Genomic DNA, 88,935 nt, shown 5'->3' on the forward strand with positions numbered 1-88,935 from the left:
ACTGCGAGGTGTGCTCAGCCTGGTGCTCGCGCACCATCCGAACTGCTCGCTCTCGTACTTCCGGGGCATACTTGTTGGGCTTCTTCATGACTCCATCCTCTCAAAGGTTGGAGCCTCCGGGAAAGCCGGGGCGATTCAGACTGCCAGGATCTCGAACGTTTCCTTGCCGAGCGGATCCACGAGTTCAATTCAAAGGCGACCGGCTACTTTGATGGGGAGTCGTTCGGCGCGACGCAGAGGGACGAGTCAGGAACGGTTGTAGGTGGTATTTCCGGGTTCACCTGGGGTCGTTGCTGCTTTGTGTCCTATCTGTGGGTTGCGGAAGTACACCGTGGCAAGGGCTTGGGCGGTGTATTGTTGAAAGCGTTCGAGAAGAACGCCATGGACAAGAACTGCATCATCGCCCTGCTTTCGTCACATAGCTTCCAATCACCGGGCTTCTACGCGCACATGGGCTACGAGGAGCTGGCACGCATCAACGACTATCCCATTGGCTACTCGGATCTCTTCTTCGCCAAGCGTCTGGCCCCAAATGCCGACTGACTGTTCGCATGGACTTCTTGGGTGGGCGTGCGAACGCTGAGGTGATCGGCATCGAATTCCTTGCGGTCGCGCCTGCGTTGCAGGCGCCGGCTGCGCAGGTCCGCGCGAACGCGATTCAAGCCCGCAGATCGCGATACGCATCGAGTGCAGCCCGGCGCGACACTGCCAGATCGACCATCGGCGGCGGGTAGCCGCTCGCGCGCAGGCGCCCGGCATCCCGCCACGGTGCATGGATCGAGGTGGCGGGAAACGGCGCGAGCTCGGGCACCCAGCGCCGCACGTAGGCGCCCTGCGGATCGAAACGCTCGCCCTGGGTCACGGGATTGAACACGCGAAAATACGGCGAGGCATCGACGCCGGTGCCGGCCGTCCACTGCCAGCCCTGGGTGTTGTTGCCGAGGTCGGCGTCGACCAGCGTGTCCCAGAACCAGCGCGCGCCATGCGACCAGTGGATGCGCAGGTTCTTGGTCAGGAACGATGCGACCAGCATGCGCACGCGGTTGTGCATCCAGCCGGTCGTCCACAGCTCGCGCATGCCGGCGTCGACGATCGGGATGCCGGTACGCCCGCGCTGCCAGCGCGAGAGCAGCGATGGATCGGGGTCCTGCCATTCGAATGCATCGAAGCGCGGATTGAGATTGCGCTCGGTGGAATGCGGGAAATGGTGGATGAGGTATTGCGAGAATTCGCGCCAGCCGAGTTCGCGCAGGCAGCTCTCGGCGCCACCGGCTGCGGCGCTTTCGCGCGCTGCATCGAGCAACGCCCAGGCGACCTGCATGGGCGAGACTTCGCCGAAGTGCAGGTGGGGCGACAATCGCGAAGTGCCTTCGTGCGAGGGAATGTCGCGCTCGCCCGGGTAGTCGGCGACGGCAGCGGCGCAGAACGTTTCCAGACGTCGCAGCGCCCCCGCTTCGCCGGGCTGCCAGGCGGCGGCGAGGCCGGCGTCCCAGGCGACGCCCGGCAACAAACCGAATGCCTCGAGCGGCAAACCGGTTTCGATCGGCGGCATGTCGATGCGGCGCGGCGCGGGAGGAGGTGGCCGAGGCTCGAGACGCGAGCGCGCGTTGCGCCAGTACGGCGTGAACACCTTGTACGGGGTACCGCCGCCGGTCACCAGGTCCCACGGCTCGATCAGCAAGGCGCCGTTGAAGCTGTGTGTTTCGACCCCGTCCGTGCGCAGCGCCTGCTTGATCTGCGTGTCGCGCGCGACCGTCGCGGGATCGTACAGCCGGTTCCAGTACACGGCGTCGGCACCTGTCGCGGCGACCAGTCTGCGAAGCGTGTCGAGCGAAGGGCCATCGACCAGATGCAGGCGTGCTCCACGCCGCACGAGGTCGGCGGCCAGTGCCGAGAGGGAATGGTGCAGCCACCAGCGGCTCGCGGCGCCCGGTTGCCACGGCGCCTCCTCGTCGGGTGCATGCACGTACACCGGCAGCACCGCGTCGTGCATGCGCAGTGCGGCCGCCAGCGCCGGATTGTCGGCAAGGCGCAGGTCGCGTCGGAACCAGACGATGGCGGTCGACATTCGCGGAATGGATCACGGGACGAACGCCAACCGTAACGCATTTTGCGCAGCCCTACCCGCGCACGGACGCAACTCCGGCTACATTGCGCCCGCGTTCGCCCGCATGCCGCCATATCGGGGTGTCACGCTTGCCCGGGTATACTTCCATCGCCATCCACCGGGGGATTCACAATGGAACTGCTTTCGCCCGTGTCGCGCCTGCGACTCGCCGGCCTCGCGTTGCTCGTAGCGGCGGTCGCCGCGCTCGCCTCCTGCAACCGTCCGTCGGACAAGCCGCCGGAGGTACAGGGAAGCAAGAAGCCGGTCGCGGCCGAGCCGTCGAAGACCACCAAGGTCGAAGGCTTTGCGCTCGCGTCGGCGCGCGCGGAACAGCATGACGGCCAGCTCGCACTCGCCCTCGAATTCAGCCAGCCGCTGGTCGGCACGCAGGCGTTCGACACGCTGATCGCGGTGACCGATCCCAAGGGCGCCGCGGTGGAAGGCAGCTGGTCGCTCGACGAGGACGGCACCACCCTGCGCTTCCCGTTCGTGCAAGCCGACCAGAGCTATGCAGTGCGCCTCAAGCCCGAACTCGCCGCGGCCGACGGCAAGACGCTCGGCAGCGAAGTGCGCAAGGACGTCTACACCGGACCGATGGAGCCGAACGCGTCGTTCGCCTCGCAGGGCAACGTGTTGCCGGCGCGCGAGACGCGCGGCTTGCCGGTGATCTCGGTCAACGTCAAGGAAGTCGACGTCGAATTCCTGCGCGTGCACGACGACGAACTCGCGAACTTCTTCGCCGCGTACCAGAAGAACGGCAAGCGCAGTTCCTACGAGCTCGATCCACGCTACGGCTGGGGCCGCCCCGGATCGCCGGTCGCGCAGATCGCCGATTCGGTCTACTCCAACCGCTTCGCCCTGCCCGGAAAGGACAACGAGCGCAGCCTCAACTACCTGCCGATCCAGAACATCGCCGAACTGGCCAAGCCGGGCCTGTATTTCGCGGTCATGAAGGCGGCCGGCACGTTCAACGACGATTACGAGACGAGCTACTTCTTCGTCAGCGACATCGGCCTGCACACGCGCGCCTACAAGGACACGCTGTTCGTGCACAGCGCCTCGCTGAAGAGCGGTGCTCCGCAAGGCGACGTCGAATTGTCGGTACTCGACTCGAAGGGCGAATCGGTCGTCGCCGGCAGGACCGACGCGAACGGCAACGCGCAACTCGCCTACGAACTCAAGGCCGACCAGGTGCTCGTGGCGAAGAGCGGCAACGACATCTCGCTGCTGCCGTTCAACCAGCCCGCGCTCGATCTTTCCGATTTCGCGGTCGCCGGCCGCAAGCAGACCTGGTTCGACGTGTTCGCCTGGGCCGATCGCGACCTGTATCGCCCCGGCGAGACGATCGCGCTGTCCGCACTGCTGCGCGACTACGACGGCAACCCGATCAAGCCGCAGCCGCTGTTCCTGACCCTCAAGCAACCGGACGGGCGCACCTACGCCGAGACGAAGCTCGATCCGAAGGACCTCAACTATTTCGAGTGGTCGCGCGAGATCCCGGTCGATGCGCCAACCGGCCGCTGGCAGGTGGAGTTCCGCACCGATCCGAAGGACAAGCAGGCGGCGCAGGGCCTGACGTTCCGCATCGAGGAGTTCCTGCCCGAGCGCCTCAAGCTCGACCTCACCACCAGCCAGGCCGTGCTCAAACCGGGCGAACCGCTGAAACTGGCGGTGGAGGGCGACTACCTCTACGGCGCGCCCGCGTCCGGCAACCGCTTCACCGCGCGCCTGACCGTCGCGGCCGACCAGCATCCGGTCGACGCGCACAAGGATTACTTCTTCGGCGATCCGACGATCGAATTGCCCAAGGAAGCGAAGGACGTCATCGACGAGGCGCTCGACGAGCACGGCAAGCTCGAGCAGGACGTCGAGATCGCCGAAGGCGCGAAGCCCGCAGCCCCCGTCGCGGCGATCCTCGCCGGCAGCGTCTACGAGAGCGGCGGCCGCACCGTCACGCGCTCACTCAAGCGCACCGTCTGGCCGGCCGACGCGCTGGTCGGCGTGCGCCCGCTGTTCGACATCAACGAGGGTTCCGACGCGCGCGGTCGCGCGGGCTTCGAGCTGATCCGCAGCAATGCGGCTGGCGACCTGCTCGCCGGCCAGCATCTCAAGCTGACCCTCGTGCGCGAGTACCGCGACTACCACTGGAGCTTCGACAAGGAGAGCGGCTGGCATTTCGACTACGTGCAGCGCTACGAGGACTCCGAGAAACGCGACATCGACGTCGAGGCCGGCAAGGTCGCGAAGTTCGACGTGCCGGTCGAATGGGGCAACTACCGCGTCGAGGTCCTCGACCCCGCGACAGGCCTGACCACGCGCCTGCCGTTCTTCGCCGGCTGGAGCTGGAACGACGAGAACCGCGGCAAGGAAGCGCGCCCGGACAAGGTCAAGCTCGCGCTCGACAAGCCGAGCTACCACGCCGGCGACACGATGAAGGTCACGATCACGCCGCCGCAGGCGGGGCCGGGCGTGCTGCTGGTCGAGTCCGACCACCTGCTCTACACCAAGAACATCGACGCGAAACCCGGTGCGACGTTCGAGATCCCGGTGACGAAGGACTTCGAGCGCCACGACGTGTACGTGACCGCATTGGTGTTCCGCGGCGGTTCGGCCACGGACAAGATCACGCCCGCACGCGCGGTCGGCGAAGCGTGGGTGCCGATGGATCGCGCCGACCGCAAGGTCGACGTGGCGATCGACGCCCCGAAGATGATGAAGCCCGAGGCCGACCTGCCGGTCACGGTGAAGGCGCCCGCGCTTGCCGGCAAGAAGGCCTACGTCACCGTTTCCGCGGTCGACGTCGGCATCCTCAACATCACGCGCTTCGCGCGACCCGACGCGAATGCGTGGTTCTTCGCCCAGCGTGCGCTCGGCATCGATGCGTACGACCTGTACTCGCGCGTGATCGAAAGCTTCGACGGCAACACCGCCAAGCTGCGCTACGGCGGCGACATGGCGCTCGCGGCCCTGCCGCAGGCGCGCCGGCCGACCGCGAAGGTGCTGACGGTCGACCTCTTCTCCGGCGTGGTTGCGCTCGATGCGAAGGGCGAGGCGAAGGTCGCGCTGAAGGTGCCGGATTTCAACGGCACCGTTCGCGTGACCGCGCAGGTGTTCGGCGAGAACCAGTACGGCGGCAACGACACCGAGACGATCGTGCGCGCGCCGCTGGTGGCCGAGATCTCGACACCGCGCGTGCTCGCACCCGGCGACAAGTCCGCGCTCACGCTCGACCTGCAGAACTTCTCCGGCAGTGAACGCGAGTTCGTGGTTAAGGTGTCGACCCAGAAACCGCTCGCGATCGACAAGGGCGAGCGCAAGGTCAAGCTTGCCGACGGCGCCAAGACGACGCTGAGCTTCGCGCTCAACGCGCTCGACGGCTACGGCGTCGGCAAGATCAACGTGCAGGCGTCGAGCGGCGAACTGAAGATCGACCGCCACTTCGAGATGGTCGTGCGCGCGGCATGGCCGTCGGTCATGCGTTCTTCGGCGCGCTCGCTCGACAAGCTCGACCCGGTCACCTTCCCTGTCGATGCGGTCGATGGCCTGCTCGCCGACTCGATCGCCGCGCGCCTGACCGTGTCGAGCCTGCCGCCGCTGCCGTTCGCGTCCGCATTGCGCGACCTGCTGAAGTACCCCTACGGCTGCATCGAGCAGACGACCAGCAAGGGCTACGGCTCGCTGATCCTCGACGAGAAGACCGCGACCAGCCTGCATGTCGACGGCCTGCCCGCGGACCAGCGCAAGGAGCGCGTCGATGGCGCGATCGGCCGCATCGCCTCGATGCAGATCCCCTCCGGCCATTTCTCGATGTGGGGTGGCGACAGCTACGTCAACGAGTACATCACGCCGTACGTGGTCGAGTTCCTCGAGGACGCGCGCGACGCCGGCTTCCTGGTCCCCGACGACATGCTGCAGAAAGCGCTCAAGCGCCTCAACGACGACCTGCTCTCGGGCGGCCATCCGTTCTACGGCTACGAGCACAGCGATCACCTGCGCTTCGCCAACGAAGCGTATTCGGGCTACGTGCTCGCGCGCGTCAACCGCGCGCCGCTCGGCACGTTGCGCGCGCTGTACGACAACGAGCGCTCGAAATCGGTGACCGCACTGCCGCTGGTCCAGCTCGGCATCGCGCTCAAGCTGATGGGCGACGAGCCGCGTGCGCAGAAGGCGATCGCCGAAGCGTTCGCGATGAAGGTCGAACGGCCCTGGTACCTCGGCGACTACGGCTCGAAGCTGCGCGACACGGCGCTGATGGTCGAGCTCGTGCATCGCTACGGCCTGTCGAAACCGGAATACGACGGCCGCGTGTTCGACATCGCGCGTTCCCTGACCAATGAGGACCACCAGGCCGACGCCGCGCAACGCAAGTACGGCTACCGCTGGCTCTGGCTCAGCACGCAGGAGCAGATCGCGATTGCGCGCCTCGGCAAGACGTTGCTCGGCGGCGATGCCGACAAGGTCGTCTCCGGTACGCTCGGCATCGGCGCGAACAGCAGCGAGATCAGCCCGGATCGCCTGTGGAGCCGCACCTTCGGCGGCGCCGAGATCGCTTCCGGCGTGCGCTTCACGCCGCAGGGCGACCTGCCGCTGTATGTCGCCACCGATGTCGCCGGCATTCCGAAGGCGGCGCCAGCCTTCGACGACCACTACGTGTGGATCCAGCGCCAGTTCTACACCCTCGACGGCAAGCCGTGGGAACCGGGCCCGCTGAAGGAAGGCGACAGCCTGATCGTCGGCCTCAAGCTCGAAGCGCGCGAGGCAATGCCGGATGCGCTGCTGGTCGACCTGCTGCCGGGTGGCCTCGAGATCGAGAACTTCAATCTCACCGACGCCAAGCAGTGGGCCGACGTCGTCGTCGACGGCATCACCATCACCGATCGCGCGCAGGCGGCCGAAGTGCGCCACGAGGAATTCCGCGACGATCGCTACGTCGCCGCACTCAACCTCGGCAAGGGCCAGACCGCGCACGTGTTCTATCTCGTGCGCGCAGTCACGCCCGGCACGTTCCAGGTACCGCCGCCGCTGGTCGAGGACATGTACATGCCGCAGGTGCGCGGCATCGGCAAGAGCACGCCGGCATCGGTGAAGGTGATCGAGCCGTAGCTCGATGCCGGATCGAAGCAGCGGCCAAGCAGACCCATCCCCACCCAACCCTCCCCCTGAAGGGGAGGGCTAAGGCGATGAACCTGCGTGCACGCAAGTTCCTCCGGCAATCGGCCATCACCCTGCTGTGCCTGCTCGCACTCGCCCTGTTGCTGGACCGCTTGTTCCCGCTGCCGCTGCCCGATCCGTCGGGCGGCAGCACGATCGTGCTCGCGCGCGATGGCCGGCCGTTGCGCGCGTTCCCCGACAGCGACGGTGTATGGCGCTATCCGGCGCGCGTCGAAGACGTCTCGCCGCTGTACGTCGAGGCGCTGCTGACCTACGAGGACCGCTGGTTCTACCGCCATCCAGGTGTCAACCCGCTTGCGCTCGCGCGCGCGTTCGGCCAGTGGATCGTGCACCGGCGCCTCGTCTCCGGCGGCTCGACGCTGACCATGCAGGTGGCGCGCATCCTCGACGGCACGCCGCACAGCGCGCTCGGCAAGGTGCGCCAGATGCTGCGCGCAGTGCAGCTCGAAGCGCATCTGTCGAAGCAGGAAATCCTCACCCTCTATCTCGACCGCGCGCCGTTCGGCGGCACCATCGAAGGGGTCGAGGCGGCTGCCTGGGCCTATCTCGGCAAACCCGCATCGCGGCTGTCGCATGCGGAAGCCGCATTGCTCGCCGTGCTGCCGCAGATGCCGAGCCGCCTGCGCCCCGATCGAAATGCCGACGCTGCACGGGTCGCGCGCGACAAGGTGCTTTCGCGCATGGCCGCGCTCGGCGTGTGGAGTCCGGCGCAGGTGCACGACGCGATGATCGAGTCGGTGGCCGCGCGCGCCTTGCAGCCGCCATTGAGCGCCGCGCTGCTGGCCGAGCGCCTGCACGCCGAACAGCCCGCGCAACGCCGCATCACCACCACGATCGACGCCGAGTTGCAGCGCTCGCTCGAGGCGCGCGTGACCGACTACCTCGCGCGCCTGCCCGAGCGCACCTCGGCCGCCCTGCTGGTGGTCGACAACGCCACGCTCGAAGCGCGCGCCTACGTCGGTTCGGCCGAGTTCGGCGACGAGCAGCGCCTCGGCCACGTCGACATGGTGCGCGCGTGGCGTTCGCCGGGTTCGACGCTGAAGCCGTTCCTGTACGGCCTCGCCCTCGACGACGGCCTGATCGATTCGGAAAGCCTGCTGGTGGATGCGCCGCAATCGTTCGGTGACGGCTACCGTCCGGGCAATTTCGACATGGCCTACAACGGACCGGTCGGTGCGGCGGAAGCCTTGCGGCTGTCGCTCAACGTCCCGGCGGTCGATCTGATCGACCGCATCGGCCCGACCCGGTTCGCCGCGCGCCTCGCCAATGCCGGCCTCGACCTGCGCCTGCCGCGCGGCGCCACGCCGAACCTGTCGGTGATCCTCGGTGGCGCCGGCGTGCGCATGGAGGACCTCGTCGGCGCGTACACCGCCCTCAACCGTGGCGGCATCGCCGGGCGCGTGCGCTATGCCGGCGGCGACGCGACGATCGACCGGCGCATCCTGTCGGAAGGCGCGGCGTGGATCGTGCGCGACATCCTCGAAGCAAATCCGCGACCCGGCTACGCACCGGGTACGTTCGATCCCGGCACGCGTCCGCGCGTCGCGTCGAAAACCGGGACCAGCTATGGCTTCCGCGACGCATGGGCGGTCGGTGCCACGCGCCAGTACACGGTCGCGGTATGGATCGGGCGCCCGGACGGCACGCCGCTGCCGGGGCAGTACGGCGCGGTGACCGCATTGCCGTTGATGTTCCAGGTCGTCGACAGCCTGCCGCGCAACGCGCTCGCAGCGGCACCGGAACCGCCGCCGGCGAGCGCGCGCCAGCTCGACGTGTGCTGGCCGCTCGGCCTCGCATTCGATCCGGCCCATGCGGAGCTGTGCCACCAGAAGCATACGGCGTGGACCCTCGATGGCGTGGTCCCGCCCACCCTGCCCGAGCGCGACACGAACACCTGGAGTGCCGGCCTCGTGCATCTGCGCGTGGATGCGCGCAGCGGCGAGCGGCTGAGTGCCGGTTGTACGCGCGAGCACGAACGCGAAGTCGACATCGCGCGCTGGCCCGCGCTCGCCTATCCGTGGTTGCCGCGCGAACTGCGCCGGCGCGCGACCCTGCCGCCACTCGCGCACGGCTGCGCGGATGACGGCCTCGACGCGATCCAGCCGATCCGCATCGAAGGGGTCGCCGAAGGCAGCGCGATCGCACGCGCGCCGAACAGCGGCACGCCCGCCACCCTCCACCTGCGCGCGTTCGGCTCCGGCGGCGACGTGCTGTGGCTGATCGATGGCCGCCTCGCCGGCACTACGCGCGGCAGTGCCACGTTCGAGCATGCGTTCGCCGAGACCGGCGTGCGTACCATCACCGCCCTCGCGACGAGCGGCGCCTGGGCGCAGTTGCAGGTGCGCGTGCTGCGCTGACAGCTCCCGGCCGCCGTCCCGGTCCGTGCTGCGCCCCGTGCGGCGATACGAGCGGATTGCGATCCGACGTGAAAGAATCCGGACCGGGCCACGGTCAAGTGCGGGCGACGACGCATTGCAGCGCAGCAATCGGATGAACCGTTCGCCGACCGCGGTGAACCGTGCAATCGATTGGTGCGACTGCCGGTCGAATACGCCGCGTTAACGCGCAAGCGGCTAACGTGGACCAGCAAGACGCCGGCGCATCGGCGAAACCCAACGGGCAAAGCCCGAAGACACTCACGGAGATCACTCGCATGTCCAGCAAGATCGGCAACACCCTCGGCGTCGCGATCGGCGCAGCGTTCATCGGTTCGCTTTCGCTGAGCCAGCTCGCCGCGGCCAGCCCGGCGTTCCAGGCCAGCGACCTTGCGTCGGGCTACATGCTCGCCGCGGCGGGCGAAGGCAAGTGTGGCGAAGGCAAGTGCGGCGTGGAAAAGATGGACACCAACAAGGACGGCAAGGTGTCGATGGATGAGGCGAAGGCGGCAAAAATGGCCGACCTCGAGTCGCACTTCAAGTCGGTCGATACCAATGGCGACGGTTTCGTCGACCAGGCCGAAATGGACGCACACCATGCTTCCATGAAGAAGGGCAAGGAAGCGTCGTGCGGCGCGGACAAGAAGAAGGCGGAAGGTTCCTGCGGCGGTGACAAGAAGAAGGCCGAGGGTTCCTGCGGCGGCGAGAAGAAGGCGAAGTCCGCGGAAGGTTCGTGTGGCGGCCACAAGGACGCGGAAGGTTCCTGCGGCGGCAAGAAGTAAGGACATGGGCAACCGAAGTCCCGCTCCCAAAGGTGCCGGACTCGGCCTGCGGCGGGCCCTCATGGGCCCGCTGCGGGATCACTTCGCCGCACAGGAACCGCAGGATGCGATCGACTTCCTCGAGATCGCGCCGGAAAACTGGATCGGCGTCGGCGGCCGGCTCGGGCGCGAACTGCGCGCGCTGACCGAGCGGCATCCGTTCGTCTGCCACGGTCTCTCGCTTTCGCTCGGTGGCCCCGCGCCACTCGACGAAACCCTGCTCGTGCGCATTCGTCGCCTGCTCGACACGCACGGAATCGCGATCTATTCCGAGCACCTCTCGTACTGCTCCGACGACGGGCACCTGTACGACCTCATGCCGATTCCATTCACCGATGAGGCAGTGCACGCGGTCGCTGCACGCATCCGCCAGGCACAGGACGTGCTCGGCCAGCGCATCGCGGTCGAAAATGTTTCCTACTACGCCGCGCCTTCGCAGGCGATGCGCGAGATTGACTTCATCAACGCCGTGCTGGCCGAGGCCGACTGCGACCTGCTGCTCGACGTCAACAACATCCACGTCAACAGCGTCAACCACGCTTACGACGCCGGCGCATTCCTCGATGCACTGCCGGGCGAACGCATCGCCTACATCCACATTGCCGGTCACTACGTCGAAGCCCCGGACCTGCTGGTCGACACGCACGGCGCGCCGATCATCGATCCGGTCTGGCAGCTGCTCGCGCGCGCCTACCGCAACTTCGGAGTGCGCCCCACCCTGGTCGAGCGCGATTTCAATTTTCCGCCGCTGGCCGAACTGGTCGGCGAGGTGCGCTCGATCCGCGCGATCCAGTCCGAACACCAGGTCGAGGCACGCGATGTCCGCCGCGCCTGAGGCCGCCGCCACGCGCGCGGCGCAGTACGCGTTCGCCGCGCACATCCGTGACCCGGCACGCGCTCCGGCACCGGCCGACGTCGAACCGCGCCGCATGGCGATCTACACGGAACTCTTCTACAACAACATCGAATCCCTGTTGGCGGCGAACTTCCCGGTCATCCGCCGCCTGCACGACGACGACGCCTGGCACGGGCGCGTACGCGACTTCTACCGCGACCATCATTCGCGCACCCCGCTGTTCACCGAGATCGCGCGCGAATTCATCCGCCACCTCGAACAGCGCGCCGAGTCCGCGGCCGGCGACCCGCCGTTCCTGCTCGAACTGGCGCACTACGAATGGAGCGAACTCGCCCTCAGCCTCGACGAGGCGGAGATCGATGCGCTGGATTGCGATGCGCAGGGCGACGTGTTGAACGGCGTGCCTGTGTTGTCACCGCTGCTGCGCGTGCTCGCCTATCGCTATCCGGTGCAGCACATCGGCCCGGACTTCGTCCCGACCGAGCCGGCGCCGCAGCCGGTGCTGATCCTGCTCGTGCGCGACCGCCGCGACGAAGTGCGCTTCACCGAAATCGACGCGCTCACCGCGATGCTGATCGAGCGCCTCGGTGCCAACCAGGTCCTTTCCGGCATCGAGTGCCTCGAAACCCTGCTGCACGACCTCGGCCGTGGCGGTGACGAATCCCTGCGCGTCGGCGGCCGCGACATCCTGCGCCTGCTTCGCGCACGCGAGGCGATCATCGGCACCGCCCGCACCCCGCCGGCATGAACCCGTAAGCGCTGCAGGATGAGCTCGAGAGCACCGCTGTTCGCGGTGCTCCACGGCGAACACTACCCGGCCGACTTCACCAGCAAATGCTTCGCCAACGCCCCCTGGAAGTGCGCGATGCCGCGCGCGAGGTGCAGCAGCGCGAACGGCAGCACTGCACCCAGCACCAGCACGACGGGCAGCAGCACGATCGGCGGCAGGATCGACTGGCCATCGAGGTAGATGCCGCCTTCGATCGCACCCGATTGTGCGAGCAGGACCGCGATGGGTGCCGCGACCATGCCGATCGAAAGCGCGATGCCGACCACCGCGAGGGTGAAGTAGAGGATCCCGAGCGGCAGCATCAGCACCATGTACAGCAGGGTCGACCAGGTGCGCGGATCGGTGAACATCGCGACCACGCGCTGGCGCCACGACAGCTTGCGGTCCTGGTATTGCGGTCGGCGCGGCATGCGTTCGCCGAGCATGACTTCGATGATGCGCCCTTCGACCAATGCGAGCACCCGCACGCTGCCGAAGAACAGCGCAGCAAACACGATGCCGAAGATCAGGATCGACAAGCCGATCGAAAGGGAAACGCCTGTCACCGCCCAGACGAAGTAGAAGATCCCGGTCGCCATGGAAAGAAGCATGTAGAACAACGCCGCATACGCGCGCGGATCCGCGGCGACACCGAAAAAGCGCCCGAGCGCACTGCGCCGCGCAGGTGGCGGTGGCGAACGCAACGCCGTCTGCACGACCTGTTCCTTGTCGACATAGATCGCGGCGACCTCCTCGGGCGCGCCGTAGCTGTTCGCGATCCGCGCCAGCACCTCGGCTTCCGACCTGCCGGGATTCTCGGCCAACTCGGAGCGCAGGTGATCCTCTGCGTCGTACAACGCATCCTGCAGCAGCGCCGGATCGGCGTTTCCGAGCGCGACGCGCAACTGCTCGAGGTATTCGCGGATGGTCTGCGGCGTACTCATGTTCCCTCCAGCACGGTATTCACGAAATCACGCGTGGCGGTCCACGCGTAGCTCCACTCGTCGAGGACTTTCCGCCCGAGCGGCGTGATGCGGTAGTAGCGGCGAGGCGGCCCCGCCACCGACGGCTCGACCTCGCTGGCGAGCAAGCCGGCGCCATCGAGGTTGCGCAAGACCGGATAGAGCGCGCTCTGCTTGCCGCTCAGCACGCCCTCGCCCGTTTCGTCGAGCTGCTTTGCGATCTGGTAGCCATACATCGGCTTCTTCGCCCGCGCCAGCACCGCCAGCAGCACCAGCGAGACGATGCCTGCGCTCAGTTCCTTGTGGAATTTCCACAGGTGGGTCTCGGTGTCGACCATCGCTGTGACCTTCAGCTCTTCATAGACCTGTGTGAATCATAGTGTTCAGTTCACACTAGCGAACGGGCCGGAAGTCATGCCGCCTGAAAGGTTGCGGCCGCACCCCGCGCCTGCGCGCGCATACCGCCTGCGGGATCCAGACTGTTCGTGTCGAGCGCAGCGGAATGACGTTCCGCGAAGTCGAAACAGGATCGCCCGGAGCGAACCGAGCGTTGGCGCCGCGCTCAGCCCGGCGCGTCCTCGGCGCTCACCCCGGCGTCGTCGGCGTCGGCGACGAAACGGCCCTGGCCATCGAGTTCGGCGAACAAGCCGCCTTGTGCGACCAGTTCGGCGTAGCGCCCCTGCTCGACCAGCTCGCCGTTCTTGAGCACGAGGATGATGTCCGCATTGCGCACGGTCGACAGGCGATGCGCGATCACGAAGGTCGTGCGGCTGGCGGTCAGTTTGGTCAGCGCGCGCTGGATGCGCGCCTCGGTCGCATTGTCGAGCGCGCTGGTCGCCTCGTCGAGGATCAGGATCGGCGCGTCCTTCAGCATCGCGCGCGCGATCGACAACCGCTGGCGCTCGCCACCGGACAACGAGCGGCCACGCTCGGCGACCAGGGTCGCGTAGCCTTCGGGTTTGACCACGATGAAATCGTGCGCTTCGGCCGCGCGCGCGGCCGCTTCGATCTCCTCCTGGCTCGCATCCGGATCACCGATGCGCAGGTTGTCGGCGATCGAGCGATAGAACAGGCCCGGGTCCTGGAACACGACCGCGATGTTCCGGCGCAGTGACGTCAGGTTCACCTCGCGGATGTCGACACCGTCGATCGTGATGCGTCCCTCGCTCGGGTCATAGGTGCGATAGAGCAGGCCGAGCGCAGTCGTCTTGCCGGCCCCGGTCGGACCGACCAGCGCGACGGTGCCGCCGGCGCGAATGCGGAAGCTCAGGTGCTTGAGTGCCGGGTGTGACACGTCGTAGCCGAACGAAACGTTTTCGAACGCGACTTCGCCGCGGATCGGTGGCAGGTCGGGCGCGGACGGGTCGTCCTGCAGGATCGCCGGCGTATCGAGCACCGCGAAGAAATCGCCGAGCGAATGGGTCTGGAAGAACAGGCTGGAAACGAATCCGGCGAACTGCTCGAGGCGCCCTATCAGCATCATCGCGAAACCGACGAAGCTGACGATCGCGCCGACCGTGACTTCGCCCTTGATGTTGAGCGAGGTACCGAGCATGAAGATCGCGACGATCGTCAGCGTACTCGCTGCGCGATTCGCGACCGACAACCAGGCCCAGCCACGCAGCACCGGGTACTGTGCCGCGAGCGCACGGCGCATCATTTCGCGCACCGCGGCGACCTCGGCCGCCAGCCGCGTGAAGCTCTGCACGACCAGCACGTTGCCGAACACGTCGCCGGCGCGTTCGGAGATCTCGTGGTGCAGTTCCTCGACCTCGCCTTGCGCCTTGTGCGTCTTGCGCATCGCGATCGCGTTGAACACCGCGAAGCTGACCATCAGCAGGATCATCAGCAACGCCAGCTTCCAGTTGATGTGCAGTGCGAGCGGCACCATCACGACGATCGACAGCAGGGTCGCCAGGTGCTCGCGGAAGAAGCCGAGCCAGAGTCCGAACAGGTTGCTGCTGCCGCCATGCATGATGCGCAGCAGGCGGCCGGTGTGGTGCTGGCCATGGAAAGCCAGCGGCAGCGCGACCGCATGTTCGAAGAAGCTCGCGATCGCGGCCTGGCGGCGCCGGTGCGCGAGGCGGTCCGCGTACAGCGAGACCCATACGCTGGCGACCACCCCGCCGAGGCCGACTCCGGCCCACGACCAGATCAGGCGCCAGGCGCCGTGTTTCTCCGGCGCGGCGAGCGCATCGACGACTTTTCCGAACAGCCACGGTTCGAGGAAGTACACGCCGGCGAGCGCGAGATTGGCCAGCGCAAGCGTGATCGCCAGCCACTTCTCCGGCGCAAGCAGGGCGATCACACGGAAATAGATGCGTAGCAGCGACACGAGGGTTCCCTCCGCAGGCGCGCGCAATCCTAGCAAACAGCGGCAGGCGGACCTGCAAACTTTGCCAACGCGACGAACGGGGCGAGAATGCCCTCCCCCGACCCGCGGAACCCGCAATGACCCGTCGACTCGCCCCGCTTGCCCTGCTGCTGCTCGCCGGCTGTGCCAGCCATCCGCTGTATACGCCCGCGGAAGCGCCGCCGGGCGCCGCCAGCAGCGAAACCATCGCGCCTGCGCCTGAGCGAATCAGCTACGAGGAAACTCCCGGCCGCGATGCGGCGACCGTTGCGCGCATGCGCGCAACGCCGGCGCCTGCGAGCGCGCGGATCGACGTGGACGACGACGGCGGGGGCGACAACCGGCTGTCGGCGCAGGGCTACGTGCGGATCGGGCGCAGCCGCATGCCCGTGCAGTTGATCGGACGAGACCGCGAAACGGACGCGCGCGCCGAGGCATCGCGGCAGGCCGCCGCGATCGGCGCCGAGCGCGTCCTGCTCGCGTCGCCGCGCGGCACGGAGGACGCGGTCTGGATCGCCGACTACTACGTGCGCTTCAAGCTTTCGTTCGGCGCGACATTTCGCGATCTGCGCGCTCAGGAGCGCACGACACTCGCGGTGGACGGCGGCATCGCGATCGGCACCGTCATCGGCGGCACCCCCGCCTCGCGCGCGAACCTGATCGCCGGCGACTACGTGCTCGCCGTCGACGGCAAGCCCATCGCCGATCGCGCGGACTTCCAGGACCGGTTGAAACGCAGCACGACTCGCTCGGTCACGCTGACCGTGATCCGCAACGGCGAGACGCTGCAGCGCGTCGTCCGGCTCGGCGCGATGGCGGACGACAAGGATTGATGCCGGACGGATCCGGCGCGAGGTCGCGCCGGATCGCAGGTCCGGTTACCGAGTGCAGTCGCGGGTCGGCAGTTGTGCCTGCACGGTCGCATCGACGCCCTCGGGCAAGGCGATCTCGAGCGCGATGTCGGAGCCGTCGAGCAGCAGCACCGAGCGATCGCCGCTGGTTGCGACACCCATCGTCAATGTCGCCTGCGGCGTGGTGGTCGCCCATGCGGTCGCGTGCTCGACGCCGGCCTTGTCGATCGTGACGAGTCGTACGCGCGGCGCCGCACCGACATTCAGGCGCTCGACCCGCAGTCCCGCACCGTTCGCCGCATGCGCGACGAGGACGACGTCGATCGCGGCGCTGGCGGTTGCAGGCATTGCGAATGCGCGCGTCGTGGTCAGGTCGAAGCGTTGCTGCGCAGCGCCGGCGGGCGTGCAGGCCACGCTGGCGGGATCGCTCACCGACTCCGCGCCATCGCCGTATGCCACGTCCATGCCGGTGCGCATGATCACCAATGTATCCCGGTCGGTGGCGCTGGCGCTGGCTCCGCCCGAGGCGTTCACGGTGTAGGCGACGCTGCCGCCGCTCGCATCCAGACGCACCGGCGTGGTCACGATCCAGGTCAGGGTGCGGCCGATCGGCACGCGGACGTTTGCGTCGTTGAGCGCACCGCTACCGCTCGCGGTGCAGGTTGCACCGCCACCGGCGCCCTGGCAGGTCCAGGTCGTCGCCGCGGTGTCGAGTTGCGGCGGCGAGACATTGGCGAGGTTGATGCCGGTCGCATCGCCAGTGCCGTCGTTGGTGAGCGTGACGATGTAGTTCAGCAACATCCCGTAGCGCGCGTAGCTGCGGTTGTCGCTGAGGCTCAGGCTGAGGTGCGCCAGCGGCGTCGGGCAATTGACCGCGACATTGGTGATGTCGCTGCCGGCCAGCGTGCCGCTGCCGTTCGTGACCGTGCAGACCTGGGCCGGAGCGGTCGGCTGCTGGGCGATCGTCACCGCATAGGCGGTGAGGTCATCGAGCGGCTGGGCGAACACGAAGTTGCCGTTGGCGCCGATCAGCAGGGAGTTGCCGCCGTTGAGGCGCAACACCATCGCTGATCCGACCAGGCCGCTCACCGTGCCACCGACCGTGTGTGTGTCGATTGCGAAGTGTGCCACCACCGTGCAGTCCGCCGTGACCGCATTGGTCGTGTAGATCGTGTTGCCGGGCCCCGACAGCGTGCCGCCGCAGGTACCGTCGACGCTGGCGACGTGATGGCTTGCAGCCGGCGCGAGCGTGAACACCGTGGTCGCATCGTGGTCCACCTGCACCACCGTCGACGGGCTGATCGTGCCGTTGCCGCCGACGACGCTCGGCGTCACCGCATGCTGGTCGATCGCGAAGTGCGCGACCACCGTGCAGTCCGCGGTGATCGCATTGGTCGTGTAGGTCGTGTTGTTCGGACCCGACAGCGTACCGCCGCAGGTGCCGTCGACGCTGGCCACATGGTAGTTCGCGGACGGCGCGAGCGTGAACACCGTGGTCGCACCGTGGTCCACCTGCACCGCCGTCGACGGGCTGATCGTGCCGTTGCCGCCGACGACGCTCGGCGTCACCGCGTGCTGGTCGATCGCGAAGTGCGCGACCACCGTGCAGTCCGCGGTGATCGCATTGGTCGTGTAGGTCGTATTGTTCGGACCCGACAGCGTACCGCCGCAGGTTCCATCGACATTGGCGACGTGATGGTTCGCTGCCGGCGCAAGCGTGAACACCGTGGTCGCACCGTGGTTGATCTGTTGGGTACCCGCCGGGCTGATGGTGCCATTGCCGCCGATGACGCTCGACGTCACCGCGTGCTGGTCGATCGCGAAGTGCGCGACCACCGTGCAGTCCGCGGTCACCGCGTTGGTCGTGTAGGTCGTGTTGTTCGGACCCGACAGCGCGCCGCCGCAGGTGCCGTCGACACTGGCCACGTGGTAGTTCGCGGACGGCGCCAGCGTGAACACTGCGCTGGAACCGTGGTCCACGTTGACCGGGCCAAGCGGGTTGATCGAGCCGTTGCCGCCCGCGACACTGGCGAGAACGACATGCTGGTCGATCGTGAAGTGCGCGACCACCGTGCAATTCGCGCTGATCGCATTGGTCGTGTAGGTCGTGTTGTTCGGACCCGACAACGCGCCGCCGCAGGATCCATCGACGTTCGCAACGTGATAATTCGCCGCAGGCGACAGCGTGAAGACCAGCACGCTGCCACCATTGACGACTTGCGAACCCGCTGGAGCGATCGATCCGTTGCCACCGGCGACGCTCGACGTGACGGTGAACGTGTTCGGCACGAACGTCGCAACGCAGGTCCGCGCGCCGGTCATCGCCACGGTCGTGACCGGATTCGTCCCGGCACACGCACCGCTCCAGCCGGAGAACAGCTGGTTCGCGTTCGGTGTCGCGGTGAGCGTGACGGTCGGCTGCGTTTCACCGTCGTAGTACGCCGTGCAGTTTCCGCTGCAATTGCTGATCGTGCCGATCGTCGGCACCGGCGTCGCGCCGGCCGACACGCTGCCGCTGCCGACAATCGAGGCAGTCAGCGGCGACTGGCGATACTCGACCGCGCCGATGTCGCAGCTGGCGCCCTGCGGGCGCGTGAAACCCCGCTGGTCGGTGGCCTGGCACGGCGCCGAGGCCTCGAGCAGCGGACTGGTCGGTTGCGGCAGCTGGGTGCTGGTTGGCCCGCCGTTGTTCGCGAGTGCTCCGAGCAGCGGGCTGGTGCCATCGGCAAGATCACTGGCGATGTAGCCGACGCTGTCACCGCGCGCCTTCACGAGGTTGAAGCCACTGGAGGCAAGGCCGCTGAGCGCACCGTGCAGGTCGGGATTGGTCGGCGTGCCGCCGCCGGTCGTGCCGTCGCTGACGACGCTGCTGGTCAAGGTCAGGCTGGCGGCGGAACTGCCCTTGTACACATTGCCGCCACCAAGACCGGCGCTGTTCGCGGTGATCGTGCTGGCCGTGATCGTCGCCGTGCCATTGTTGAAGCTGATGCCGCCGCCGTTGCACGAAGCAGCCGTGTTCGCCGTGATTGTGCTGTTGGTCACCACCAGCACCGAGCCGGGTCCTTCGCTGCGGATGGCGCCGCCGCCGGCGCAATTGCCTGCGGTAACGCTGTTGCCGCTGAAGGTGCTCGACGTGACCGTCAGCGTGCCCGTGTTGTAGACCGCGCCGCCGGCATCGCTGGCTGCACTGGACGTGATCGCGACCGCGTTGAGGGTCAGGTTGCCGCTGTTGGAGATCGCGCCGCCCTGCCCGCCGGCGCCGGCCGAGCCTGCCGTCAGGGTCAGTCCCGAAACCGTGGTCGTACCGGAGGTCTGGAAGACCTGGCTCGCGTTGAGGGCGCTGACCGTGATCTGGTTCGCGCCGGGGCCGGTGATCGTCGTTCCGCTGACGTCGATCCGCCCGCTGGTCAGGTTGATCGTGCCGCTCAGGCCGGCGGCAAACGTCACGCTTCCGCCCGCGCCTGCCTGCTGGCGCAGGCTGCCGACGCCGCTGTCCGCGAGCGTGGTGACCACCCCGGCTCCGGCCGGCGCGGCACACAGCAGGAACCCGAGCGCCAGCCACGGCGCCGTGAGGTGTCGCCTCGTTGCATTGCCGATCATGCGTGCTTGCCCCTGTTCAAGCCGCCCGGCTCGCGTCACGATCGCGCGGCAGGCGTTCCATCAAGCGGTAGATCGAGCCACCGGCTTCGTCACAAAACACGAAACCGTGGCGGAGGTAGAGACGTTGTGCGGGATTTCCGTGCTCGACGTGGATGCGAACGACGAGGTGGTCCTCGTCGGCTTCCGCCTCGAGCTGCGAAAGCAGAAGGCTGCCGATCCCGCGTCCGCGGAATTTCGCCAGCAGCGCGATGTCGACGATGCACAACTCGTCGTCGCGGCGCTGGACATACAGGCGGCCCGCATCGACACCGTCGCAGGTGATGACGTGGAAACGGGTGGTGTCGTAGTTGAGCCAGTAGTCGCGTCGCTGTGCGGAGTGCTGCATGCGCAGAAATGCCTCGACCTGCGCTTCGTTCCAGCCGAGAGGCGCGAGCTCCTCGACGCGCGTACCCGCATACACCCGGTACAGGAAATCATCGTCGTCGGCGCGCAGATCGCGCAAGGCGATCTTGTGACCACATGGCGCGCCTGACATGCTCAATTGCGCGCCGGGAAGATGCCGCGCAGGGCGATGCAGAAATTCACCGCCAGGAATGGCTGCAGGTTGTTGTGCGGCTGGTTGCCGCCAGCAAGGCCGATCTCCAGCGGACTCATCGTTCCGGATGGACTGCCGGTCGAGTACACCTGGTCGGCACCGGCAGCGAGCGCAGCACCCGATGCGTTGGCGCGATCCGCGCGAGTACTCTGCGCGGGCACGCCGTGGGTGTGCGCCGGCATTTCGGTTTGCAGCAACGTCACGCCCTCGCTGCCGCCGATCTCACCCAGGTCGCGCTGGGTCAGACCGGGACCCGGGCCCGGTCCGAATCCCATCGGCACACGCCCCTGCAGGTTCGGCAGTGCGAAATTGGTCGTGCCATTGCCGCCGTAGTACGTGCCGAGGAGGGAGAACAACGCGGTGTTCTGCGAGATCGGAATCAGCTGGCCGTTGCAGAACGAGTAATTGCGCGGCGCGAAGTTGCAGCCGAACATGCGGATCTCGCCGACGAAAGGTGCGGTCATGGCTGCCTCAGTTCCGGCTCGGGAAGACGCCCTCGAGGGCGATGATGAAGTTTATGCACAGGAACGGCTGCGTATTGTCGTGCGGCTGGTTGCCGCCGCTCGGCGCAAGAGCGCTCGGCGAAAGGGCCACCGTGTTCGCGAAATCATGGTTGTAGATGTCCGCCTCTCCGCTGCCGAGCAGGTTGCCCGACGGACTCGAGCTGCGCGCGCCGCTACTGGCGGCGTTGATCACATGCACATGGGAGGGAATCTGCGCGGTGATCAGTGTCACCGACTCCGTTCCAGCCATCTGGCCCAACACGTAGTTGCTGAGCCCAGGTCCCTGGCCCTGGTTGATCGGCACGCGTCCGCGCAAGTCGGGCACACCGAATGTAGTCACGCCATCGCCACCGTAGGTGGTGCCGACCAGGGCGTACAGCGCATCGTTCTGCGAGATCGGCAGCAGTTGTCCGGCGCAGAACGCCCAGCCGCGCGGCGCAAAGTTGAAACCGGCCATGCGGATCTCGCCAAGGAATGGATTCGACATGGCGAGTGCTCAGTTGCGGGAAGGAAAGATGCCCTGCAGGGCGATCGCGAAATTGACCGTCAGGTAAGGCTGGATATTCGGATGCGGCTGGGTGCCGCCGCTGGGATTGGTGCTGGTGGCGAGCTGCACGTTGGGAGGCCCGCCGCGGTATGCCTTGTTCGCAGTCGGCGTGGCGGGCATCGCGCCGGTAGGATCCCCGGTGGTCGCGGCACCGGCCGCCTGCATGAAGTGGTTGTGCTGCGGCAATTGAGTCTGCAGCAGGGTGACGCTCTCCGTGCCCGCCTGCTCACCAAGCACGTAATTGGAACCACCCGCCAATTGTCCCGGGTGCAGCGGCACGCGAGAACGCATGTCCGGCAACGCGAATGTCTGGACGCCGTTGCCGCCGAATGTGGTGCCCAGCAGCGAAAACAATGCCTGGTTCTGCTGGATCGGCAGGATCTGTCCGGCGCAGGTCGCCCAACCACGCGGCGGGAAATCGAACGAGAACATTCGGATCTCGCTTATGAACGGCTGAGTCATAGGTGTTCCCCCGTTGCATCCGGCGTTACCGCATCGGACCTGCTCATGGTAGGCGTTCAGGCGCTGTGAACTCAAGCACAATTCCGCCTTGCCGCTGTCGACGGCGACCGTTAGACTGCCGTTCGTCATCCAGGGGGATTCGCCATGTCGCAGCCACGTCGCCAATTCCTGCGGCTGTTCGGCGTCAGCGCGGCCATGTTCGCGCTCGGCGAATCCAGCTTGGTCGCGGCCGCATCGGCAAAGACGTCCTCGGCCAAGAACCTGTCGGAAATGGACTATTCCTCGTTCGCGCAGCTGGTCGGCAAGGGATTCCGCCTCGCGCGCGACGGCAAGCCCGCAGTCGGCCTGCAACTTGCCAAGGTGGTACCGCTGAAGAGTGCGAAAGGCTACGCGGACGAGCGGATTGCTCGCGCGCAATGCTTCACCCTGGTGTTCCGCAGTGCAGAGCGCTCCGCCCTGCCTGAAGGTATCTACGATTTCAGCGTGAGCGGCGTGCAGACGTTCCAGGCCTTCATCTCGCCGATCCTCGGCGACGGCCGCAGCTATCAGGTCGTGTTCAACCGCACCTGAGCTCGTCCCCGGAAGCTGCCCGCTCAGGCAGCTCCGACCGCCCGGTTGAAAACCGCTTCGTAGGCGATCCGCAGCCCTTCCCGCGCAACCGGCACGAGGAAGATCTCGCGCGCATCCTCGCCGTCGAATTCGACGGCGTAGCTGCCCTGCTGCGGCACGCCGGGCTCTTCCACCTTGAACAGCAAGGCGAACTGCTCATAACCCTGGCGCTCTCGGCGCTCACCGACTTCCGCGAGAGTGCCGACGAGTTCGACTGCGCCGCCCTCGCGGTCGAGTGAACGCACGCGACACGCGCGCCCCAACAAGGCTGAAAAATCTTCATGGCGCATCGATGCTGGCATGCAGGACCACTCTCCTCACGATCGGGGCGAGTTTAGCAGCACGTTGTGCGGCGGTGTCCAACGCCGCGTCGCGGCGCCTGCGATCGAATCAGCAATCGCGCGCGTGATCGCCAAACGCGGGCAAAAAAAAAGCGGGCCAAAGCCCGCTTTTCATTCACGCGATTCTTATGCAGCGCCTTCTTCCTCGACCGCCTTCATCGACAGGCGGATGCGGCCCTGCTTGTCGACTTCGAGAACCTTGACCTTCACGATGTCGCCTTCCTTGAGCTTGTCGGAAACCTTCTCGACGCGCTCGTTGGAGATCTGCGAGACGTGCACGAGGCCGTCCTTGCCGGGAAGGATCGTCACGAACGCGCCGAAGTCCATCAGCTTGGCGACCTTGCCCTCGTAGATGCGGCCCGGCTCGACGTCGGAGACGATCTGCTCGATGCGCTTCTTCGCCGCGTCGCCCGCCTCGCGGTTGACCGACGCGATGATCACGGTGCCGTCATCGCTGATGTCGATCGTCGCACCGGTTTCCTCGGTGATCGAACGGATCGTGGTACCGCCCTTGCCGATCACTTCGCGGATCTTGTCCGGGTGGATCTTCATCGTGATCAGGCGCGGCGCGTATTCGCTCATCTCGGTGCGCGAGGTCGTGATGACCTTGTTCATCTCGCCGAGGATGTGCAGGCGGCCCTGCTTGGCCTGCGCCAGCGCGACCTTCATGATCTCTTCGGTGATGCCGTCGATCTTGATATCCATCTGCAGCGCGCTGATGCCATCGGCGGAACCGGCCACCTTGAAGTCCATGTCGCCGAGATGATCCTCGTCGCCGAGGATGTCGGACAGCACGACGAAGTCGGCGCCTTCCTTGACCAGGCCCATCGCGATGCCCGCGACCGGAGACTTGAGCGGGACACCGGCATCCATCATCGCGAGCGACGAGCCGCAGACGGAGGCCATCGACGAGGAGCCGTTCGACTCGGTGATCTCGGAGACGACGCGCAGCACGTACGGGAACGCTTCGATCGTCGGCTTGACTGCCTGCACGCCACGCTTGGCAAGGCGACCGTGGCCGACTTCGCGACGCTTCGGCGCGCCGAAGCGACCGGCTTCACCGACCGAGAACGGCGGGAAGTTGTAATGGAACAGGAACGGATCCTTCGACTCGCCTTCCGGCGCGTCGATGATCTGCGCGTCGCGCGTGGTGCCGAGCGTGACGGTGACGAGCGCCTGCGTCTCGCCGCGCGTGAACAACGCCGAGCCGTGCGTGCGCGGCAGCACGCCGACACGCGCGGTGATCGCGCGCACGTCGTCAAGCTTGCGGCCGTCGATGCGCACCTTCGTCTTCAGCACGCTGTCGCGCAACGTGTGGTACTCGAGCTCGACGAATTCCTTCGCCATGTCGACGGCAGCCCACGCGTTCTTCTCGGCTTCGCCCTTCAGCGAATCGATCACGTCGGCCTTGATCGCGGCGATCGCGTCGCGACGCTGCAGCTTGTCGCGGATCTGGAACGCCTGCTCGAGCTTGTTGCCGACCGCGCCCTTCAGCACTGCGACGAGCGCCTCGTTGCGCGCCGGCGCCTGCCAGTTCCACGACGGCTTCGCCGCTTCGGTGGCGAGCTCGGCGATCGCCTGGATCGCGACCTGCATCTGCTTGTGGCCGAACATCACCGCGCCGAGCATGACGTCTTCGCTGAGCAGCTTCGCTTCGGACTCGACCATCAGCACCGCATTCGCGGTACCGGCGACGACGAGGTCGAGGTCGGAGGTCTTGAGTTCGGTGTGGGTGGGGTTGAGCAGGTACTGGCCGTTCGCGTAACCGACTCGCGCTGCGCCGATCGGGCCCTTGAACGGGATGCCGGCCAGGCTGAGTGCGGCCGATGCACCGATCAGCGCCGGGATGTCGCCATCGATATCGGGGTTCAGCGAGATGACCTGTGCGATGACCTGCACCTCGTTCTTGAACTCTTCCGGGAACAGCGGACGCACCGGACGATCGATCAGGCGTGAGGTCAACGTCTCCTTCTCGGTCGGACGGCCTTCGCGCTTGAAGAAGCCGCCCGGAATGCGGCCGGCGGAGTAGAACTTCTCGACGTAGTCGACGGTGAGCGGGAAGAAATCCTGCCCCTCGCGCATCTTCGGCGCCGCCACCGCGGTCACCAGCACGACCGTACCGCCCATGCTGACCATCACCGCACCGGAGGCCTGGCGGGCGATTTCGCCCGTTTCCAGCGTGACCGTTTGAGCGCCGTACTGGAACGACTTGGTTACTTTCGCCACGTTAGTTGTCCTGTCTGGGAAGGCGCATTCCCCATGGAACGCGCTTGTGCTTCATTTGAAAAGTGCGGCCAGGGATGGCCGCTCTGGAGTTCATGCAACGCGAAACGCAGTCCCCGTCCAGCGGTTCGTCAAGCGGCGCCCATGCAGAACGCACGAGCAAACCGCGACGGGGACAGCAACCTACCGGCGCAGGCCCAGACGCTCGATCAGCGTCTTGTAGCGCTCGGCATCGGCCTTCTTGAGGTAGGCGAGCAGGCTGCGGCGCTGGTTCACCATCTTGAGCAGGCCGCGACGCGAATGATGGTCCTTGTCGTGGTCGGCGAAGTGCCTGGACAGGTGCTCGATGCGCGCGGACAGCAGGGCGACCTGTACTTCCGGCGAGCCGGTATCGTTCTTGCCACGACCGTAGTCGGCGATGATCTTGCTGGTTTGTTCGACTGGGAGAGACATGGGTTTGCCCTTTGATGGAACATACGGCGCGGGTCAGCTTGGACGCATTGCCAAAGCGCGAGCCGCGTCAGGAATCCCCGGCGGACCGGGACGAAATAAAGCTCCCTATTCTAACCCGTTTTTCCCGGCCAATGGAGCGCGGGTCGTCCGGAATTCCGTTCCCGGCCGCTCGCACGGCGACCCCCGACAGCCGTTCAGGCCGGGCTTTGTGCCGCCAGCGCGCCCGCGCTGAAACCGCGCCGCACGCGCACTTCTCCGGTGGGGTCCACCTCGACCAGCGCGACCAGCCGGCCGTCGGGGTCGATCGCGCAGGCGAATTCCGTGGCGGCCACGTCGTTGCGCAGCAGTCGCCTGCCTTGTCCGAGCGAGGCCGCTTCGGCCCGCGACACCGGCAACTGCGGCATTGCGGCCAATCCGCGCTCGAGCGGCAGCAGGCAGGCATCCAGCGCCTCCTCGCCGCGCGCGGCGATCGCTTCGAGCTGTTCCAGCGTGAACATGGCCGGCTGCATGAACGGCTCGACCCACATCCGGCGCAACGCCGTCACGTGGGCACCGCAGCCAAGCGCCTCGCCAAGATCGCGGACCAGGCTGCGCACGTACGTCCCCGAGCCACACTCGACCAGCAGGCGCAGGCGGTCGCCATCGCGGCCCAGCCAATCGAACCGGTGCACGTCGACTTCGCGCGACGGCACCTCGACCTCCTCGCCGCGGCGCGCCCGCCGATACAAAGGTTCACCCGCCTGCTTGAGCGCCGAATACACCGGTGGCACCTGCACGATGCGCCCGCTCAGGTGCCCCAGCGCGGCGCGGATCGTCGCCTCGTCGATGGCCGGTACCGGCCGCTGTCGCACAACCTCGCCCTCGGCATCATCGGTGGTGGTCGTCACACCGAGCAGGCATTCGGTCTCGTAGGCCTTGCGCGAGCCGAGCAGGAGGCCGGCGATCTTGGTCGCCTCGCCGAAGCACAGTGGCAACAGGCCGGTCGCGAGTGGATCGAGGCTGCCGGTGTGCCCGCCCTTTTCCGCGCGGAACAGGCGACGCACCTTCTGCAACGCCTGGTTCGAGGAAAGACCTTGCGGCTTGTCCAGCAGGAGGAGGCCGCTGATGGAGCGGAAACGGGGAGTCGGGAATCGGGAATCGCCAGGAGCCACGCTGCGCACCGCCCTCGACGATTCCCTATTCCCCATTCCCGATTCCCGCCTCGCCGCGCAACAACGACTCGATGCGCTCGCCCTTGTCGACCGAGTCGTCGTAGCGGAAGCGCAGCTCGGGTACGCGGCGCAGCTTCATCGAACGCGAAAGCTCGCGGCGGAATTCCTTCGCGAGTTCGTTCAGCGCCTTCGTCGCTTCGGGGCCCTTGTCGCCAATCAACGCGGTCACGAACACCGTCGCCATGTCGAGGTCCCTCGTGACCTCGACATCGGACACGCTCACCGACGGCAATGCGTGCTCGCGGACGGCGGCGTGCACCAGCAACGCGATCTCGCGCCGGAGTTCGGCCGAGACGCGATCGGATCGATTGAAGGATTTTGCGGGCATGGCCTACAGCGTCCTCGCAACCTCGATGCGCTCGAAGCACTCGATCTGGTCACCCGGCTTGACGTCGTTGTACTGCTTGACGCCGATGCCGCACTCGGTGCCATTGCGAACTTCGTCGACGTTCTCCTTGAAGCGGCGCAGCGATTCGAGTTCGCCCTGGAAGATCACGGTGTTGTCGCGCAGCACGCGGATCGGCTTGTGACGCTTGACCGTGCCCTCGATGACCATGCAGCCGGCGACCGCGCCGAACTTCGACGAGCGGAAGACGTCGCGCACCTGCGCGGTGCCGATGATTTCCTCGCGCACTTCCATGCCGAGCAGACCAGTCGCGACCTGCTTCACCTGGTCGATGACGTCGTAGATGATCGAGAAATAGCGCAGGTCCAGGTTGTTCGCATCGATGATGCGGCGTGCCGATGCGTCCGCGCGCACGTTGAAGCCGATGATGACCGCCTTCGACGCAGCCGCGAGGGTCGCATCGGATTCGGTGATGCCGCCGACGCCGGAGGCGATCACGTTGACGCGGATCGCATCGGTGGTGATCGCGCCGAGCGATTCGCGCAGCGCTTCCGCCGAACCCTGCACGTCGGCCTTGACGACGAGGTTGAGGGTCAACTGGCCCTGACCCTCGCCCATCTGCGCGACCATGTCTTCCATGCGGTTGCCGGCCTGCTTGACCAGGCGCGTCTCCCGGCGCTTGTGCATGCGTTGCTGCGCCACTTCCTTGGCCAGGCGATCGTCGGCGACCACGACGAAATCGTCGCCCGCCTGCGGAACGCCGGAGAGGCCGAGCACCTGCACCGGGATCGACGGACCAGCCGATTCGACCTGGCTGCCGGTCTCGTCGAACAGTGCGCGCACGCGACCGTATTCGATGCCGCAGACGAGGAAGTCGCCCTTCTTGAGCAAGCCCTGCTGCACCAGCACGGTCGCGACCGGGCCGCGCCCCTTGTCGAGGCTCGCCTCGATCACCGCGCCGCTGGCGCGGCCGTCCGGCACCGCGGTGAGATCCATGACCTCGGCCTGCACCGAGATCGCATCGAGCAGGTTGTCGACGCCGTCGCCGGTCTTCGCCGACACCGGCACGAACTGCACGTCGCCGCCCCACTCTTCGGGCACGACTTCGTGCTGCACGAGACCCTGCTTGACCGTATCCGGATTCGCGTCGCTCTTGTCCATCTTGTTCATCGCGACGATGATCGGCACCTTCGCCGCGCGCGCATGCTGGATCGCCTCGACCGTCTGCGGCATCACGCCGTCGTCGGCAGCGACCACCAGCACCACGATGTCGGTCGACTGCGCACCGCGTGCACGCATCGACGAGAACGCGGCATGACCCGGGGTGTCGAGGAAGGTGATCACGCCCTTCGGCGTGTCGACGTGGTACGCGCCGATATGCTGGGTGATGCCGCCCGCTTCGCCGGCGACAACCTTGGTGCGCCGGATGTAGTCGAGCAGCGAGGTCTTGCCGTGGTCGACATGACCCATGATCGTGACGACGGGCGGACGAGCCGCCTTCACGGCGTCATCGCCGGCCTGCTGCGCGAGCAGGGTCGTCTCGGCACTGGTGTCTTCGGCGGCGACAACCTTGTGGCCGAGCTCCTCCGCGACCAGTACCGCGGTGTCGTGGTCGATCGCCTGGTTGATTGTCACCATCACTCCCATCTTGAATAGCGCCTTCACTACGTCGGCGCCCTTGACCGCGAGCTTGCCCGCGAGATCGGCGACCGTGATCGTCTCGCCCACCGCGATCTCCTTGACCACCGGCGCGGTCGGCCGCGAGAACGCATGCGCGGGACCGGAGCGGCTCTGCTCGACCTGACGTGCCTTCGGGCGCTTGCGACCGGTACGGCGTGCCGCGCCTTCGCGCGACAGGTGCAGTTCGTTGCCGAAATAGCGCGCGCCGCCCGAGTCGTCGGAGCTGCCCTCTTCGCGCATGCGATGCGAACCATGCTTGGGCTTGTGGCGATGCTGGCCGTCGCCGGCTCCGGCGCCCGCACCGGGGCTGGCAGGACCCGCCGCCTCGCGCGCACGCTCGGGGCGCGGCGGATGCGCGCCTTCGCGCGCTGCCGGTACGGCGGTCTGCGGGGCGGCTTCGGCCGGCGTGGCCTTCGCAACATCTTCATCGCTGCGACGGCGCGAGTCCTCTTCCGCAGCCGCCTTGCGCGCGTCTTCCGCTGCGCGCATCTTCGCGTCCTCGTCGTGGCGACGACGATCCGCTTCCGAACGCGCGCGATCCTCGGCTTCGCGCTTGAGCTGCGATTCGCCGAGCTTGCGGATGGCGTCCTCGCGCTCGGGGTCGACCGACTGGCCTTCCTCGACCGTGCTGCGCTTGACGTAGGTGCGCTTCTGGCGCACTTCGACATTGACCGTCTTGGCGCTCGCGCCACGCTGGCCCGGCACCACGGTGATTTCGCTGACCGTGCGCCGCTTCAACGTGATCTGGCGCGGCGAAGCGGCCGCTTCGACCGGCGCTTCCTCTTTCTTGCCGTGCGTGCGGCGCAGGAAGCCGAGCAGCTTCACCTTCTCGGTGCTGCTGATGACCTGGTCCGGGTCGTTGAATTTCATGCCCGCCTCGCCAAGCTGCGCGAGCAGCTTGTCGACCGGTGTGCCGAGGACATTGGCCAGCTGTTTGATCGTGACGTCCGACATCGATTTCGTACTCCGTGGCCCTGCGACGCGTGCGGTAATGACCGTTCCGGCAGCGCTTCGCACCAGCGCCATCGTGCTCCTGCTTCAAGGACGGCGTGCTGAATGCGCGCCGCCCGTTCCGCGCCGGCCGTTACGCGACCGCGTCCTCGCGCGCGGCCATGATCAGCGCCGCGGCCTGGTCTTCGTCGATCCCCTCGATGCCCAGCTCCATGAATTCGTCGGTGGCGAGGTCGGCGAGATTCTCGCGCGTGACGATGCCATGCGAAGCGAGTTCGAACGCAAGGCCCTCTTCCATGCCCTCGACCGCGAGCAGGTCCTGCGCCGGCTTGTGCTCCTCCATGCCCTCCTCGACCGCGAGCGCGTCGGTAAGCAGCGCATCGCGTGCTCGCGCACGCAGTTCCTCGACGATGTCCTCGTCGAAACCCTCGATGCCGAGCAATTCGGCGGTTGGCACGTAGGCGATTTCCTCGACCGTCGAGAAACCTTCCTGCACCAGGATCTGCGCGATCTCCGCATCCACTTCGAGCTTGGCGATGAACAGGTCGCGCGCGGCGATCTGCTCGGCCTCGCTCTTCTGGCGCACCTGATCGGCGGTCATCACGTTGAGCTGCCATCCGCTGAGCTTGCTGGCGAGGCGCACGTTCTGGCCGCCGCGACCGATCGCCTGGGACAGCTTGTCCTCGGCGACCGCGATGTCCATCGAGTGCTTTTCCTCGTCGACGATGATCGACTGCACTTCGGCCGGCGCCATCGCGTTGATGACGAACTGCGCCGGATTGTCGTTCCACAGCACGATGTCGATGCGTTCGCCGTTCAGTTCGTTCGACACCGCCTGAACGCGCGAGCCGCGCATGCCGATGCATGCACCGATCGGATCGGTGCGATGGTCGTGCGCGAGCACGGCGATCTTGGCGCGGTCGCCCGGATCGCGTGCGCAGGCCTTTATTTCGACCAGACCCTGGCCGACTTCCGGCACTTCGAGCTTGAACAGTTCCATCATCAATTCCGGCGCCGTGCGCGACACGAACAGCTGCGGGCCACGCGGCTCCGATTTCACTTCGTACAGATAACCGCGCAGGCGGTCGCCGGTACGCACCGCTTCGCGCGGGATGCTGCGGTCGCGCGCCACGAACGCTTCGGCATTGCCGCCGAGGTCGAGGTAGACGCTGCCGCGCTCGACGCGCTTGACGATGCCGGTGATCAGTTCGCCGACGCGGTCGCGGTAGGCATCCACGACCAGCGCGCGCTCGGCTTCGCGCACGCGCTGCACGATGACCTGCTTGGCCGCCTGCGCCGAGATGCGCCCGAAGTCCGGGTTCTCGATCGGCTGTTCGACGTAGCCGCCGACCTCGATGCCTTCAACCTCGTCCACCGCATCCATCAGGCGAAGCTGGCGGTCGGGCGACTCCATCACGACGTCGTCGGCCACGACTTCCCAGCGCCGGAACGTCTCGTAGTCGCCGGTTTCACGGTCGATCGCGACGCGCACCGAGACGTCTTCCTCGGCGTAGCGCTTCTTCGCGGCGGACGCGAGCGCGGCCTCCATCGCTTCGAAGATGACGCCGCGCGGCACGCCCTTCTCGTTTGCAACCGCATCGACGACCAGCAGCAGATCTTTGCTCATGTACCGACTCCGTCACCGGTCCGCATCAGCGGCCGGAATGGCCTTGAAATAAAACGGTTGCGCCCCGTCGGGGCGCTCTCAAACCTTTCTCTTCGCGGGACGCCGCGCCGGTTTCGCCGGCACCGCTTCCTCGCTGCGCGCCGGCTTCAGGCCGAGCGCCGCATAGTCCGGGACCAGTCGCGCCTTCGCAATGTTCGCGTGCGCGATCGCGACTGTCTTGCCGTCCTGCTCGATCGCCACGCGATCGGCATCGACCGCATCGATGCGTCCCTGGAACCGACGCCGCCCGTCGATCGGCAGGTTCACCGTGATCTTGACCTGCTCGCCGGCGAAGCGTTCGAAATGTGCCGGCGTGAACAGCGGTCGCTCCAGCCCCGGCGAGGAGACTTCCAGCGTATAGCGGCCGGCAACCGGGTCGTTGACGTCGAGCAGCGCGGAGATCTCGCGGCTGGCACGCTCGCAGTCGTCGATCGTCACGCCGCGTGTCGATTCATCGATGTAGACACGCAGCAGGCTGCCACTCGCGCCGGTGGCGAACTCGATGCCGACGAGTTCGAGGCCGAGGTCGGCGATCGCGGGTTCCAGCAGCTGGCTGAGTTCCTGATTCGTCATGTTTTCCAGGGGGCAGAAACAAAAAATGGGCACGAGGCCCATTCCGTAGTTCGCCGTTGTGTCGCATCCAACATCGGCGGAACCGCCTTGCGGCGGCCGGCGCATCCTGCGCCTGGGTGCGGCTTGGGGACATCCCTCGACCGAACCCTGAAAACCCAAGAAAAAAGGCCGCTCTAGGCGGCCTGATTCCTTAGACCTGGTAGCGGGGGCAGGATTTGAACCTGCGACCTTCGGGTTATGAGCCCGACGAGCTGCCAGACTGCTCCACCCCGCACCGAGCTGCGCAGTGTAGCGGCCCTGCAACGATCCGGCAAGCCCGGCAATCACCGGGCAATGGCGGCCGTCACCGAAAGCGCCTGGTTGCACCAGTCGAGCAGCGGTCCCCAGGCGATCCCGAGCACGAGCAGGGCGAGGCCGTTCAGCGACAGCGCCCAGCGGAACGTGCGGTCGCCCGGCAACCCCAGCGCCGAGCTGTCGCGCGCCTCGTCGAAATACATGACCTTGACCACGCGCAGGTAGTAGTACAGCCCGATGATCGCGAACACGATCGCGACGATCGCGAGCCACATCTGGCCGGCGTCGATGACCGCCTTCAACACCATCAGTTTGGCGAAGAAGCCGAACAGCGGCGGCACGCCGGCGAGCGAGAACATCGCGATCGCCATCATGCCTGCGTACCAGGGATTGCGCTGGTTGAGGCCCCTGAAATCGTCGATCTCCTCGGCCTCGAAGCCGGCACGCGCGAGCAGCATGATCATGCCGAACGCGACGGTCGTCATCAGCGCGTAGCTGATCACGTAGAACATCGCGGCGGCATAGCCGCTTGCGCTGCCGTTGACGAAGCCGAGCAGCAGGAAACCGACGTGCGAAATCGTCGAATACGCGAGCATGCGCTTGAGATTGGTCTGCGCGATCGCGAACACGTTGCCGACCGCCAGCGACAGTACCGCGAGCACACCGAGCATCTGGGTCCAGTGCGCGCTCATGCCGCCCATCGCGCCGTCGAGCAGGCGCCACGCCATGCCGAACGCGGCGAGCTTGGAAGCCGAGCCGATGAACAGGGTCACCGCGGTCGGCGCGCCCTGGTAGACGTCGGGCAACCACATGTGGAACGGTGCCGCACCGAGCTTGAAGGCCGAGCCGACCACCAGGAAGACCAGGCCGAACACGAGCAGGGTCCGATGCGGGCTGTTGGCGGAGAAATCCGCGACCGCATGGATCTTCGCGAGGTCAAGCGTGCCGGTCGCACCGTAGATCATCGACATTCCGTACAACAGCAGGCCGGACGCGAGCGCGCCGAGCACGAAGTACTTGATCGCTGCTTCGCTCGATATGGCCGAATCGCGATTCAGCGCCACCAGCGCGTAGGAACTCAGGGTCAGCAGCTCCAAGCCGAGGTAGACGGTGACGAGGTTGCCGGCCGACACCAGCAGCATCATCCCTAGCGTCGCGAACAGCAGCAGCAGGTAGAACTCGCCAATGAAGAGCTTGCGTTCGCGCAGATAGTCGCGGCTGTACACGAAGACGAGGCCGGTCGTCAGCAGCACGAACACCTTGAGCACGGTGGCGACGCCGTCGCGCAGGAACATGCCGTTGAAGGCGGCGACGCTCGCCCCCTGCCCCGGCGCGTCGCGCCAGACCAGGAATCCGGTGACCGCTAGCGCGACGAGCGACAACCAGTGCGTGACGCCGCGCTGGGCCGGCTTCAGGAACAGGTCGATCAGGAGGATCGCGCAGGTCGCTGCGAGCAGGAACAGCTCGGGCAGCAGCGTCGCGAGGTCGGCGGGATTGAACTGGATCATGTCGAGTGGCTCACATCTTGGCCAGGGCGAGCTGCTGCACGAGCTGCTGCACGGCAGGTTCCATCAGATCGATCAGCGGCTTCGGGTACACGCCGACCGCGAGCACGCCGGCGGCGAATGCGCCGAGCACGATCCACTCGCGCGCGTCGAGATCCTGCATCTTGGCGACCTTGTCGTTGCCGACTTCGCCGAACACGACGCGCTTGACCAGCCACAGCGTGTAGGCGGCGCCGATGATCAGGGTGAACGCGGCTACCGCGGCGATCAACGGGCGATCCTGGAACGCCGCCAGGATCACCATGAACTCGCCGACGAAGCCGGACGTGCCAGGCAGGCCGCAGTTCGCCATCGCGAACAGCACCATGAACGCGGCGAACCACGGCATCACGTTCACGATGCCGCCATAGTCGCGGATCATGCGCGTGTGCAGGCGGTCGTACATGACGCCGATGCAGGAGAACATCGCGCCGGAGACGAAGCCATGCGAGATCATCTGCACCATCGCGCCCTGCACCGCGAGGCGCGCGCCGTCGGGATTGTTGTTGACGCGCACCAGCGCCAGCGCGACGAAGATGCCGAGGGTGACGAAGCCCATGTGCGCGATCGACGAGTACGCGACCAGCTTCTTCATGTCCTCCTGCACCAGCGCGACGTAGCCGATGTAGACGACAGCGATCAGCGACATCGCGATCACGACCCAGGCGTATTCCTGCGACGCGTCCGGGGTGATCGGCAGCGAGAAGCGGATGAAACCGTAGCCGCCGACCTTCAGCATGATCGCGGCGAGGATGACCGAGCCACCGGTGGGCGCCTCGACGTGCGCGTCAGGCAGCCAGGTGTGCACCGGCCACATCGGCACCTTGATCGCGAAAGCGATCAGGAACGCGAAGAACAACCACGCCTGCTCCTTCGCATCGAGGCCCGCATGCGCGAACGCCTCGAGCGAGAACTGGCCGGTCTTCATGTGCAGGTAGATCAGGCCGACCAGCATGAAGATCGAGCCGAGGAACGTATAGATGAAGAACTTGAGCGTGGCGTACACGCGCCGCGGGCCGCCCCAGATGCCGATGAGGATGAACATCGGGATCAGCATGCCTTCGAAGAACACGTAGAACAGCAGCGCATCGGTGGCCGCGAACACGCCAATCAGCAAACCCTCGAGCGCGAGCATGGCCGCCATGTACTGCGACACGCGTTTGTCGATCGGCCCCCACGAGCCGATGATCACCAGCACGCTGGTGAATGCAGTCAGCACGATCAGCGCGATCGAGATGCCATCGACGCCGAGCGCGTAATTCGCGCGGAGCGCGCCAATCCAGGCGACGTTCTCGACGAACTGCATGCCGGGCACCGACGGCAGGTAGCCGGTCCACAACGGAATCGCGCAGACGAAGGTGGCGAGCGCGACGAGCAGCGACAGCCAGCGCGCCACGCCCGGCTGGCGCCCGAACGCAAGCACGGCGATCGCGCCGAGGATCGGCAACCAGATCAGGAGACTAAGGAGATGCGAAGCGGGCATGGTCGTGTTCAGTCCCTGTTGATCAGAGCGCCGCGTGGGTGATTGCCCACCACGCGCCGCCAAGCAACGCGATCAGGCCGAGAATCATCGCGAAGGCATAGTGATAGAGATAGCCGGATTGCAACCAGCGCACGGTGGCGGAGACGCGGTCAACCAGCGCGGCCGAACCGTTCACCGCAACGCCGTCGATGAGGCCGGCGTCGCCGCCCTTCCACAGGCCGCAGCCGAGCGCGATGCCGCCGCGCGCGAACACCGCCTGGTAGAGCTCGTCGATCCAGTACTTGTTGTTGAGCATCGTGTAGACGGGGCGCAGCGCATTCTTGAATCGCGCCGTCACGCCGGGATTGAACTGCCAGATGTACGTCGCGACGCCGAAGCCCGCGAGCGCGATCCAGAACGGCGGCTGCATGAAGCCATGCAGAACCATCGCGAGCGGACCGTGGAACTCCCGGCCGATCTCGGCCAGCACGTCGCGGCCTTCCTCGCCGCTGACGTGGATCGACTTGCCGAACCAGCCGCCGAACAGCATGGGACCGACCGTGAACCAGCCGATGACCACCGAAGGAATTGCGAGCAGCACGAGCGGCAGCGTGATCACCCAGGGCGATTCATGCGGCGCATGCGCGAGATGGCCCGGCTCATGGTGGCCATGATCATCGTGGTGCTGGTCGTGATGCCCATGGTGCGCGTCGACGACGAAACGTTCCTGGCCATGGAAGGTCTTGTAGAGCAGGCGGAAGCTGTACAGCGCGGTCACGAACACGCCAGCCATCACGCAGAAATAAGCGTAGCCCGATCCCCAGCGGTGCGACTCGCCGACTGCCTCGATGATCGCATCCTTGGAAAAGAAGCCGGCGAAGCCGGGCGCGCCCGCGAGCGCGAGCGAGCCGAGCCACATAGTGATCCAGGTGATCGGCATGTACTTCCTGAGGCCGCCCATGTAGCGCATGTCCTGCTCGTGGTGCATCGCGACGATGACCGAACCGGCGCCGAGGAACAGCAGGGCCTTGAAGAACGCATGCGTCATCAGGTGGTAGACGCCACCCGCGTAGGCCGACACGCCGAGCGCGACGGTCATGTAACCGAGCTGGGACAGCGTCGAATACGCGACCACGCGCTTGATGTCGTTCTGCACGATGCCGATCAGGCCAGTGAACAATGCGGTGGTCGCGCCGATCACCAGCACGAACGACAACGCCGTTTCGCTGAGTTCGAAGATCGGCGACATGCGCGCGACCATGAAGATGCCCGCGGTGACCATCGTCGCCGCATGGATCAGCGCGGAGATCGGCGTCGGGCCTTCCATCGAATCGGGCAGCCACACGTGCAGCGGCACCTGCGCCGACTTGCCCATCGCGCCGATGAACAGGCAGATGCAGACGATCGTGGCGACATGCCACGGGTGACCCGCGAAAACTTCGACCGTACGCGCCGCGATCTCCTCGCTGCCGGCGACGCGGAACACTTCGGCATAGTCGAGCGATCCGAACCAGAACAGCACGCCGGCGATGCCGAGCAGGAAGCCGAAATCGCCGACGCGGTTGACGAGGAACGCCTTCATGTTCGCGAAGATCGCGCTCGGCCGCTTGAACCAGAAGCCGATCAGCAGGTAGGACACGAGGCCGACCGCTTCCCAGCCGAAGAACAGCTGCAGGAAGTTGTTGCTCATCACCAGCATCAGCATCGAGAACGTGAACAGCGCGATGTAGCTGAAGAAGCGCTGGAAACCCTCGTCCTCGGCCATGTAGCCGATCGTGTAGACGTGCACCATCAGCGACACGAACGTGACCACGACCATCATCATCGCGGTCAGGCGATCGACGAGGAAGCCGACATGCGCGCCGATCGAGCCGACCTGGAACCAGGTGTAGAGGTTTTCGTTGAACGTGACGGCGCCGCCCCAGACCAGCTGGTACAGCACGTGGAACGACAGCGCGCACGACAGTGCGACGCCGGCGATCGTGATCCCCGCCGCGCCGACGCGGCCGACCTGGTTGCGGAACAGACCCGCGACCAGCGCGCCGAACAGCGGCGCGAGCACGATGAGGAGGAGGATGTTGGAATTCAAAGCCATATTCTTCTGCTCGTCATCCCGGCGAAAGCCGGGATCCAGTTTTTCCATCCTGCCAACCGGGTCCAGGAGCTGGATGACCGGCCTTCGGCAGTTGTGCAGCGCCTCCGGCTTCCGCCGGAATGACGGCTCCCGCTTACCCCTTCATCGAATCGATTTCGGTCACGTTGATCGTCGCGCGGTTGCGGAACAGCACCACCAGGATCGCGAGGCCGATCGCGGACTCGGCTGCCGCCACCGTGAGAATGAAGAACACGAACACCTGTCCCGACGCGTCGCCGAGGAAGCGCGAGAACGCGACGAAATTCGTGTTGACCGCGAGCAGCATCAGCTCGATCGCCATCAGCAGGGTGATGACGTTCTTGCGATTGATGAAGATGCCGGCGACCGCGATGCAGAACAGCACTGCGCCCAGCGTGAGGAAATGCGCGAGCGTGATCATGGCGTGGCCTCCCCGGCCTTGTCGGATGGCGCGACCGCCGGCTTCACCGCATCCATCTTGACGATGCGCACGCGGTCGCGCGCCTGCACCATCACCTGGCGCGCGGGATCCTGCGTCTTCACGCCGCGACGCTGGCGCAGGGTCAGCGGCACGGCGGCGACGATCGCCACGGTCAGGATAAGCGCGGCGACCTCGAACGGCAGCAGGTACTGGCTGAACAACGTGTTCGCAAGCCAGACCGTGTTCGACATGCCGGCCGCGGCGGCCGGCTCGGTCGGTGCGGGCAGTTGCATCGAGCGCACGCCGATCAGGCCGAGCATCTCGACCAGCATCACCACCGCGACGAGCAATCCGACCGGCAGCGCGCGCACGAAGCCTTCCCGCAGCGGATCGAGGTCGAGGTCGAGCATCATCACCACGAACAGGAACAGGACCATCACCGCGCCCACGTAGACCAGCACGAGCGCGATGGCCAGGAACTCGGCGTCGGCCAGCAGCCAGACGCAGGCGGTCGAGAAGAACGTAAGCACCAGGCTCAGCGCGGCATGCACCGGGCTGCGCACCGAGATGACGGCGAGCGCCGCGCCGACCGTGACGGCGGCGAACGCGTAGAAGCAGATCAGCTGGAAGCTCATGCGGTCGGTTCCTTGTTCATCAGCGGAACGCCGCGTCCTGCGCGCGGTCCGCGGCAATCTGCTTCTCGAAGCGGTCGCCGATCGCCAGCAGCTGCAGCTTGGTAACGATGTTCTCGCCGCGCTGCTCGAAGTGGTATTCGTGGATCGAGGTCTCGACGATCGAGTCGACCGGGCAGCTTTCCTCGCAGAATCCGCAGAAGATGCACTTGAACAGATCGATGTCGTAGCGCGTCGTGCGACGCGTGCCGTCCTCGCGCGGGGCCGAATCGATCGTGATCGCGAGCGCCGGGCACACCGCCTCGCACAGCTTGCACGCGATGCAGCGCTCCTCGCCGTTCGGATAGCGGCGCAGCGCGTGCAGTCCGCGGAAGCGGTTCGACTTCGGGATGTGCTCCATCGGGTAGCGCACCGTGTACTTCGGGCGCCACAGGTACTTGAACGTGAGCCACAGGCCGGCCCACAGCTCCAGCAGCATCAGACTCTTGAGATAGCTCGTGACTCGATTCATTGACTATCGCCTCAAGCGCCTGCCGTGACCCAGCCGAAATACTTCATGCAACCCGCCACGAACACCCACACGATCGTGATCGGGATGAACACCTTCCAGCCGAGCCGCATGATCTGGTCGTAGCGGTAACGCGGGAAACTCGCGCGGAACCAAACATAGGCGGTCGCGAAAAGGAACGCCTTGCCGCACAGCCACCACCAGCCCGGTTCGCCGAGCAATCCCCACGATACCGGGAATGGCGACAACCAGCCGCCCAGGAACAGGATCGGCGCGAGGAACGAAATCAGGATCATGTTCGCGTATTCGGTCAGGAAGAACACCGCGAACGGCGCGCCCGAATATTCGACGTGGAAGCCCGCGACGATCTCCGACTCGCCTTCGGCGACGTCGAACGGTGCGCGGTTGGTCTCGGCGACGCCGGAGACGAAGTAGATGATGAACATCGGCAGCAGCGGCAGCCAGAACCACTCGAACGCGCCCTTGCTGCCCGCCTGCGCCTGCACGATGTCCGACAGGTTGAGGCTGCCAGCGAGTATCAGCACGCTGACGAGCGAGAAGCCCATCGCGATTTCATACGAGACGACCTGCGCGGCCGAACGCATCGCGCCGAGCATCGCGTAGCGCGAGTTCGACGCCCAACCGGCAAGGATGATGCCGTACACGCCCATCGAGGTCATCGCGAGCAGGAACAACAGGCCCGCGTTCGCGTTCGACCACGCCATCCTGGGGCCGATCGGGATCACCGCCCACGCCGCGAACGAGGGGATCAGCGCCCACAGCGGCGCGAGCAGGAACAGCGCCTTGTTGGAATTCGCCGGATAGACGACTTCCTTCAGCAGCAGCTTGAACACGTCCGCGAACGTCTGCGCGAGTCCGAACGGACCGACCTTGTTCGGCCCCATGCGCACGTGCATCCAGCCGATGACCTTGCGTTCCCACCAGACATACAGTGCGACGCCGATGATCAACGGCAACAGCGGCAGCAACAGCAGCCCGAGCGCCATCGACAACGTCGGGAACGTCGACACGAACCAGTGGAAGGCGGCGATGATCGAGTCCATGCGTCGTCAGGCCTTGCTGATGTCGAGGGAGGCGCCATGCGGCGGCAGCTGTGCCGAACCCTTGAGGCCGGCTTCGATCCACGCACCTCCGCGCGGCACGCGGGTGGACAGCTCGACCGGAAGTTCGGCGCCGGACACGCGCGCGATCGCCCCGGCACCGAGGCCGAGCGCGAGCGCATCTTCCGGATGCAGGGTCACCCGCGCGGAGCGCGCGAGCGGGTGCGCCTGCAGCGCGGGCGAGCGGCGCACGACCGCGTCCGATGCATAGATCGCGGTGGTCGCGATGCGCACGAGGCGACCGTGAGCGGGCTCGATGCGCGGACGCAGCGTACCCGCCGCGGCAACCGGCGGCGCGCCATCCGCAACCATCTGCTTGCGCAGTTCGCTGATCTCGCTGAATTCGAAACCGGGCACCGACAGCGCGGAACCGAGTGCACGCAGCACCTTCCAGCCCGGTCGCGCATCGCCCGGCAGCTTCGCCGCGGCCGCGAGCACCTGCGTCGTGCCGTCGAGATTGGTGTAGCTGCCGTCGATCTCAGGCGGCAGTCCGATCGGCAGGATCGCATGTGCAGTGCGCCGCACGCCGTTGCAGGCGTAGGCGCCGATGTAGACGCAGAATGCCGCTTCGGTGCGCGCGCGATCGAACGCGGCGGGCGCACTCGTGTCCTGCGAACCGGCGTGATAGACGATCAGGTTCCTGAGAGGATTGGCGAGTTGCGCCGCGGCATCACGACCACCGGTGCGCGGCTGCGCGCCGGCGTTCGCAAGGCCGATGGCGTTCGCGCCACCCGGGATCTCATCGCAGGCGGAATTGGTCGCCTTGGCGACAAACCGCGCCGCCGCGCGCAGCCACGACGCATTCGGATGGTTGACCGCAGACTCGCCGAGGATCACGACCGAGCTTGCCGCATCCGCCAATTGCTTGAACCATGCGTGCGCGGGCGCGTCGGCACTCGCAGCGGCGACGGCTTGCGCCAGCACCGAGGATTCCGGCAGATGGCCAGCGTCGTTCGCTGCCCTGGCGAGGCGGACCAGTGCATCGACCATCGCCTGCGGCGTGGCCACTGTTTTCCCGGCGAGTTCGAAGTTGAAGTCGAAGTCGATCGGGTTGATCGCGTACACCTTCGCCCCGCCCTTCACGGCCTTGCGGATGCGATGGTTGAGCAGCGGAATTTCGTGGCGCGGATTGCAGCCGACGAGCAGGATGGCATTCGCCCTCTCGATCGCGGCGACCGGAAGCGCGAACGGCGTGGCGGTCGGCGCGTCGGACAAATCGAGCGCGCGCAGCCGATGGTCGATGTGGTCGCTGCCGATGCCGCGCAGCAACTTGCCGAGCAACCAGCCTTCCTCGCTCGAGGCCAGCGGCGCGACCAGCGCACCGACTTCACCACGCGCACTGCGCAGATGGTCGGCGACGAAGGCGAGCGCCTCGGTCCAGCTCGTTTCGACCAGCTCGCCATTCTTGCGGATCATCGGCTTTTGCGCGCGATCGGACGCACGCAGGCCGTCGTTCGAATAGCGGTCGCGGTCCGATGCCCAGCACTCGTTGACCGCCTCGTTGTCGCGCGGCACCGCCCGCAGCACTTCGCCGCGGCGCGTGTGCAGCCAGAGGTTGGTGCCCAGCGCATCGTGGTAACCGATCGATTCGCGCGCGATGAGCTCCCACGCGCGCGCCTTGAAGCGGAATGGCTTGTTGGTCAGCGCGCCCACCGGACAGACGTCGATGACGTTGCCGGACAGCTCGCTCATCAGCGGCTTGCCGACGTAGGTGCCGATCTGCAGGCGCTCGCCGCGCTCCATGCCGCCGAGCTCGTAGGTCCCGGCAACATCGGCCATCACGCGCACGCAGCGCGTGCACTGGATGCAGCGAGTCATCTCCGTTTCAACCAGCGAGCCGAGGTCCTCGTCGGGCACCACGCGCTTGTTCTCGACGAAGCGCGACACCGATCGGCCATAACCGACCGACAGGTCCTGCAATTCACACTCGCCGCCCTGGTCGCAGATCGGGCAGTCGAGCGGATGGTTGATGAGCAGGAATTCCATCACGTTGCGCTGCGCCGAGAGCGCGCGCTGCGACTGCGTCTGGATCTTCATGCCGTCGGCGACCGGCGTCGCGCAGGCCGGCTGCGGCTTCGGCATCGGCTTGCCGCCCATCTCGACCTCGACCATGCACATGCGGCAGTTCGCGGCGATCGGCAGTTTTTCGTGATAGCAGAAACGCGGGATCGCGATGCCGGCCTTGTCGGCCGCGGCAATGATCATGGTGTTCTTCGGCACGACCAGCGACTGGCCGTCGATCTCGACGGTGACGTGATCCGGCGGAATCGCGGGGGCTGCGGGTTGCGCGCTCATGCGGCGACTCCGAGCGGGGCGTCAACGATCGAACGGCCATTCCGTATGAAGTATTCGAATTCGTTCCAGTAGTGGCGCAGCATGCCCTGCACCGGCCATGCGGCGGCTTCGCCGAACGCACAGATCGTGTGGCCTTCGATCTGCCCGGCGGCGGCCTTGAGCACGTCGAGGTCGGCGAGTTCCGCCTTGCCTTCGACGATGCGCGTCAGCATGCGGTACATCCAGCCGGTGCCTTCGCGGCACGGCGTGCACTGGCCGCACGATTCGGCGTAGTAGAAGCGCGCGATGCGCTGGCACGCGCGCACCATGCAGGTGGTCTCGTCCATGACGATGACCGCGCCCGAACCGAGGCCGGAGCCGGCCTTCTGGATCGCGTCGTAGTCCATCGTCAGCGCCATCATCGTCTCGGCCGGCAGCACCGGCATCGACGAACCGCCCGGGATCACCGCCTTGAGCTTGTGGCCGTTGCGCACGCCGCCCGCCATCTCGAGCAGGTCCTTGAACGGCGTGCCGAGTCGGATCTCGTAGTTGCCCGGCTTGGCGACGTGACCGGACACCGAGAAGATTTTCGGACCACCATTGTTCGGCTTGCCGAGATTCAAGAACCAGTCGGCGCCCTTGTTGAGGATCGCCGGCACCGAGGCGTAGGTCTCGGTGTTGTTGATCGTGGTCGGGCGACCGTACAGGCCGAAGTTCGCCGGAAACGGCGGCTTGAACCGCGGCTGGCCCTTCTTGCCTTCGAGCGATTCCATCAACGCGGTTTCCTCGCCGCAGATGTACGCGCCCGCGCCGAGCGCGTTGTAGATGTCGACGTCGATGCCGCTGCCCTGGATGTTCTTGCCGAGCAGGCCCGCTGCGTACGCATCCTTCAGGGCGAGCTCGATGTGCTCGAACGGCTCGTGGTGGAATTCGCCGCGCAGGTAGTTGTAGGCGACGGTCGAACCGGTCGCATAGCAGGCAATCGCGAGGCCTTCGACGACCGAGTGCGGGTTGAAGCGCAGGATGTCGCGGTCCTTGCAGGTACCCGGCTCCGATTCGTCCGAGTTGCAGAGGATGTACTTCTGCATCGTGCCCTTCGGCATGAACGACCATTTCAAGCCAGTCGGGAAGCCGGCGCCGCCGCGACCGCGCAACGAGCTCTTCTTGAGCTCGTCGATGATCGTCGCAGGGTCGGGCTTCTCGGCGAGGATCTTCTTCCACGCCTTGTAGCCGTCGACCTTGAGGTAATTGTCCAGCGTCCACGGCTGCTCGAAGTGCAGCGTCGTGTAGACGACCTGGTGTTCCTTGGGTGCGGGACCGTATGCCATTTGGTTCACCTTTGCGATCATCCTGATCGTGGAGCCAGAGCGGCCGTCCGGGCCGCACATTTCAAAAAAACCTTGTGGGAGCGGCGCAAGCCGCGATGTTCCCTGCAGCAGAGGCATCGCGGCTTCCGCCGCTCCTACAGCGTCGTCCTATTTCAATTCGTCGAGGATCTGATCCACTTTCGCGAGGGTCAGGTTCTCGTGGTAGTGACCATTGACCACCATCATCGGCGCGCCACAGCACGCAGCCAGGCATTCCTCTTCCTTCTTGAGGTAGATGCGGCCGTCCTTGCTGCTCTCGCCGAGCTTGATACCGTACTTCTGTTCGCAATGGCGCACGATGTCCTCGGCGCCGTTGAGCCAGCATGAAATGTTGGTGCAGACCGCCACGTTGTTGCGGCCGACCGGATTGGTCTCGAACATCGAGTAGAACGTCGCGACCTCGTAGCCCCACACCTGCGGGAGGCCGAGGTACTTCGTCACCGCGGTGATCAGCTCGTCGGTCAGGTGGCCGCCGTTCTGTTCCTGTGCGGCCCACAAGCCCTGGATCAGCGCCGAGCGCTTGCGATCCGGCGGGAATTTCGCCACCCAGTGGTCGATGTGTTCGCGCGTGTGCGCGTTCAACGCGACCTGCGGATCGACGTCCTTGACCGCTTCGTAGTTGCCCGTCGCCTTCATCGGTCGACTTCTCCAAAAACGACGTCGTAGGTGCCGATCATCGCGACCACGTCCGGCAACATGTGGCCGCGCACGATCGCGTCCATCGACGAAAGGTGCACGAAACTCGGCGCGCGGCACTTCAGGCGGAACGGCTTGTTCGCGCCATCCGAAACCAGATAGATGCCGAACTCGCCCTTCGGTGCTTCGACCGCGGCATAGGTTTCGCCGGCCGGCACCGAATAGCCCTCGGTGAACAGTTTGAAATGATGGATCAGCGCTTCCATGTCGTCCTTCATCTCGACACGCGAAGGCGGCGCGACCTTGAAATTGCGCACCATCACCGGACCCGGGTTCGCGCGCAGCCAGTCGACGCACTGCTTGATGATGCGGTTGGACTGGCGCATCTCCTCGACGCGCACGAGGTAGCGGTCGTAGCAGTCGCCCTTCACGCCGACCGGAATGTCGAAGTCGACTTCGGCGTACTTCGCGTAGGGCTGCTTCTTGCGCAGGTCCCATTCGATGCCGGAACCCCGCAGCATCGGGCCGCTCATGCCCCATGCCAGCGCCTGTTCGGGCGAAACGATGCCGATGTCGACCGTGCGCTGCTTCCAGATGCGGTTGTTGGTGAGCAGTTCCTCGTACTCGTCGACGCGGCGCGGGAAGTCCTCGCAGAACGCATCGAGGAAGTCGAGCATGGAACCACCGCGCCACTTGTTCAGGCGCTCGAGGTCCTTGCCCTTGTGCCACTTGGACTCGTTGTACTTCGGCATCACCTCGGGCAGGTCGCGGTAGACGCCACCCGGTCGGTAGTACGTCGCATGCATGCGCGCGCCGCTGGCCGCCTCGTAGCAGTCCATCAGTTCCTCGCGCTCGCGGAACGCGTACAGGAACACCGCCATCGCGCCGAGGTCGAGCGCGTTCGAGCCGAGCCACATCAGGTGGTTCAGGATGCGCGTGATCTCGTCGAACATCGTGCGGATCCACTGCGCACGTTCCGGGACCTCGACGCCGAGCAGGTTCTCGATCGCGCGCACGTAGGCGTGCTCGTTGCACATCATCGAGACGTAGTCGAGGCGGTCCATGTAGCCGATCGACTGGTTGAACGGCTTCGACTCCGCCAGCTTCTCGGTAGCACGGTGCAGCAGGCCGATGTGCGGATCGGCACGCACGATCGTCTCGCCGTCCATCTCCAGCACCAGGCGCAGCACGCCGTGCGCAGCCGGATGCTGCGGGCCGAAGTTCATCGTGTAGTTCTTGATTTCCTGCATGACTCAAAAACCCTCGACGCGGATCGACGCGAATCGACGCGGACAAAACAGATTCTCGTACGAACGATTCTTCATTTCAGGCTTGTCCGCGCTCATCCCGCGCAAATCCGCGGCAACAGCATTTCACTTGCCCGAACCCGCAGCCTTCTCGGCCCGCGCCTGTTCGTAGCGGGAGTCGTCGCGGATCGTGCGCGGCACCAGCACGCGCGGTTCCACCGACGTGACCGGTTCGTACACGACGCGCCGCTTGTCGGGGTCGTAGCGCACCTCGACGTTGCCGATCAGCGGGAAATCCTTGCGGAACGGATGGCCGACGAAGCCGTAGTCGGTGAGGATGCGGCGCAGGTCCGGGTGGCCTTCGAACACGATGCCGTACAGGTCGAACGCTTCGCGCTCGAACCAGTCCACGCTCGGCCACACGCCGATCAGCGATGGCAGGCCCGGAAGATCGTCGTCGGCGCAGTAAGCGCGCAGGCGCAGGCGCCGGTTGTGGGTGATCGACAGGAGCTGCGCAACCACGCCGAAACGGTGCGGGATGTGCGCCGGACGCGGGCGATCGGCCCAACCGAAACGTCCCGGGCCTTCGCCCTCGACGCCACGCGAGAAGCCGGTCGACGACACGTCGCTGGTATCCCACTCGACATCGCCCCACGACAGATAATCGACGCCGCACAGATCCATCAGCTGCTCGAAGCGCAGGGCGGCGTCATCGCGCAGCAGCGCGGCGACGGCCAGCCAGTTCTCCGGCAGCACCTCGATCGTGGTTTCGCCGCGCGCCTCGTCGATGCGCACGAGCTTCTGGCCGAGCACAGCCTGGATCGTCTGCGCAAAGGCCGAGCGGCCACTGTCTGCCGTTGTTTCGCTCATGTCTGCTCCCGCCTAACGCGCGATCGTGTTGGTGCGACGGATCTTCTTCTGCAATTGCAGGATGCCGTGGATCAATGCTTCCGCCGTCGGCGGGCAACCCGGCACGTAGACGTCGACCGGAACGATGCGATCGCAGCCGCGCACGACTGCGTATGAATAGTGGTAGTAGCCGCCGCCGTTCGCGCAGCTGCCCATCGAGATGACCCACTTCGGGTCGGGCATCTGGTCGTAGACCTTGCGCAGCGCGGGCGCCATCTTGTTGACGAGCGTGCCCGCGACGATCATCACGTCGGACTGGCGCGGGCTCGGGCGGAAGATCACGCCGTACCGGTCGAGGTCGAGGCGCGCGGCGCCCGCGTGCATCATCTCGACCGCGCAGCAGGCGAGGCCGAACGTCATCGGCCACATCGAGCCGGTGCGCGCCCAGTTGACCAGTTCGTCGAGGCGCGCGGTGGCGAAACCGCGCTGGATCAGCGGATTGTCGTCACCGGGGCGCAGGATGTCGTCGACGACGTTGACCGGCGCCGGATTGTGCATCGACTCGCCGATGCGATCGATCACTCCCATTCCAGCGCTCCCTTCTTCCAGACGTAGACGAAACCGATCACCAGCAGCAGCAGGAACATGCCCATCTCGACCAGACCCAGCAGGCCGAGCTTGCCGAACACGGTCGCCCACGGAAACACGAACGCGATTTCCAGGTCGAAGATGATGAACAGGATCGCGATCAGGTAGTAGCGCACATCGAAGCGCATGCGCGCGTCCTCGAACGCCTCGAAGCCGCATTCGTAGGGCGAGGCCTTTTCGGGCGTCGGCTTGCGCGGACCGAGCAGGTTGCCGAGGACGATCAGCGCGATGCCGATCACGGCGGACACCGCGAGGAACAACAGGACCGGGAAATACTCGGCCAGCACAGACACCTCCGCGCCGTGGGCGCATCAGCGATCGCGACGGCGCAGCCGGCGCGACGACGGTAAAGAAGATCCATCGTAACAAGTCCGGGCTTTGCGCCCGGACTTGTCCGACAGATCGAGTGGTGCCCAGAAGAGGACTCGAACCTCCACGACTTGCGTCGCTACCACCTCAAGGTAGTGCGTCTACCAATTCCGCCATCTGGGCACTGCTTACTTTCCGCCCTTCCCCTCTTGCTTCGGCTTCGGCGTTTCCGCCGGTTTGTCGGCTTTCGCCGCCGGCTTTTCCGCCGTCACGGCCGTTGGCGCCGGCATGTCCGCCGGTGCCGGAGCCGCTGCTGGCGTCGAAGCCGTCGGTGCCGGTGCCGCATCCCCGCTGGTGGCGGGAGCGGGCGCCGATTCCGGCTTGGCCGCAGGCGCGACACCGGCCATCACGCCGAGGTCGCTGGCCGTCTGGGTGGTTCCGCTGTCGCGGCCCAGATAGATGCCCATGCCGAGGCTGAGCAGGAAGAACAAACCGGCAAGGACCGCCGTGCTGCGCGACAGGAAGTTGGCCGAGCCACGCGCACCGAAGACGGTCGCCGACGCGCCACCACCGAAGCCCGATCCCGCATTCGCGCCAGCTCCGCGCTGCAGGAGGATCAGGACCGTCATGGCAATGGCGATCAGCACATAAAAGATGTTGGCAACAATCGACAGCATTATTCGACTCTTTACGTTGCGGCAGCGGCGCAGATGGCGAGGAAATCCGCCGCCACCAGCGATGCACCACCGATCAATCCGCCATCCACATCAGGTTGGCCGAACAGCTCGACCGCGTTGGCGGGTTTTACGCTGCCCCCGTACAGGAGTCGCAGCGAGTTGGCGATTGTAGCATCCCGTTCCGCGAATTTGCCACGGATGAACGCGTGCACCGCCTGCGCCTGCTCCGGCGACGCCGTGCGGCCGGTGCCGATCGCCCAGACCGGCTCGTAGGCGACCACGGCACGCAGGAACGCACCGGCCCCGGCGCGCTCGATCACCGCCTCGAGCTGGCGACCGATCACCGCTTCGGTGGTGCCGGCTTCGCGCTCGGCCAGGGTCTCGCCGACGCACAGGATCGGAACCAGCGTTTTCGCCTGTGCGGCGACGAACTTGCGCGCGACCAGGGCATCGGACTCAGCATGATACTGGCGCCGTTCGGAATGGCCGACCAGCGCGTACATGCAGCCGATGTCGTGCAGCATCGCCGCCGACACCTCGCCGGTGTAGGCACCCTCCGGATGCTCGCTGAGGTCCTGCGCACCGAACGCGATGCGACTGCCGCGATGCGCCGCGATGAGGCCGTCCAGATACGGGAACGGCGGCAGCACGGCGACATCGACCGACGCCCCCAGCCCCGCTGCAACGCCCGCGACCAGCTCTCCCGCCAGCGCTCGCGAGCCGTGCATCTTCCAGTTTCCGGCGACGAACGGTCGACGCATGACGGCTCCGGGTTGATCGAAAGGCGCGCAAGGATAGCCGTGCGCCGCGGCGGGCGACAACCCGACGACGGAAAAGACGCGTATGCGCCTGGATGCGTCGGATCTGCTCTTGTGGGAGCGCCGGATCCGCTCTTGTGGGAGCGCCGGAAGACGCGAGGCTGTTCGCTTCGATCCGAGAGGCCATCACGGCTTCCGCCGCTGCCACAAGGGCCGTACCCACATGGGGATGCGTCCTGCGCGGACTGGCGCCCAGTCCGCGGCGCGCAGGCACTCGCGGCCCAATCCGCTACGCCTGTGCGATCCTCGCGTCCTCGCGTCGATCCGCAGGAGCTCCCATGACCCGACCGCTGTTCGCCCTCGTCACCGGCGCTTCCGCCGGCATCGGCGCGGAATTCGCGCGCCAGCTCGCGAACGAGGGCGCCAGTCTCGTGCTGACCGCGCGACGCGCGGATCGCCTCGAAGCGCTGGCGGCGGAACTGCGCGAGCGCCATGGCGTGGAGGTGCACTGCATTCCCTGCGATCTCGCCGATCCGCGCGCGCCGCAGCAACTGTTCGACGAATGCGCGCGCCGCGGACTCGCCGTCGACGTGCTGGTCAACAATGCCGGCTACGGCGTGACCGGTTCATTCCTGTCGCGCCCGTGGCAGACCCACGCCGACTTCATCCAGGTGTTGATGACCGCACCTGCCGAGCTCTGCCACCGCTTCCTGCCGGCGATGCGCGAACGCAGGCGCGGCCGCATCATCAATGTCGCTTCGCTCGCGGGCCACGTTCCCGCGCCCGCCGGCCACACCCTGTATGCGGCATCGAAGGCGTACCTGATCAAGTTCTCGCAGGCGCTCGCGCTGGAGAACCGCGCGCACGGCATCCAGGTCTGCGCGCTCTGCCCCGGTTTCACCCATTCCGAATTCCACGATGTCACCGGCACGCGCGAGCAGATGAAGGGCATGCCGCGCTGGCTGTGGATGGACGCCGACGCGGTCGTGCGCGACGGCCTCGCCGCGGTCGCGCGCGGCGATTCGGTGCGCATCAGCGGACGCGTCAATCGCGCGATCAAGAGCCTGTTCAAGCTGCTGCCGGACCGTCTCGGCCACGCGCTGATCGCGCGCGGCGGCAAGGGTTTTCGCGACTCTGCCTAGCGATCGAACGGCGCGAATCCCCACGCATGCAGGCGTTCGAGCCGTTCGCGCGCGACAGCGGGCTGGTCGAAGTAGATCTCCGCGAGCAGCGGCTCCGGCACGTCGGGATACGTCTGCCGGATCGTCTGGGCCGTGACTTGCGCGCGCGCGGCGACGGTCGCCGCCTTCTTCATGAGGTGCAGCGCGTTGAAAACGGCGAGCACGGCGAACAGCGACACGACGATCCCGGCGCCGATCGCGCGCGGGCGCGTATTGCGCGGAAACTGCGCCATCAGGCCCAGCCAGCCGATCCAGAACACGCTCGAAAAACTCACGTAGCGGGTCACGAACGCCTGATCCGCGCCGTAGGCGTCGACGCGGCCGTAGGCGGTCAGCAGCGCACTCGCGGCACCGACCGCGAGCAGGCCGATCCATGCCGGCGCACCGGCGCGCGCGCGAAAGGTCCACGCGGCCATGCATCCGCTGGCGATCCCCGCGAGGCCCAGCCAGGGCGCGAGGTCGGTCGCGTAGCGCGCGAGGCCGGCGCCGAGAAAGTTGCAGGCGTACGACGCAACCTGGATCCATGCCGGCGTTGGCTGCCCACCCCGCCGCAGCGCGAACATCGCGGCCAGCGCAAGCACGACCCACACACCGATCCAGCCGCAGCGCGTGCGCCATGCCAGGTCGCGTCGCAGGGCGAGCACGACGATGGCTGCAGGAAATACCGCGAAGCCGACCGCAAAACTCGCGACCGCGACGCCCGCGCACGAGATCGCGGCGATTACGTGCCACGCGCGCAACGCGCGCGTCGCCAGCAGCGCGATCGTCGCGGCCATGCCGGCGAGGCAGAGGAACACCGCGACCTGCCAGCCCCACTGCAGGTTCGCAAGATGTCCCGGGTACAGCGCGAGGAACACGATCAGCAGCATGACCACGCGTTCGCGCACCAGGCCTCGCAGCAACGACACGATCACGCCGGCATACGCGAGCAGGAACAGCCAGCTGGCGACGCCATCGAGCCAGGTTCCGCCATGCGACAACGCGGTCGTCAGCAGCAGGACCGCGTAGGCGCCCGCATGCAGGTGGCCGCCGTGGATGCGGAAGAAGTCCCCTGCATCGAGCGTTCCGTCCACGAAGCGCTGGTAGATCGGCACCAGGTCGAGGTGGTCCCAGAGCATCATCGGCACGCGCCAGCGCAGCGCGAACACAAGCAGCAGGATCGCCAACGCGGCGAACGCCAACGCGAGGCGCGGCGCGGCGGCGCCGCTCGCGGCCGGTTCGGCGTGCAATGGATCGGGACCGGCCACGATCAGGGCCCGTCGATCCCGACCGGCAGGCGGCCTTGTGCAACGTCGGCGGTGACGTCGTCGAAGCGAGCACCATCCCAGCGCAGGAAGCGCATCCGCAGGCGATCATCCGCGGCGATGCGTGCCGGCGCCTGCAGATAGGCGAAGGTCACGCTTCCGATCCGCTGCCATGGCAACTCGCGCGTGTCGAGCCGCAGCGGCGGATATGGCAGCGCATCGGCCGCGTCGGCCGCTGTCGGCTGCAGGAAGAACCAGGTCGGATAATTCGCGTGGAACCAGCAACGCGCGACCCGTGGCACATCCGTGTCCAGCGCCTTCACGACCGCATCCATCGAGACGAAGATGCCCCACTCCGGTGGCGGGTCGATGCCGAGGAAGACGACATGACATGGTGCATCCGGCAACGCCAGCGCGTCGACCGCCGCGACTGCCGCGTGCGCAATGTTCGCGTTGTGCGAGGAGCGCTGCGCGAACGAGCGTGCATCCTGGTGGGCTGCCCCCGCGAGGGCGAGCAGCGCGAACGCCGTGACCGCCACCAGCGCCGGCCAGCGCACGCCCGCAGCGGTGCGCCGCACGCGATCGAGCAGCACCGCAAGGACCAGCGCCGCGCCGGCAATCCCGAGGTAGTACAGGCGCGATTGCATTGCCGCTTCGACCACGGACTCGCCGACACCGAGTGGCTGCGCATTCAATGCGGCAACCGGTGCCTGCAGCAGCGCGGGCAGCAGCAGCAGGCAGGCGCCGCACAGCATTGGCGCCAGGTCGTCGCGCCAGCGCGCGCGCTGACGCCACGTCGAAAGAAGAATTGCCGTCGGCACGACGACCAGCAGCACCTTCGCAACTGGGCCGAGGCGCATCCAATAGGTGAAATAGCCCGGCGCCTGATGCAGCCAGTCGGAAAGTCCCTTGGCGATCGCGGCTCCGAGCGGCAACGCACCGGTCAGGCCGCTCGCCGGCGTGCCAAGCACGGCGGCGCGCCAGCCGAAATAGACACCGGCGCACGACAGCGCGGAAGCGATCGCGAGCAGGGCGCGGCGGCGCTGCGCCGGTTCGACGATCGCCCAGTGCGCGAAGACAATCACCATCGCCGCGATCGCGACCAGGCCGATTTCCTTCGACAGCATCGCCGCCATCGCCGCGCCAAGCGCCAGGCCCAGCGTACCCGCCCGCGCGCTGACGCGATACGCGAATGCCGCATTCAGCGCGAGCAGCACGAACGCGCTCGCGAGCAGGTCGAAGCGCGCCGACCACCACAGCGAGGTGCCTACGGTGGCCGGATGCAACGCGAAAAGCAGCGTTGCCAGCAACGCCGGCAGCGACGCGATCCCGATGCGCCACAGCAGCGCAAACAGCGCGAGCGCGACACCCGCATGCAGGGCAATGTCCGACCACGCATGCGCGGCATAGTCGCTGCCGAACGCGTGCACGCCGAGCCACATCGAGGCGAACCCGAGCGGCCGGAACACCGATCCCGGCACCGGAAAATGATCGTGCGTGAACAACGGCCAAGGTGAATCGAGCAGGCGCACGAAGGCGAGCTGGAAGTAGTCGTCGCGCCCCCAGTCGCCGGCCACGCCGGGGGCGAGCACCCAGACGACCATCGCGATCACCACAACTACGGCAAGTGACGATGAAGCCGAGCGGAAGGTCCGCATCAAGGGCCGACCAGTTTGACGATGGCCAGCGCCAATGCGACCGCCAGCAGACCCGCTCCGACCAGCACGATCTGCGTAGGCGTCACATCACGCCGGCGAGGATTTGCCGGATCGGTGTCGGGAGATAGACCGAACCACGCCCTGCGCGGGGCGGATTCGTCGCCGCCACGCTTGCGCATCCGGAATACGACCAACGCGGCGACGACGAACAACGACCAGAGCAGCCACCAGTACTTTGCGAGCCATCCGCCCATGACACCACTCCCGAGCTGCCGGCCGCCCTAGATCAACTTGATCTCGCGCAGCCGTTCCTGCAGGTACTCGTGCGCGCTGATCGGTTCGGGATAGCGGCTCGGGTTGCCGGCGTCGATGCACGAGGGCAGCACGTCGATCATGAAATCCGGATTGGGATGCAGGAAGAACGGCACCGAATAGCGCGGCTGGCGCGCCGCCTCGCCGGGCGGATTGACGACGCGGTGCGTCGTCGACGGATACACGTGGTTGGTCAGGCGCTGCAGCATGTCTCCGATGTTGACGACGATGGTGTCGGCATCGGCAGTGAACGGCACCCACTCGCCCTTGCGCGACTTCACCTCCAGCCCTTGCGCGCTCGCGCCGACCAGCAGGGTGATGAGGTTGATGTCCTCATGCGCGCCCGCGCGCACGTTCGGGATGTCCGGCGAGGTGATCGGCGGATAATGGATCGGGCGCAGGATCGAGTTGCCGAAGTTCGTCTTGTCGTCGAAATACGCCTCCGGCAAGTCGATGTGCAGTGCAAGCGCGCGCAGTACGCGCGAGCCGAGCGCATCGAGCGCCTCGAACAGGCCATAGCCATAGTCGCGAAAGCCGGCGATCTCGCTCGGCCACAGGTTCGGCGCCATCACGTCGGCATACTTCGAGTCGCGTGCGATCTCGCGACCGATGTGCCAGAACTCCTTCAGGTCCGGGTACTTCGAATCCTTGGCGGTCTCGATGCCGAATGGCGTGTAGCCGCGCGCACCGCCTGCGCCCTTGACGTGGTATTTCATCTTCACGTCGGCCGGCAGCGCGAAGAACGCCTTGAACGCATCGTAGGCGCCGTCGATCGCGGCTTGCGCGATGCCGTGGTTGCGGATGCCGGCGAAGCCCCATTCGCGGTACGCCGCGCCGAGCTCGGCGACGAACGCGTCGCGGTCGGTGTCATAGCGGCGGATGTCGAGGGTCGGGATGCGTGCGGTCATGGCGTTCAGGCGTTCTTCTTGGCAGCTGCCGATCTTACGGCGTCCGCGAGCCCGGCGGCGAGCCGTTCGACCAGCGCGGCGTCGCCCGCCTCGACCGTCACGCGCACCAGCGGCTCGGTGCCGGACGGGCGCAGCACGACGCGGCCCTGCCCTTCCAGCTCCGCGCGCACGCGCTCGTACACATCCTGCACGCCGGCATCGGCAACGAGCGCTGCGGCACCGCCGGCAACGCGGATGTTGACGGTGGTCTGCGCGACCTTGCGCATGCCGGCGACCGCCTCGTCGAGGTCGCGCGCGCTGCGCCGAAGAACGTCGAGTACCTGCAACGCGGCGACGATCGCATCGCCGCTGCTGGTACGGTCGAGCGTGAGGACATGTCCCGACGCCTCGCCGCCGAGCACGCCACCTTGCTGCTTGAGCTGCTGCAACACATGGCGATCGCCGACGTTCGCGCGAATGAACGGCACGCCGAGTTCGCGCATCGCGCGCTCGAGGCCGTAGTTGCTCATGAGGGTGCCGACCAGCGGGCCGTGCAGTCGGCCACTCGCATGCCAGTCGGTCGCGAGCACGTACAACAGCTGGTCGCCGTCGACGATCGCGCCGTGGCGATCGACCATCTGCACACGGTCGCCGTCGCCGTCGAACGCGATGCCGAGATCGGCACCGGCGGCGACCACGGCGCGCTGCAACGCCTGCGGGTGGGTCGAACCGACGTCGCGGTTGATGTTGAGACCGTCCGGCTGCACGCCGATCGCGCTGACCTGCGCGCCGAGCTCGCTGAACACGGTCGGCGCGATCTGGTAGGTCGCGCCGTGCGCGCAGTCGAGCACGATGTGCATGCCGCGCAGGTTCAGCGCCGGCGGCACCGTCGATTTGCAGAACTCGGCGTAGCGCACGACCGCTTCGCGCACGCGCACAACCTTGCCGATCGATTCGGAACTCACCGTCGTGAACGGCGCGTCGAGCTCGGCCTCGATCGCGGCCTCGACCTCGTCGTCCAGCTTCTCGCCCTCGGCCGAGAAGAACTTGACGCCGTTGTCATGGTGCGGATTGTGCGAGGCGCTGATGACGATGCCCGCGCTCGCGCGGAGCGAACGCGTGAGATAGGCCACCGCGGGCGTCGGCATCGGGCCGAGCAGGCTGACGCCCGCACCGGCCGCGACCAGCCCGGCCTCGAGCGCGGACTCGAACATGTAGCCGGACACGCGCGTGTCCTTGCCGATCACCACGTTGACTGCAGCGCCACGCGCCGCGAGCACGCTGCCGACCGCGCGACCGAGCTTGAGCATGAACTCCGCGGTTATCGGCCACTCGCCGACGCGGCCGCGGATGCCATCGGTACCGAAGTAGCGGCGAGCAGTCATTTCGAAGCTGGGCCTGGGGGCTGGCTTGCGCGACCGTGGACCAGGGCTCCCGCCCCGGTTCCTCAGTCGCCCATCTGCTTCTGGCGGTGCTCCCAACGTTCCTGCGCGTCGAGGCTGAGCGTGGCGATCGGTCGCGCCTCAAGGCGCTCGATGCCGATTTCCTCGTCGGTTTCCTCGCAGAACCCGTAGCGGCCTTCCTCGATGCGCTTGAGCGCCTTGTCGATCTTCGCGATCAGCTTGCGATAGCGGTCACGCGTGCGCAGCTCGAGCGAATTCTCGGTCTCGCGCGTCGCCCGCTCCGCCTCGTCGCCGACATCGCGCACTTCGTCGCGCAGGCTTTCGATCGTCTGGCGGCTTTCCTCGACCAGTTCCTCGCGCCACTTCGACAGCTTGTTGCGGAAGAACTGCAACTGGCGCGGGCTCATGTACTCCTCTTTCGCGGTCGGCTTGTAGCCGTGCGGAAGTTCGATCTGCACTGTGGCCGGCAACGCGTAGCGGCCGTCCTGCATGGTCACGCCGTTCTCGGCCGCGGTCTCGGCCTTGGTTTTCGATTTTGCTGCTGCGGGCTTGCTTGTAGTCACGAAATTCCTGGATGGCTCTGTCGCCTTGCCGGCAACGGGTTTCGGTTTCGCGGGCGCTGGCGCCGGCTTCGCGACCACGACGGGTTTCGCGGGCACCGGCTTGGCGACCTTCTTTGCGGGCTTGGCCGGTTTCGCCGGCGCGGCTTTCTTGGCCGGAGCGGGCTTCGCGGCGGCGCGCGCAGGCGCCTTGGCAACCTTCGCCACCTTCTTCACAGTAGCGGGCTTGGCGACCTTCTTCGCTGCGGCCGGTTTGCCCTTCGCAACAGGCTTCGCGGCGGGCTTGGCAGCTTTCGCCTTGGCACTCTTGCGCGGATCGGGTTTGTTCTTCGCCATTCCTCGGCCCATCTTGTGATTCGGCGGTCGCGTGTTATAGCCTAAGTCCTACCCCCCGGCAACCGCCAAAAAACCTTGCCGCGACGTGCGATTGCGCGCGCCTGCCGGACGCGCACATGCCTCGCCCGACGATTCTGCTGCTGCAGTATTACAAGCGCTGGGTGAGCCCGCTGCTCGGCGCGCGCTGTCGCTTCGAACCAAGCTGCTCCGATTACGCGCGCGTTTCGATCGCGCGCTTCGGCACGTTGCGTGGCGGCTGGCTCGCATTCTGGCGCATCATTCGCTGCCAGCCGCTGTGCAATGGCGGCTTCGATCCCGTGCCGATGCATTTCCGCCTGCGACCGACGCGTTGCACGGCACACCCACAGGAACGCCCATGACCGACTGGCTGATCACGAATGCCGAACTCGTCAACGAGGGACGCCGCTTCCACGCCGACCTGCGCATCCGCAACGGACGCATCGAGCACATCGGGCCGAGCCTGACTTCGCGCGGCGACGAACGCGTGTTCGACGCCGCGGGCCGCTGGCTGCTGCCCGGCATGATCGACGACCAGGTGCATTTCCGCGAACCGGGACTCACCCACAAGGCCGACATCGAATCGGAATCGCGCGCCTGCGTCGCCGGCGGCATCACCAGCTTCATGGAGATGCCGAACACGCGGCCGCCAGCCACCAACCGCGAGGCGCTCGAAGCGAAGTACGCGCGCGCCGCGCAGGTGTCGCGCGCGAACTACGGTTTCTACCTCGGCGCGACCAACGACAACCTCGCCGACATCCGCGCGCTCGACCCGAAGTCGGCGCCCGGCATCAAGGTGTTCATGGGCGCATCGACCGGCAACATGCTGGTCGACGACCCGGCCACGCTCGACGCGATCTTCCGCGACACGCCGGTGCCGATCATCACGCACTGCGAAGACACGCCGATGATCCTCGCCAACGAGGAAGCCGCGAAGGCGCGCTGGGGCGAGGACATTCCCATCGAGCAGCATCCGCTGATCCGCTCGCGCGAGGCGTGCATCAAGTCGACCCGGCTCGCAATGTCGCTGGCACGGAAGCACGGCACGCGCCTGCATGTGCTGCACATCTCGACCGCCGACGAATGCGCGCTGTTCGAACCCGGCCCGGTCGCCGGCAAGCGCATCACCGCCGAGACCTGCGTGCACTTCCTGCATTTCTGCGAGGCCGACTACGCGCGCCTCGGCAGCCTGATCAAGTGCAACCCGGCGATCAAGACCGCCGCTGACCGCGACGCGATCACGCGCGCGCTCGCCGAAGGCCGCATCGACGTGCTCGCGACCGACCACGCGCCGCACCTCGCCACCGAGAAGTCGAACAAGTACCCGCGCTCGCCGTCCGGGCTGCCGCTGGTGCAGTACGCACTGCAATGCGCGCTCGAACGCGTGTTCGACGGCGCGCTGACGCTCGAGCGCGTGGTCGAGGCAGTCACGCATGCCCCGGCGACCTTGTTCAACGTGAAGGAACGTGGCTACCTGCGCGAGGGCTACCGCGCCGACCTCGTGCTGGTCGATCCGCAAAAGCCGCACTTCGTCGGCGCCGCGGAAGTCCTCTCGAAGTGCTCGTGGACGCCGTTCGAGGGCCACACGTTCCGCTCGACCATCGCCGCGACCTTCGTCAACGGCCAGCTCGCGTGGCAGGAAGGCCGCCTCGACGACCAGGTGCGCGGCATGCGCCTGGAGTTCGCGCGGTGACGCGCGCGACGACCTCGCGACTGCCTGGCGTGGGAGCGGCGGCTGCCGCGATGCTTTTTCATTCCGCCTTGCACACGGATCGCGGCTTCCGCCGCTCCCACATGGCTTCGATCGCGCGCACGACGTTGCTCGTCGCGGCCACCTTCCTCGAGCACACGGCGGCGGCTGCCGCGTTCCCCGACCAGGTCTCGCAGGGCGCGCTCGTGCGCACGATCGTGAATCCGCACGCGAAGGTACGCGTGGCCGGTCACACGTTGCGAGTCGGCCCCGGCGGCGAGATCGTGTTCGGCGTCGGTCGCGACGAACAGGGCCCGGTGACGATCGACATCACCGAACGCGACGGCCAGCGCGAACGGGTCGCGATCCCGGTGACAACGCGCGACTTCCCGGTCGAGCGCATCGAAGGCGCGCCGCCGAAAACGGTCGAACCACCGCCCGACATCGCCGAACGCATCAAGCGCGAACAGGCGCGCGTCGTCGCCGCGCGCAATCGCGACGACGCCCGCACGGATTTCACGCAGGCGTTCGCGTGGCCGGTCGACGGCCGCATCAGCGGTCGCTTCGGCAACCAGCGCGTCTACGTCGTCGACGGCAAGGATGTGCCGAAGTCGCCCCACTCCGGCATGGACATCGCGGCAGCGCAGGGCACGCCGGTGAAAGCCCCCGCCCCGGGCATCGTCACGTTCGCCGACCCGGACCTCTACCTCACCGGCGGCACGGTCCTGCTCGACCACGGCCACGGCGTCAGCTCGAACTTCCTGCACCTGTCGCGCATCGACGTGAAGGTCGGCCAGCGCATCGAACAGGGCCAGGTCATCGGCGCCGTCGGCATGACCGGCCGGGCGACCGGACCGCACCTGCACTGGGGCATGAACTGGTTCGACGTGCGCGTCGATCCGCTGCTGCTGCTGGAACCGGCACACTAGAAACGGACTCGCGACGGCCGCCAGCGGTTCCTCTCGCGCCCTCGAACGTCAACGCGCCAATCGCTTCGCGTTGGCTTTTGCCTTGCGCAGGAACGGTGACACCGCGCTCGTCGAAAGATCGGCGGCGGAGGCCTGCATCAGCGTGGTGAGACTGCGACCGTCACTCGTGGCAACCCCGCCCGCGGCAAACCAGGGGCGCATCAGGAGTGCGGCGAACTGCGTCTGGATGCGCAGCACGGCCATCGTCATGCTAGCCATCGATTCCATCGACGCGCTCACCTTCTCCTGCACCATGAGACGGGCCTCGCGTTGATTCGTCGCGGCCTCCCCCGTTTGCGTCATCCGCGCGGTGCGGCGGGCGACGACCAGCGGGGAAATGCGCGCCAGTTCGGCGACTTGCGACAGCGCACGCGTTTGCTTTCTCTGTGAACGGATCGACATGCTCATCCAGCGGACATCCGGATCGGACGCGCCAGTGTAGCCGGCACAATATGAAGGCCACCTGTGTTGCGCGTGCGAGCACGCATCGCCCAACGGCAGCGGCGCACCCGATGCATCAGGCCGGATCGCGCGCAGCGCCGTACCCGGGCCACTCGCGAACCGCAAGCCAGATGCCGATCGACGCGGAGATCAGCGCGGGAACGAAAAACGTCAATTGCCCCGGCGAGAAATTGCCGTGGGACACGTCGAGCGCCAGCACGACAAGACTGCTGCCGATTGCCAACGCAGCCACGCATGCGCTCGCGAACCAGCGGAAGCGCACGGTGACACCGCCGATCACGAGCAACACGAATGCAGCGATGCAGGCGAGCACGCCCCATGGAAACAACCACAGGAACGTGTCGAGCAGCACGCCGAGGAAGCCGAGCAGCGATCGGGTCGCGATCGCGTTGCCGAGGATCAGGAAAGCAGCAGCGAGCCCGATACCGGGCAGCGCGAGCGCGAGGCTCAGCAGATACAACAGCGGTCGCATCAAAGGCCACCTGCCCCACGTGTGGCGTTCGCCTCGGTGCGTGCCAGCCTATCGCGGGCGCGCGCAGCGGTCCACCCGATTCGGTTCGGGCGTTGCTTGCAGAACGAAGCATGGGAAGAACAGGAGCACGAGCTAGTGGAACGCAAGGACGCGAGCCATCCGTTGCCGGGCCGGGCGTTTCTGCCCTACCCGTTCGCGTTGAGCGCAGCGAGCGGGAGCGAGCGGGAGCGAGCGAAGTCGAAACGCTCGCGAGAACTGGAATACCCTTCGACTCCGGCCTTTCAGGCCTGCGCTCCGGGCGAACGGATTTCGAACCGACGCACCACCCCCAACCGCCCGCGGCGGCGCAGGCCCGCTCGTGTTCGTTCACAATGCCGTGCGTCGTCACCACTCACCCATCTGCCGGAGTGTCCCACCATGAGGAAATGCCTCGCGCTCGCCGTTGCGTGCTCGCTTGCTCCAGTCGCCGCCGTTGCCGCGGAAGGGGCGCGCTACTCGGCCATCTTCGGCGGCAAGAACGTCGGCCATGTGTTCGTCACGACCTCGGGCAACCGCAGCACGGTCGACTACGACGTGAAGAACAACGGGCGCGGACCGACGATCGCGGAGACGATCACGTTCGACAAGGATGGCTTGCCGGAGTCGTGGACGGTCAGCGGCACGACCACGTTCGGCAGCAAGGTCGACGAGCGCTTCTCGCGCAGCGGTTCGCGCGCAAGCTGGACCGACTCGACCGGCAAGGGCAGCGCCACGCTGACCGCGCCCGCGGTGTATGTCGCGCAGAGCGGCAGTCCGTGGGGCGACCAGGTCTATGCGACCGCGTTGCTGAAGCGCCCGGGCATGACCATGCCGGCACTGCCGGGCGGCACCCTGCGCCTGGAGAAGGGCGACGTACTCGATGTCGCCGGCGCCGGCGGTCCGCTCAAGGTCACGCGCTACACCTTGTCCGGGATCGACCTGACGCCCGAGACGATGCTGCTGGATCCCGATGGAAACCTCTTTGCCGCGGTGTCGCCGACCAGCATCGTGGTGCGCGAGGGCTACGAAGGCGAGGAAGTGCGCCTGCGCAAGCTCGCCGCCGACTGGACCACCGAACGCTACGTCGCGATGCAGCGCGAGGTCGGGCACGACTACGGCGCACCCGTGCGCATCCGCAACGTGCGCGTGTTCGACCCGACGACGAGCGCGCTGACCGATCCGGTTTCGGTGCTGGTCAACGACGGCAGGATCGCCGCGGTCGAAGCGCTCGACAGCCCGGCGACGCCTGGCGAGGTCGCCATCGACGGTGCCGGCGGGACCCTCGTCGCCGGCATGCACGAAATGCACGCGCACCTCGGCCAGGACGGCGCGCTGCTGAACCTGCTCGCCGGCATCACGACCGTGCGCGACATGGGCAACGACAACGCGGTGCTCGATGCGCTGGTGAAACGCATCGACAGCGGCGAAGTCGCCGGCCCGCATGTCGTGCGCTCGGGCTTCATCGAAGGCAAGAGCCCGTTCAGCGCGAACAACGGCTTCGTCGTCGACAGCCAGGACAAGGCGATCGACGCGGTGCGCTGGTACGGCGCGCGCGGCTACTGGCAGATCAAGGTCTACAACAGCATGAACCCGGCGTGGGTACCGGCGATCGTCGCCGAGGCGCATCGCCTCGGCATGCGCGTCGCCGGCCACGTGCCCGCGTTCGCAACCGTCGACCAGATGATCGAGGCCGGCTACGACGAGACGACCCACATCAACCAGTTCGCGCTCGGCTGGGTCATCGGCAAGGACGAGGACACGCGCACGCTGTTCCGACTGACCGCGCTCAAGCGCCTGCCCGCACTCGACCTCGACGGGCCGAAGGTGCAGCACACGATCGACCTGATGGCGCAGGGGCACAAGGCGATCGATCCGACCCTCGGCATCCACGAAATGCTGCTGCTCGGCCGCGACGGCAAGACGCCGCCAGGCGCGGTCGACTACATCGACCACCTGCCGGTCGGCGCGCGCCGCGACGCGATGAAACAGCTCGCCGACACCTCGAAGCCGGGTGACGACGCGGCCTACCGCGGCGCGTTCGACAAGCTCGTCGACGTCGTGCGCCGCCTGCACGAGCGCGGCGTGTTCATCCTGTTCGGCACGGACACCGGCGGCTCGTTCAGCTACCACCGCGAGCTGGAGCTGTACCAGAAAGCCGGCATGACCGCGCCGGAGATCCTCAAGCGCGCGACGTTCGACAGCGCGAAATACCTCGGCGAGGACCAGCACAGCGGCTCGATCGAGAAGGGCAAGCACGCCGACTTCTTCCTCGTGCGGGGCGATCCGACCCGGGACCTCAAGGCGATCAAGACGATCGCGATGGTGGTCAAGGATGGCCACTTCTACTATCCGAGCGAGGTATACCCGAAGTTCGGCATCAAGCCGTTCGTCGCGGCACCGAAGGTGGTCCTACCGCACGCCCAGTGACGCGGGTCTGGTGGGAGGGCGGTACGCGCAGAGCGCGTGCCGCCGCTCCGCATCCGGCGGGACTCGCCGCTGCGCGGCTCGACGCGCCCTGCAGTCGTGCCGCGCACGATCCTGCCCGACCTGCGAGAATCGCGCATGCCCAACCCATTCTCCGCGATTCCCCTTCCCCCGGCCCTGCACGCTTCGCTGGAAACGCTCGGCTATGTCGAGATGACGCCGGTGCAGGCGGCGAGCCTGCCCGCGATCATCACCGGGCGCGACGTCATCGCGCAGGCACCGACCGGCAGCGGCAAGACGGTCGCGTTCGGTCTCGGCCTGCTGCACCGGCTCGACGTGACGCTGGTGAAGCCGCAGGCGCTGGTGCTGTGCCCGACGCGCGAACTCGCCGACCAGGTCGCGAAGGAACTGCGCCGCCTCGCCGCCGCGATCCCGAACCTCAAGGTGCTGCTGCTGACCGGCGGCGTCGCGCTCGGACCGCAGCTCGCGAGCCTGCGCAAGGATTCGCACGTGGTCGTCGGCACGCCGGGTCGCGTGCAGGAGATGATCAAGAAGCAGGCGCTGTCGCTGGCGAAGGTGAAGACGCTCGTGCTCGACGAAGCGGACCGCATGCTCGACATGGGTTTCGAGGAAGCGATCCGCGACATCGTGCGCAGCCTGCCGCCGAAGCGCCAGGGCCTGCTGTTCTCGGCCACGTTCCCCGAAGAGATCCGCCGCATCGGACACGACCTGCTGCGCGAACCGCTCGAAGTCACGATCGGGGGCGCCGCCGAGAAACCCGAAATCGACGAGCGGTTCTTCGAAGTCGAGCTCGCGCGCAAGCCGGCCGCGCTCGCGGCGCTGCTCGCGCAGTACAAGCCGGAGTCGAGCGTGGTGTTCTGCAACACGCGGCGCGACGTCGACGACGTCGTCGAAGCGCTCGGCGACGCCGGCATCGACGCACTCGCGCTGCACGGCGACATCGAGCAGCGTGATCGCGACGAAGTGCTGGTGCGCTTCGCCAACCGCAGCTGCAGCGTGCTCGTCGCGAGCGACGTCGCCGCGCGCGGCCTCGACATCAAGGATCTCGCGGCGGTGATCAACTACGAGCTGCCGCCCGACAAGGACATCTACCAGCATCGCATCGGCCGCACCGCGCGCGCGGGCGCGAAGGGCCTGGCGCTGAACCTCGTCACGCCGCGCGAGATGCCGCGCGCGAACACGCTCGAAGCGCTCGCCGGTTCGCCGCTGTGCTGGGAAGCGATCAGGCCTGCCGGCGGCAAGGCCGAGAACCTGCATGCGGCGATGGTCACCCTGCGCATCGACGCCGGCCGCACCGACAAGATGCGTCCCGGCGACATCCTCGGCGCACTCACCGGCGACGCCGGGCTCGTCGCCGCTGCGGTCGGCAAGATCGACGTGTTCCCGACGCGCTCCTACGTCGCGATTCGCCGCGCCGATGCCGGCAAGGCACTGGAGCGCTTGCGCGCGCGCGGCATCAAGGGACGCAAGGTGCGCGTGGCACGCCTGTGAGCGACGGCGCGCGCACGGATGCATCGCAGCCACCGGCACACGATGCAGTCGTTGCCGCGACACGGCACTGGATCGAACGCGCGGTGATCGGCCTCAACCTGTGCCCGTTCGCACGCGCGCCGTACGTGCAGGACCGCCTGCGCATCCAGGTGAGCGGCGCGCGCGATACGGAAGCACTCGCCGACGACCTGCGCGCGGAACTCGCATGGCTGCGCGACGCCGACGCGACGCAGTACGAAACCAGCCTGCTCGTGCATCCGTTCGTGCTCGGCGACTTCGCCGACTACAACGACTTCCTCGACGCCGCCGATGCCGTGCTGGTCGAGATGGAACTCGACGGCGAGATCCAGGTCGCGAGCTTCCACCCGGACTACCAGTTCGCCGACGTGCCCGCCGAGGCGATTGAGAACGCGACGAACCGCTCGCCCTACCCGACCCTGCACCTGCTGCGCGAATCGAGCATCGACCGCGCGGTGGAATCGGGCATCGACACCGACGCGATCTACGAACGCAACATCGAGACCCTGCGCGGGCTCGGCCATGCCGGCTGGCGCGCGCTGGAGAAGGACGTCGATCCCTGACGCGGCGAACGGCTGGCGCCCGGCGGCACCCGCTGCGCACGTACCACCCCACGGGCTGCAGGCATCGCCGCTTCCGCGCTCCTGCGACCGCATCGACGCCGCGCTGGCGAGCCCTCCCCGCGACGGGGAGGGCTCCAAGCTCAGGCAGCGCTACGGCGCTTCGAATCCGCTCTTGAAGACGCGGTCGTTGCCGGTGACGACGACCACGTTCGAGTACTCGGACGTGTCGTTCGCGGTGCAGGCCGCGAGCAGGATGCCGTTGTTGCCGGCGAAGCAGCGCAGCTGCGCCTGCCAGCCACTGCCGCCGGCGGGCGTGTCGGTCAGCGGCGTGATGTCGGTCGCGGTCATCACGATGCGGCGGCCGGGCGCGACGCTGACGAGCGTCGCGGTGCAGCGTCCGCCGGTGCAGGCGCCGCTGTTTGCCGGCACGCCGCCCACGGTCGTGCTGACCAGTTGCTCGCCGAGGAACGTCATCGACGTCGCGGCGGTGGTGGTCGCCGCATCGATGGAATAGAACTCGAGGCGGAAGTTCGCCACGCCATGCGTGCTGATCGTCCACTGCACCGTGGTGCTGCCGTTGTTGATGGGTCCGACCGAGCCGGCGCAGACACCGGACACTTCGGTGCCGGCGCAGATGTGCGCGGGCGCCTGGTCGCGGTTGGCGTAGTTCAGCGGGATTTCCGCATGCGGGCCGTCGAGCGCGTTTTCCGGATGCTCGAGATCGATGTCGACGCCCGTCAGCGCCTTCGCGTTGCCGAACACACGGTTGCGCTGGAACAGGTTGCTCCAGCCGTTCTGGTCGCCGCCGCCGTTGCGCAGCTTGATGCCGTTGCGCTTGTTGGCGACGATGATGTTGGTGTCGGCCGCGGCCGGGCCACCGATGGTGGTCGCGCTGGAGGCATTGATGTGGATGCCGTCGACGCCGTTGCCGAGCGCGACGTTGCCGGCGAACGCGGGGCTGACGCCGATCGAGTTGCCGGCGATGCGCGTGCTCGCGGTGCCGCTGCCCTTCACGACGATGCCGTGGCGCGCATTCGCGGCGATCACGTTGGCAGTGATCTCGTTGCCGGTCGTCGTCACGATCACGCCGTCGCCGGAATTGCCGTACGCGGTCGAGGCCAGCGTGGTGCCGACCGGGAACTCGGCCAGTCCGATCGTGTTGTGCAGCACCTTGATGCCGTTGCTCGCCCCGGTGATCACGATGCCGGCGCTGTCGTTGCCGAGCGTGTCCGGAAACGCGTTGTTGTTCACACCGTTGTTGTCGGCGATCACGTTGGCCGGGCCGATCATCAGCCCGATGCTGCTCGGGTTGAAGCTGGTCGGATCGGTGTCGGGTTTGGTGTCGGCGACGATGCCGCTCAGCGCGTTGCCGATGTGCGCGCTCTGCAGCGTGGCGCTGAGGCCGATGCGGTTGCCCATGATGAAGTTCGGCAGGAACACCGCACCCGCGTCGACGCGGATGCCATTCGCACCGTTGCCGCTGATGACGTTGCCGGGGCCGATCAGGTTGCCGAAGGTGGAGCCGACCAGGTGCACGCCGTCGGCACCGTTGGCAATCGCGATGTTGCCGCTGACGTCGGTGCCGATCATGTTGCCGCTGACGGTGACCGCGGCGAGGTTCTCGCTGAAGATCTCGATGCCGTTCTGCACATTGCCGGAGATCACGTTGTTGCTGATGCGTACCGGATGCAGCGACGCCAGCGCGGTCGCGAGGTTGTTGGAAAACGCATTGATGCCCGATGCGTCGACCGGCTGCACCGGGAAGTTCTGGTACAGGCCGAGCAGGAAGTTCGAACTCGTGTCCGGGTAGACGTGCGAGGCGGACACCGAGATGCCGTCGCCGCCATTGGGCATTGCCAGCAGGCCGGTCGCGTTGACGCCGATATAGTTGCCGCTGAACACGTAATCGTGGCCGTTCGCGCTGATGCCGGCGCCGCTGCAGTTGCCGATCACGAGGTTCAGCAGCTGCGAGCCGGTCGCGCCGTCGGTGTGGCCGACCGCTGGCGTGCCCGAATCGGTCAGGTCGAAGCAACCGTGGCCGTTGCCGTTGATCGTCGCGTGGTTGCCGTTGACGGTGAACGGCGCGCGCAGCTGCGTCAGGCTGCCGTTGACGAGCGTGATCGTCGGCACGCCGATGTTGATGATGTGGCTGCCCGAGCGCGTGTTGCCGATCGCGATTGCGGCGCGCAAGGTGCAGTGCGAGGTATTGCCGAGGGCGGCGCATTGATTGGTGATCGCCGGATCCTGGCCGACGTCGCTCGCGATGTCGACGTTGTAGACATCCGCCACGGCGGGCATCGCCACCGCACACAGCAGTGCCGCCAGCGTACCGCGCGTCAGCCGCGAGGTGCGTCCGCTGCGCACGGGCGCGCTTCGTATCGATTTCATGCTTTTCCCCTTCGTTTCAGATCAGTGAGCGGTCGCGGGCGTTTGCCCGCCTCCATCGATGAGCGCCCGTTCGCGGGCCACATCGGGAGGGTTCAGTACGCAGATACGCAAAAGGGGGGGATTGCAGACAGGCCGGCGCGAACGCGCGCGATCCGGTGTTCCAGGCCGCCACCTTATCGCAGCCAGGTCGTCCCTGCTCCGACTTTCGGCACGCTCGCCCGGGGCCCGGTGGGTTTAGCGTTCGTGCCCGTTCCATCCATTCGCCGTCGCCATGGGGGATGCCATGCCGGAACTCGATCGCCGCGAATTCCTGAAACTCGCCGCCACCCTCGGCGCGGCGCTGGCCTGGGGCTGCACGCCGCTTCGCCCTTCCACGAGCGGCTGGCGCGAACGCCGCGACCTGTATCCGCAGGGCGTCGCTTCGGGCGATCCGGACGAGCACAGCGTGCTGTTGTGGACGCGCCGCCCGTACGCGGACGGGCGCACGGACGCCCGCCTGCGCGTCGAAATCGCCGAAGACGCCGCCTTCACGCGCGTGCTCGCGACCGCGATGGCGCGCGTGTCGGCCGAGTCGGACTGGACCTGCCGCGTGCTCGTCGCCGACCTGCAGCCGGCCGGCGAGTACTGGTACCGCTTCGTCGACGCCGACGGCAACGGCAGTCGCATCGGGCGCACGCTGACGGCGCCGCGACGCGACGATCCGCGTCCGGCGCGCTTCGCGTTCGTCAGTTGCCAGGACATCTGCGAAGGCGCGTTGAACGGCTATCGCCGCATGATCTTCGAAGACGAACGCGCCGCGCCCGCGGAACGCATCGGCTTCGTGCTGCACCTCGGCGACTTCGTCTACGAGGTCGTGCAGTACCCCGAGCAGGTCAAGGACGGCCATCGCTACGACCGCCGCATCACGTTCCCGGTGAAGTATCCGAAGGGCAAGAAGGTCGCCAAGGACCGCTTCTGGGTGCCGGACTCGCTGGAGGATTACCGCGCGCTGTACCAGGGCTACCTCGGCAACCCGGACCTGCAGGATGCACGCGCGCGCTGGCCGTTCGTCGCGATGTGGGACAACCACGAATTCTCGTGGCAGGGCTGGCAGTCGATCCAGCAGTTCCCCGGCACCGACGGGTTGATACCGGCGCAGACACTCAAGGTCGCGGCGAACCAGGTCTGGTTCGAGTACCAGCCCGCACGCGTGCTGCCGCCGGGTTCTTCGCTGGACGCGTTCAAGGCACCGCACGTCATCGACACGCCGGTGAAGGCGTTCGACGACAACGGGCTGGGAACCGAACCCAACAACCTCGCCGCGATCGACAGCCTCATCGCCTATCGATCCCTGCGCTGGGGTCGGCACATCGATCTCATCCTCACCGACCAGCACAGCTTCCGCTCCCGCGACCCCGGCGACCGCGAAGAAATCAATCCGCTGTTCGAAGGCGACACGCTCGGCTTCATCCCCGAGGAGTTGTGGAAACAGGTCGACGCCGGCCGTGACTACGCGAACGGCCATCCGCCGGCGACCTTGTCATTCGGCGACAAGCACGTCGCCAACTACCGCGCCGGCGAGGCCGCGCAGACCGTGCTCGGCGCCAGACAGAAGGCATGGTTCCTGGAACAACTGCGCGGCGCGACCGCGACCTGGAAGATCTGGGGCAATTCGCTCGGCACGCCCGACTGGCGCGTCGATCCGCAACACCTGCCGCCTGCACTCGGCAAATACCCCGAAGGCGCGGGCTACGCGACGATGTCCGTCGGCGACTGGGGCAGCACGTACCACGAACGCGGCGAGATCTACGACGCCGTGCGCGACGCCGGCATCACCGGCTTCGCGATCGTGTCCGGCGACCGCCACAGCTTCTGGGCCGGCTACGCGGCCAAGGACCTGCCACCGGCCGCGTTCGAACCGGTCGGCGTCACCTTCGTCGGCGGCTCGCTCTGCTCTCCGGGCATGGCCGAAGCGAACGAACACAACATCAAGGCCGACGATCCGCTGCGCCCGCTCTACCTCGCCAACGCCGGCGGTGGCCCGCCGCAATGCAACGCCAACCTGCTGCTCCACCACGGCGTGCGTGCCGCACTCGAATACGCGCGCAGCGGCGACCTCGCCAGGGCGCACGCGGCCAGCAATCCGGAGCTGGCGCCGCACCTGTCCTTCGTCGACATGGGCGGCCACGGCTACGCCACCGTGCGCGTCGACGCCGACACGATGACCACCGATTTCGTCTGCATCCCGCGCCCGATCGAGCGCAGCGCCAGCGAGGACGGCGGACCGCTGCGCTATCGCGTGCGCCATGAAGTGCCGCTGTGGCGTGCCGGCGAACGACCGCACATGCGGCAGATCGTGCTCGAAGGCGACGCGCAGTTGTCGGTTTGACGCAGCAGCGACGCGAAGCACCTGGGAGCGGCCCCTGTGGGAGCAGTCACTATGGGAGCGGCTCCTGTGGGAGCGGCGGAAGCCGCGATGCTTTTCACTCGATCAACCAAGAGCATCGCGCCTTCCGGCGCTCCCACAAAAGCGAGCGCGACCCCTGTGGGAGCAGCCCCTGTGGGAGCGGCGGAAGCCGCGATGCTTTTCCTTCAATCGATGAAGAGCATCGCGCCTGCCAGCGCTCCCACAAAAGCGAGCGCGGCCCCTGTGGGAGCAGTCGCTATGGGAGCAGCCCCTGTGCGAGCGGCGGAAGCCGCGATGCTTTTCCTTCAATCAACCAAGAGCATCGCGCCTGCCGGCGCTCCCACAAAAGAGCGCGCGACCCTGAGGGAGCAGTCGCTATGGGAGCGGCCCAGCGGCTCCTGTGGGAGCGGCGGAAGCCGCGATGCTTTTCCTTCAAATCGGCGAAGAGCATCGCGCCTGCCGGCGCTCCCACAAAAGCGAGCGCGGCCCCTGTGGGAGCGGCGAGATGTGCCTACTTCGCCAGCGCCTTCACGAGGTCGTAGAGGTAGTCGCGGCCAACGTAGACCGAACGCACCTCGAGCCGCTCGTTGAGGCCATGCGCGCCGTTGCCGTCGGGATCGCCCCATGCGCCCGGCACGCCGTAGGTCGGGATGTCCACCGCCGACAGGTACAGGCCATCGGTCGCGCCCGTCGACATCGATGGCACCACCGGCACACCCGGCCAGTACTTCGCGCTGAGCTTTTCCATCGGGCCGATGATCGCCGGGTCGAGCGCGGGCATTTTCGCCAGCGGCTTGTCCTTGCGTGCGAGGTCGATGGAGATCGCCTTGTTGCCGATCGCATCGGCCAGTTGCTGGCCGATCTCGGCCGGCGTATGTCCGGGGAAGATGCGGCAATTGACGTTGGCCTCGACCCGTTGCGGCAGCGCATTCACCGCGTGCCCGCCGTCGATCATCGTGCCGACGCAGGTGGTGCGCAGCATCGAGTGGTAGCCCTTGTCGGTGTTGACCAGCGCAGCCGCCTTGGCGTCGTTCGGATCCTTTGCGAGCGCCACCATCGCGTCGCCCAAGGCATCCTTGCGCGCGGCGCCCGCGCGCTCGAAGAACACGCGCGTGGTGTCGCTGAATTCCTGCGGGAATTCGTGGTCGCGGACCTTCAGCAACGCCTCGCTCATCGCGTACATCGCGTTGTCGCGCACCGGCTGCGAGCTGTGCCCGCCGGGATTGGTCGCGACCAGCTTGTAGTCCTGGTAGATCTTCTCACCGACCTGGATCGACTGGTCGATGATGTGGCCCTTGCCGTCGGTATCGCCGCCGCCGCCCTCGTTGAGCGCGAACGCCGCGTCGATGAGGTCGCGCTTGTTGTTGGCGAGGTATTGCGCGCCGTTGAATGCGGTGTCGGTCTCCTCGCCGCAGGTGAGCGCCATCTTCACCGTGCGCGCGGGCTTGTAGCCCGACTGCTGGAAGCGGATCAGCGTGTCCGCCCAGGTCGCGGCCATGAACTTGTCGTCGGAAATCCCGCGCGCGTAGTAGTAACCGCCTTCCTCGACCAGCTTGAACGGGTCGCGCACCCAGTCCTCACGCTTGGCCGCGACGACGTCGATGTGCGCGAGCAGCAGGATCGGCTTCAACGTCTTCGACGTGCCGGGATACACGGCGACGATGCCGCCCTCCTTCGGATGCTCGGGCACGGAGAACAGCGTGATGCGGTCGTCGCTGAAACCCGCCATCTTCAGGCGCGCCGCAATCTGCGCCGCGGCGCGCGTGCAGCCACCGTTGTCGGGATTGGGAATCGACGTGACCGAGGTGTCGGTCTCGACCAGTTCCTTGTAGAGGTCGAGGAACTTCTTCTGGTCAGGGCGAAGCTCGCCCATCTTGCCGGTCGGCACCTGGGCCGTGGCGGGACCCGCCACCAGTGCAGCGATCGTGAGTGCGAGCAATGCGGACTTCATGAGCCTTTCCCCGAGTCGGTACCCAACCCCATCATGCCGTGTGGCGGGGTGAATGGGGGGTGACGAAGGTCATGCCGCGCCGTCGCGGCGACGCCCGGGACGGACCCCTGCCCCGTCACGGGTCCGAAAAATAATTTCACTCCGTCTCATCGGGCGGGACGCGCCCCTGTTCCAATCCTCCTCGTGCCAAGGGGCACGGGTTCGGCCGCCATCGGGGCGGTCGGGCAATCAAGAGGAGTCGCCATGTCGTCCCAAGCCAGTGTTTCGCTGTCCTTCACCGATGTCCAGCTCGCCGCGATCGATGCGGCCCTCACCGAACTGGAGACCCAGTTCGCCGGCCTCGTCGGCCTTACCGCGGATCAGCGCAGGATGCTGACCAAGATGGGCAACAAGTCCGAGGCGTTCTGCCGACAGACCATCTCCCTGCTCGGTCAGAACCCCCAGCTGGTTCCGGAGAGCGTTCGCCTGGCCGATTCCCGGCAACTGCTGGCAGCGCTGGATGAACTGCGTCCACGCATGCAGCGTCTGCAACGACTCGGCGAACGCATCGCCGATACCGACACGGCGGTCGGTTCCGCCGTGATGCAGACCGCGTTGCAGGGCTACGCGCTGCTCAAGGTGACCGGACGCAACCAGGGCCTGGAAGCCCTGCGCGAGTCCGTCGGCGAGCGCTTCGCGCGCAAACCGCGTACTCCGGAAGCGAAAGCGGCCTGACCGCTCCTCTCCGCCTTTCCCGTTTGGGAGCAAGCCGCAGTGATGCGGCTTTTTTCTTGCCCGCCGATGGCAGGCGCCCGAGCCGACGTCGTGCCGGCCCCGATGATCCGCCCCGCATCGCGAAACGTTGACGCGCGATCCCCAACGTTCGGGAAACCCGCCGCTCCGTTTGCCGATCGAGCCTGACCTTTCGCCCATCGAGCCCGGCGATTCGAGCAATGTGCCCGGAACGCCGAGCACTGCGCGCGGAATGCCGAGCGATGTGCCCGGAATGTCGAGCACCCGCGCCGAAGAGTCGAGCAACATGCCCGGTCCTCCGAGTCCGACGGCCGAGTGTTCCGCAAGATCGCTCGATGCGCCGGGCAATTCGCTCGGCGCGCCGGGATCGATCAGCGGCGCTTCGAGCAGCGGGGCCGGGAGGCCGGGCGGCATGGTCGGAGCGGCGAGACAGGATCCGCGGTGCGCGTACACCCACGCGGCTCACCGGCTCGCGAGGAACACATCGAACCTTGCCGCGAGGCGGTCGCGGCTCGGTTGGTCCGTGGTTCTGCGAGGCAGCCGGATCATCCGCTTGTCCAATTGCTTCAACGCTTCAAGCATTGGGCCGTCGTGTTGTCCCAACAGACGGTCGGACACGTGCAGGCGGAAGTCCGGGTCGATGCCGAGCAAATGCGCATCGAACGCGGCGTGGTGCAGCTTGCTCATCGGCAACCCGTTGGGGACGACAGGTTGCCCCATGTCTTCATCCCTGTCCGCGATGATATGCGCGGCATCGAGCAGCATCGGCTCAGGTAATTCCGACAGCGCGCAGCGGCCCTCGTATGCAGTGATGACTGCCTGGCGAAACGTCGCTTGATGCAGTCGCTGCTTCACCGCACGCAATGCGTATCGACGCGCAGGCTCCGAGTCTGGCAAGCGATCCGCTTCCGCACGAACGGCATCTCCGAAGCCTACCAGCGCTCTCAGGCGCGTTGCGTCCCAACCGCCGATGTAGGCACGGTTCGCCATGAACTGCCCTGGCGCAACGCCAATGAAGTAGAGGATTGGAATGCGCTGCTGCCACGCGTCGCGCAGCCATAGATTGTCGGCAGCATCCGGATTCGTGCCCATGAACGCATACTCGACGAAGTCCTCGCCACCGTAGATCTTGTCGTGAACATTGCGCTGGTCGTCGTACCACACCTTTGCGCCGGGTCGCGGGAATACGGTGCGGATCGACAGCAGATGCTGCATCTCACGCGGCTTGAAGATGCCGCGCTGTGGATTCACCAGCGGATATCGGTTGCCTTCGAAAACGAAGCCCGCACCCAAGTCTTTCGACGTTAGGGCATCTCTTGTCGCTGAAAGCATCCACACATGATCGAACGCCGCCTGGCGCATTCGTTGATCAAGGGAAGCCTTTTCGTTGGACATTTCGCATCATCGCGCGACAGCATTTGCTTGTACATGCCGACCGCTTCCGCTACTCGAAGGCTTGTCCAGAAATTGAATCGCCCCGGCTTTCCCGGAGGCTCCAACCTTTGAGAGGATGGAGTCATGAAGAAGCCCAACAAGTATGCCCCGGAAGTACGAGAGCGAGCAGTTCGGATGGTGCGCGAGCACCAGGCTGAGCACACCTCGCAGTGGGCGGCGATCGAATCGATTGCTGCCAAGATCGGCTGCACGGCGCAGACGCTGTGCAACTGGGTTCGGCAGGCCGAGCGCGACCAAGGGTCGCGTGCCGGTCTGACGACGGCGGAGCGAGAGCGCGTGAAGACGCTGGAACGCGAGGTGAAGGAGCTACGCCAGGCCAACGAGATCCTGCGCAAGGCCAGTGCGTATTTTGCGCAGGCGGAGCTCGACCGCCGATCCAAGTGATGACGCGTTTCATCGATGAACACCGGTCGATGTACGGGGTCGAGCCGATCTGCAGGGTATTGCCGATCGCCCCGTCGACGTATTACCTGCACGCGGGGCGCCGCGCCAATCCGACGAAGCGACCGGCGCGTCTACAACGCGACGCCGCGTTGCTGCCGCAGGTCAGGCGCGCGTGGGAAGAGAACCAGCAGGTGTACGGGGCGAGGAAGGTCTGGAAGCAGTTGCAACGTGAGCGCTGGGTCGTGGCCCGTTGTACGGTTGAGCGGCTCATGCGAGAGCTGGGCATCGTCGGCGTGGTCCGTGGAAAGGCCGTTCGTACGACCAAGCCCGATCCCGGGCGCCCGTGCCCGCTGGATCGCGTGAATCGGCAGTTCAAGGCCGAGCGGCCCGATCAGCTATGGGTGAGCGACTACACCTTCGTCTCGACGTGGCAAGGGTTCGCCTACGTGGCCTTCGTGATCGACGTCTATGCACGGCGCATCGTGGGCTGGAAGGTGTCCGCTGGCCAGCAAACGCAGTTCGTGCTGGACGCACTGGAACAGGCGCTGCATGCGCGAAGTCCGGCGAACCGACTGGTTCATCACAGCGATCGCGGTTCGCAATATGTATCGATCCGCTACACCGAACGACTGGCCGAGGCAGGCATCGAACCATCGGTCGGCAGCGTGGGCGACAGCTACGACAATGCACTCGCCGAAACAATCAATGGCCTGTACAAGGCCGAAGTGGTGCACCGTCAGTCGTGGCGCAGCCGCGAGCAGATCGAACTGGCGACCTTACAGTGGGTCGACTGGTACAACCATCGCCGCCTGCTCGGCTCCATCGGATACATTCCTCCAGCAGAAGCCGAAGAAAACTATTATCGTCAGCACGAGTCCGCCATCGAGGTGTGACTCAAACCAAACAGCCTCCGGGATTTCCGGGGCGATTCAAATTCCGCGTCGGCGTAATGTCCACACAAACTTGAGAGGAGGCTCTATGGCTCGGCGCAAGGAGGGACTTCTCGATTCGCTAGCCTCATTGCCGTGGCCGGTAGGAATCGTCCTCGGCATCGTCATGTTCTTCGGTATCCGTTACGGCATAGGCTGGTACTTAACTGCGAGTGCATCGTCTCTTACGCAGGCGGTGGGGCGACAGTTCCTGTCCAACGGTGCGCTTACCCTCTTCGCAGGGATGCTGCTCGCGATCTGCTGGCTCGGGGCATTCTTCTCCTGGCTCGCACAACGCAAGCGCAGTCAGCTGCTCGACGCGCAGAGGGGTGTGGAAAGCCTGGGTGCGATGAGCTGGCGTCAGTTCGAAGGGCTCGTGGGCGAAGCCTTTCGTCGTCAAGGATATGCGGTCGAGCACACGGGCCTCGGCGGCACCGATGGGGGTGTGGACCTCGTTCTCCGCAAGGACGGCCGCCGCGAGCTGGTCCAGTGCAAGCAGTGGCGCAAGACGCAGGTTAATGTCGCCGTGGTGCGCGAGATGTGGGGTCTCGCCGCGCATCACCACGTCGACGCCGTCAAGATCGTGTGCGCGGGGAACTTCACTACCGACGCAGAAGCGTTTGCCAGGGGCAAGCCGATCGAGCTCATCAATGGATCGCGTCTCGCCAGCCTCATTCGCGAAGTTCAGGTCACGCGCCCATCTCAGCCACACCGCACCGTCACCGCTACCGTGCCCAACTGCCCGACCTGCGCGGCCAGTATGGTCTTGCGGCGCAATCGAACCAATGGCGACTCATTCTGGGGATGCAGCACCTATCCTCGCTGCAAGGGCACGAGACAGATCGAAAAGGACCGGATGGATTGAAACGAATAGTTCCCGCGTCCCATTTTTTTGAGGGCGCGGCGTGGCCTATTGGTGAGTCAATCACAAGCAGACGCGAGACCACGAAAGGAACACACTAAGAGACCGGCGGAGTCGCGGGATTGCCAGCATTCTCATCGCGCTCTAGAGATTCAACCACGTCCTCAGCCGCGGGCATGACCGCGCCGCGACTTAAGGCAGCCCTCGCCGCTCTCTCTAGCGGATAGTCTGGCGCTTCGCGAACACCAACTGGCCGTCGCTGATCATCTACGCGCCAAAATTCGACTATTTCTATTCCTCGACGCCGAGGCTCCATGAATATAGAGAAATCGAGCGTATAGGCAACAAACCTTCCTTGGCGCCCCGAAGCAGCGGAAGTATTTTGCGAGATTACATGAATCAACTTGAAGTCCAAAAGTTGCAGGAGCAGCTCCTGTTGCTCAGGATGGCTACGCGAGTCCTCATGCCCCACAAGAAAGGCAGTCTTTCTTTTCTCTTTTAGACAGAACGTAATGAGATCAACAAAAACCTGCTCCAAAGCTTGCGCATCGTAGCCGGCTTCCTCCTGGATGTTCGCCAGTTTGCTCTTGTAGGAATGCATGGCAGCCGCTTTGTAGATGTACGTCGGCGTAAGCCGATCGGCTCTACCGTCTCTCACCGACATGTCGATAGCGCCCACAAGGATATTCAGAAAGTCACGGGGCACACCGCCCGACGCGAGCGTAATCGCGCGCGTAGCATCCCCATTAAATAGATCACTGGCGCTCACATTTCGATCAACAGAAGCAGCCATTTCCCCGAGCATTGCGTGAAGATACGTATTGGTGTCCTCAAAGTTCTCAAAGGTCTTGTCTAAGCTAATTTCCTCGACATCTTGGCCAATTTCCACTCCTATTGTTTGGCCTTCATGTATCCGAAGCGACGTCCGATGGCGAATGGTTCCCACTTTCAAGTACGCGTCGGTGCCACGACAAAGGCGATGCAGGTAGTCGATCACGCGCGGTTGGAGATCTCTCTTAATGAGATAGAAATCATCCACGAGGATGTACACCCTTCCCCACTTCCCCTTCATAGAGGCACTAAGCGCTTCCTTATAGTCCTGGAGGTGTCGCTCAAGATGATCTAATTTCTTGCTCTTAAACGTCTTCGTTACCTCACTCTCGTGCTCAGCTGATGCTTCAATGTGTGTAGCTACAGCCGACGTCGCGCCCATCTTTGCTCTTTGGGCGGACTTTTCTTTATCTTTTCTACTCACATCGGCATCGTCTGGCTCGTCCAAAAGCCGACTCAGCTCCTTAATAGTCCTGCTCTGCTGATTTCCAAATAACCCAAACCACTTGCCCTTGGCTTGCGGCAGCCGCTTGAAAATAGTTAATAGTATCCTGATCAGCACATCCGGGAATCCGAGTTTCTTTATTTCGTCTATCCCTACATATATGGCAAGGTATTCGCCATCACTTTCAGCCTGCCTCAGGAAATGAACTTGCAAGCATGATTTACCAGATCCACGCCGACCAAAGAGGATTTGATGCTGAGCGCTCGCAAATCGTTGAAGATTCCCGCCGAGATCTACGTAGATGGGATCATGATTCTCGCGAATCCGGAAGCTATCCCGAATCTGATTCTTGAGTGATTCAACTTCTAACGATTGAAGCATGTTTGCTTCTCCAAACTCTCTTCGATGTGTTTAAACTCGGACGGAAAGCTGAAGCACGCCCCGCGCCCTGCCTCACTATGGGGTCAGGTTCAATTTGTGGCGTTCTGATCCTTGAACTGCGCCCTCACCTCCGGCGCCACCACATCCACTTGCCGCTTCCTCTGCAGGAACGCACGCTGCCCTTCCGGCAACTGGCAATTGCGTGACAGTGTCGTGGCGCCATCGGCGTGCTCCGCGGTCATGTCCTGGACGTTCACGACAACGGCGAGTGTGTCGCCGAGTGGCTGCAGTGCGACGCAGACCTGGTCGATCATCGCCATCGAACGGTATTGGCTGCCTTCGACCATGACGACGAATTTCTCGCGGCCGCGCCATAGCGCAGTGCGGCCGCCGGGCACGGCTTTCGCGGCCAGGCATGCGGCTTCGTGATCCAAGGGCCGGCTTCATCCGCGAGCCATCGTCCCGTCCCTCAGTCCATGTCCTCGACTTCTTCGCGCGCGTCGCGGCATCCGGCGCGCACGTCCTTGCTGGCCGCACCCCTCTCGATTGCGGCCAGCCTCGCCGCGAAGGGCTTCGACCCTCGATCGCTCATAAGGCTGCAAAGATCGACCATGATCTCCACGGAATCGGCGTCCGTGGCGGCCTGATTGCGCTCAAGCCATGATGTCGCGTCTTCCTGCAGCGACGGCGACATCGCACCTTCGCCCTCCCGCAGCGCCTCGATGCGGGCGCGGAGCTCGTTGGGTTCGGTAGGCAGCCTGGGTTCCGGAGTCGTGCCGGCCAGGGCTTCGGTGCAATGGACGCCCGACGTTTCGTGGTACGAGCACACAAAGTGTTTGCCGCGGCACTCGGCTTCCCAGGCGTGCATGCTTCCCATTGGGCCGGTTGCCGTTTCGTTGTAGATCGTGATCTCGTCGCTCGTGCACCCGATGGCGCCCGATGTGAAGCCGCGAGAAATTCGAGCATTCGTGCATCCGGCCACGAGCGTCACTGCCGCCAATAGCCCCGCAATCCGCGCTATCCTTTTCATGCCTTTCCCCTCTTGTGAACCGGCCTCGCGCCGGCGCTCTGGCGACCGCTAGTCGCCGCAAAAAATTTGACGATGTCGCTCTCTTTCTGGAAGGCGAGAAATAGGGGCCAGGTTCATTTGCTGGCCTGCTGATCCTTAAACCGCGCCCTCACCTCCGGCGGCACCACATCCACCTGCCGCTTCCTCTGCAGGAACGCGCGCTGCCCTTCCGGCAACTGGCAGTTGCGTGACAGCGTCGTGGCGCCGTCGGCATGCTGCGCGGTGACGTCCTGGACGTGGACGACGACGCCGAGGGTGTCGCCGAGCGGCTCCAGTGCGACGCAGACCTGGTCGATCATCGCCATCGAGCGGTATTGGCTGCCGTCGACCATGACGACGAAGTTCTCGCGGTCGAGCCACAGCGCGGTGCGCACGCCGGGCACGGCTTTCGCGGCCATGCGCGCGGCTTCGTGGTCGACGGGGCGCGTGACGTCGGGGACGCTGGCTTCGCGAAGGAACTGGCTGCTTGCCCGCATGATGGGTTGCGCAGCGGTGGTGAGGCGACCTGCGCGCGCTGGCACGGGCGACGCTGGCACGGGCGGCGCAGGCGGGACGACGCCATGGGTCGCGGCTGTTTGCGCGTCTACGGAAGCGCCGCGGACTGTCGCGGCGTGCGCGGCCTGCGTGGATGCGGAATCCACCGGTCGCGACGGAAGAAGCAGTACGAATCCCCACAGGACAGCGATGCCCGCCGCGGCGAGGATGACTGCGCTCCTGTCCTTGTCCGACGATCGGCGCGTGCGTCGGTTCGGCGCATTGGCACGGATCGCGTCCGACCAATCGTCGCGGGTGCCGGAATCCTTGAGCGTTTGCGCAGGAAGTTCCGCTTCGAGCGCGGCGAGGTCGATCCACTCGCGCACCGTCGCGCCGTCGACGAGCTGCAGGTTGAGTTGTCGGCTCGCGGCGGCCAGCGCGGCCTGGGTGAACTCGCCGCAGGTGACGAGCACGGCGCCGGTCGCGCCGTGGGTGACCATCACGCCGATGAGTTCATGCACCGCGTTGTGGGTGACCTTGTACGCGTTCCAGCGCTTGCATTGCACGATGAAGTAGTCGTGGCCGCGACGGAGCTTGAGGTCGATACCGCCGTCGTAGGAGCGCCCGGTCGCATCGGCGCCGACGTGCTCGACCGACCAGCCTTGTGCGCGGTAGTGATCGGCGACCAGGGCCTCGAAGCGCGTGGGATCGACGCGCGACAATGCGTCGTCCCGGCGCGTGCGGTTGAATTTCAGTGGCATGCGCGTGCCCGCACCTGCGTGCTGCGCGGCGCCACCGCTGCCGCGACAGCAAGTCGCGGGCTCCCTTCCGTCACCGTCTTCGCCCCCTGTGGCGTCGATGGTGCAGTAAGCAACAAAGGAACTCAGTATTCAACCCTGCCGCTTGTAAGAAATTTCCTACAAGGAGGTGCGTGCGCCCGCGTTGATCGCTCGCCCTTGGACATCCACGCACGCGCGTTTCGCCCGTTGGCGCGGGCATTCGGCGAGCCTCGCGTCCGTGTGTCGCTTGCCCAAACTATCGGGTCGGAAGGTTGCCGCGCGCCCACTGCACGATCTGCTGCATGCCGATGGCGCCGGAATGGCGCGCAACCTCGCGGCCACCGGCGAACAGGATCAGGGTCGGAATGCTGCGGATCGCGAATCGACCCGCGAGTGCCGGCTCGGCTTCGGTGTCGACCTTGGCGAGTCGCAGCTGCGGTTCGAGGGTCGTCGCAGCGGCCGCGAACGCGGGCGCCATGCTCACGCACGGCCCGCACCACGGCGCCCAGAAGTCGACGAGCAGCGGCAGTTCGCCGCGCTGCGCATGCGCGTCGAACGTCGCCGCCGTCAGCGAAACGGGCGCGCCCGTGAACAGCGCCTCGTGGCAGCGACCGCAGCGCGGTGCCTGCGCGAGACGATCGCGCGGCACGCGGTTCATCGACGCGCAATGGGGACAGGGCAACAGCAACGACGGCACGGCACTCATGATTCACCTCGGCATTGCGGCCGAATGTGCGGGCGGCGCGGCGGATCGCAAGGCGTTGCCTGTTCCGGACACATTGGCCCTACCCTGTGCGCAGGCTGCAGCCTGCGGTCCAACGGCCGTCGCGCTGCGCTGGCGTTTCGACTCCGCTCGCTTCGCTCGCTGCGCTCAACGCGAACGGAGTTTCGAGTCCGCCCGGAATGCTCGCTGCGCTCTGCCGCCTCTGCGTGTGCGGACCTGCATCGGCGCCATCGTGCACGCCGCACGGTGAACGGCTCCCGATCTCCTGCAGCAGCAGGAGCATCGCGACTTCCGTCGCTCCCACAGGAGCATCGATGGTCGCAGCCGGTAGGGCGGGTCGAGCGCAACGCGCGAGTCCCGCCGACTCGCAGCGACGGCACGCGCGTGCGCGTACCGCCCTACACGCTGCCCGTAAAGCATCGCGGCTTCCGCCGCTCCCACAGGAGCAGGAGCATCGCGGCTTCCGCCGCTCCCACACGAGCATCGATGGTCGCAGCCGGTAGGGCGGGTCGAGCGCAACGCGCGAGTCCCGCCGCCTCGCAGCGGCGGCACGCGCGTGCGCGTACCGCCCTACACGCTGCCCGTGGAGCATCGCGGCTTCCGCTGCTTCTACAGGAGCGGGAGCATCGCGGCTTCCGCCGCTCCCACAACGGCGCTATTGAAAGCCTCCCCCTTCAAGGGGGAGGTTGGAGGGGGATGGTGTTGGTACCGATGTCCATTGGAGCACCACCATCCCCCTCCAACCCTCCCCTTGAAGGGGAAGGCAAAGGCGCTGCGTGACGGCAGGCGTCAGGGTTCGTGTTCCGGGTCCTGGCGCGCCGCGCGCACGACGGTCGTCGTGCAGTCCGCTTCGGCGACGACGCGCGCGGACACGCTGCCGAGCAGGCGCCGCACGCCGGTGACGCCGCGCGCGCCCATGACGATGTGGTCGATCGCGTTGTTGCGCGCGTAGTCGACGATAGCCTGCGCGACGTCGCTGGATTCGAGGACATGGAACGTGATGCGGTGGTCCGGCAGTGCGAGCCCGCGCGCCCAGTGGCGCAGCGCGACGAGGCGCTTGACGTGGCGGTTGCGCCCCTCTGCGTCGATGTTCGTCTCCATGCCGATGCGCGGCGTGCGCAGCACGGTCACGCACGCGAGGCGCGCGTGCGGCGCGGTTTCGACGGTGCGCCGCGCGACGTCGAGCAGGGCGGCGTCGAGCGCCGCGTCGCCCTGCTTGAGGTCGACCGCGACGACGATCAGCGGCGGGCGCGCTCCGTCGCGCGCACGCTTCGCGCGCAGGTCTTCGGCATCGAGGCGGAAACCACGCAGCCAGCGCTTCACGGAGCCGAGTGCGCCGTCGTCGTGGGTGCGTTCCGCGCGTTCGGTCAGCACGACCTGTTCGGGATGCTGCAGGTCGAACGCGAGCTGCGCCGCGGTCGGATAGCGCGCGTCCGGGTCGACTTCGAGGCAGCGCAGGATGATCTCCTGCAGCCAGCGCGGAATCCCCGGCTGCAGCGCGCGCGGCGGCACGGGCGCGCGATAGAAGCGCCGCTTGAGGCCGCTGTCGCTGGTCGGCGCACCGAACGGCGTCTCGCCGGTCGCGAGGTAGTACAGCGTCACGCCGAGCGCGAACAGGTCGCTGCGCGGATCGTTGCGCACGCCGAGCACCTGCTCCGGCGCGATGTACGGGGCCGTGCCCATCGGCACCCGGAATTGCTCGGCGAGCAGGTCGGGCAGGTGTGCATGATGCGCGAGGCCGAAGTCGAGCAACACGATGCGCTCGCGCCCTTGCGCGTCGACGTGGAGCATGAGGTTGCCCGGCTTGATGTCGAGGTGGACGACGTGCTGGCGGTGCAGGTCGTCGAGTGCGAGGGCGGCGAGTGCACCCAGTGCAGCGACGCGCTCGGGCGGCACCGGCGCCGCATCGAGCAGCGGCAGCAGCGTCTCGCCGCTCACGAATTCCATGACGATCCACGGCTGGTCGCCGGCTTCACCGCTCGCGACGAAACGCGGCACGTACGGCCCGGAGAGCGAAGGCATGAGCATGCGCTCGACCTCGAAGCTCACGACCCGGCTCACGTCTTCGCCGTAGCCGACATGCGGCAGCTTGGCGAGCAGCGGAAATGCCTGCTGCGGATGCGAGACGCGCCACAGCGTCGCCATGCCGCCCGCGCGCAACGGCTCGACCAAAGTGAAATCGCCGATCACGAGCCCTGGATGCAGTTGCAGCGGCATCGATCAGGTTCCTGCGAGCAGGCGATCGGCGAACGCCGTCGGCAGGCCGGCGGCACGGATCTTCGCCGCCGCCCGTTCGTGATCGTAGGGAACGCGCAGGAACGCGAGCGACGCGGTGTCGACGTCGAACCATGCGCACGCGGCGGCGGGATTGTGGTCGCGCGGCTGGCCGCACGAGCCGGGGATCGCGAGCCAGCGACGCGTCCCGGACACCGGGATCGGCACGCCCGGCGTCGGCGCGAAGTGGTGCGCGGTCGCTTGCTGCGCGTGATACAAGGCCGGTTCGTGCACGTGCCCGCAGAAGGTCAGGCGCGCGTCGGTCGCAGCGAGGCTGCGCGCCGCCGAGAGCGCAGTGCCGACGTAGGCCCAGCCTTCGGGCGCCCACGCGTTCGCATGCACGTAGAGGCGGTCGTCCTCGCGCACGCGCAGCGGCAATGCGGCGAGGAACGCGTGCTGGCCGTCATCGAGCTGGCGACTCGTCCATGCGATCGCCGCCTCGGTCTGCGCGTGCATGGTGCCGCCGCCGACGCCGCCGACCGCCGCCGCATCATGGTTGCCGAGCACGGCGACCGCTCCGGACCCGACCTCGCCTCGCACGAAATCGACGACCCACGCGGGGTCGGCGCCGTACCCGACGAGATCGCCGAGGAACACAAGGCGCGCGCAACCCGCGTCCCGCAACGCGTCGACGCACGCTTCGGTCGCCTCGCGATTGGCGTGCAGGTCCGCTAGCAGGCCGATGCGCATGTCCAATGCCGGAGTCGAAGACGTGCCGACACGATAGCGCATCGTCGGGGTGCGCAATGGAACGCGACGGTGGCGGCGCGTGCCGCGGCGAGCGGCCGCAGCGGTCGCGCATCGACGAGCTTGCATCGCCGCCGGCCCCAGGCCCGCGCCCTGTTCATCCGACGCTGGCCTTCGATGGGACGTGATTCGCCTGGAGGGTCAGATCGCAAGCCCGCCGATCTCGAAGCCATCGACGAACACGGCATCGCCCGTCAGTGGCACGGTGAACGATCCAGTGGATCCGGCGCCGCCCGCATAGGCGGTATCGACGGCGCGCACGCGCCAGGTGTACTGGCCATTCGGCAGGTTGCCGTACGTCCAATGCGTCGATGTACTGACGCTGCCCGGTTCGGGCAGGCGCTCCGGCAATGCGACCGGCACGCCGTCGCGCCACAACTCGAGATCGTAGGTGAGCTGCGCACTCGGTGTGTGGTCATCGTTGGCGGCATTCCACGCCAGCGTGACGCCGCTGCCGGCGGGATCCACGCGCAGGCCGTCGGGGGCCGCGGGCGGCGCGTTCGTCGCGGTCGTCGTATTGCGGAACACGTGCAGTTGCGCCTCGACGAGGCCGTTGCCGCCAGGAACGTAGAACGCGCCGGCGACCAGGTAGTCGAGATCGCCGTCGCCATCGATGTCGAACCAGGTGAATGCACCGCCGCGGCCAATCGAGCCGATCGGCGCCGGCAACTGCACGCCGAGCGGCGCGAATACACCGTTCTCGTTGCCGAAGATTTCCGATTTCCCGACGATTTCGCCGGATCCGACGAAGGTGCCGGTCACCAGCAGGTCCACGTCGCCGTCTGAATCGTAGTCGGCCCAGGTGGCCGCGTTGAGGTCGAGCCAGTCCGCGTTCGGGGCGTCGATCAGCGTATCCGTCGCATACGCCGTGCCCTCGTTGCGATAGATGCGCAGCACGGTCTTGTAGGTCTGGTCCACATCGAGGATGTTGCCGGCGACGAGGATGTCGAGATCGCCATCCGCGTCCGCGTCGGCGAAGTCGGCGAGCCCGTGTTCGACGCGGATGCCGAGCGGGTCGCTGGAAGTGAACTGGCCCGCGTTGTTGTTGAACAGCTTGATGAAACCGGTTTCGGTGAACGGGTCGACATTGGCGACGAACAGGTCGAGGTCGCCGTCGCCATCCGCATCGGCCCAGGATGTCTGGGCGTGCGTGGTCGGATCGAGTGCCGCGGCAACGTCGGTGAACAGCCAGCCGCCGAGGCCATCGCTGCCGTCGTTGCGCATCAACGCGGTGCGGAACGAGAACGTGGATGGGTCGTAGACCGAAGGAACCAGCAGATCGAGGTCGCCGTCGTTGTCGAAGTCCGCCCAGGTCAGCGAACGCAGGTCGTAGGTGTCCTCGTAGCCCGAGTCCTCGGAGTAGCCGGGCAACGACGCGTTGACCGGGACCAGCGTGCCGGCGTCATTGCGATACAGCGCGGTTGCGCCCTCCGAACCCACGGCGAGATCGTGGTCGCCGTCGCCGTCGAAATCGCCCCAGGCCAGGTCGGACGCACCGGCGACGATGCCGTTGAGCGGCACCTGCGTGGGCGTGAAGATCCACTTTCCGTCGGCGCCAATGCCGTCATTGTGGAACAGCAGCAACGTGTCCTCGACGCTCACGTTGTAGACGACGTAGAAGCCGAGCACGGCGAGATCGACGTGGCCGTCGCCATCGACATCCGCGGGAGCGACCGCGTTGACCCAGAAGTCCTCGCTGTCCGGATTGACGAACCAGGGGGTGGTGGAGGGAGTGACCTCGACGAACGCCGGCTGGGCTGCGAGTGCGGGAGCAATCAGCAGCAGTGCGATGTGCAACAGATGACGCAACATGACGATCTCCCCACAGGTCCAATCCCTGGGTTTGAACCGTTCATCGGCGCCGTTTTCGGCAAGCGCGCCGCAGGCTATGCCTGGACGGTGCAGCCAACCGACGAAAGAGAAGGTCGGGCAACTGGGTTCAGTGTAGCGAAAGCGCCGATTCGCCACGTTGATCTGGATCAAGCGCGCGCGGGGAGTCAGGCGTCGGAGTGCCGCTCCTGCGGGGACATCGGTTCAGGGAAGGTGTTGCGAGCGGTAGGACGGGCATCGCGGCTTTCGCCGCTCCCGCAGACTTTGGTAGGGCGGTACGTGCGCAGCGCGTGCCGCCGGGCCGGCGGTCGCGGTGTGCGGCGGGACTCGCGCTCCGCGCTCGACCCGCCCTACGAAAGACGATTCGACGGCCATCGCTCGACGATGTCGATTGGTGGCATCGCCATTCGTCGAAGCAAATGAAGCCACACTTTCCCTGAAGGAGTTTCCCATGCGCAGGCTCATCGTTCCCGCGTTCATCAGTCTCGACGGCATCATCCAGGCGCCGGGTGGACCGGGTGAGGACACGAGCGGCGGTTTCTCGCTCGGTGGCTGGGTGGTGCCGTATGCGGACGAATCGAGCGAGCCGATGGGCGGGGTGTTCAACGAGCCGTTCGAACTGGTGCTCGGTCGCACGACCTACGAGATCTTCGCGGGGTACTGGCCGAAGGTTCCGGCGGATGCGCCGCATCGCGCGTTCGCAGACGGGTTCAATCGCGCGGCGAAGCACGTCGCGACGCATCGGCCGGAATCGCTCGCGTGGGAGAACAGCCATGCGCTCGGCAAGGACGTGGTCGGCGCGCTGCGCGATCTGAAGCGCGGCAACGGACCGAACCTGCTCACACAGGGCAGCAGCGAACTCGTGCGGCAGCTGCTCGCGGCGGATGTCGTCGACGAGCTGGTGTTGTTGCAGTATCCGATCCTGCTCGGCAAGGGCAAGCGCCTCTACGACGACGGCGTGCGGCCGGCGGCGTTCCGCCTCGAATCGTCGCGACAGACGGCGGCGGGCGTGTCGGTGAATCGCTTCGTGCGCGAGGGCGAGGTGATGACGGGGTCGTTTGCGCTGGATGACTAGGCGGGCGCGGTAAGCGCGTTCGCAGGGTTCCCCTCACCCTGCCCTCTCCCGCAAGCGGGAGAGGGGAAAGCATCCGGAATGTGCCCGTAGTGTCGCGCAACCGCTGCGGCCACGCGGGACACGGACGCTCTTCGCAAAATGCGCGCGAGGCGGATGCGATACTTCGCGAATCCACTTCCCGTCACGCGAGCGAGTCCCCGGAATGATCCGCAACGCCCTCCTGCTCGCGGCTGCGCTCGTGCTGCCGTCGCCCTCCTTCGCCGCGGTCGCGGATCGCGTCTTCAGTGACGGCTTCGATCGCCTTGCGCCGGTCGTGCTTTACACCGACATCGTGTCGGGCCCGACCAGTGGCGGCGAGAATGGCAAGGGGTGTTACCTGTCGGTGTTCGGCAGGAACTTCGGCAGCGGCGTGCCGGGCACGAACGTCAGGGTGTTCGTCGGCACCGGCGAAGTCGCCGACTACCGCACGTTTGGGCCTTCGCGCGGGCGCGCGGACATCCAGCAGATCACGGTGCAGCTCGGCGCGCTCGGCAGCGATGCGGTCACCGGTGCACAGCTGCCGGTGCGGGTGGTCGTCGACGGCGCTCCGTCCAACACCGATCACGTCTTCACGATCAATCCGGGGCGCATGATCTTCGTCGACGCGGCCAACGGCGTGGATGCGACTGCGCAGGTCGGCAACATCGCCAAGCCGTACCGCAGCGTGCAGACCGGTGGCGACTTCAGCGGCGGCGCCTGGGGCCAGGTGCGCGCGGGCGATTTCCTCGTGCTGCGCGGCGGTACCTACACGGGTGTCGGCTTCGAGAACTACTTCCTGCGCTTCATGATCCGCGCGAACGGCGTGCCGGATCGCAGTTCCGGCACGCCGCCGACCGGCGCAGGCACCGGGCCGATCACGCTGATGGCGTATCCGGGCGAGACCGCGTTCATCGACGCCGACTCGGCGACGCATGCGGGCGGCGCGCTGTCGGGGCTCAACGGCGAGAACTATCCGCTCGCGGGCAAGTGGATCGTCATCGCCGGGCTCAAGGTCGAAGGCGGCGGCTACGACGGCCCGGTCAGCCAGCAGATCCACGGCGACCACTGGCGCATCGTCAACAACGAACTCACCGCGTTCACCGGCGTAACCGGCGGCGCCAGCCCGTCACGCATGGGCGGCATCACCGGCAACGGTGACGGCAGTGTCTGGCTCGGCAACCACATCCACGACATCCAGGGCAGCGAGAACGAGGCGCACGGCATCTACATCGACGGCGACGGTTCGTACGACATCGGCTACAACGACATCCACGACATCCACAGCGGCAAGGGCATCCAGCTGTTCGCGAACGGCGGCAACGGCTCGGATTCGATCAACCACGTGCGCATCCACCACAACCGCATCCAGCGCGTGACGCAGTTCGGCATCAACATCGCCGACGGCTCGCAGGACGACATCGCGATCTTCGACAACCTCGTCACCGACGCCAAGGTCGCCGGCCTGCGTTTCAACACCAACACGCTGCACGGCTGCCGCGTGTACAACAACACGTTCTACAACAACAACACGCTCGATTCGGAAATCTACGGCGTGCTCATGAACGACTGGGGCTTCCCCGCCGACGCGCTCGACGTGCGCAACAACATCTTCTGGGCGCGCACCGGCACCGCGTATGCGGGCGGTTCTGTCGGCTTCGACGACCCGATCGGCGTGATCCGCCGCAACCTGTGGTTCGGCGCAGGCAACACGGGTTTCGGCTTCGACACGAACCCGCTGAACGCCGATCCACACCTCGTTGCTCCCGGCACCGATTTCCACATCGCAACCGCGACGAGTCCGGCGGTGGATGCGGGCGATGCGACTGCCGCGTCGCTCGTCACGAATGATTTCGACGCGAACAGGCCGCGACCGCACGGCGCTGGGATCGATGTGGGGGCGTACGAGTTCTAGCGCTGGCGCGGGGGTTCAAGTTGGTTCTTTCGCGAACGTGCTCTTGCGTTTGGCTTCCCCTCTCCCGCTTGCGGGAGAGGGTAGGGTGAGGGCGCTTTTGTGGTGTCCTTTCGTTGTTCGGGAGTCTCGCTTTCTTTCGCGATAACCGACCCGCATCCCTGCGTGTTCGTCCCGCATCCCTGCGGGCCGGTTTCTTTCTCTTGCTTGTCCAAGAGAAAGAAACCAAAGAGAAGGACACCCCCACAGCACCGCCTTCCGCGCTTCCTGCGCGGAAGGTGCGTGAACGTCGGCCGGGGTTCGCCGACGATGCATCCTGCATCGCGGCGAACGCGCGCGCGTCCTGCGCGCGCCCCTGCGGGCCTTGTCGTCCGCCGTCCACCGGCGCTGAAGGGGACCCGAAGAGCAACAAGCAGCGCGCTCCTGCGCGCAGAGCCAGAGCCGCGTTGCAGGAGCGGCGTCAGCCGCGATAGGCACACGACAACGATGCTCGAGAGCATCGCAGCTGAAGCCGCTCCTACACGGTCCTCTCCTCCGCCTTTGTGGGAGCAACTGTCTTCACCCAGTCACAGGCATTTTCCATTCGACCTTGTCGCGCACCATGGCGTTGAGTCGGACGAGCAAGACACGCATGCAGGCGGTAATGGCGACTTTGGCGCACTTGCCCAACTGCCGTAGGC

The 88,935-nt window shown here is 66.4% G+C and carries 73 protein-coding genes, 2 tRNA genes and 1 other annotated feature; of the genes, 21 read left to right on the forward strand and 54 right to left on the reverse strand.

What is annotated here, in order from left to right; translation table 11 throughout:
* Window positions 1-174 precede the first annotated feature (174 nt).
* Complete coding sequence (locus ACILRJ_RS16935) at window positions 175-543, forward strand: GNAT family N-acetyltransferase (RefSeq protein WP_395684461.1); 369 nt, start codon at window positions 175-177, stop codon at window positions 541-543.
* A 115-nt stretch (window positions 544-658) separates the two neighbouring features.
* On the opposite strand, the gene ACILRJ_RS16940 is transcribed toward ACILRJ_RS16935, so the two are convergent.
* Window positions 659-2,068 (reverse strand): cryptochrome/photolyase family protein, encoded by a 1,410-nt coding sequence (locus ACILRJ_RS16940; RefSeq protein WP_395684393.1) that lies wholly within the window; start codon window positions 2,066-2,068, stop codon window positions 659-661.
* Between the two features lie 171 nt (window positions 2,069-2,239).
* Between ACILRJ_RS16940 and ACILRJ_RS16945 the strand changes: the two genes are divergently transcribed.
* The 5 genes from ACILRJ_RS16945 (at window position 2,240) to ACILRJ_RS16965 (ending at window position 12,079) form a co-directional block, all read left to right on the forward strand.
* Window positions 2,240-7,210 carry an alpha-2-macroglobulin family protein gene (locus tag ACILRJ_RS16945; RefSeq protein ID WP_395684394.1) on the forward strand — a complete coding sequence of 1,657 codons (4,971 nt, stop codon included), beginning with the start codon at window positions 2,240-2,242 and terminating at the stop codon, window positions 7,208-7,210.
* A 77-nt stretch (window positions 7,211-7,287) separates the two neighbouring features.
* The gene (gene pbpC / locus ACILRJ_RS16950; RefSeq protein ID WP_395684395.1) at window positions 7,288-9,636 is read left to right on the forward strand and encodes a penicillin-binding protein 1C; all 2,349 of its coding nucleotides are present in this window, start codon (window positions 7,288-7,290) and stop codon (window positions 9,634-9,636) included.
* Between the two features lie 296 nt (window positions 9,637-9,932).
* Entirely contained in the window at window positions 9,933-10,436 is a 504-nt protein-coding gene (locus ACILRJ_RS16955) for a hypothetical protein (protein ID WP_395684396.1), read from the forward strand.
* 4 nt (window positions 10,437-10,440) lie between these two features.
* Window positions 10,441-11,310 (forward strand): DUF692 domain-containing protein, encoded by an 870-nt coding sequence (locus ACILRJ_RS16960; RefSeq protein WP_395684397.1) that lies wholly within the window; start codon window positions 10,441-10,443, stop codon window positions 11,308-11,310.
* Entirely contained in the window at window positions 11,294-12,079 is a 786-nt protein-coding gene (locus tag ACILRJ_RS16965) for a DUF2063 domain-containing protein (RefSeq protein ID WP_395684398.1), read from the forward strand. Before ACILRJ_RS16960 ends, ACILRJ_RS16965 begins: the two co-directional genes overlap by 17 nt.
* Before the next feature lie 62 nt (window positions 12,080-12,141).
* Here ACILRJ_RS16965 and ACILRJ_RS16970 read toward each other — a convergent pair whose 3' ends face one another.
* The 3 genes from ACILRJ_RS16970 to ACILRJ_RS16980 form a co-directional block, all read right to left on the reverse strand.
* On the reverse strand, window positions 12,142-13,044 hold the full coding sequence (locus tag ACILRJ_RS16970) for a sensor domain-containing protein (protein ID WP_395684399.1): 903 nt from the start codon (window positions 13,042-13,044) through the stop codon (window positions 12,142-12,144).
* Window positions 13,041-13,400: a PadR family transcriptional regulator gene (locus ACILRJ_RS16975; protein ID WP_395684400.1), complete on the reverse strand. Its 360-nt coding sequence runs from the start codon at window positions 13,398-13,400 to the stop codon at window positions 13,041-13,043. Before ACILRJ_RS16975 ends, ACILRJ_RS16970 begins: the two co-directional genes overlap by 4 nt.
* A 224-nt stretch (window positions 13,401-13,624) precedes the next feature.
* Window positions 13,625-15,397 carry a glucan ABC transporter ATP-binding protein/ permease gene (locus ACILRJ_RS16980; RefSeq protein WP_395684401.1) on the reverse strand — a complete coding sequence of 591 codons (1,773 nt, stop codon included), beginning with the start codon at window positions 15,395-15,397 and terminating at the stop codon, window positions 13,625-13,627.
* Window positions 15,398-15,729: 332 nt separating this feature from the next.
* Between ACILRJ_RS16980 and ACILRJ_RS16985 the strand changes: the two genes are divergently transcribed.
* Complete coding sequence (locus ACILRJ_RS16985; protein WP_395684402.1) at window positions 15,730-16,248, forward strand: PDZ domain-containing protein; 519 nt, start codon at window positions 15,730-15,732, stop codon at window positions 16,246-16,248.
* 45 nt (window positions 16,249-16,293) lie between these two features.
* On the opposite strand, the gene ACILRJ_RS16990 is transcribed toward ACILRJ_RS16985, so the two are convergent.
* From ACILRJ_RS16990 to ACILRJ_RS17010, 5 genes are read right to left on the reverse strand one after another with little or no spacing between them, the layout of a single operon-like run.
* Window positions 16,294-19,866: a choice-of-anchor Q domain-containing protein gene (locus tag ACILRJ_RS16990; protein WP_395684403.1), complete on the reverse strand. Its 3,573-nt coding sequence runs from the start codon at window positions 19,864-19,866 to the stop codon at window positions 16,294-16,296.
* A gap of 16 nt (window positions 19,867-19,882) precedes the next feature.
* Window positions 19,883-20,401 (reverse strand): GNAT family N-acetyltransferase, encoded by a 519-nt coding sequence (locus tag ACILRJ_RS16995; RefSeq protein WP_395684404.1) that lies wholly within the window; start codon window positions 20,399-20,401, stop codon window positions 19,883-19,885.
* A 2-nt stretch (window positions 20,402-20,403) separates the two neighbouring features.
* The gene (locus ACILRJ_RS17000; RefSeq protein WP_395684405.1) at window positions 20,404-20,925 is read right to left on the reverse strand and encodes a phage tail protein; all 522 of its coding nucleotides are present in this window, start codon (window positions 20,923-20,925) and stop codon (window positions 20,404-20,406) included.
* 7 nt (window positions 20,926-20,932) lie between these two features.
* A complete protein-coding gene (locus ACILRJ_RS17005; RefSeq protein ID WP_395684406.1) occupies window positions 20,933-21,451 on the reverse strand; it encodes a phage tail protein in 519 nt (172 codons plus the stop codon).
* Between the two features lie 9 nt (window positions 21,452-21,460).
* Window positions 21,461-22,102 (reverse strand): phage tail protein, encoded by a 642-nt coding sequence (locus ACILRJ_RS17010; protein WP_395684407.1) that lies wholly within the window; start codon window positions 22,100-22,102, stop codon window positions 21,461-21,463.
* Window positions 22,103-22,117: 15 nt separating this feature from the next.
* Between ACILRJ_RS17010 and ACILRJ_RS17015 the strand changes: the two genes are divergently transcribed.
* Window positions 22,118-22,543: a DUF6916 family protein gene (locus tag ACILRJ_RS17015; RefSeq protein WP_395684408.1), complete on the forward strand. Its 426-nt coding sequence runs from the start codon at window positions 22,118-22,120 to the stop codon at window positions 22,541-22,543.
* Window positions 22,544-22,566: 23 nt separating this feature from the next.
* Here the strand turns inward: ACILRJ_RS17015 and ACILRJ_RS17020 are convergent, their stop codons facing one another.
* From ACILRJ_RS17020 to tpiA, 26 genes are all read right to left on the reverse strand, one after another.
* Complete coding sequence (locus tag ACILRJ_RS17020) at window positions 22,567-22,884, reverse strand: DUF6916 family protein (protein ID WP_395684409.1); 318 nt, start codon at window positions 22,882-22,884, stop codon at window positions 22,567-22,569.
* 165 nt (window positions 22,885-23,049) lie between these two features.
* Window positions 23,050-25,149 (reverse strand): polyribonucleotide nucleotidyltransferase, encoded by a 2,100-nt coding sequence (pnp, locus tag ACILRJ_RS17025; RefSeq protein WP_395684410.1) that lies wholly within the window; start codon window positions 25,147-25,149, stop codon window positions 23,050-23,052.
* Between the two features lie 180 nt (window positions 25,150-25,329).
* Entirely contained in the window at window positions 25,330-25,599 is a 270-nt protein-coding gene (rpsO, locus tag ACILRJ_RS17030) for a 30S ribosomal protein S15 (protein WP_395684411.1), read from the reverse strand.
* Window positions 25,600-25,793: 194 nt separating this feature from the next.
* The gene (gene truB / locus ACILRJ_RS17035; protein ID WP_395684412.1) at window positions 25,794-26,786 is read right to left on the reverse strand and encodes a tRNA pseudouridine(55) synthase TruB; all 993 of its coding nucleotides are present in this window, start codon (window positions 26,784-26,786) and stop codon (window positions 25,794-25,796) included.
* Window positions 26,776-27,138, reverse strand: a complete 363-nt coding sequence (gene rbfA / locus ACILRJ_RS17040) for a 30S ribosome-binding factor RbfA (protein WP_395684413.1) — start codon at window positions 27,136-27,138, stop codon at window positions 26,776-26,778. Before rbfA ends, truB begins: the two co-directional genes overlap by 11 nt.
* Window positions 27,139-27,141: 3 nt before the next feature.
* Window positions 27,142-29,790: a translation initiation factor IF-2 gene (gene infB, locus ACILRJ_RS17045; RefSeq protein ID WP_395684414.1), complete on the reverse strand. Its 2,649-nt coding sequence runs from the start codon at window positions 29,788-29,790 to the stop codon at window positions 27,142-27,144.
* A gap of 130 nt (window positions 29,791-29,920) precedes the next feature.
* A complete protein-coding gene (nusA, locus tag ACILRJ_RS17050) occupies window positions 29,921-31,414 on the reverse strand; it encodes a transcription termination factor NusA (RefSeq protein WP_395684415.1) in 1,494 nt (497 codons plus the stop codon).
* Window positions 31,415-31,492: 78 nt separating this feature from the next.
* Window positions 31,493-32,026 carry a ribosome maturation factor RimP gene (gene rimP, locus ACILRJ_RS17055; protein ID WP_395684416.1) on the reverse strand — a complete coding sequence of 178 codons (534 nt, stop codon included), beginning with the start codon at window positions 32,024-32,026 and terminating at the stop codon, window positions 31,493-31,495.
* A gap of 197 nt (window positions 32,027-32,223) precedes the next feature.
* Window positions 32,224-32,300 (reverse strand) — tRNA-Met (locus ACILRJ_RS17060).
* A gap of 49 nt (window positions 32,301-32,349) precedes the next feature.
* On the reverse strand, window positions 32,350-33,828 hold the full coding sequence (nuoN, locus tag ACILRJ_RS17065; protein ID WP_395684417.1) for an NADH-quinone oxidoreductase subunit NuoN: 1,479 nt from the start codon (window positions 33,826-33,828) through the stop codon (window positions 32,350-32,352).
* A gap of 10 nt (window positions 33,829-33,838) precedes the next feature.
* The gene (locus ACILRJ_RS17070; RefSeq protein WP_395684418.1) at window positions 33,839-35,347 is read right to left on the reverse strand and encodes an NADH-quinone oxidoreductase subunit M; all 1,509 of its coding nucleotides are present in this window, start codon (window positions 35,345-35,347) and stop codon (window positions 33,839-33,841) included.
* Window positions 35,348-35,369: 22 nt separating this feature from the next.
* Window positions 35,370-37,421 carry an NADH-quinone oxidoreductase subunit L gene (gene nuoL / locus ACILRJ_RS17075; protein ID WP_395684419.1) on the reverse strand — a complete coding sequence of 684 codons (2,052 nt, stop codon included), beginning with the start codon at window positions 37,419-37,421 and terminating at the stop codon, window positions 35,370-35,372.
* Between the two features lie 133 nt (window positions 37,422-37,554).
* Complete coding sequence (gene nuoK, locus ACILRJ_RS17080) at window positions 37,555-37,860, reverse strand: NADH-quinone oxidoreductase subunit NuoK (protein ID WP_395684420.1); 306 nt, start codon at window positions 37,858-37,860, stop codon at window positions 37,555-37,557.
* Window positions 37,857-38,495: an NADH-quinone oxidoreductase subunit J gene (locus tag ACILRJ_RS17085; RefSeq protein ID WP_395684421.1), complete on the reverse strand. Its 639-nt coding sequence runs from the start codon at window positions 38,493-38,495 to the stop codon at window positions 37,857-37,859. Before ACILRJ_RS17085 ends, nuoK begins: the two co-directional genes overlap by 4 nt.
* A gap of 19 nt (window positions 38,496-38,514) precedes the next feature.
* Entirely contained in the window at window positions 38,515-39,003 is a 489-nt protein-coding gene (gene nuoI, locus ACILRJ_RS17090) for an NADH-quinone oxidoreductase subunit NuoI (RefSeq protein ID WP_395684422.1), read from the reverse strand.
* An 11-nt stretch (window positions 39,004-39,014) separates the two neighbouring features.
* Window positions 39,015-40,007 carry an NADH-quinone oxidoreductase subunit NuoH gene (gene nuoH / locus ACILRJ_RS17095; RefSeq protein WP_395684462.1) on the reverse strand — a complete coding sequence of 331 codons (993 nt, stop codon included), beginning with the start codon at window positions 40,005-40,007 and terminating at the stop codon, window positions 39,015-39,017.
* A 63-nt stretch (window positions 40,008-40,070) separates the two neighbouring features.
* Window positions 40,071-42,416 carry an NADH-quinone oxidoreductase subunit NuoG gene (gene nuoG, locus ACILRJ_RS17100; RefSeq protein WP_395684423.1) on the reverse strand — a complete coding sequence of 782 codons (2,346 nt, stop codon included), beginning with the start codon at window positions 42,414-42,416 and terminating at the stop codon, window positions 40,071-40,073.
* Window positions 42,413-43,723, reverse strand: coding sequence for an NADH-quinone oxidoreductase subunit NuoF (gene nuoF, locus ACILRJ_RS17105; protein WP_395684424.1), 1,311 nt, complete (start codon window positions 43,721-43,723; stop codon window positions 42,413-42,415). The genes nuoG and nuoF overlap by 4 nt, the downstream gene beginning before the upstream one ends.
* Window positions 43,724-43,870: 147 nt before the next feature.
* On the reverse strand, window positions 43,871-44,398 hold the full coding sequence (nuoE, locus tag ACILRJ_RS17110) for an NADH-quinone oxidoreductase subunit NuoE (RefSeq protein ID WP_395684425.1): 528 nt from the start codon (window positions 44,396-44,398) through the stop codon (window positions 43,871-43,873).
* Window positions 44,395-45,648 carry an NADH-quinone oxidoreductase subunit D gene (locus ACILRJ_RS17115; protein ID WP_395684426.1) on the reverse strand — a complete coding sequence of 418 codons (1,254 nt, stop codon included), beginning with the start codon at window positions 45,646-45,648 and terminating at the stop codon, window positions 44,395-44,397. The genes nuoE and ACILRJ_RS17115 overlap by 4 nt, the downstream gene beginning before the upstream one ends.
* A gap of 123 nt (window positions 45,649-45,771) precedes the next feature.
* A complete protein-coding gene (locus tag ACILRJ_RS17120; protein WP_395684427.1) occupies window positions 45,772-46,515 on the reverse strand; it encodes an NADH-quinone oxidoreductase subunit C in 744 nt (247 codons plus the stop codon).
* Window positions 46,516-46,527: 12 nt separating this feature from the next.
* A complete protein-coding gene (locus ACILRJ_RS17125; RefSeq protein ID WP_182518594.1) occupies window positions 46,528-47,082 on the reverse strand; it encodes an NADH-quinone oxidoreductase subunit B family protein in 555 nt (184 codons plus the stop codon).
* Complete coding sequence (locus ACILRJ_RS17130) at window positions 47,073-47,429, reverse strand: NADH-quinone oxidoreductase subunit A (RefSeq protein WP_395684463.1); 357 nt, start codon at window positions 47,427-47,429, stop codon at window positions 47,073-47,075. The genes ACILRJ_RS17125 and ACILRJ_RS17130 overlap by 10 nt, the downstream gene beginning before the upstream one ends.
* Before the next feature lie 120 nt (window positions 47,430-47,549).
* Window positions 47,550-47,634: transfer RNA gene (locus ACILRJ_RS17135), tRNA-Leu, on the reverse strand.
* A gap of 5 nt (window positions 47,635-47,639) precedes the next feature.
* Window positions 47,640-48,128, reverse strand: a complete 489-nt coding sequence (gene secG, locus ACILRJ_RS17140; protein ID WP_395684428.1) for a preprotein translocase subunit SecG — start codon at window positions 48,126-48,128, stop codon at window positions 47,640-47,642.
* Window positions 48,129-48,139: 11 nt separating this feature from the next.
* A complete protein-coding gene (tpiA, locus tag ACILRJ_RS17145; protein ID WP_395684429.1) occupies window positions 48,140-48,889 on the reverse strand; it encodes a triose-phosphate isomerase in 750 nt (249 codons plus the stop codon).
* Window positions 48,890-49,224: 335 nt separating this feature from the next.
* Here tpiA and ACILRJ_RS17150 point away from each other — a divergent pair, with 335 nt between their 5' ends.
* Window positions 49,225-50,028 carry an SDR family NAD(P)-dependent oxidoreductase gene (locus tag ACILRJ_RS17150; RefSeq protein WP_395684430.1) on the forward strand — a complete coding sequence of 268 codons (804 nt, stop codon included), beginning with the start codon at window positions 49,225-49,227 and terminating at the stop codon, window positions 50,026-50,028.
* Here ACILRJ_RS17150 and ACILRJ_RS17155 read toward each other — a convergent pair.
* The 6 genes from ACILRJ_RS17155 to dksA form a co-directional block, all read right to left on the reverse strand.
* Window positions 50,025-51,314, reverse strand: a complete 1,290-nt coding sequence (locus tag ACILRJ_RS17155) for a hypothetical protein (RefSeq protein ID WP_395684431.1) — start codon at window positions 51,312-51,314, stop codon at window positions 50,025-50,027. The two genes, ACILRJ_RS17150 and ACILRJ_RS17155, sit on opposite strands and share 4 nt — an antisense overlap.
* Window positions 51,315-51,316: 2 nt before the next feature.
* Entirely contained in the window at window positions 51,317-52,924 is a 1,608-nt protein-coding gene (locus ACILRJ_RS17160) for a hypothetical protein (protein ID WP_395684432.1), read from the reverse strand.
* 44 nt (window positions 52,925-52,968) lie between these two features.
* A complete protein-coding gene (locus ACILRJ_RS17165; RefSeq protein WP_395684433.1) occupies window positions 52,969-53,223 on the reverse strand; it encodes a hypothetical protein in 255 nt (84 codons plus the stop codon).
* A 27-nt stretch (window positions 53,224-53,250) separates the two neighbouring features.
* Window positions 53,251-54,189 (reverse strand): isopenicillin N synthase family dioxygenase, encoded by a 939-nt coding sequence (locus ACILRJ_RS17170; RefSeq protein ID WP_395684434.1) that lies wholly within the window; start codon window positions 54,187-54,189, stop codon window positions 53,251-53,253.
* A gap of 5 nt (window positions 54,190-54,194) precedes the next feature.
* Window positions 54,195-55,553, reverse strand: coding sequence for a phosphoglucosamine mutase (gene glmM, locus ACILRJ_RS17175; RefSeq protein ID WP_395684435.1), 1,359 nt, complete (start codon window positions 55,551-55,553; stop codon window positions 54,195-54,197).
* Window positions 55,554-55,615: 62 nt separating this feature from the next.
* Complete coding sequence (gene dksA / locus ACILRJ_RS17180; protein WP_395684436.1) at window positions 55,616-56,467, reverse strand: RNA polymerase-binding protein DksA; 852 nt, start codon at window positions 56,465-56,467, stop codon at window positions 55,616-55,618.
* A gap of 116 nt (window positions 56,468-56,583) precedes the next feature.
* Here dksA and yidD point away from each other — a divergent pair, with 116 nt between their 5' ends.
* From yidD to ACILRJ_RS17195, 3 genes are all read left to right on the forward strand, one after another.
* Window positions 56,584-56,847 carry a membrane protein insertion efficiency factor YidD gene (yidD, locus tag ACILRJ_RS17185; protein ID WP_395684437.1) on the forward strand — a complete coding sequence of 88 codons (264 nt, stop codon included), beginning with the start codon at window positions 56,584-56,586 and terminating at the stop codon, window positions 56,845-56,847.
* The gene (locus ACILRJ_RS17190) at window positions 56,844-58,178 is read left to right on the forward strand and encodes a dihydroorotase (RefSeq protein WP_395684438.1); all 1,335 of its coding nucleotides are present in this window, start codon (window positions 56,844-56,846) and stop codon (window positions 58,176-58,178) included. Before yidD ends, ACILRJ_RS17190 begins: the two co-directional genes overlap by 4 nt.
* Window positions 58,179-58,279: 101 nt before the next feature.
* Window positions 58,280-59,104: a M23 family metallopeptidase gene (locus ACILRJ_RS17195; RefSeq protein WP_395684439.1), complete on the forward strand. Its 825-nt coding sequence runs from the start codon at window positions 58,280-58,282 to the stop codon at window positions 59,102-59,104.
* Window positions 59,105-59,152: 48 nt separating this feature from the next.
* Here ACILRJ_RS17195 and ACILRJ_RS17200 read toward each other — a convergent pair whose 3' ends face one another.
* Both ACILRJ_RS17200 and ACILRJ_RS17205 read right to left on the reverse strand, forming a co-directional pair.
* The gene (locus tag ACILRJ_RS17200; protein ID WP_395684440.1) at window positions 59,153-59,551 is read right to left on the reverse strand and encodes a hypothetical protein; all 399 of its coding nucleotides are present in this window, start codon (window positions 59,549-59,551) and stop codon (window positions 59,153-59,155) included.
* Between the two features lie 109 nt (window positions 59,552-59,660).
* Complete coding sequence (locus ACILRJ_RS17205) at window positions 59,661-60,077, reverse strand: hypothetical protein (protein ID WP_395684441.1); 417 nt, start codon at window positions 60,075-60,077, stop codon at window positions 59,661-59,663.
* Between the two features lie 417 nt (window positions 60,078-60,494).
* Here ACILRJ_RS17205 and ACILRJ_RS17210 point away from each other — a divergent pair, with 417 nt between their 5' ends.
* From ACILRJ_RS17210 to ACILRJ_RS17220, 3 genes are all read left to right on the forward strand, one after another.
* On the forward strand, window positions 60,495-62,522 hold the full coding sequence (locus ACILRJ_RS17210; RefSeq protein WP_395684442.1) for an amidohydrolase family protein: 2,028 nt from the start codon (window positions 60,495-60,497) through the stop codon (window positions 62,520-62,522).
* Window positions 62,523-62,657: 135 nt separating this feature from the next.
* Window positions 62,658-64,031: an ATP-dependent RNA helicase DbpA gene (gene dbpA / locus ACILRJ_RS17215; RefSeq protein WP_395684443.1), complete on the forward strand. Its 1,374-nt coding sequence runs from the start codon at window positions 62,658-62,660 to the stop codon at window positions 64,029-64,031.
* A complete protein-coding gene (locus ACILRJ_RS17220) occupies window positions 64,028-64,612 on the forward strand; it encodes a DUF1415 domain-containing protein (protein WP_395684444.1) in 585 nt (194 codons plus the stop codon). The genes dbpA and ACILRJ_RS17220 overlap by 4 nt, the downstream gene beginning before the upstream one ends.
* Window positions 64,613-64,762: 150 nt before the next feature.
* Here the strand turns inward: ACILRJ_RS17220 and ACILRJ_RS17225 are convergent, their stop codons facing one another.
* Entirely contained in the window at window positions 64,763-67,000 is a 2,238-nt protein-coding gene (locus ACILRJ_RS17225; RefSeq protein WP_395684445.1) for a hypothetical protein, read from the reverse strand.
* 283 nt (window positions 67,001-67,283) lie between these two features.
* Here ACILRJ_RS17225 and ACILRJ_RS17230 point away from each other — a divergent pair, with 283 nt between their 5' ends.
* A complete protein-coding gene (locus ACILRJ_RS17230) occupies window positions 67,284-69,368 on the forward strand; it encodes an alkaline phosphatase D family protein (RefSeq protein ID WP_395684446.1) in 2,085 nt (694 codons plus the stop codon).
* A gap of 529 nt (window positions 69,369-69,897) precedes the next feature.
* On the opposite strand, the gene ACILRJ_RS17235 is transcribed toward ACILRJ_RS17230, so the two are convergent.
* The gene (locus ACILRJ_RS17235; protein ID WP_395684447.1) at window positions 69,898-71,337 is read right to left on the reverse strand and encodes a M20/M25/M40 family metallo-hydrolase; all 1,440 of its coding nucleotides are present in this window, start codon (window positions 71,335-71,337) and stop codon (window positions 69,898-69,900) included.
* Window positions 71,338-71,580: 243 nt separating this feature from the next.
* Between ACILRJ_RS17235 and ACILRJ_RS17240 the strand changes: the two genes are divergently transcribed.
* A complete protein-coding gene (locus ACILRJ_RS17240; RefSeq protein ID WP_395684448.1) occupies window positions 71,581-72,051 on the forward strand; it encodes a hypothetical protein in 471 nt (156 codons plus the stop codon).
* Between the two features lie 480 nt (window positions 72,052-72,531).
* Here ACILRJ_RS17240 and ACILRJ_RS17245 read toward each other — a convergent pair whose 3' ends face one another.
* Complete coding sequence (locus tag ACILRJ_RS17245) at window positions 72,532-73,464, reverse strand: HNH endonuclease (RefSeq protein WP_395684449.1); 933 nt, start codon at window positions 73,462-73,464, stop codon at window positions 72,532-72,534.
* Window positions 73,465-73,587: 123 nt separating this feature from the next.
* Here ACILRJ_RS17245 and ACILRJ_RS17250 point away from each other — a divergent pair.
* Together ACILRJ_RS17250 and ACILRJ_RS17255 are read left to right on the forward strand one after the other, a co-directional pair.
* A protein-coding gene (locus ACILRJ_RS17250; RefSeq protein ID WP_395681472.1) for an IS3 family transposase occupies window positions 73,588-74,801 on the forward strand; the annotation gives its coding sequence in 2 pieces (ribosomal slippage) (window positions 73,588-73,873 and window positions 73,873-74,801; 1,215 coding nt in all).
* Window positions 73,866-73,982: a sequence feature (AL1L pseudoknot), on the forward strand. (Overlaps the previous gene by 117 nt.)
* An 85-nt stretch (window positions 74,802-74,886) precedes the next feature.
* Window positions 74,887-75,702, forward strand: a complete 816-nt coding sequence (locus ACILRJ_RS17255) for a restriction endonuclease (protein WP_395684450.1) — start codon at window positions 74,887-74,889, stop codon at window positions 75,700-75,702.
* A gap of 94 nt (window positions 75,703-75,796) precedes the next feature.
* Here ACILRJ_RS17255 and ACILRJ_RS17260 read toward each other — a convergent pair whose 3' ends face one another.
* The 8 genes from ACILRJ_RS17260 to ACILRJ_RS17295 form a co-directional block, all read right to left on the reverse strand.
* Window positions 75,797-77,356, reverse strand: coding sequence for a hypothetical protein (locus tag ACILRJ_RS17260; protein ID WP_395684451.1), 1,560 nt, complete (start codon window positions 77,354-77,356; stop codon window positions 75,797-75,799).
* An 89-nt stretch (window positions 77,357-77,445) separates the two neighbouring features.
* Entirely contained in the window at window positions 77,446-77,754 is a 309-nt protein-coding gene (locus ACILRJ_RS17265; protein ID WP_395684452.1) for a hypothetical protein, read from the reverse strand.
* 71 nt (window positions 77,755-77,825) lie between these two features.
* Window positions 77,826-78,386, reverse strand: a complete 561-nt coding sequence (locus ACILRJ_RS17270; protein ID WP_395684453.1) for a hypothetical protein — start codon at window positions 78,384-78,386, stop codon at window positions 77,826-77,828.
* A gap of 113 nt (window positions 78,387-78,499) precedes the next feature.
* Window positions 78,500-79,660, reverse strand: coding sequence for a restriction endonuclease (locus tag ACILRJ_RS17275; RefSeq protein WP_395684454.1), 1,161 nt, complete (start codon window positions 79,658-79,660; stop codon window positions 78,500-78,502).
* A gap of 274 nt (window positions 79,661-79,934) precedes the next feature.
* Window positions 79,935-80,384, reverse strand: coding sequence for a thioredoxin TrxC (trxC, locus tag ACILRJ_RS17280; protein WP_395684455.1), 450 nt, complete (start codon window positions 80,382-80,384; stop codon window positions 79,935-79,937).
* An 807-nt stretch (window positions 80,385-81,191) separates the two neighbouring features.
* A complete protein-coding gene (locus ACILRJ_RS17285; protein WP_395684456.1) occupies window positions 81,192-82,619 on the reverse strand; it encodes a protein kinase domain-containing protein in 1,428 nt (475 codons plus the stop codon).
* A gap of 3 nt (window positions 82,620-82,622) precedes the next feature.
* A complete protein-coding gene (locus ACILRJ_RS17290) occupies window positions 82,623-83,366 on the reverse strand; it encodes a metallophosphoesterase family protein (protein WP_395684457.1) in 744 nt (247 codons plus the stop codon).
* Between the two features lie 198 nt (window positions 83,367-83,564).
* A complete protein-coding gene (locus tag ACILRJ_RS17295; RefSeq protein ID WP_395684458.1) occupies window positions 83,565-85,235 on the reverse strand; it encodes an FG-GAP-like repeat-containing protein in 1,671 nt (556 codons plus the stop codon).
* A gap of 469 nt (window positions 85,236-85,704) precedes the next feature.
* Between ACILRJ_RS17295 and ACILRJ_RS17300 the strand changes: the two genes are divergently transcribed.
* Window positions 85,705-86,328, forward strand: coding sequence for a dihydrofolate reductase family protein (locus tag ACILRJ_RS17300; RefSeq protein ID WP_395684459.1), 624 nt, complete (start codon window positions 85,705-85,707; stop codon window positions 86,326-86,328).
* A gap of 202 nt (window positions 86,329-86,530) precedes the next feature.
* Entirely contained in the window at window positions 86,531-88,258 is a 1,728-nt protein-coding gene (locus ACILRJ_RS17305; RefSeq protein ID WP_395684460.1) for a choice-of-anchor Q domain-containing protein, read from the forward strand.
* Window positions 88,259-88,935: the final 677 nt, after the last annotated feature.

The organism is Dokdonella sp. (assembly GCF_044227025.1).
Taxonomy (GTDB): domain Bacteria; phylum Pseudomonadota; class Gammaproteobacteria; order Xanthomonadales; family Rhodanobacteraceae; genus Dokdonella_A.

Excerpts from the sequence above, each read along its gene's own strand:
- ACILRJ_RS16940 (WP_395684393.1), bottom strand. The coding sequence starts at position 2,068 with ATGTCGACCGCCATCGTCTGGTTCCGACGCGACCTGCGCCTTGCCGAC.
- ACILRJ_RS16945 (WP_395684394.1), top strand. The coding sequence starts at position 2,240 with ATGGAACTGCTTTCGCCCGTGTCGCGCCTGCGACTCGCCGGCCTCGCG.
- pbpC (WP_395684395.1), top strand. The coding sequence starts at position 7,288 with ATGAACCTGCGTGCACGCAAGTTCCTCCGGCAATCGGCCATCACCCTG.
- ACILRJ_RS16955 (WP_395684396.1), top strand. The coding sequence starts at position 9,933 with ATGTCCAGCAAGATCGGCAACACCCTCGGCGTCGCGATCGGCGCAGCG.
- ACILRJ_RS16960 (WP_395684397.1), top strand. The coding sequence starts at position 10,441 with ATGGGCAACCGAAGTCCCGCTCCCAAAGGTGCCGGACTCGGCCTGCGG.
- ACILRJ_RS16965 (WP_395684398.1), top strand. The coding sequence starts at position 11,294 with ATGTCCGCCGCGCCTGAGGCCGCCGCCACGCGCGCGGCGCAGTACGCG.
- ACILRJ_RS16970 (WP_395684399.1), bottom strand. The coding sequence starts at position 13,044 with ATGAGTACGCCGCAGACCATCCGCGAATACCTCGAGCAGTTGCGCGTC.
- ACILRJ_RS16975 (WP_395684400.1), bottom strand. The coding sequence starts at position 13,400 with ATGGTCGACACCGAGACCCACCTGTGGAAATTCCACAAGGAACTGAGC.
- ACILRJ_RS16990 (WP_395684403.1), bottom strand. The coding sequence starts at position 19,866 with ATGATCGGCAATGCAACGAGGCGACACCTCACGGCGCCGTGGCTGGCG.
- ACILRJ_RS16995 (WP_395684404.1), bottom strand. The coding sequence starts at position 20,401 with ATGTCAGGCGCGCCATGTGGTCACAAGATCGCCTTGCGCGATCTGCGC.
- ACILRJ_RS17000 (WP_395684405.1), bottom strand. The coding sequence starts at position 20,925 with ATGACCGCACCTTTCGTCGGCGAGATCCGCATGTTCGGCTGCAACTTC.
- ACILRJ_RS17005 (WP_395684406.1), bottom strand. The coding sequence starts at position 21,451 with ATGTCGAATCCATTCCTTGGCGAGATCCGCATGGCCGGTTTCAACTTT.
- ACILRJ_RS17010 (WP_395684407.1), bottom strand. The coding sequence starts at position 22,102 with ATGACGAACGGCAGTCTAACGGTCGCCGTCGACAGCGGCAAGGCGGAA.
- ACILRJ_RS17015 (WP_395684408.1), top strand. The coding sequence starts at position 22,118 with ATGTCGCAGCCACGTCGCCAATTCCTGCGGCTGTTCGGCGTCAGCGCG.
- ACILRJ_RS17020 (WP_395684409.1), bottom strand. The coding sequence starts at position 22,884 with ATGCCAGCATCGATGCGCCATGAAGATTTTTCAGCCTTGTTGGGGCGC.
- rpsO (WP_395684411.1), bottom strand. The coding sequence starts at position 25,599 with ATGTCTCTCCCAGTCGAACAAACCAGCAAGATCATCGCCGACTACGGT.
- truB (WP_395684412.1), bottom strand. The coding sequence starts at position 26,786 with ATGGGGAATAGGGAATCGTCGAGGGCGGTGCGCAGCGTGGCTCCTGGC.
- rbfA (WP_395684413.1), bottom strand. The coding sequence starts at position 27,138 with ATGCCCGCAAAATCCTTCAATCGATCCGATCGCGTCTCGGCCGAACTC.
- infB (WP_395684414.1), bottom strand. The coding sequence starts at position 29,790 with ATGTCGGACGTCACGATCAAACAGCTGGCCAATGTCCTCGGCACACCG.
- nusA (WP_395684415.1), bottom strand. The coding sequence starts at position 31,414 with ATGAGCAAAGATCTGCTGCTGGTCGTCGATGCGGTTGCAAACGAGAAG.
- rimP (WP_395684416.1), bottom strand. The coding sequence starts at position 32,026 with ATGACGAATCAGGAACTCAGCCAGCTGCTGGAACCCGCGATCGCCGAC.
- nuoN (WP_395684417.1), bottom strand. The coding sequence starts at position 33,828 with ATGATCCAGTTCAATCCCGCCGACCTCGCGACGCTGCTGCCCGAGCTG.
- ACILRJ_RS17070 (WP_395684418.1), bottom strand. The coding sequence starts at position 35,347 with ATGCCCGCTTCGCATCTCCTTAGTCTCCTGATCTGGTTGCCGATCCTC.
- nuoL (WP_395684419.1), bottom strand. The coding sequence starts at position 37,421 with ATGGCTTTGAATTCCAACATCCTCCTCCTCATCGTGCTCGCGCCGCTG.
- nuoK (WP_395684420.1), bottom strand. The coding sequence starts at position 37,860 with ATGATCACGCTCGCGCATTTCCTCACGCTGGGCGCAGTGCTGTTCTGC.
- ACILRJ_RS17085 (WP_395684421.1), bottom strand. The coding sequence starts at position 38,495 with ATGAGCTTCCAGCTGATCTGCTTCTACGCGTTCGCCGCCGTCACGGTC.
- nuoI (WP_395684422.1), bottom strand. The coding sequence starts at position 39,003 with ATGAATCGAGTCACGAGCTATCTCAAGAGTCTGATGCTGCTGGAGCTG.
- nuoH (WP_395684462.1), bottom strand. The coding sequence starts at position 40,007 with ATGGCGCTCGGGCTGCTGTTGCTGCCGCTGTTGCCGTTGATCATCGGC.
- nuoG (WP_395684423.1), bottom strand. The coding sequence starts at position 42,416 with ATGAGCGCGCAACCCGCAGCCCCCGCGATTCCGCCGGATCACGTCACC.
- nuoF (WP_395684424.1), bottom strand. The coding sequence starts at position 43,723 with ATGGCATACGGTCCCGCACCCAAGGAACACCAGGTCGTCTACACGACG.
- nuoE (WP_395684425.1), bottom strand. The coding sequence starts at position 44,398 with ATGAAGGCGACGGGCAACTACGAAGCGGTCAAGGACGTCGATCCGCAG.
- ACILRJ_RS17115 (WP_395684426.1), bottom strand. The coding sequence starts at position 45,648 with ATGCAGGAAATCAAGAACTACACGATGAACTTCGGCCCGCAGCATCCG.
- ACILRJ_RS17120 (WP_395684427.1), bottom strand. The coding sequence starts at position 46,515 with ATGAGCGAAACAACGGCAGACAGTGGCCGCTCGGCCTTTGCGCAGACG.
- ACILRJ_RS17125 (WP_182518594.1), bottom strand. The coding sequence starts at position 47,082 with ATGGGAGTGATCGATCGCATCGGCGAGTCGATGCACAATCCGGCGCCG.
- secG (WP_395684428.1), bottom strand. The coding sequence starts at position 48,128 with ATGCTGTCGATTGTTGCCAACATCTTTTATGTGCTGATCGCCATTGCC.
- tpiA (WP_395684429.1), bottom strand. The coding sequence starts at position 48,889 with ATGCGTCGACCGTTCGTCGCCGGAAACTGGAAGATGCACGGCTCGCGA.
- ACILRJ_RS17150 (WP_395684430.1), top strand. The coding sequence starts at position 49,225 with ATGACCCGACCGCTGTTCGCCCTCGTCACCGGCGCTTCCGCCGGCATC.
- ACILRJ_RS17165 (WP_395684433.1), bottom strand. The coding sequence starts at position 53,223 with ATGGGCGGATGGCTCGCAAAGTACTGGTGGCTGCTCTGGTCGTTGTTC.
- ACILRJ_RS17170 (WP_395684434.1), bottom strand. The coding sequence starts at position 54,189 with ATGACCGCACGCATCCCGACCCTCGACATCCGCCGCTATGACACCGAC.
- glmM (WP_395684435.1), bottom strand. The coding sequence starts at position 55,553 with ATGACTGCTCGCCGCTACTTCGGTACCGATGGCATCCGCGGCCGCGTC.
- dksA (WP_395684436.1), bottom strand. The coding sequence starts at position 56,467 with ATGGCGAAGAACAAACCCGATCCGCGCAAGAGTGCCAAGGCGAAAGCT.
- yidD (WP_395684437.1), top strand. The coding sequence starts at position 56,584 with ATGCCTCGCCCGACGATTCTGCTGCTGCAGTATTACAAGCGCTGGGTG.
- ACILRJ_RS17190 (WP_395684438.1), top strand. The coding sequence starts at position 56,844 with ATGACCGACTGGCTGATCACGAATGCCGAACTCGTCAACGAGGGACGC.
- ACILRJ_RS17195 (WP_395684439.1), top strand. The coding sequence starts at position 58,280 with ATGGCTTCGATCGCGCGCACGACGTTGCTCGTCGCGGCCACCTTCCTC.
- ACILRJ_RS17200 (WP_395684440.1), bottom strand. The coding sequence starts at position 59,551 with ATGAGCATGTCGATCCGTTCACAGAGAAAGCAAACGCGTGCGCTGTCG.
- ACILRJ_RS17205 (WP_395684441.1), bottom strand. The coding sequence starts at position 60,077 with ATGCGACCGCTGTTGTATCTGCTGAGCCTCGCGCTCGCGCTGCCCGGT.
- ACILRJ_RS17210 (WP_395684442.1), top strand. The coding sequence starts at position 60,495 with ATGAGGAAATGCCTCGCGCTCGCCGTTGCGTGCTCGCTTGCTCCAGTC.
- dbpA (WP_395684443.1), top strand. The coding sequence starts at position 62,658 with ATGCCCAACCCATTCTCCGCGATTCCCCTTCCCCCGGCCCTGCACGCT.
- ACILRJ_RS17225 (WP_395684445.1), bottom strand. The coding sequence starts at position 67,000 with ATGAAATCGATACGAAGCGCGCCCGTGCGCAGCGGACGCACCTCGCGG.
- ACILRJ_RS17230 (WP_395684446.1), top strand. The coding sequence starts at position 67,284 with ATGCCGGAACTCGATCGCCGCGAATTCCTGAAACTCGCCGCCACCCTC.
- ACILRJ_RS17235 (WP_395684447.1), bottom strand. The coding sequence starts at position 71,337 with ATGAAGTCCGCATTGCTCGCACTCACGATCGCTGCACTGGTGGCGGGT.
- ACILRJ_RS17240 (WP_395684448.1), top strand. The coding sequence starts at position 71,581 with ATGTCGTCCCAAGCCAGTGTTTCGCTGTCCTTCACCGATGTCCAGCTC.
- ACILRJ_RS17245 (WP_395684449.1), bottom strand. The coding sequence starts at position 73,464 with ATGTCCAACGAAAAGGCTTCCCTTGATCAACGAATGCGCCAGGCGGCG.
- ACILRJ_RS17255 (WP_395684450.1), top strand. The coding sequence starts at position 74,887 with ATGGCTCGGCGCAAGGAGGGACTTCTCGATTCGCTAGCCTCATTGCCG.
- ACILRJ_RS17260 (WP_395684451.1), bottom strand. The coding sequence starts at position 77,356 with ATGCTTCAATCGTTAGAAGTTGAATCACTCAAGAATCAGATTCGGGAT.
- ACILRJ_RS17270 (WP_395684453.1), bottom strand. The coding sequence starts at position 78,386 with ATGAAAAGGATAGCGCGGATTGCGGGGCTATTGGCGGCAGTGACGCTC.
- ACILRJ_RS17275 (WP_395684454.1), bottom strand. The coding sequence starts at position 79,660 with ATGCCACTGAAATTCAACCGCACGCGCCGGGACGACGCATTGTCGCGC.
- trxC (WP_395684455.1), bottom strand. The coding sequence starts at position 80,384 with ATGAGTGCCGTGCCGTCGTTGCTGTTGCCCTGTCCCCATTGCGCGTCG.
- ACILRJ_RS17285 (WP_395684456.1), bottom strand. The coding sequence starts at position 82,619 with ATGCCGCTGCAACTGCATCCAGGGCTCGTGATCGGCGATTTCACTTTG.
- ACILRJ_RS17290 (WP_395684457.1), bottom strand. The coding sequence starts at position 83,366 with ATGCGCATCGGCCTGCTAGCGGACCTGCACGCCAATCGCGAGGCGACC.
- ACILRJ_RS17295 (WP_395684458.1), bottom strand. The coding sequence starts at position 85,235 with ATGTTGCGTCATCTGTTGCACATCGCACTGCTGCTGATTGCTCCCGCA.
- ACILRJ_RS17300 (WP_395684459.1), top strand. The coding sequence starts at position 85,705 with ATGCGCAGGCTCATCGTTCCCGCGTTCATCAGTCTCGACGGCATCATC.
- ACILRJ_RS17305 (WP_395684460.1), top strand. The coding sequence starts at position 86,531 with ATGATCCGCAACGCCCTCCTGCTCGCGGCTGCGCTCGTGCTGCCGTCG.